The sequence below is a fragment of the Caulobacter ginsengisoli genome (genome assembly GCF_030814835.1).
Lineage (GTDB): Bacteria > Pseudomonadota > Alphaproteobacteria > Caulobacterales > Caulobacteraceae > Caulobacter > Caulobacter ginsengisoli.
In genome coordinates this window covers 226,555-337,853 of record NZ_JAUSVS010000003.1, presented here as the reverse complement: position 1 = coordinate 337,853, position 111,299 = coordinate 226,555, and the positions used below count along the sequence as shown (strand labels likewise).

Annotated in this window: 111 protein-coding genes, 1 tRNA gene and 1 riboswitch (2 of these 113 only partly in view); of the genes, 59 read left to right on the top strand and 53 right to left on the bottom strand. The window is 68.9% G+C overall.

Annotated features, from left to right (window positions below):
- Positions 1–336: the 3' end of a UDP-glucose dehydrogenase family protein gene (locus QO010_RS11435; RefSeq protein ID WP_307349231.1), read on the top strand. 966 nt of this gene lie to the left of the window's left edge; the window shows 336 of its 1,302 coding nt (coding positions 967–1,302); its start codon lies off the left edge, out of view; its stop codon occupies positions 334–336.
- On the opposite strand, the gene QO010_RS11430 is transcribed toward QO010_RS11435, so the two are convergent.
- Positions 333–1,187: a c-type cytochrome gene (locus tag QO010_RS11430; RefSeq protein WP_307349229.1), complete on the bottom strand. Its 855-nt coding sequence runs from the start codon at positions 1,185–1,187 to the stop codon at positions 333–335. The genes QO010_RS11435 and QO010_RS11430 overlap by 4 nt on opposite strands.
- 102 nt (positions 1,188–1,289) lie before the next feature.
- On the opposite strand from QO010_RS11430, the gene QO010_RS11425 reads away from it, so the two are divergent.
- Genes QO010_RS11425 through QO010_RS11415 form a run of 3 tightly spaced genes read left to right on the top strand, consistent with a single transcriptional unit; the run spans position 1,290 to position 3,914 of the window.
- Positions 1,290–1,970: a DUF969 domain-containing protein gene (locus tag QO010_RS11425; RefSeq protein ID WP_307349226.1), complete on the top strand. Its 681-nt coding sequence runs from the start codon at positions 1,290–1,292 to the stop codon at positions 1,968–1,970.
- Positions 1,967–2,941, top strand: coding sequence for a DUF979 domain-containing protein (locus tag QO010_RS11420; protein ID WP_307349224.1), 975 nt, complete (start codon positions 1,967–1,969; stop codon positions 2,939–2,941). The genes QO010_RS11425 and QO010_RS11420 overlap by 4 nt, the downstream gene beginning before the upstream one ends.
- 13 nt (positions 2,942–2,954) lie before the next feature.
- The gene (locus QO010_RS11415) at positions 2,955–3,914 is read left to right on the top strand and encodes a DUF2891 domain-containing protein (RefSeq protein ID WP_307349222.1); all 960 of its coding nucleotides are present in this window, start codon (positions 2,955–2,957) and stop codon (positions 3,912–3,914) included.
- Between the two features lie 176 nt (positions 3,915–4,090).
- Here the strand turns inward: QO010_RS11415 and QO010_RS11410 are convergent, their stop codons facing one another.
- Positions 4,091–5,425, bottom strand: a complete 1,335-nt coding sequence (locus tag QO010_RS11410) for a dicarboxylate/amino acid:cation symporter (RefSeq protein ID WP_307349221.1) — start codon at positions 5,423–5,425, stop codon at positions 4,091–4,093.
- 90 nt (positions 5,426–5,515) lie between these two features.
- Positions 5,516–6,040, bottom strand: a complete 525-nt coding sequence (locus QO010_RS11405) for a hypothetical protein (RefSeq protein ID WP_307349220.1) — start codon at positions 6,038–6,040, stop codon at positions 5,516–5,518.
- Between the two features lie 127 nt (positions 6,041–6,167).
- Here QO010_RS11405 and QO010_RS11400 point away from each other — a divergent pair, with 127 nt between their 5' ends.
- Positions 6,168–7,502, top strand: coding sequence for an MATE family efflux transporter (locus QO010_RS11400; RefSeq protein WP_307349219.1), 1,335 nt, complete (start codon positions 6,168–6,170; stop codon positions 7,500–7,502).
- Positions 7,503–7,508: 6 nt separating this feature from the next.
- On the opposite strand, the gene QO010_RS11395 is transcribed toward QO010_RS11400, so the two are convergent.
- The 3 genes from QO010_RS11395 to vapB are packed head-to-tail and all read right to left on the bottom strand — an operon-like array spanning position 7,509 to position 8,667.
- Entirely contained in the window at positions 7,509–8,045 is a 537-nt protein-coding gene (locus QO010_RS11395) for a 2'-5' RNA ligase family protein (RefSeq protein ID WP_307349218.1), read from the bottom strand.
- Positions 8,045–8,446, bottom strand: a complete 402-nt coding sequence (vapC, locus tag QO010_RS11390) for a type II toxin-antitoxin system tRNA(fMet)-specific endonuclease VapC (RefSeq protein WP_307349217.1) — start codon at positions 8,444–8,446, stop codon at positions 8,045–8,047. The genes QO010_RS11395 and vapC overlap by 1 nt, the downstream gene beginning before the upstream one ends.
- Positions 8,446–8,667, bottom strand: coding sequence for a type II toxin-antitoxin system VapB family antitoxin (vapB, locus tag QO010_RS11385; protein WP_307349216.1), 222 nt, complete (start codon positions 8,665–8,667; stop codon positions 8,446–8,448). The genes vapC and vapB overlap by 1 nt, the downstream gene beginning before the upstream one ends.
- A gap of 93 nt (positions 8,668–8,760) precedes the next feature.
- On the opposite strand from vapB, the gene QO010_RS11380 reads away from it, so the two are divergent.
- Entirely contained in the window at positions 8,761–9,678 is a 918-nt protein-coding gene (locus QO010_RS11380) for a hypothetical protein (protein ID WP_307349214.1), read from the top strand.
- Between the two features lie 21 nt (positions 9,679–9,699).
- On the opposite strand, the gene glmM is transcribed toward QO010_RS11380, so the two are convergent.
- Positions 9,700–11,055: a phosphoglucosamine mutase gene (glmM, locus tag QO010_RS11375; RefSeq protein ID WP_307349213.1), complete on the bottom strand. Its 1,356-nt coding sequence runs from the start codon at positions 11,053–11,055 to the stop codon at positions 9,700–9,702.
- Between the two features lie 116 nt (positions 11,056–11,171).
- Here glmM and glmS point away from each other — a divergent pair, with 116 nt between their 5' ends.
- A complete protein-coding gene (gene glmS / locus QO010_RS11370; RefSeq protein ID WP_307349212.1) occupies positions 11,172–12,992 on the top strand; it encodes a glutamine--fructose-6-phosphate transaminase (isomerizing) in 1,821 nt (606 codons plus the stop codon).
- 178 nt (positions 12,993–13,170) lie between these two features.
- Here the strand turns inward: glmS and QO010_RS11365 are convergent, their stop codons facing one another.
- From QO010_RS11365 to QO010_RS11355, 3 genes are all read right to left on the bottom strand, one after another.
- Entirely contained in the window at positions 13,171–13,533 is a 363-nt protein-coding gene (locus tag QO010_RS11365) for a GIY-YIG nuclease family protein (RefSeq protein WP_307349211.1), read from the bottom strand.
- A gap of 182 nt (positions 13,534–13,715) precedes the next feature.
- Positions 13,716–14,012: a hypothetical protein gene (locus QO010_RS11360; protein WP_307349210.1), complete on the bottom strand. Its 297-nt coding sequence runs from the start codon at positions 14,010–14,012 to the stop codon at positions 13,716–13,718.
- Positions 14,013–14,092: 80 nt separating this feature from the next.
- The gene (locus QO010_RS11355; protein ID WP_307349209.1) at positions 14,093–14,347 is read right to left on the bottom strand and encodes a hypothetical protein; all 255 of its coding nucleotides are present in this window, start codon (positions 14,345–14,347) and stop codon (positions 14,093–14,095) included.
- A 120-nt stretch (positions 14,348–14,467) separates the two neighbouring features.
- Between QO010_RS11355 and QO010_RS11350 the strand changes: the two genes are divergently transcribed.
- The 3 genes from QO010_RS11350 to QO010_RS11340 are packed head-to-tail and all read left to right on the top strand — an operon-like array spanning position 14,468 to position 17,065.
- Complete coding sequence (locus QO010_RS11350; RefSeq protein ID WP_307349208.1) at positions 14,468–15,334, top strand: UTP--glucose-1-phosphate uridylyltransferase; 867 nt, start codon at positions 14,468–14,470, stop codon at positions 15,332–15,334.
- Between the two features lie 10 nt (positions 15,335–15,344).
- On the top strand, positions 15,345–16,202 hold the full coding sequence (locus QO010_RS11345) for an SDR family oxidoreductase (RefSeq protein WP_307349207.1): 858 nt from the start codon (positions 15,345–15,347) through the stop codon (positions 16,200–16,202).
- A 2-nt stretch (positions 16,203–16,204) separates the two neighbouring features.
- Entirely contained in the window at positions 16,205–17,065 is an 861-nt protein-coding gene (locus QO010_RS11340; protein ID WP_307349205.1) for a patatin-like phospholipase family protein, read from the top strand.
- On the opposite strand, the gene QO010_RS11335 is transcribed toward QO010_RS11340, so the two are convergent.
- The gene (locus tag QO010_RS11335; protein ID WP_307349204.1) at positions 17,062–17,805 is read right to left on the bottom strand and encodes an alpha/beta hydrolase; all 744 of its coding nucleotides are present in this window, start codon (positions 17,803–17,805) and stop codon (positions 17,062–17,064) included. The two genes, QO010_RS11340 and QO010_RS11335, sit on opposite strands and share 4 nt — an antisense overlap.
- 66 nt (positions 17,806–17,871) lie before the next feature.
- Here QO010_RS11335 and QO010_RS11330 point away from each other — a divergent pair, with 66 nt between their 5' ends.
- From QO010_RS11330 to QO010_RS11285, 10 genes are all read left to right on the top strand, one after another.
- A complete protein-coding gene (locus QO010_RS11330) occupies positions 17,872–19,038 on the top strand; it encodes a glycosyltransferase family 4 protein (RefSeq protein WP_307349202.1) in 1,167 nt (388 codons plus the stop codon).
- Positions 19,035–20,006, top strand: coding sequence for a glycosyltransferase family 9 protein (locus QO010_RS11325; RefSeq protein WP_307349200.1), 972 nt, complete (start codon positions 19,035–19,037; stop codon positions 20,004–20,006). The genes QO010_RS11330 and QO010_RS11325 overlap by 4 nt, the downstream gene beginning before the upstream one ends.
- Before the next feature lie 168 nt (positions 20,007–20,174).
- Positions 20,175–20,696, top strand: coding sequence for a translation initiation factor IF-3 (infC, locus tag QO010_RS11320; RefSeq protein ID WP_307349199.1), 522 nt, complete (start codon positions 20,175–20,177; stop codon positions 20,694–20,696).
- Positions 20,697–20,965: 269 nt separating this feature from the next.
- The gene (locus QO010_RS11315; RefSeq protein WP_307349197.1) at positions 20,966–22,177 is read left to right on the top strand and encodes an MFS transporter; all 1,212 of its coding nucleotides are present in this window, start codon (positions 20,966–20,968) and stop codon (positions 22,175–22,177) included.
- 134 nt (positions 22,178–22,311) lie between these two features.
- Positions 22,312–22,512, top strand: coding sequence for a 50S ribosomal protein L35 (gene rpmI, locus QO010_RS11310; protein WP_307349195.1), 201 nt, complete (start codon positions 22,312–22,314; stop codon positions 22,510–22,512).
- A gap of 21 nt (positions 22,513–22,533) precedes the next feature.
- The gene (rplT, locus tag QO010_RS11305) at positions 22,534–22,890 is read left to right on the top strand and encodes a 50S ribosomal protein L20 (protein WP_307349193.1); all 357 of its coding nucleotides are present in this window, start codon (positions 22,534–22,536) and stop codon (positions 22,888–22,890) included.
- A 108-nt stretch (positions 22,891–22,998) separates the two neighbouring features.
- Positions 22,999–24,111 carry a phenylalanine--tRNA ligase subunit alpha gene (gene pheS, locus QO010_RS11300; RefSeq protein ID WP_307349191.1) on the top strand — a complete coding sequence of 371 codons (1,113 nt, stop codon included), beginning with the start codon at positions 22,999–23,001 and terminating at the stop codon, positions 24,109–24,111.
- Entirely contained in the window at positions 24,111–24,509 is a 399-nt protein-coding gene (locus tag QO010_RS11295) for a hypothetical protein (RefSeq protein ID WP_307349190.1), read from the top strand. The genes pheS and QO010_RS11295 overlap by 1 nt, the downstream gene beginning before the upstream one ends.
- On the top strand, positions 24,506–26,881 hold the full coding sequence (gene pheT, locus QO010_RS11290; protein ID WP_307349188.1) for a phenylalanine--tRNA ligase subunit beta: 2,376 nt from the start codon (positions 24,506–24,508) through the stop codon (positions 26,879–26,881). The genes QO010_RS11295 and pheT overlap by 4 nt, the downstream gene beginning before the upstream one ends.
- A gap of 227 nt (positions 26,882–27,108) precedes the next feature.
- Positions 27,109–27,675, top strand: coding sequence for a TIGR00645 family protein (locus tag QO010_RS11285; protein ID WP_307349186.1), 567 nt, complete (start codon positions 27,109–27,111; stop codon positions 27,673–27,675).
- A gap of 10 nt (positions 27,676–27,685) precedes the next feature.
- Here QO010_RS11285 and QO010_RS11280 read toward each other — a convergent pair whose 3' ends face one another.
- Positions 27,686–28,321 carry a DUF1134 domain-containing protein gene (locus QO010_RS11280; protein ID WP_307349184.1) on the bottom strand — a complete coding sequence of 212 codons (636 nt, stop codon included), beginning with the start codon at positions 28,319–28,321 and terminating at the stop codon, positions 27,686–27,688.
- A 122-nt stretch (positions 28,322–28,443) separates the two neighbouring features.
- Complete coding sequence (locus tag QO010_RS11275; protein WP_307349183.1) at positions 28,444–29,469, bottom strand: tetratricopeptide repeat protein; 1,026 nt, start codon at positions 29,467–29,469, stop codon at positions 28,444–28,446.
- Positions 29,470–29,606: 137 nt separating this feature from the next.
- Between QO010_RS11275 and lepA the strand changes: the two genes are divergently transcribed.
- From lepA to QO010_RS11260, 3 genes are all read left to right on the top strand, one after another.
- Positions 29,607–31,415, top strand: a complete 1,809-nt coding sequence (gene lepA, locus QO010_RS11270; protein ID WP_307349182.1) for a translation elongation factor 4 — start codon at positions 29,607–29,609, stop codon at positions 31,413–31,415.
- A 72-nt stretch (positions 31,416–31,487) separates the two neighbouring features.
- Positions 31,488–32,585: a hypothetical protein gene (locus QO010_RS11265; protein WP_307349180.1), complete on the top strand. Its 1,098-nt coding sequence runs from the start codon at positions 31,488–31,490 to the stop codon at positions 32,583–32,585.
- 60 nt (positions 32,586–32,645) lie between these two features.
- Positions 32,646–33,485 carry an alpha/beta fold hydrolase gene (locus tag QO010_RS11260; protein ID WP_307349179.1) on the top strand — a complete coding sequence of 280 codons (840 nt, stop codon included), beginning with the start codon at positions 32,646–32,648 and terminating at the stop codon, positions 33,483–33,485.
- A gap of 107 nt (positions 33,486–33,592) precedes the next feature.
- Here QO010_RS11260 and QO010_RS11255 read toward each other — a convergent pair whose 3' ends face one another.
- From QO010_RS11255 to prfA, 4 genes are all read right to left on the bottom strand, one after another.
- Positions 33,593–34,552 (bottom strand): DUF4167 domain-containing protein, encoded by a 960-nt coding sequence (locus QO010_RS11255; RefSeq protein ID WP_307349178.1) that lies wholly within the window; start codon positions 34,550–34,552, stop codon positions 33,593–33,595.
- A gap of 242 nt (positions 34,553–34,794) precedes the next feature.
- Complete coding sequence (gene prmC, locus QO010_RS11250; protein ID WP_307349176.1) at positions 34,795–35,658, bottom strand: peptide chain release factor N(5)-glutamine methyltransferase; 864 nt, start codon at positions 35,656–35,658, stop codon at positions 34,795–34,797.
- Positions 35,659–35,670: 12 nt separating this feature from the next.
- On the bottom strand, positions 35,671–36,450 hold the full coding sequence (locus QO010_RS11245; protein WP_307349174.1) for an MOSC domain-containing protein: 780 nt from the start codon (positions 36,448–36,450) through the stop codon (positions 35,671–35,673).
- Positions 36,451–36,677: 227 nt separating this feature from the next.
- Positions 36,678–37,751 (bottom strand): peptide chain release factor 1, encoded by a 1,074-nt coding sequence (gene prfA / locus QO010_RS11240; RefSeq protein WP_307349172.1) that lies wholly within the window; start codon positions 37,749–37,751, stop codon positions 36,678–36,680.
- A gap of 167 nt (positions 37,752–37,918) precedes the next feature.
- Here prfA and QO010_RS11235 point away from each other — a divergent pair, with 167 nt between their 5' ends.
- A complete protein-coding gene (locus QO010_RS11235) occupies positions 37,919–38,686 on the top strand; it encodes a hypothetical protein (protein ID WP_307349170.1) in 768 nt (255 codons plus the stop codon).
- Between the two features lie 212 nt (positions 38,687–38,898).
- Here the strand turns inward: QO010_RS11235 and QO010_RS11230 are convergent, their stop codons facing one another.
- The 5 genes from QO010_RS11230 to ptsP all read right to left on the bottom strand — a co-directional run bounded on the left by QO010_RS11230 (position 38,899) and on the right by ptsP (position 44,738).
- Positions 38,899–39,336, bottom strand: a complete 438-nt coding sequence (locus QO010_RS11230; protein ID WP_307349168.1) for a helix-turn-helix domain-containing protein — start codon at positions 39,334–39,336, stop codon at positions 38,899–38,901.
- Between the two features lie 129 nt (positions 39,337–39,465).
- Positions 39,466–39,936 (bottom strand): hypothetical protein, encoded by a 471-nt coding sequence (locus QO010_RS11225; RefSeq protein ID WP_307349166.1) that lies wholly within the window; start codon positions 39,934–39,936, stop codon positions 39,466–39,468.
- Between the two features lie 83 nt (positions 39,937–40,019).
- Positions 40,020–41,156, bottom strand: coding sequence for a flavodoxin-dependent (E)-4-hydroxy-3-methylbut-2-enyl-diphosphate synthase (gene ispG / locus QO010_RS11220; protein ID WP_307349164.1), 1,137 nt, complete (start codon positions 41,154–41,156; stop codon positions 40,020–40,022).
- A gap of 145 nt (positions 41,157–41,301) precedes the next feature.
- Entirely contained in the window at positions 41,302–42,318 is a 1,017-nt protein-coding gene (locus tag QO010_RS11215; RefSeq protein ID WP_307349162.1) for a helix-turn-helix domain-containing protein, read from the bottom strand.
- A gap of 155 nt (positions 42,319–42,473) precedes the next feature.
- Positions 42,474–44,738 (bottom strand): phosphoenolpyruvate--protein phosphotransferase, encoded by a 2,265-nt coding sequence (ptsP, locus tag QO010_RS11210; RefSeq protein ID WP_307349160.1) that lies wholly within the window; start codon positions 44,736–44,738, stop codon positions 42,474–42,476.
- Between the two features lie 271 nt (positions 44,739–45,009).
- On the opposite strand from ptsP, the gene QO010_RS11205 reads away from it, so the two are divergent.
- The gene (locus QO010_RS11205) at positions 45,010–45,495 is read left to right on the top strand and encodes a hypothetical protein (protein ID WP_307349157.1); all 486 of its coding nucleotides are present in this window, start codon (positions 45,010–45,012) and stop codon (positions 45,493–45,495) included.
- A 64-nt stretch (positions 45,496–45,559) separates the two neighbouring features.
- Here the strand turns inward: QO010_RS11205 and QO010_RS11200 are convergent, their stop codons facing one another.
- Positions 45,560–46,807, bottom strand: coding sequence for an aspartate kinase (locus QO010_RS11200; protein WP_307349154.1), 1,248 nt, complete (start codon positions 46,805–46,807; stop codon positions 45,560–45,562).
- Positions 46,808–46,917: 110 nt separating this feature from the next.
- Between QO010_RS11200 and ubiG the strand changes: the two genes are divergently transcribed.
- Complete coding sequence (ubiG, locus tag QO010_RS11195) at positions 46,918–47,670, top strand: bifunctional 2-polyprenyl-6-hydroxyphenol methylase/3-demethylubiquinol 3-O-methyltransferase UbiG (RefSeq protein WP_307349152.1); 753 nt, start codon at positions 46,918–46,920, stop codon at positions 47,668–47,670.
- Here the strand turns inward: ubiG and QO010_RS11190 are convergent.
- From QO010_RS11190 to QO010_RS11170, 5 genes are all read right to left on the bottom strand, one after another.
- On the bottom strand, positions 47,667–48,101 hold the full coding sequence (locus QO010_RS11190; RefSeq protein WP_307349151.1) for a DUF1178 family protein: 435 nt from the start codon (positions 48,099–48,101) through the stop codon (positions 47,667–47,669). The genes ubiG and QO010_RS11190 overlap by 4 nt on opposite strands.
- Positions 48,098–48,928 carry a carbon-nitrogen hydrolase family protein gene (locus tag QO010_RS11185; protein WP_307349149.1) on the bottom strand — a complete coding sequence of 277 codons (831 nt, stop codon included), beginning with the start codon at positions 48,926–48,928 and terminating at the stop codon, positions 48,098–48,100. Before QO010_RS11185 ends, QO010_RS11190 begins: the two co-directional genes overlap by 4 nt.
- On the bottom strand, positions 48,925–49,179 hold the full coding sequence (grxC, locus tag QO010_RS11180; RefSeq protein WP_307349147.1) for a glutaredoxin 3: 255 nt from the start codon (positions 49,177–49,179) through the stop codon (positions 48,925–48,927). Before grxC ends, QO010_RS11185 begins: the two co-directional genes overlap by 4 nt.
- Before the next feature lie 30 nt (positions 49,180–49,209).
- On the bottom strand, positions 49,210–49,953 hold the full coding sequence (locus tag QO010_RS11175; RefSeq protein ID WP_370873745.1) for a ComF family protein: 744 nt from the start codon (positions 49,951–49,953) through the stop codon (positions 49,210–49,212).
- A 70-nt stretch (positions 49,954–50,023) separates the two neighbouring features.
- Entirely contained in the window at positions 50,024–50,533 is a 510-nt protein-coding gene (locus QO010_RS11170; RefSeq protein WP_307349145.1) for a type III secretion system chaperone family protein, read from the bottom strand.
- Positions 50,534–50,654: 121 nt separating this feature from the next.
- Here QO010_RS11170 and QO010_RS11165 point away from each other — a divergent pair, with 121 nt between their 5' ends.
- Positions 50,655–51,584, top strand: a complete 930-nt coding sequence (locus QO010_RS11165) for a methyltransferase domain-containing protein (protein ID WP_307349142.1) — start codon at positions 50,655–50,657, stop codon at positions 51,582–51,584.
- A complete protein-coding gene (locus QO010_RS11160) occupies positions 51,574–52,101 on the top strand; it encodes a GNAT family N-acetyltransferase (protein WP_307349141.1) in 528 nt (175 codons plus the stop codon). The genes QO010_RS11165 and QO010_RS11160 overlap by 11 nt, the downstream gene beginning before the upstream one ends.
- On the opposite strand, the gene QO010_RS11155 is transcribed toward QO010_RS11160, so the two are convergent.
- Together QO010_RS11155 and QO010_RS11150 are read right to left on the bottom strand one after the other, a co-directional pair.
- Positions 52,098–52,343, bottom strand: coding sequence for a Flp family type IVb pilin (locus tag QO010_RS11155; protein ID WP_370873743.1), 246 nt, complete (start codon positions 52,341–52,343; stop codon positions 52,098–52,100). The two genes, QO010_RS11160 and QO010_RS11155, sit on opposite strands and share 4 nt — an antisense overlap.
- Positions 52,259–52,660, bottom strand: a complete 402-nt coding sequence (locus QO010_RS11150) for a (deoxy)nucleoside triphosphate pyrophosphohydrolase (RefSeq protein ID WP_307349138.1) — start codon at positions 52,658–52,660, stop codon at positions 52,259–52,261. The genes QO010_RS11155 and QO010_RS11150 overlap by 85 nt, the downstream gene beginning before the upstream one ends.
- Before the next feature lie 72 nt (positions 52,661–52,732).
- Between QO010_RS11150 and kdsA the strand changes: the two genes are divergently transcribed.
- Positions 52,733–53,584, top strand: a complete 852-nt coding sequence (gene kdsA, locus QO010_RS11145; protein WP_307349136.1) for a 3-deoxy-8-phosphooctulonate synthase — start codon at positions 52,733–52,735, stop codon at positions 53,582–53,584.
- On the opposite strand, the gene QO010_RS11140 is transcribed toward kdsA, so the two are convergent.
- From QO010_RS11140 to QO010_RS11130, 3 genes are read right to left on the bottom strand one after another with little or no spacing between them, the layout of a single operon-like run.
- A complete protein-coding gene (locus tag QO010_RS11140) occupies positions 53,581–55,116 on the bottom strand; it encodes a carboxylesterase/lipase family protein (protein ID WP_307349135.1) in 1,536 nt (511 codons plus the stop codon). The genes kdsA and QO010_RS11140 overlap by 4 nt on opposite strands.
- Positions 55,116–56,567 (bottom strand): bifunctional glutamate N-acetyltransferase/amino-acid acetyltransferase ArgJ, encoded by a 1,452-nt coding sequence (argJ, locus tag QO010_RS11135; RefSeq protein ID WP_370873742.1) that lies wholly within the window; start codon positions 56,565–56,567, stop codon positions 55,116–55,118. The genes QO010_RS11140 and argJ overlap by 1 nt, the downstream gene beginning before the upstream one ends.
- On the bottom strand, positions 56,564–57,601 hold the full coding sequence (locus tag QO010_RS11130) for a peptidylprolyl isomerase (protein WP_307349134.1): 1,038 nt from the start codon (positions 57,599–57,601) through the stop codon (positions 56,564–56,566). The genes argJ and QO010_RS11130 overlap by 4 nt, the downstream gene beginning before the upstream one ends.
- Before the next feature lie 198 nt (positions 57,602–57,799).
- Here QO010_RS11130 and secA point away from each other — a divergent pair, with 198 nt between their 5' ends.
- Positions 57,800–60,571 carry a preprotein translocase subunit SecA gene (secA, locus tag QO010_RS11125; protein ID WP_307349133.1) on the top strand — a complete coding sequence of 924 codons (2,772 nt, stop codon included), beginning with the start codon at positions 57,800–57,802 and terminating at the stop codon, positions 60,569–60,571.
- Positions 60,572–60,596: 25 nt separating this feature from the next.
- Here the strand turns inward: secA and QO010_RS11120 are convergent, their stop codons facing one another.
- Positions 60,597–61,985: a carotenoid oxygenase family protein gene (locus tag QO010_RS11120; RefSeq protein ID WP_307349132.1), complete on the bottom strand. Its 1,389-nt coding sequence runs from the start codon at positions 61,983–61,985 to the stop codon at positions 60,597–60,599.
- Positions 61,986–61,994: 9 nt separating this feature from the next.
- Positions 61,995–63,068: a DUF2855 family protein gene (locus tag QO010_RS11115; RefSeq protein ID WP_307349130.1), complete on the bottom strand. Its 1,074-nt coding sequence runs from the start codon at positions 63,066–63,068 to the stop codon at positions 61,995–61,997.
- A gap of 76 nt (positions 63,069–63,144) precedes the next feature.
- Between QO010_RS11115 and QO010_RS11110 the strand changes: the two genes are divergently transcribed.
- The 7 genes from QO010_RS11110 to QO010_RS11080 all read left to right on the top strand — a co-directional run bounded on the left by QO010_RS11110 (position 63,145) and on the right by QO010_RS11080 (position 69,156).
- Positions 63,145–63,744: a TetR/AcrR family transcriptional regulator gene (locus QO010_RS11110; protein ID WP_307349127.1), complete on the top strand. Its 600-nt coding sequence runs from the start codon at positions 63,145–63,147 to the stop codon at positions 63,742–63,744.
- Between the two features lie 48 nt (positions 63,745–63,792).
- Complete coding sequence (locus tag QO010_RS11105) at positions 63,793–64,941, top strand: epoxide hydrolase family protein (protein WP_307349126.1); 1,149 nt, start codon at positions 63,793–63,795, stop codon at positions 64,939–64,941.
- A 191-nt stretch (positions 64,942–65,132) separates the two neighbouring features.
- Positions 65,133–66,140 (top strand): threonine aldolase family protein, encoded by a 1,008-nt coding sequence (locus tag QO010_RS11100; RefSeq protein WP_307349125.1) that lies wholly within the window; start codon positions 65,133–65,135, stop codon positions 66,138–66,140.
- A gap of 73 nt (positions 66,141–66,213) precedes the next feature.
- Positions 66,214–66,594: a DUF983 domain-containing protein gene (locus QO010_RS11095; protein ID WP_307349123.1), complete on the top strand. Its 381-nt coding sequence runs from the start codon at positions 66,214–66,216 to the stop codon at positions 66,592–66,594.
- A gap of 114 nt (positions 66,595–66,708) precedes the next feature.
- Positions 66,709–66,864 (top strand): DUF3309 family protein, encoded by a 156-nt coding sequence (locus QO010_RS11090; RefSeq protein WP_307349121.1) that lies wholly within the window; start codon positions 66,709–66,711, stop codon positions 66,862–66,864.
- 64 nt (positions 66,865–66,928) lie between these two features.
- The gene (locus QO010_RS11085; protein ID WP_307349120.1) at positions 66,929–68,383 is read left to right on the top strand and encodes an MFS transporter; all 1,455 of its coding nucleotides are present in this window, start codon (positions 66,929–66,931) and stop codon (positions 68,381–68,383) included.
- Entirely contained in the window at positions 68,383–69,156 is a 774-nt protein-coding gene (locus QO010_RS11080) for a DUF599 domain-containing protein (protein WP_307349118.1), read from the top strand. Before QO010_RS11085 ends, QO010_RS11080 begins: the two co-directional genes overlap by 1 nt.
- Here QO010_RS11080 and QO010_RS11075 read toward each other — a convergent pair.
- A complete protein-coding gene (locus QO010_RS11075; protein WP_307349115.1) occupies positions 69,153–69,491 on the bottom strand; it encodes an MmcQ/YjbR family DNA-binding protein in 339 nt (112 codons plus the stop codon). The two genes, QO010_RS11080 and QO010_RS11075, sit on opposite strands and share 4 nt — an antisense overlap.
- Before the next feature lie 117 nt (positions 69,492–69,608).
- Here QO010_RS11075 and QO010_RS11070 point away from each other — a divergent pair, with 117 nt between their 5' ends.
- The 3 genes from QO010_RS11070 to QO010_RS11060 all read left to right on the top strand — a co-directional run bounded on the left by QO010_RS11070 (position 69,609) and on the right by QO010_RS11060 (position 71,651).
- Positions 69,609–70,544 (top strand): tetratricopeptide repeat protein, encoded by a 936-nt coding sequence (locus QO010_RS11070; RefSeq protein ID WP_307349113.1) that lies wholly within the window; start codon positions 69,609–69,611, stop codon positions 70,542–70,544.
- Positions 70,475–71,497 carry a hypothetical protein gene (locus QO010_RS11065; RefSeq protein WP_307349111.1) on the top strand — a complete coding sequence of 341 codons (1,023 nt, stop codon included), beginning with the start codon at positions 70,475–70,477 and terminating at the stop codon, positions 71,495–71,497. Before QO010_RS11070 ends, QO010_RS11065 begins: the two co-directional genes overlap by 70 nt.
- Positions 71,498–71,561: 64 nt before the next feature.
- Positions 71,562–71,651, top strand: a tRNA-Ser gene (locus QO010_RS11060).
- Between the two features lie 31 nt (positions 71,652–71,682).
- Here the strand turns inward: QO010_RS11060 and QO010_RS11055 are convergent.
- From QO010_RS11055 to QO010_RS11015, 9 genes are read right to left on the bottom strand one after another with little or no spacing between them, the layout of a single operon-like run.
- Positions 71,683–72,222, bottom strand: coding sequence for a hemerythrin domain-containing protein (locus QO010_RS11055; protein WP_307349109.1), 540 nt, complete (start codon positions 72,220–72,222; stop codon positions 71,683–71,685).
- Positions 72,223–72,233: 11 nt separating this feature from the next.
- Positions 72,234–73,436 carry an alginate export family protein gene (locus QO010_RS11050; RefSeq protein WP_307349107.1) on the bottom strand — a complete coding sequence of 401 codons (1,203 nt, stop codon included), beginning with the start codon at positions 73,434–73,436 and terminating at the stop codon, positions 72,234–72,236.
- Positions 73,433–74,560 carry a peptidylprolyl isomerase gene (locus QO010_RS11045; RefSeq protein ID WP_307349106.1) on the bottom strand — a complete coding sequence of 376 codons (1,128 nt, stop codon included), beginning with the start codon at positions 74,558–74,560 and terminating at the stop codon, positions 73,433–73,435. The genes QO010_RS11050 and QO010_RS11045 overlap by 4 nt, the downstream gene beginning before the upstream one ends.
- Positions 74,561–74,562: 2 nt before the next feature.
- On the bottom strand, positions 74,563–75,333 hold the full coding sequence (narI, locus tag QO010_RS11040) for a respiratory nitrate reductase subunit gamma (RefSeq protein ID WP_307349104.1): 771 nt from the start codon (positions 75,331–75,333) through the stop codon (positions 74,563–74,565).
- 10 nt (positions 75,334–75,343) lie between these two features.
- Positions 75,344–76,051 carry a nitrate reductase molybdenum cofactor assembly chaperone gene (gene narJ, locus QO010_RS11035; protein WP_307349102.1) on the bottom strand — a complete coding sequence of 236 codons (708 nt, stop codon included), beginning with the start codon at positions 76,049–76,051 and terminating at the stop codon, positions 75,344–75,346.
- Positions 76,051–77,577 carry a nitrate reductase subunit beta gene (gene narH, locus QO010_RS11030; protein ID WP_307349100.1) on the bottom strand — a complete coding sequence of 509 codons (1,527 nt, stop codon included), beginning with the start codon at positions 77,575–77,577 and terminating at the stop codon, positions 76,051–76,053. The genes narJ and narH overlap by 1 nt, the downstream gene beginning before the upstream one ends.
- Positions 77,574–81,305, bottom strand: coding sequence for a nitrate reductase subunit alpha (locus QO010_RS11025; protein WP_307349098.1), 3,732 nt, complete (start codon positions 81,303–81,305; stop codon positions 77,574–77,576). The genes narH and QO010_RS11025 overlap by 4 nt, the downstream gene beginning before the upstream one ends.
- Positions 81,302–82,717 (bottom strand): MFS transporter, encoded by a 1,416-nt coding sequence (locus QO010_RS11020; protein WP_307349096.1) that lies wholly within the window; start codon positions 82,715–82,717, stop codon positions 81,302–81,304. The genes QO010_RS11025 and QO010_RS11020 overlap by 4 nt, the downstream gene beginning before the upstream one ends.
- Positions 82,718–82,740: 23 nt before the next feature.
- Positions 82,741–84,150, bottom strand: coding sequence for an MFS transporter (locus QO010_RS11015; RefSeq protein ID WP_307349095.1), 1,410 nt, complete (start codon positions 84,148–84,150; stop codon positions 82,741–82,743).
- A 237-nt stretch (positions 84,151–84,387) separates the two neighbouring features.
- Between QO010_RS11015 and ftrB the strand changes: the two genes are divergently transcribed.
- A complete protein-coding gene (gene ftrB, locus QO010_RS11010; protein WP_307349093.1) occupies positions 84,388–85,158 on the top strand; it encodes a transcriptional activator FtrB in 771 nt (256 codons plus the stop codon).
- 2 nt (positions 85,159–85,160) lie between these two features.
- On the opposite strand, the gene moaA is transcribed toward ftrB, so the two are convergent.
- From moaA to QO010_RS10995, 3 genes are all read right to left on the bottom strand, one after another.
- A complete protein-coding gene (gene moaA, locus QO010_RS11005) occupies positions 85,161–86,138 on the bottom strand; it encodes a GTP 3',8-cyclase MoaA (RefSeq protein ID WP_307349091.1) in 978 nt (325 codons plus the stop codon).
- A riboswitch (molybdenum cofactor riboswitch) is annotated at positions 86,130–86,265 on the bottom strand. It overlaps the preceding gene by 9 nt.
- Positions 86,266–86,330: 65 nt before the next feature.
- Positions 86,331–87,500, bottom strand: coding sequence for an NnrS family protein (locus QO010_RS11000; RefSeq protein WP_307349089.1), 1,170 nt, complete (start codon positions 87,498–87,500; stop codon positions 86,331–86,333).
- A 54-nt stretch (positions 87,501–87,554) separates the two neighbouring features.
- The gene (locus tag QO010_RS10995) at positions 87,555–89,759 is read right to left on the bottom strand and encodes an adenosylcobalamin-dependent ribonucleoside-diphosphate reductase (protein WP_307349088.1); all 2,205 of its coding nucleotides are present in this window, start codon (positions 89,757–89,759) and stop codon (positions 87,555–87,557) included.
- Positions 89,760–89,941: 182 nt separating this feature from the next.
- Here QO010_RS10995 and QO010_RS10990 point away from each other — a divergent pair, with 182 nt between their 5' ends.
- Complete coding sequence (locus tag QO010_RS10990; protein ID WP_307349086.1) at positions 89,942–90,490, top strand: hemerythrin domain-containing protein; 549 nt, start codon at positions 89,942–89,944, stop codon at positions 90,488–90,490.
- A gap of 116 nt (positions 90,491–90,606) precedes the next feature.
- On the opposite strand, the gene QO010_RS10985 is transcribed toward QO010_RS10990, so the two are convergent.
- The 5 genes from QO010_RS10985 to QO010_RS10965 form a co-directional block, all read right to left on the bottom strand.
- Positions 90,607–91,797 (bottom strand): molybdopterin molybdotransferase MoeA, encoded by a 1,191-nt coding sequence (locus QO010_RS10985; protein WP_307349084.1) that lies wholly within the window; start codon positions 91,795–91,797, stop codon positions 90,607–90,609.
- Positions 91,794–92,363, bottom strand: coding sequence for a molybdenum cofactor biosynthesis protein B (gene moaB / locus QO010_RS10980; RefSeq protein ID WP_307349083.1), 570 nt, complete (start codon positions 92,361–92,363; stop codon positions 91,794–91,796). Before moaB ends, QO010_RS10985 begins: the two co-directional genes overlap by 4 nt.
- Positions 92,364–92,366: 3 nt before the next feature.
- Positions 92,367–92,666: a MoaD/ThiS family protein gene (locus QO010_RS10975; protein WP_307349082.1), complete on the bottom strand. Its 300-nt coding sequence runs from the start codon at positions 92,664–92,666 to the stop codon at positions 92,367–92,369.
- A 377-nt stretch (positions 92,667–93,043) separates the two neighbouring features.
- A complete protein-coding gene (locus QO010_RS10970; protein WP_307349081.1) occupies positions 93,044–93,427 on the bottom strand; it encodes a nuclear transport factor 2 family protein in 384 nt (127 codons plus the stop codon).
- Positions 93,428–93,557: 130 nt separating this feature from the next.
- The gene (locus QO010_RS10965) at positions 93,558–94,169 is read right to left on the bottom strand and encodes a glutathione S-transferase family protein (RefSeq protein ID WP_307349080.1); all 612 of its coding nucleotides are present in this window, start codon (positions 94,167–94,169) and stop codon (positions 93,558–93,560) included.
- Between the two features lie 741 nt (positions 94,170–94,910).
- Here QO010_RS10965 and QO010_RS10960 point away from each other — a divergent pair.
- The 17 genes from QO010_RS10960 to QO010_RS10880 form a co-directional block, all read left to right on the top strand.
- Complete coding sequence (locus tag QO010_RS10960; protein ID WP_307349078.1) at positions 94,911–95,705, top strand: hypothetical protein; 795 nt, start codon at positions 94,911–94,913, stop codon at positions 95,703–95,705.
- Positions 95,706–95,767: 62 nt separating this feature from the next.
- Complete coding sequence (locus tag QO010_RS10955; protein WP_307349075.1) at positions 95,768–97,324, top strand: phage tail sheath family protein; 1,557 nt, start codon at positions 95,768–95,770, stop codon at positions 97,322–97,324.
- A gap of 11 nt (positions 97,325–97,335) precedes the next feature.
- Positions 97,336–97,842 (top strand): phage tail protein, encoded by a 507-nt coding sequence (locus QO010_RS10950; RefSeq protein WP_307349073.1) that lies wholly within the window; start codon positions 97,336–97,338, stop codon positions 97,840–97,842.
- A 25-nt stretch (positions 97,843–97,867) separates the two neighbouring features.
- The gene (locus QO010_RS10945) at positions 97,868–98,632 is read left to right on the top strand and encodes a T4 family baseplate hub assembly chaperone (protein WP_307349070.1); all 765 of its coding nucleotides are present in this window, start codon (positions 97,868–97,870) and stop codon (positions 98,630–98,632) included.
- Complete coding sequence (locus QO010_RS10940) at positions 98,632–99,456, top strand: hypothetical protein (RefSeq protein WP_307349068.1); 825 nt, start codon at positions 98,632–98,634, stop codon at positions 99,454–99,456. The genes QO010_RS10945 and QO010_RS10940 overlap by 1 nt, the downstream gene beginning before the upstream one ends.
- Before the next feature lie 12 nt (positions 99,457–99,468).
- Positions 99,469–100,713 (top strand): Pvc16 family protein, encoded by a 1,245-nt coding sequence (locus QO010_RS10935; protein ID WP_307349066.1) that lies wholly within the window; start codon positions 99,469–99,471, stop codon positions 100,711–100,713.
- A complete protein-coding gene (locus QO010_RS10930) occupies positions 100,710–102,842 on the top strand; it encodes an ATP-binding protein (RefSeq protein ID WP_307349064.1) in 2,133 nt (710 codons plus the stop codon). Before QO010_RS10935 ends, QO010_RS10930 begins: the two co-directional genes overlap by 4 nt.
- Positions 102,839–103,063 carry a hypothetical protein gene (locus tag QO010_RS10925; RefSeq protein ID WP_307349062.1) on the top strand — a complete coding sequence of 75 codons (225 nt, stop codon included), beginning with the start codon at positions 102,839–102,841 and terminating at the stop codon, positions 103,061–103,063. The genes QO010_RS10930 and QO010_RS10925 overlap by 4 nt, the downstream gene beginning before the upstream one ends.
- Complete coding sequence (locus QO010_RS10920) at positions 103,063–103,767, top strand: hypothetical protein (RefSeq protein ID WP_307349060.1); 705 nt, start codon at positions 103,063–103,065, stop codon at positions 103,765–103,767. The genes QO010_RS10925 and QO010_RS10920 overlap by 1 nt, the downstream gene beginning before the upstream one ends.
- 11 nt (positions 103,768–103,778) lie before the next feature.
- A complete protein-coding gene (locus QO010_RS10915) occupies positions 103,779–104,057 on the top strand; it encodes a hypothetical protein (protein WP_307349058.1) in 279 nt (92 codons plus the stop codon).
- Complete coding sequence (locus QO010_RS10910; protein WP_307349056.1) at positions 104,054–105,136, top strand: phage late control D family protein; 1,083 nt, start codon at positions 104,054–104,056, stop codon at positions 105,134–105,136. Before QO010_RS10915 ends, QO010_RS10910 begins: the two co-directional genes overlap by 4 nt.
- Positions 105,133–105,639, top strand: coding sequence for a phage baseplate assembly protein V (locus QO010_RS10905; protein WP_307349054.1), 507 nt, complete (start codon positions 105,133–105,135; stop codon positions 105,637–105,639). The genes QO010_RS10910 and QO010_RS10905 overlap by 4 nt, the downstream gene beginning before the upstream one ends.
- A complete protein-coding gene (locus QO010_RS10900; RefSeq protein WP_307349052.1) occupies positions 105,639–105,965 on the top strand; it encodes a hypothetical protein in 327 nt (108 codons plus the stop codon). The genes QO010_RS10905 and QO010_RS10900 overlap by 1 nt, the downstream gene beginning before the upstream one ends.
- On the top strand, positions 105,962–106,357 hold the full coding sequence (locus QO010_RS10895; RefSeq protein WP_307349049.1) for a GPW/gp25 family protein: 396 nt from the start codon (positions 105,962–105,964) through the stop codon (positions 106,355–106,357). Before QO010_RS10900 ends, QO010_RS10895 begins: the two co-directional genes overlap by 4 nt.
- Positions 106,354–108,717, top strand: a complete 2,364-nt coding sequence (locus tag QO010_RS10890; protein WP_307349047.1) for a baseplate J/gp47 family protein — start codon at positions 106,354–106,356, stop codon at positions 108,715–108,717. The genes QO010_RS10895 and QO010_RS10890 overlap by 4 nt, the downstream gene beginning before the upstream one ends.
- A complete protein-coding gene (locus QO010_RS10885) occupies positions 108,714–111,083 on the top strand; it encodes a baseplate J/gp47 family protein (protein WP_307349044.1) in 2,370 nt (789 codons plus the stop codon). The genes QO010_RS10890 and QO010_RS10885 overlap by 4 nt, the downstream gene beginning before the upstream one ends.
- On the top strand, positions 111,076–111,299 hold the beginning of the coding sequence (locus QO010_RS10880; protein WP_307349042.1) for a hypothetical protein. Its footprint extends 2,062 nt past the window's final position; the window shows 224 of its 2,286 coding nt (coding positions 1–224); it begins with the start codon at positions 111,076–111,078; its stop codon lies off the right edge, out of view. Before QO010_RS10885 ends, QO010_RS10880 begins: the two co-directional genes overlap by 8 nt.

The window sequence follows — 111,299 nt, the reverse complement described above, 5'->3', positions numbered from 1 at the left end:
TTCAAGCCCAACACCGACGACATGCGCGACGCCCCGAGCCTGGACATCATCCCGGCCCTGCAGGCCATGGGCGCGACCGTCCAGGCCTTCGATCCGGAGGGTCATGAGGCCCGCCAGATGCTCAAGGACGTCGACTTCAAGCCCGGCCCCTACGAGGCGGTCGAGGGGGCCGACTGCGTGGTGATCATCACCGAATGGGACCAGTTCCGGGCGCTGGACCTGGACCGGGTCAAGCTGCTGATGAACAGGCCGGTGATCGTCGACCTGCGCAACATCTACCGCCCCGATGACATGAAGATCCGCGGCTTCCAGTACACCAGCGTCGGGCGGCCCTAAGCCGGCGGCTGTCTTTCAACGCGGGCCTTGAGATAGGCCTGCAGCGCCTCGATCTCGGCGTCGCTGAGGTTGCGGAAGCGGATCGGCGCGCTCTCGCTCATCAGACCCAGGCGGCGATTGCCGGCCGCTATCCCCGTGCGCAACAGCCGTTTGAAATCGGCTGGGTCATAGGCCGCCGCGATGTTCAGGTCCGGCGCCTCCGCCAGCGCCCCGCCCTGCAGCTGGCTTCCATGGCACTCGACGCAGGCCCGCGCCAGGCGGCGTCCCTCGGCCAAACCCGGGCCGTAGTCCGGCAGCGGCTGGCCCTGAATCTCGGCGACCAGGCTGGGGGCGGCCTTGAACTTGCCAATCAGGACGCCAATCCGCCCCTTGGCCCGGATCAGCTTGGCCGGGCGGGCCTCGCCAACCGGCTTGAGACTGCGCAGGTAGGCGATAAGGTCGGCCGTCTCGGCGTCGGTCAGACGCATCAGCATCTCGGACGGCATCACCCACAGACCCTGGCCGGACGGCCGCACGCCGGCGCGGAGGGCGTGGTCGAGCTGGGCGTCCGAGTATTTGCCGGCGACCAGCGTCAGGTTGGGCGCCCAGAACCGGGCGATCTGCGGGTCGTCGAAGAATTTGCTGCCAGTCAGGTCGCCGCCGTGGCAGTCGGTGCAGCCGAACCGCGTCGCCAGCAGCTTGCCGCGCGCCGCCGCGCCCGGATCGCGGGCCGCCGCCACGCCGCCGGCCGGGATCGGCCAGCGTTTCTCGATGACAAGCTGGGACGAGATCCAGACGCCGACCGCCACGAACAGAACAATTCCCGCCAGGGCGATCACGCCCCGGACAGCCCAACGCCGTACTGAAACCATGCCCAGCCTCCCGCTCCGGAACCGGAATTAGATCGAACCGGGGCCTCGGCAAGGGCCCCGCGCATGGCCTAGGCTCGCCTCACGCAACGGGGAGTCGCGGACATGCTGGTGCTGTTGGGCGTGGCGGTGATGGTGCTGGGGTTCGCGCTGCGGCTCAATCCGCTGGCGGTGGTGGCGGCGGCGGCCATCGTGACAGGGCTGGCGGCTGGCTTCGATATCGTCGCCACCCTGACGGTGCTGGGCAAGGCGTTCCGCGAGAACCGCTACATCAGCATCGTTTGGCTGATCCTGCCGCTGATCGGCCTGCTCGAGCGGGAGGGTCTGCAGGAGCGGGCCCGAACCTTGATCGGCCGGATGAAATCGGTGACCGCCGGGCGGCTGCTGCTCCTCTATCTGCTGATCCGCCAGATCACCGCCGCCCTTGGCCTGACCTCTCTGGGCGGCCAGGCCCAGATGGTGCGGCCGCTGATCGCCCCCATGGCCGAGGGCGCCGCCGAGAGCCGTCATGGCCCGCTGCCCGACGCCCTGCGCTATCGCCTCCGCGCCTTCGCCGCCGCCACCGACAATGTCGGGCTGTTCTTTGGCGAGGACATCTTCATCGCCATCGCCTCGATCCTGCTGATCAAGGGCTTCTTCGAGACCAACGGCATCATCGTCCAACCCTTCGACCTGTCGGTCTGGGCCATCCCGACCGCCATCGCCGCCCTGCTGATCCATGGGACGCGGCTGATCCTGCTCGACCGACGCCTCGCCAAGGACGCCACGCCGGAGATGTCCAAATGATCGGCTTCAAGCCCATCCTTCCGTTTGGCTTCAACGTCCTCTATCCGCTGGGCGGCCTGTTCTTCATGGCCATCGCCATCAGCGGTCTGCTCGACCACAGCAATCCCAAGCGCTGGGGCAACGCCGCCTTCTGGGGCCTGCTGGCGGTGGTCTTCCTGGCCGGCGACCTCCTGCCCGACGCCGTCAACGGCCTGATCGCCATACTGATGGCGGCGCTGGCCGGGTTCGGGCAGATCGGCAAGGGCGTGGCCGCACCCGATCCCGGGCGGCAGGCCCGCTCCGAACGCTGGGGCGAATGGCTGTTCATTCCGGCCCTGATCACCCCGGTCGTCGCCCTGGTCGGAACCAAGACGGCGAAATACCTCACCCTGAACGGCCAGCCCCTGATCGATCCCAAGCAGGCCACCCTGGTGTCGCTGGTCGCGGGCATACTGCTGGCCACGGCGACAGCGCTGATCATGTTCCGAGCCAAGCCCACCACGGCGCTCACCGAGGGCCGGCGGTTGCTGGACAGCGTCGGCTGGGCCGGCCTGCTGCCCCAGCTGCTGGCGGCGCTGGGGGCGGTGTTCGTGGCGGCCAAGGTCGGGGACGTCATTGGGAACCTGGCGGTGACCTGGCTGCCGCTGGACGGCCCGCTGGCGGCGGTGGTCGCCTACACGGTCGGCATGGCCCTGTTCACCGCCATCATGGGCAACGCCTTCGCGGCCTTCCCGGTGATGACGGCGGCCATCGGCCTGCCGCTGATCGTCCACCGCTTCCATGGCGATCCAGTGATCATGGGGGCGATCGGCATGCTGTCGGGCTTCTGCGGCACCCTGACCACGCCCATGGCCGCCAACTTCAACATCGTGCCGGCGGCGCTGCTGGAGCTGCCCGACCGCAACGCCGTCATCAAGGCCCAGCTGCCCACCGCCGGCCTGCTCCTCCTCGTCAACACGGTGCTGATGTATGTCCTCGTCTATCGATTCTGAGCTGGCCCCAGACTTGGCGAGCCGGTTCGCGGCCATCGCGCTGGGTCACGTCGCCCGCGAGTATCCGCACAAGGCCGACCACGTCTTCAACGGACCGCAGGACATCGGCCCGCACCGGACCCACCACCCGATCTTCTTCGGCAGCTTCGACTGGCACAGCTGCGTCCACGGCTACTGGACGCTGGCGACCTGCCTGCGTCTGCATCCGGACATCCCGCAGGCGCCCGCCATCCGCGCCCTGTTCGACGACAGCTTCACCACGGCCAAGGTCGAAGCTGAGCGGGCCTATCTCGACCGCCCCGGCTCGGCCGGGTTCGAGCGGCCCTACGGCTGGGCCTGGCTGCTGATGCTGGCCGCCGAGCTCTCCAGGCATGACGGACCGTGGGCCGCCAACATCACCCCGCTCGCCCGCGCCTTCGCCGACCGCTTCAAGGCCTTCCTGCCCAAGGCGACCTATCCCCTGAGGGCCGGCGTGCACTCCAACACCGCTTTCGCCCTGCGCCTGGCCGTGGACTATGCCGAAACCTGCGGTGACCCGGCCCTGGCCGAGCTGGCCAGGCGAACCGCGATCGGCTGGTATCGCGGCGACGCCGGCTGCCAGGCCTGGGAGCCCAGCGGCGACGAGTTCCTGTCCCCGGCCCTGATGGAGGCCGAATGCCTGCGCCGCATGCTGCCGGCCGCCGAGTTTTCCGTCTGGTTCGGCCGGTTCCTGCCCGACATCGACCAGCGGCTTCCCGCCACCCTGTTCACCCCGGCCACGGTCAGCGACCGCTCCGACGGCAAGATCGCCCATCTCGACGGCCTCAACCTCAGCCGGGCCTGGTGCTGGCGCGGGATCGCCCAGGCTACCGGCAGCGATGTCGCCCGCGAGGCCGCCGAGACCCACCTGGCCAGCGCCCTGCCCCACGTCGCCGGCGATTATATGGGCGAGCACTGGCTGGCGAGCTTTGCGCTGCTGGCTTTGCTGGCCTGAAGAATTTTACCACGGACAACACAGACAACACGGACGGACGGGGCTCACCGCGCTCATCCGGCCGAAGGCCTGTCTGAAACTCAATGACCCTTCGGGTCGGTCAGAGGTTGGCGTAGTCCCGTCCGTGTTGTCCGTGTTGTCCGTGGTTGAATCCTTAGGACCGAACCCGCCCCAACTCAGTCCTCAGGCTCGTCCACCGGCTCCGGCGCCGCCAGCCCACCCGACGGCCCCGCCAGCGCCGCAGCCAACACGTCCCGATCCAGCCCGCCCTCCCAGCGCGACACCACGATGGTCGCCACCGCGTTGCCGATGAAGTTGGTCAGCGAGCGGCACTCGCTCATGAACCGGTCGACGCCCAGGATCAGCGCCATCCCCGCCACCGGCACCGAGGGCACCACCGCCAGGGTCGCGGCCAGGGTGATGAAGCCCGAGCCGGTCACCCCCGCCGCGCCCTTGGAGCTGATCATGGCGACCGCCAGCAGCAGGATCTGCTGTTCCAGGGTCAGGTGGATGTTGGTGGCCTGGGCGATGAACAGGGCCGCCAGGGTCATGTAGATGTTGGTGCCGTCGAGGTTGAAGCTGTAGCCGGTCGGCACGACCAGTCCGACCACGGGCTTGGGACAGCCCGCCCGCTCCAGCTTGACCATCAAACTCGGCAGCGCCGCCTCGCTGCTGCTGGTGCCTAGTACCAGGAAGAGCTCGTCCTTCAGGTAGCGGATCAGCTTGAAAATGGAGAACCCGCTGGCCCAGGCGACGGCGCCCAGCACCACAATGATGAACACCGCCGCGGTCAGGTAGAAGGTCCCGACCAGCGCCGCCAGCTTGACCAGCGCCCCCAGCCCATACTTGCCGATGGTGAAGGCGAAGGCCCCGAACGCCCCGACCGGCGCGGCCCGCATGATGATGGCCACCATCTTGAAGACCACCTCGCCGACCCGCTCCAGCATGTCGACCACGGGCGCGGCCCGCTCGCCGACCATGGCCAGCGACAGCCCGAACAGGATGGAGATCAGCAGCACCGGCAGGATGTCGCCCTCGGCGAAGGCGCCGACCAGGGTCTTGGGAATGATGGCCTGCAGGAAGCCGACGACGCTCTGGTCGTGCGACTTGGCGATGTAGTCGGCGACGCCCTTGGGATCGAGCGTGGCGGGATCGACATTCATCCCCGCCCCCGGCCGGACGGTATTGGCCACCACCAGCCCGACGATCAGGGCCAGGGTCGAGAAGGTCAGGAAATAGGCGAAGGCCTTCCAGGCCACCCCGCCCACGGCCTTGAGGTTGCGCATCCCGCCCAGCCCCGTGGCCAGGGTCAGGAAGATGACCACCGCAATGATCATCTTCACCAGCTGGATGAATCCGTCGGCCAGGGGCTTGAGGGCCACGCCAAGCTTGGGATCGTAGTAGCCGAGCACCGCCCCCAGCACGATGGCCAGCAGGACCTGGGGGTAGAGCTGCAGGTAGATCGGCGTCTTGCGGCGTTCTGCCGGCTGGGTGGCGGCGACGGTGGCCATGGCGATGCCCCAAGGCGGACGCGGCCCCCGTGGCGCGTCAGCTGCCTTCGCCTATGGGTAAGGGGGAATCAGTGAAACGCGAAGCCGCCGCTACTTGGCCGCCGCCCGCCTGGCCGCGTCGGCGCGGACGGCCGCGAAGCCGGTCAGGATGGGATAGGGCGAGACCTGGCCGTCGCAGATCACGTCCATTACCTGCCGCTTGGGGCTGTCGGGGTTGGCATATTCGCTATCGGCGTTCACCCACTCGGCTCCCAGCAGCCGGTTGTCGCCGTCCATCATGATCACCACCAGGTCGCTGGACTGGTGGGTCGCGCAGTCGATGCGCGTCCTCAGTCCCAGGGATGAGATGAGGACGCCGCGGTCGTTCTGAGGGGTGTCGTAGACGAGCGTCAGCCAGACCTCGACCGTCTTGCCCGCCGCCGAGGTGTCGGGAAGCTGGAAATAGCCCGAGGCCGGCGGGCCCGTGTAGGTATCGCTGGTCTGGTAGAGGTAGCGCCCGGCGACGGCGAACTCGGGCGCGAGGCGGTCGTCGGCCGCGCGGGCGGTGGGCGCGGCGACCAGGGACAGCAGGATGGCGGCCAGGGCCATTCCCGGACTGCTCGGACGTCTGATCATCGCACACTCCTGAAGGCCCAAAATCGCTCCGGCCACCCTAGCCGCAATCGCGCCGATGACCAGGGTGAGCGCCCATGGTTGCTCGGGCCGGCTTGACCCAGGACGGCCGCTCCGCCAGTCGAGACCGATGACCGGGCGGGGCGACATGACGGCGGCGGGACTGCGGCGGGCCATCCTGGCCATCGCCCTGCCCGCGACCCTGACCGGGGTGGCGACGGCCCTGTTCGGCATGGCCGACACCTGGGTGATCGGCCAGCTGGGCGAGCCGGTGGCGCAGGGGGCGGTGGAGCTGGGGGCCCGGTTCCTGATGGCCCTGCTGGTGGTGTTCAACTTCCTGCGCTCCAGCACCGTGGCGCTTACAGCGCAGGCAACCGGCCGGGGCGACGAGGCGGCCCAGGCCGCCGTCCTGACCCGGGCCCTGGCGGCGGCCCTGCTGATCGGGACGGTGCTGCTGGCCCTGCAGCCGCTGGCCGTCAGCCTGGGACTGGAGATGTTCGGGGCGCGAGGGGCGCTGGTCGAGCAGGCGCGGACCTATGTCGGCATCCGCTACTGGGGCGGCCTGCCCTGGCTGATCAACACCGCCCTGACCGGCTGGCTGATTGGCCGCCGCCAGCTGCGCCAGGTCATGGCGGTCGAGATCGGCGCCAACATCGTCCATGTGCTGCTCGATGTCAGCCTGGTGCTGGGCCTGCATCTCGGCGTCGCCGGCATCGCCGTCGCCACCCTGACCTCCGAGACCCTGAAACTGGCCGCCCTGGCCGTGGTCGCCGCCCGGCAGGGTCCGGCCCGCCAGGCCCTGGCCCTGGTCCGCCAGCGGGCCACCTGGGAGGCGGGCGAGCTTCTCAAGCTACTGGCCCTCAACCGCGACCTTTTCCTGCGCACCCTGCTGCTGATGGCCGCCAACATCCTGTTCGCCAGGGCCGGCGCCCAGCAGGGCCCGACCGTGCTGGCGGCCAACGCCATCCTGCTGCAGCTCTTCATGCTGGGCGCCCTGGCGTTGGATGGCTTCGAAAGCGCCGCCCAGGTCCTGACCGGCGAGGCCCTCGGCGCGAGAGACCGCGCCGCCTTCGACCGCCAGGTCCGCCACATCCTGGCCTGGGCGGGGGCCAGCGCCGCCATCCTGGCCCTGATCTACCTGATCGCCGCCCCCAGCCTCGCCGCCAGCTTCAGCACCGACCCGGCGGTGATCGCCACCGTCAGGACCTATGCGATCTGGGCGGCGGTCCTGCCCCTGGTCGGGGTGGCCTCGTTCGTGTTCGACGGGGTGTTCATTGGGGCCTCCTGGACGCGGGCCATGCTGGTGAGCATGACGGCGGCGCTGGCGGCGTTCGTGGCAATGCAGATCGGCTTCCAGGCCTGGGGCAACCAGGGGCTATGGCTGGCCTTCTCGCTGTTCTTCGTGGCGCGGGCCGCCGGACAGGCCTGGTTGCTGCCGGGGCTGGCGCGGCGGAGTTTCGGATAAAACCGGCTACCCGAACCAACCCGCCTTCGGCAGCGGGATTTCCGCCACCAGCTTGATGACCTCCCCGATGCGGTGCTCGACCTGCAGGGCCTCGATATGGCCGCGGATGTCGATGTCGCCGTGATTGAGCGAAATGGCGAGGTTGCGGGCGGTGTTGTAGTCGCTCGTCGTGGCCACGGTGATGTGCGGCAGGTAGGGGCTGTCCTTGCGCAGGGCCGCCTTGATCGCGCCCGCGTGCAGGGCGTCGTGCAGTTTCAGGATCGCGCCGAAGCCCTCGTCGGGGATCAGGAATACATGGAAACGGCCCACCAGTTGCTCGGGCACGACCAGGGCCGAGCGCAGGCGGAACCGGATGGGCGATATGCCCTCCACCCGCGCCCGAACCTCGGCGGCGAAGGCCTTGGGCTCCAGATCGACGCCCGGGAAGACCAGGGTGAAATAGGGCGCGCCACGGCTGCCGGCCCGGCGTGACCGGATGTCGGTCAGCCAGGCGAGGTCGGCCTTGTCGAAGTGCGGCCGGGCGATGACTTCCTGGGATTCCATCACGCCAGCCAGTCTTCGTATCTCAGGCCCTCGACGCGGCCAAATTCGCCGAGATTGCCTGTCACAACGATCAGGCCCCGGCTGCGGGCGTGGCCGGCGATCAGCAGATCGTAGCCGCCAATGGTCAGCCCCCGCCGCTCTAGGACGGCCCGGATATCGGCGGCATGGGCGGCGGCGGCGGCGTCGAAGGGCAGGACATCGATCCGGGCCGCGAAATTCTCGACTTCGCGCCGGTTGTGCTCAGGCCGGGCCGATTTGGCCGCCCCATGCAGCAGTTCGGTCAGGACCACCGTCGAGATGCACAGGCTGTCGGCGTCGCTGTTGAACCGGTCGCGCAGACTGACCGGACGGTCCCTGAGCACGCGGATGCAGAGGTTGGTGTCCAGCAGGTAGCGGAGCATCAGAAGTCTTCACGGACCTGAGCCGGCGGTTGCTCGCGCGGCCCCAGATCGACACCCGGCGCGTCGAAGAAATCGTCCCAGACCGCCCCCGCCGGCACGATCACCCGCCGCTTGCCCTCGCGCAGCACGCGGACCTCTTTGACGCCCTCCGGAAAGGCGACGTCCTTGGGCAGACGCACAGCCTGGGAGCGATTAGACTGGAAGACTGTCGTGCGAACCATGGGCTGGCTCCTTCGGTAGTCAAGATGGGAACTCAGCAGGGATATGTCAACGGGATATACGTCAAATCCTAACGCTCAGCATGAGAACATAAATTGAAATACTACTTGCGGATCGGGCCTAGCGGAAAGGCCATGGGAGTTTGGGGAGTCAGCCAACGCGAGGCCATCCGCATAGGACTAGCTGATGCGAAGAACGGAGCGGGTACGTATTTTAAGGCGGAACCCGGTGAGGATATTTGGTCGGTTATTCGAAAAAGGGCCGATGCTTGGTTCGAGCCCGACGGCCGAAATCCATTTCACAAACTAGACCTGCCTCCTGGGCACTACTATCCGAGAATTGCGCGTCCAAACGATCAACACACGAATGACTCTCCTGGAATGTATCCAGGCGAGATTGCAGATCAGGACATAATCGCGTTGGGCCGAGGCCAACTCAGCGTTTTAACACGCCTCCTTGATAGAATTTGCGAAACCATTCATCCAGAGAAAAGCAATCTCCAAGTCTTTGGTCACGAGATACGGAATCTATTGATACTAGCTTGCACTGAAGTGGAAACTCACTGGAGAGGTGTTCTTGTTGCGAACGGAGTCTCTAAGAAACGATATTCTACAAATGACTACGTGAAATTGATTTCGGCAATGCGTTTGAATGAATACTCAATCACCCTCCCTAGCTACCCTTGGCTCAGCCCGTTTTCTCCGTTTCGCACTTGGGGCACCACTGGAAAGCCAACCCAGGAGTTGCCCTGGTACGACGCATACAACGCCGCGAAACACGATCGAGAATTGTCGATGCACCGCGCCAATCTTCAGCACGCTTTTGAAGCAGTATGCGGCTGCGTGATAATGATGGCCGCACAGTTTGGTTGGCCAAGCGGATTAGGGTATGGAACTCTTATAAGAAAAAAACTTCCAAATCGTGGAAAACCCCAAATGGAATCCAAACGAGATTTACACATTTCCTTATGGATCGGAAAATCTGTGGTTGCCTCAACTTTACAATTTCAATAGTTAGCTACCTGGGAAAATTGATTACCCCCCAACACCCCTCACCGCCCCCGCGATCTCCCGCACCATCTGCGCCACGACCGCCTCGTCGTCCCCCTCGGCCATGACCCGGATCAGAGGCTCCGTCCCGCTCGCCCGCACCACCACCCGCCCAGATCCGTTCAGCCGCGCCTCGGCCGCCGCGATGGCGTCCTTCACCTTGGCGTTCTTCAGGGGCTCGCCGCCCCGGGCGAACTTCACGTTCTCCATCTTCTGCGGGACGGGATCGAACTGGCGGGCCAGGGCGCTCATCGGCTTGCCGGTCTGGACCATCACGGCCAGGACCTGCAGGGCGGCGATCAGGCCGTCGCCCGTGGTGGAGAAGTCGGAGAGGATCAGGTGGCCGGACTGTTCGCCCCCCAGGTTGAAGCCGCCCGAGCGCATGCGCTCCATGACGTAGCGGTCGCCGACGGCGGTGCGTTCCAGCTTCAGCGCGCGGGCGCCCAGGAAGCGTTCGAGGCCCAGGTTCGACATGATGGTGGCGACCACCCCGCCGCCGGTCAGCCGCTGCTCGGTCGCCCAGGCGCCGGCGATCAGGGCCATGATCTGGTCGCCGTCGACGATGTGGCCGTGCTCGTCGCAGATGGCCAGGCGGTCGGCGTCGCCGTCGAGGGCGATGCCGATGTCGGCGCGGTATTCCTTGACCGCCGCGGCCATGGCGTGGGCGTGGGTCGAGCCGACGTCCTGGTTGATGTTGAAACCGTCGGGGGTGACCCCCAGGGCGCGGACCTCGGCCCCCAGCTCGTAGAGGGCGGTGGGGGCGACCTTGTAGGCGGCGCCGTTGGCGCAATCGATGACGATGCGCAGGCCGCCCAGGTTCAGCTGGCGGGGGAAGGTGGCCTTGGCGATCTCGACATAGCGGGCCTGGCTGTCGTCGACCCGGGCCACGCGACCCAGGCCATCGGCCGGCGAGAGATTCTCCTGCAGGCCCTCGTCCATATGGGCCTCGATCTCGAACTCGCGCTCGTCGCTGAGCTTGTAGCCGTCGGGGCCGAACAGCTTGATGCCGTTGTCGTGGAAGGCGTTGTGCGAGGCGCTGATCATCACCCCCAGGTCCGCCCGCATCGAGCGGGTCATCATGGCGACGGCGGGCGTCGGCAGCGGGCCGAACAGCCTGACGTCCATGCCCATGCTGGTGAAGCCCGCCACCAGGGCCGGCTCGATCATGTAGCCCGACAGGCGGGTGTCCTTGCCGATCACCACCAACGGGCGGCGGTCATGGTCGCCGCGGAACAGCTTGCCGGCGGCCATGCCGACCCTCAAGGCGACCTCGGCGGTCATCGGGTGGGTGTTGGCCAGGCCCCGGATGCCGTCCGTGCCGAAATACTTCCGCTTCGCCATGTCTGGCCCTCAAGCAATAGTCTGCAACGCACTTTTATGCCGCCCATCGATGCACGGGTGGTAAAGGCGCCTCGGGGCAAAGCTATAATCCTGTCCCGGGAGCGGTTGAAACAGACATGTGCGGCATCATCGGCATCGTTGGAACCAAACCCGTCACCGAGCGGATCGTCGAAAGCCTGAAGCGACTGGAATATCGCGGCTATGACAGCGCCGGGGCCGCGGCCATCACCGCCCCGGGCAAGGTCGAGCGCCGCCGGGCCAAGGGCAAGATCCGCGACCTGGAGGCGGTGCTGAGCGCCGCGCCCATGACCTCGACCGTCGGCATCGGCCACACCCGCTGGGCCACCCACGGCAAGCCCAACGAGGCCAACGCCCACCCCCACACCGCCGGCCGGGTGACCCTGGTCCATAACGGCATCATCGAGAACTACGCCGAGCTGAAGGCCGAGCTGAAGGCGGGGGGCCGGGTGTTCGAGAGCGAGACCGACACCGAGGTCATCGCCCAGCTGATCGACTTCTACCTGGAGGCCGGCCAGGCGCCGCTGAAGGCCTTCAAGAGCACGCTGGACCGGCTGACCGGGGCCTATGCCCTGGGCGTACTGATCGCCGGGGAAGACAGGCTGGTCATGGGCGCCCGCCGCGGCAGCCCGCTGGTGGTCGGCCATGGCGAGGGCGAGATGTTCATCGGCTCGGACGCCCTGGCGGTCGGCCCCTTCACCAACAAGGTCACCTATCTGGACGAGGGGGACTATGTCGCCATCGACCATGACCGGGCCGAGATCTTCGACGCCAGCGGAACGCCGGTCGAGCGGCCCATGCGGGTGGTGGCGGCCTCGGCGGCCCTGGTCGAGAAGGGCAACCACCGCCACTTCATGGTCAAGGAGATCTACGAGCAGCCCGACGCCTGCCAGCACACCCTGACCGCCTATGTCGACCCGGTTACCGGCCATGTCTCGGCCCCCGGCGGCTTCGATTTTGCCAGCGTCACCCGGTTGCAGATCATCGCCTGCGGCACCGCCTTCTACGCCGGCCTGATCGCCCGCTACCTGTTCGAGCGGCTGGCGGGCCTGCCCTGCGATGTCGAGATCGCCTCGGAATTCCGCTATCGCGAACCGGCGGTCACGCCCGGCACCCTGGCCATTGCCGTCTCGCAATCGGGCGAGACCGCCGACACGCTGGCCGCCCTGCGCTGGTGCCAGGCCAAGGGCCTGAAGACCGCCGCCATCGTCAACGCCCACGAGAGCACCATGGCCCGGGAGGCCGGCATGCTCTGGCCGACCCATGCCGGTCCGGAAATCGGCGTCGCCTCGACCAAGGCCTTCACCAGCCAGGTCACCGCCCTGACCGCCCTGGCCGTCGCCGCGGCGGCCCAGCGCGGCCGGATCGACGCCGAGGAAGAAAAGCGGCTGGTGCGGGTGCTGCTGGAAGCCCCCCGGCTGGTCGGCGAGTCCCTGGGCGTCGAGGAGATGGTCCAGGCGCTGTCGCTGGAAATCTCCAAGGCGCGGGACGTGCTCTATCTGGGCCGGGGCGCCATGTCGGCCCTGGCCTATGAAGGGGCGCTGAAGCTCAAGGAAATCAGCTACATCCATGCCGAGGGCTATGCCGCCGGCGAGCTGAAGCATGGGCCGATCGCCCTGGTCGACGAGGCCACCCCGATCATCGTCATCGCCCCCACCGACGAGCTGTTCGAAAAGACCGTCTCGAACATGAGCGAGGTGCTGGCGCGGGGCGGCCGGGTGATCCTGATCACCGACGAAGCCGGCGCGGCGCATGCGCCGGCCGGGGTCAGCGTCATCATCGCCCCGACCTGCGACCCGCTGATCGCCCCGTTGGTCTTCGCCGCGCCCATCCAGCTGCTGGCCTATCACGTGGCCGTGCAGAAGGGGGCGGACGTCGACCAGCCGCGCAACCTGGCCAAATCGGTGACGGTGGAGTAGGCGGGCGCCTCGCTTCCCCTCTCCCGATCTCCCTGGCAAAGGCCAGGGTCCAAACGGGGCCGGCCATTTGCCCGCGTCCTTTTCGGACCCTCCGCTTGGGCCCTGGCCTTTGCCAGGGAAACCGGGGGAGTGGAGATCCGCGAGGACCCACCCTTTTTCCCGCCCTCAGGCGCCAGGGCTACGAGTCCGAGCGCCACCCGGGTTCCGGGATTGGCTTGTCATCGAGAACGAGCCGGGGCTGGTCTGGAGGAAGGCCGGAAGCGACCTCTTCGAACAGGTCACGCCACTCAGGGTTCTCGGCCTCGATCAGTCTGATCTTCCACTTGCGCTTCCAGAACTTCAGTTGGCGTTCCCGCACCAGCGCCGCCTCTCGGGACCCGTGGTATTCGAACCAGACGAGGCGGGTCACGCCATAGCGTTTGGTGAATCCCTCCATGACCTTCTCACGATGCTGCCAAGCCCGGCGCACTACGTCGTCGGTGGAGCCGATATAGAGCGTGCCATAGGGCGCGCTCGCCATGATGTAGACGGCAAAGGTCATCGCGGAAATGTTGCGCCCGGTGGGCGCGGACGCAAGGTCCCCATTTCCTCCCCGATCTCCCTGGCGAAGGCCAGGGTCCAAGCGGGGCCGGCCACCCTGCCCGCGCCCACTCCGGACCCTCCGCTTGGGCCCTGGCCTTCGCCAGGGATTTCGGGAGGTTGGGAGGCGCGGGACTGGCGCGCCTACTTCTTCTCAGGCGCGTTGCTGATCGTGGCGTCAGGTCCGGCGTTGCCGGTCTTGGGCTGATCGGCGGACTCGGTCCCGCCCGGCAGGGTGGCGGCCTGGCTGTCGGCGGGCGCGGCCGTGGCGTCGGCCGAGGGCGCGGCCGGAGCGGCGTCGGCGGACGGCGCGTTCGGGGCCGCGTCGGTCGAGGCGGCGGTGGCGTCGGCCGGGGCCGTGGCGTCGGTTTTCTTGCCGCAGGCGGTCAGGCCGAGCGCGGCGACCGCCGCCAGGGCGACCAGGGCTGTGGTTCTGGACATCTCAAACTCCCTCTGAACGACAGCCCGGCCGGCGCTGGGCCAACCGGGCTGCCTGGTTTCGAACGATCGACGGCGGTCGCCTATTTCGGCGGCGGGGTCGTCGTCGTGGTCGTGGTGGTCGTGTCGGCCGGCGGCGGGGTGTCGGTCGGCGGTGTCGGGGCTGGCGCGGTCGTCGTCGTCGTCGTGTCGGCGGGCGGATTGACGATCGTGGTGGAGTCGGCCGGCGGGTTGACGACCGTGGTGTCGGCCGGCGGAGTCGCTTCCTGCTTCGCGCAGGCCGTGACGGTCAGGGCGGCGACAGCGGCCGCGGCGGCCAGGCTGAGAAATTTCGACATGACGTTTCCTTCTCCCGTGGGGTTGGTTCCCCGAATGCCAAATTCGTGACCGCCGATGCCGTTCCATCACGAATTTCAGGCCGCTGGATTTCGCCCTCGTGGCGGGCTACCTGATCGCCCATGAAACCTGTGCGCAAAGCCGTCCTGCCCGTGGCGGGCCTGGGGACCCGGGTGCTTCCGGGCGCCAAGACCACGCCCAAGGAAATGCTCAACGTCGTCGACCGGCCGATCCTCTCCTACATCGTGGCCGAGGGCCGGGCGGCGGGGATCGAGCACTTCGTCTTCGTCACCGGCCGCGGCAAGGGCGGCATCGAGGACTATTTCGACCACCATATCGAGCTGGAGGCCCAACTCGAGGCCAAGGGCAAGCTCGACATGCTGGCCGACATCCGCGGCGAGCTGCCCCGGCCCGGCGAGATGAGCTTCGTGCGCCAGATGGCCCCGCTGGGCCTGGGCCACGCCGTCTGGTGCGCCCGGGACATTGTCGGCGACGAGCCCTTCGCAGTCATGCTGCCCGACATGCTGATGGATGCGGAAGTCGCGCCGCTCAAACAGGCCGTGGACGCCTACAACAAGGTCGGCGGCAACGTCGTGGTGGTCGAACCCTGCCCGCCCGGCGAGGCCCACAAGTACGGCATCGTCGCCCTGGAGGGGAACGATCCGCGCCTCAACAGGATGGTCGGCATGGTCGAAAAGCCTGCCCCGGGGACCGAGCCCTCGAACCTGTTCATCTCCGGCCGCTACATCCTGCAGCCCGAGATCTTCAACCTGCTGGCCGCCCAGCAGAAGGGGGCCGGCGGCGAGATCCAGCTGACCGACGCCATGGCCCGGCTGATGGCCATCGAGGGCTTTCACGCCCTGGAATACGAGGGGACGACCTACGACTGCGGCGACAAGATCGGCCTGCTGCGGGCCAACGTGGCGTTCGCGCTGAAGCGTCCGGACCTGAAGGACGCGGCCCGGGCGGCCATCGAGGCGCTGCTCTGAGCGCCGTCGGATGACCCTGCTGGTCTTCGGCTTCGGCTATACGGGCCAGGTCCTGGCGCGCCGCCTGGGCGGTCCCGTCATCGCCACCGGCCGGACGCCTGAGGCCCGCCAGGCCTTGCAGGACCGGGGTATCGAGGCCGTCGATCCCGAAGACCGCGCGGCGCTGATCGCCGCCCTGCCCCGCGCCGACCGTATCCTGATCACCGCCCCGCCGGGCGAGACCGGCTGTCCGGGCCTGAACGCCCTGGTTCCGGCCCTGGCCCGGGCGAACGCCTTCCCCGACTGGATCGGCTACCTCTCGACCACCGGGGTCTATGGCGACCGCGAGGGAAACTGGGCCTTCGAGGCCAGCGCGCTCGCCGCCCGCTCGCCCGAGGCCGCCCGCCGGGTGGCCGCCGAGCGGGACTGGCTGGAGGTCGGGCGGGGCATGGGGCTGACGGTGCAGGTCTTCCGCCTGCCCGGCATCTACGGCCCCGGTCGGTCGGCGCTGGACCGGGTCCGCGAGGGCCTCGCCCATTCGACGGTCAAGCCGGGCCAGGTGTTCTCGCGCATCCATGTCGACGACATCGCCGCCGGCCTGGCGGACTCCATGGAGCGGCCAAGAGCCGGCGGGATCTACAATCTCTGCGACGACGAGCCGGCGCCGAGCCACGTCGTCAACGCCTACGCCGCCCGCCTGCTGGGCGCGCCGCCGCCGCCCGAAAAGCTCTTCGACGAAGCCGAACTGACCCCCCAGGCCCGCCGATTCTGGGGCGAGAACAAGCGGGTCTCCAACGCCCTGGCCAAGGCGGAACTGGGCTGGCGGCCGGCCTATCCCACCTATCGCGAAGGCCTGTCGGCGATCTACGCTGCCGAAAACGGGAGATGAGCATGTCACGGGCCCTGGTACTGGGTGGCGGCGGGCCGGTGGGGATCGCCTGGGAGACCGGGCTGATCGCGGGCCTGGCCGAGGGCGGGGTCGATGTCTCGAACGCCGACTGGATCCTGGGCACCTCGGCCGGCTCGGTGGTCGGCGCCCAGCTGGCCAGCGGCCGCACGCCGGCCCAACTGCTGGAGGCGGAGTTCGCCCAGGCCGAACGCGTCAAGGAAGCCTCCGGAACCAGCGGTCCGGCCCCGGATCTCGGCCCGCTGATGGCGCTGATGATGAAACGGCCGGCCGAGGGGCCCGTCCCCATCGAGCTGTTGCGCGAGTTCGGGACCATGGCCCTCAGCGCCAAAACCATCAGCGAAGAGGTCTTCCTGGCCGGTTTCGGCCGCCTCGCCGCCCCGGACCAGCCCTGGCCCGAGCGCTTCGCCTGCACCGCCGTCGACGCCGACACCGGCGAGTTCCAGGTCTGGAGCCGTGACACCGCCGCGCCGCTGGGCCGGGGCGTCGCCTCCAGTTGCTGCGTGCCCGGCATCTTCCCGCCCGTCGGCATCGAAGGCCGCCGCTACATCGACGGCGGCATGCGCTCGGGCACCAACGCCGACCTGGCCCACGCCTACGGCAAGGTGCTGACCATCGCCGTCGCCCCGCCGGCCTTCGCCGCCTTCATGATCCCCGGCATCGAACGTGAGCTGGACAAGGTCCGCGCCCAGGGCGGTGAGGCCTGCCTCATCGTCCCCGACGCCGCCTCGGGCGAGGCCTTCGGGCCCAATCTGATGGACGGCTCGCGCCGCGAACCCATCGCCCGGGCCGGCTTCCAGCAGGGCTTGCAGGAAGCGGCGAAGGTGAAGGCGTTCTGGGGCTAGCCCAGTTCGGCCACTGCCCCGATCAGCCGCTCCAGGTCTTCCGGCCGTGACAGCCTGTGATCGCCATCCTTGACCAGCGTGAACACCACGTCCTGGCTGTTGAGCGCCTGGGCCAGTTCCAGGGCGTGGGTCCAGGGGACGTCGGGGTCCTCGCCGCCCTGCAGAATGCGCACGGGGGCGTCGATGGGGACCGGGCCGGGCAGGATCGACCAGCGGGCGCCGTCCTCCAGCAGGGTCCGGGTGATCGGATAGCCGCCCTCTTCATAGAGGCTGGGCCGGATCCAGAGACCGTCCTTGGCCAGGGCCTCGTGCGCCTCGGCGGGCAGGCCGGGCTTCATCAGCGCCTCGGTGAAATCGGCGGCGGGGGCGATCAGCACCAGGCCCTGCACCCGCTTGGGCCGCACCATGGCCGCCAGGCAGGCCAGCCAGCCGCCCATCGAGGAGCCGACCAGCACCAGCGGCCCGTCGGCCATCTGGTCGATCATCGCCAGGGCGTCGGCCCGCCAGCGGGTGATGGTCCCGTCCTGGAAGGCGCCGCCCGACTCGCCGTGGCCGAAATAGTCGAACCGCAGAAAGGCGCGGCCGTTGGCGTCGGCCCAGTCAGCCAGCATCTGAGCCTTTGTCCCGGTCATGTCGGACTTGAAGCCGCCCAGCCAGACGATGGTCGGGCCCTCGCCCGTGATCCGCCGCCAGGCCAACTTGGCGCCATCCAGGTCCAGGGTTCCGGCGGTTTCGGTCATCGGCGGTCTCAAAGATTTGCAAAAGCAAAGTTTTACACGCCGCGCAGGCGGGTTATGCAAGGCGCCGTGGCCAAACTTCCCCGTAACTTCACCCTGCTGCAGGTAACCCCCGAACTGGAAACGGGCGGGGCCGAGCAGACGACGCTGGATATCACCCGGGCGGTGGTGCGGGCCGGCGGGCGCTCGGTGGTCGCCTCGAAGGGCGGACGCATGGCGGCGCAGCTTCAGGCCGATGGCGGGCGGCTCTACGCCCTGCCGATGCAGTCGAAGAACCCGCTGACCATCATCAGCAACACCGGCAAGCTGCTGGACCTCATCCGGCGGGAAAATGTCAGCCTCGTCCACGCCCGCTCGCGAGCCCCGGCGCTCAGCGCCCTGTGGGCCGCCCAGGCGGCGGGCGTGCCGTTCCTGGCCACCTACCACGGCATCTACAAGGCCGGTAACGCCATCAAGCGCGCCTACAACGCGGTCATGACGCGGGGCGCGGTGGTGATCGCCAACTCCGACTATACCCGCGACCATGTGCTGGCCGAACACCGGCTCGATCCCAAGCGGGTGGTGACCATCCCGCGCGGCGTCGATCTGGTCCGCTTCGATCCCAAGGCGGTATCGCCGGGACGCCTCGCGGACCTGCGCCAGGAATGGCAGATGAGGATGGACGATCCGCGCCTGAAGGTGGTGCTGGGGGGCCGGCTGTCGCCGATCAAGGGCCATCTGAGCATCGTGCAAGCCATGGCGATCCTCAAAGCCCAGGGCCGCGACGATATCCTGGTCATATTCGCCGGCGACGATCAGGGCCGCAGCGAATACCGCGCCGAGATCCTGGCCGCGATCGCCAAAAACGACCTGGCCGACCGGGTCAAGGTGGTCGGCCATTGCGACGACATGCCGGCGGCCTATCTGGCCTGCGACATGGCCATGCTGCCCACCCTGAAACCGGAATCCTTTGGCCGCGCGGCGGTCGAGCCGCAGGCGATGGGCCGGCCGGTGCTGGTCTCCAACCACGGCGGCGCGGCCGAGACGGTGGTCGAGGGCGAGACGGGCTGGAAGCTGCCGGTGGGCGATGCGGCGGCCTGGGCGGCGGGCCTGGCGGCGGCGGCCGACACCAGCGTCAGCAAGCGGGCGGCCATGGGCAAGGCGGCCATGCTGCGGGCCCGCAAGCTTTATTCGGTCGACGCCATGTGCGCGGCCACCCTGGACGTCTATGCTCGCGTCTTGGAGAACAGAGCGTGACGCGTGAGATCAAACGGGTCCTGGTCATTCAGACCGGCTCGATCGGGGAATTCGTGCTGTCGCTGGCGGCGATGAAGCGCATCCGCCAGGCGCACCCCCATGCCCGCATCACCTTGCTGACCACCCCGCCCTTCGAGGCCCTGGCCAAGTCCAGCCCCTATTTCAACGAGATCCAAACCGAGGGCCGTCCCCAGGCGCCGGGCGACTGGCTGCGGCTGCGCGGGGCCATCCGCCGGGCCCGCTACGACCGCATCTACGACCTGGACGGCAGCGCCGGGTCGAGCATGCTGTTCAACGCCCTGCGGCCCTTCCCACCGGTCTGGTCCGGCCCCGCGTCCGGCGCCAAGCTGCGCCATGCCAATCCCGGCCGCGCCAAGATGCACACCCTGGAGCGCCACGCCGAGCAGCTGAAGGTGGCCGGCATCTGGCCCGACGCCCCGACCAGCCCCGGCGAAGCCCCCGCCCCGGACCTATCCTGGATCCTGCGCCGCGCGCCCCAGCCCCGGCCCGTACCGGGCGCCGCCCCGCCCAAGCCCTTCGTGCTGCTGGTGCCGGGCGGTTCCGAAGCCAAGCCCGAAAAGCGCTGGCCCGTCGCCAAATACGCCGAGCTGGCCGGGCTGCTGCACAAGCGGGGCTATGACATCGTCATCGTCGGCGGGCCGCAGGAAAGCGCCATGGCCCGCACCATCCAGAAGACCGTCGGCCAGGCCCGCGACCTGACCGGCCGCACAGACTTCGCCCAGATCGCCGTGCTGGGGGCCCGGGCCGCCCTGGCGGTGGGCAACAATACCGGCCCCATGCACCTGATCGCCGCGGCCGGCGCCCCGACCATCACCCTCTATGCCACCGCCAGCGGCGACACCCTGTCAGGGCCCAGAGGCCATGTGGCGATGATCCATGCCGACGACATGAGCCAGCTGGCGGTGCAGACCGTGGCCCAGGCGGCCTTCTCCCTGCTTCCTCGATAAGCGCGGCGGAAAGGGAACAGTCCACGGCAGATTGCCGTTGCCTTCTCAGGCCGGCTTGATCCCATCGGCGGGCGGGCTCATATATCGACAGTCTGTCCGGCGCGCGGGCCCGCGTGGCCGCCAGACTTTGTGCAAACAGCTTTAGGAGCTCCGCCTATTCGTCGCCCCATGCAAGCGCCGCCAGTCAAGGACGGGCCGCGCATGAACGAAGAGATCCGCGTCCCCCGTGTCCTGCTGATCGACCAAAACGGTGAGAAGCAAGGCATCATGCCGACCAGCGCCGCCATCGAGGCGGCCGAGGAAGTCGGCCTGGATCTCGTCGAAATCGTTCCCAACGCCGACCCGCCGGTCTGCAAGATTCTGGACTATGGAAAGTTCAAATTCCAGGAACAGAAGAAGAAGAACGAAGCGCGCAAGCGACAGAAGATCGTGGAGATCAAGGAGATCAAGCTCCGGCCGAACATCGACGTCCACGACTACGACGTCAAAGCCCGGGCGATGCACCGCTTCTTCGAGGAGGGCGACAAGGTCAAGGTGACCCTGCGCTTCCGCGGCCGCGAGATGGCCCACCCGGAGCTCGGCATGAAGCTGCTCCAGAAGGTCAAGGGCGACTTCGAGCCGGTGGCCAAGGTGGAGTACGAGCCCCGCATGGAAGGCCGCCAGATGATCATGATCCTGGCCCCGCGCTAGGGATCGGGTTTCAGAATTTCGGAAACGCCCCGGTGAAAGCCGGGGCGTTTTTGTTTCCGGAGGGCAAGCCCTTCCCCCGCTGGCGGGGGAAGTGGGCCGACAGCGAAGCTGGAGGCTCGTTGGGGGTCCTTTCCCACGGCTGTGCAGCCCGCCAACGCCGCAAGGACCCCCAACGACCTTCGATGCTGCGCATCTCAGGCCACTTCCCCCGCCAGCGGGGGAAGGGCTTGGGCGTTGCCGCCCCTACCGCATCGCCCTACACCAAACCCATGTCGGCGGAACCCACCACGACCCCACGCGGCAATGATCGCGCCCTCTACATCCTGCTGTCGGTGGTGTTCATCAACATCGCCGGGTTCGGGGTGATCATTCCGCTGCTCCCCTTCTACGCCGCCAGTTTCGGCGCGCCGACCTGGCAGGTCTTCGTGCTGTTCTCGGCCTACAGCCTGGGCAACTTCATCGGCGAGCCCTTCTGGGGCCGGCTGTCGGACCGGATCGGCCGGCGGCCGGTGCTGATGCTGACCATCTTCGGCAACGCCGCCACCTATATCGCCCTGGCCTTCGCGCCCAACCTCTGGGCGGCCTGCGCCATCCGCCTCGTCGGCGGGGTGCTGACCGGCAACCTCTCGACCATCCAGGGCTATATGGCCGACGTCACCCCGCCCGAGCAGCGGGCCGGCAAGCTGGGCCTGATGGGCGCGGCCTTCAGCCTGGGCTTCCTGACCGGACCGGCCGTTGGCGGCCTGCTGGCCCATGCCGAACTGGGGCTGGCCGGGTTCCGCCCGCCGCTGTTCCTGGCCGCCGGCCTAGCGGTGACGGCGGCGACGGGGGTGGCGCTGTTCGTCCGCGAGACCCGCCACGGCCATTCCGACGCCCCCCGGCGCGGCCGGTTCGAGGGCCTCTCCGACGCCATCGCCAATCCCATCATCTGGAAGATCCTGTGCGTCAGCCTGATCGCCATCGCCGGGTTCGCCGGCATGGAGGCCACCTTCGGTCTCTGGGCCAAGGCGACCTTTGGCTGGGGCCCCCGGCAGATCGGTTTCTGCTTCGTGGCCGTCGCCGCCACCGCCACGGTGGCGCAAGGCTTCCTGACCGGTCCCCTGGCCCGGCAGTTCGGCGAGACCAAGGTGCTGATGACGGGCCTGGCCATCATCGGCGTCGGATTCGGGCTGCAGCCCTTCGCCCAGGTCTGGCCGCTGGCGGTGCTGGGCATGGTCACCGTGGCCCTGGGCCAGAGCCTGACCTTTCCCAACATCAGCGCGGTGATCTCCAAGGCCGCCCCGCCCGACCATCAGGGCGAGATGCTGGGCCTCAACACCGCCACCGGGGCCCTGGCCCGTATCGTCGGCCCGCTGGCCGCCGCGCCCCTGTTCGCCAACTTCGGCCCCAGCGCGCCGTTCGCCGTGGCCAGCGCGCTCACTGTGCCAGCTCTGCTGATGGCCTGGCAGGTGTCCAAAGCCGTCCGTAGAAAGTCGGCCTGAGCTTGCTTCCCCAAACTTGCTAATAGGCCGCGTTTCGTCTAGGAACGCCGGCTCTTAAGGGACCGCCGGGCCAATGGCATGCCTTGGCGGCCCATCATGCTTCCAGAAGGACGGGGTGAAAGCTCCGCTGCAAAATGCCGAAACTGAAGACCAAGTCGGGCGCCAAGAAGCGCTTCAAGATGACAGCCACGGGCAAGCTGAAGGCCGGCGTCGCCGGCAAGCGGCACCGCCTGATCAGCCACAATGGCAAATATATCCGCCAGCAGCGCGGGACCAAGGTTTTGACGCCCCAGGACGCCAAGACCATCAAGTCCTACCTGCCCTACGGCCTGTGATCTCGAAGGAACTTTAGAACTATGGCTCGCGTCAAACGGGGCGTTACCGCCCACGCCAAACACAAGAAGGTCCTGGAACAGGCCAAGGGTTTCTACGGTCGCCGTAAGAACACCATCCGCACGGCCAAGGCCGCTGTCGACAAGGCCGGCCAGTACGCCTACCGCGACCGCAAGGTCCGCAAGCGCAGCTTCCGCTCGCTGTGGATCCAGCGGATCAACGCCGCGGCCCGCCTGGAAGGCTTCACCTACTCGCAGTTTATTTTCGGCCTGGACAAGGCCGGGATCGAGATGGATCGGAAAGTCCTCGCGGACATCGCCGGTCAGGACCCCGCCGCGTTCAAGGCCGTCGCCGACAAGGTTCGCGCCGCGCTGGCTTGAGGTCTGGGTTGATCCCAAGATTCAAGAAGCCCTCCGGCCGAACCGCCGGAGGGCTTTTTGCTGCCTGACGGCTAGCCTGCTTCCCAAAACGCGCTAGAGCACACCGCCATGACCGATCTCTCGAAACTCGAAGCCGAACTGACCGCCGCCGTATCTGGCGCCGCCGACGCCAATGCTCTCGAAGCCGTGCGCGTGGCGGCCCTGGGCAAGTCCGGCTCCATCTCCGCCCTGCTCAAGTCGCTGGGCGGCATGACCCCCGACGGGCGCCGCGAGCAGGGGCCGCTGATCAACGGCCTGCGCGACCGCATCGCGACGGCCATTGCCGAGCGCAAGGCGGCCCTGGAATCGGCCGAGCTGGACGCCCGCCTCGCCGCCGAGACCCTGGACCTGACCCTGCCCGCCCCGCCCCGCCGCAAGGGCTCGGTGCATCCGACCATGCAGGTCATGGACGAGATGGTGGCCATCTTCGCCGAGATGGGCTTTGCGGTCGCCGAAGGGCCCGACATCGAGGACGACTTCCACAACTTCACGGCCCTGAACTTCCCGCCCAAGCACCCGGCGCGGGAGATGCACGACACCTTCTTCTTCAACCCCGGCCCCGACGGGGAACGCAAGCTGCTGCGCACCCACACCAGCCCGGTGCAGGTGCGGGCCATGCAGAAGACCAACGCCCCGCCGGCCGCCCCCTGGATCGCCTCGGGCCAGGAGCCGCCGATCCGCATCGTTGTGCCCGGCCGCACCTACCGCATGGATTCGGACGCCACCCACACCCCGATGTTCCATCAGCTGGAGGGGCTGGTGATCGACAAGGGCATCCATATGGGCCACCTGAAATGGACCCTGGAGACCTTCGTCACCCGCTTCTTCGAGGTCGAGGGCGTGGTCAGCCGCTTCCGGCCCCACCACTTCCCCTTCACCGAGCCCAGCGCCGAGATGGACATCGGCTGCGACCGCTCGGGCGGCGAGATCAAGATCGGCCAGGGCAGCGACTGGCTCGAAGTCGTCGGCTGCGGGATGGTGCATCCCAACGTGCTGCGCAATTGCGGTATCGACCCGGACGTCTACCAGGGCTTTGCCTTCGGCTTCGGCGTCGACCGCCTGGGCATGTTGAAATACGGCATGCCGGACCTGCGGCCGATGTTCGAAAGCGACACCCGCTGGCTGTCGCACTACGGCTTCTCGGCCTTCTCTGCCCCCAACCCTGTAAGCGGACTGAGCTGATGTTCACCTCGAACCATGACGCGCCCAAGCGCCGCCCCCTGACCACCGACCTAATGCAGCCCAGCTTCAGTGGCGTGGCCATCTCGCTGGTCGACCTGCACCGCGCCTGCCTGCGCAACAACATCGCGGCCATCGAGAACCGCACTTTCGTCGACTGCCGCCTGGAAGGGCCGGCGGTGATGCTGGCGCTGGACGGCCTGACCTTCGACAACACCGACTTCGGCTACGCCAAGGGCGATATCCGCAACCTGGTGCTGCTGCCCGCCTCGCCCAACGGGGTGATCGGGGCCATCCCGATGCGCAACTGCGTGTTCAAGGACTCGGAGTTCTATGGGGTCGGCTTCACCGGCTCCAAGGATTTCACCGATCAGATTCTGGCGCTTAGGACAGGCGGATGAAGTTCACCCTTTCCTGGCTCAAGGACCATCTTGAGACCGACGCCTCGGCGGCGGCGGCGGTCGACGCCATGACCATGGCCGGCCTCGAGGTCGAGCATGTCACCGATCCGGCCGCCAAGCTGGCCGCCTTCACGGTCGCCAAGGTCGTGGAGGCCGTGCAGCACCCCAACGCCGACCGCCTGCGGGTCTGCCAGGTCGACACGGTCGACGGCCGCAAGGAGATCGTCTGCGGGGCGCCCAACGCCCGGGCGGGCCTGACCACCATCTACGCCCCCATCGGCGCCTATGTGCCGGGCCTGGACGTCACCCTGGTGGAGAAGCCGGTGCGCGGCGTCGTCTCCAACGGCATGCTCTGCTCGGCCGCCGAACTGGAATATGCCGAGGAGAGCGACGGCATTCTGGACTTATCCAACGATCTGGCCGTCGGGACCTCGGCCGCCCAGGCGCTGGGCCTGGAAGCCGTCATTGACTTCGAAGTCACCCCCAACCGCCCCGATTGGCTGGGCGTCGCCGGCATCGCCCGCGACCTGTCGGCCGCCGGGCTGGGCAGGCTGAAGGACCTTTCGGTCGCGCCGGTTCCGGGGACCTTCAAGAACCCCATCGATATCCGGGTCGACGGCTCGGCCTGCCCGGCCTTCTCCGGCCGGCTGATCCGGGGCGTCAAGAACGGCCCTTCGCCGGACTGGCTGCAGGCCCGGCTGAAGGCCATTGGCCTCAGGCCCATCAACACCCTGGTCGATATCACCAACCTGATTACCTACGACCGGGCCCGGCCGCTGCACGTCTATGACGCCGCCACCCTGCAGGGCGGCTTCATCGAGGCCCGCCTGGGCCGCGAAGGCGAAAGCATCGAGGCGCTGGATGGCAAGACCTACGCGGTCGACGAGACCCTCAGCGTCATCACCGACGGCTCGGGTGTCATCGGCCTGGGCGGGGTGATGGGCGGGGTGAGCACCGGCTGCTCGGACGCCACCACCGACGTCTTCCTCGAATGCGCTCTGTTCGACCCGATCCGCACGGCCCAGGCCGGCCGCACGACCGGCATAAACTCCGACGCCCAGTACCGTTTCGCCCGTGGGGTCGACAGCGGCTTCATGGTCAGCGGCCTGGAGCTGGGCACGCGGATGATCCTGGACCTTTGCGGCGGCGAGGCCTCCGAGGTCACCGTGGCCGGCCAGATTCCGGCTCCGCCCGAAGGCTTTGATTTCGACTTCGGCTATGTCGAGGCGCTGTCGGGCCTGTCGATCCCGCACGCCCGGTCGCGGCAGATTCTCACCGACCTGGGCTTCGCCATCGAGGGCGACCGCGTCACCCCGCCGACCTGGCGCCGCGACGTGGAGGGCAAGGCGGACCTCGTCGAGGAGGTGGCCCGCATCGCCGGCTATGGCGCCCTGCCCGCCACGCCCCTGCCCGAGACGCCGCGCTCGCCCAATGGCGTGCTGACCACCCGCCAGGCCCGCGCCCGCACGGCCCGCCGCCGGATGGCCGCCAACGGCTTCCACGAGGCGGTGACCTGGAGCTTCACCCATCGCCCGACCGCCGCCCTGTTCGGCGGCGGCGACGAGCGGCTGGTGGTGGCCAATCCCATCGCCGCCGAGCTGGACTGCATGCGGCCCTCGATCCTGCCCAACCTGATCGAGGCGGCCGGCCGCAACGCTCGGCGCGGCTTCGCGGACGTGGCGCTGTTCGAGATCGGCCCGGTGTTCTCCGGCGACGAGCCGGGCGACCAGCGGCTGGCCATCGCCGCCATCCTGGCCCCGCACGCCCCGCGCAGCTGGGACAAGCGGCCCGACGCCGACCTCTTCACCCTGAAGGCCGACCTGCTGGGCCTGCTGGACGAGCTGGGCGCCCCCGTGGCCTCGCTGCAGACCGCGCAAGGGTCCGCCGCCGCCTGGTGGCACCCCGGCCGCTCGGCCCGGCTGCAGCTGGGCCCCAAGGCGGTGCTGGCCGAGTTCGGCGAGCTGCATCCGGCCGTCCTCAAGGCGCTGGACGTCGCCGGCCCGATCTACGGCTTCGAGGTCTGGGTCGAGGCCATCCCCGAGCCCAAGAAGAAGGGCGTCAAGACCAAGGCGGCCTTCACCGCGCCAGACCTGATGCCGCTCACCCGCGACTTCGCCTTCCTGGTCGACCGCGCCCGTCCGGCCGGCGACCTGGTCAAGGCGGCGGCCGGGGCCGACAAGGCGCTGATCTCGGCGGTCCGGGTGTTCGACGTCTATGAGGGCGCGGGCGTCGGCGAAGGCCAGAAGTCCGTGGCGCTCGAGGTGGCTTTGCAGCCGCGCGAAAAGACCCTGACCGAGGCCGAGATCGAAGCGGTGTCGGGCGCGGTGGTCGCGGCGGTCGAGAAGGCCTGCGGGGCGAAGCTGCGAGGTTAGGGTTTCCTCCCCCGGAGGGGGAGGGGGACCGCCCCGAAGGGGTGGTGGAGGGGGTCAGCCCCTACATCCACGCTTGAAGGACGCCCTCAGCCGATCCGCCGCGCTCTTTCCTGACGCCTGCATGTAGGCTCAAACCCCCTCCACCATGCTCCGCATGGTCCCCCTCCCCCTCCGGGGGAGGATTGTCAGGGCTTGACCCCCGCCCCCGCGCTAGCCAAATCCCCTGCATGACCAGTCCCGTCACCCCGCCCCACACCCCCAAGCCCAAGCCCGCCCTCGAAGTCTGGCTGGAGCAGGGGCTGTTCGCCTCGCGCTGGCTGATGGTGCCCTTCTATCTGGGACTGGTGGTGGCCCTGGTCGGGCTGATCGCCACCTTCGGCCAGGAGCTGATCCATGAGCTGCCGCTGCTGTTCACCAGCGCGGCCAAGCCCGACGACGCCATCCTGCTGGCCCTGTCGCTGATCGACCTGTCGCTGGCCGGCAACCTGATGCTGATCGTCATCTTCTCGGGCTACGAGAACTTCGTCTCCAAGATCGATATCGGCAACCATGAGGACCGGCCCGAATGGATGGGCACGGTCGACTTCTCCGGCCTGAAGATGAAGCTGATCGCCTCGATCGTCGCCATCTCGGCTATCGCCCTGCTTAAGGCCTTCCTGCAGACCGCCGAGCCGGGCCACGCGGTCGATGTGGTGCGTCTGCAGTGGCTGGTCTTCGTCCACCTGACCTTCGTGGTGTCAGGGGTGGTGCTGGCGATCATGGACTACATCACCAGCAAGACCACCAAGCACTAGGACCGGCGTCCTACAGCGGCAGCCAGTGCCGCTTGCGGCTGTAGGACAGGTAGCCGAGGTTGGCCCCTAGCCGAAGGCCGACCCCCGCCCGGATCGGGGCCAGGACGATGTCCTCGGCGCGCTGGTAGTTCACCCCCAGGCCGGCGACCAGATAGGCCGTGCCCTCGACACCCGGGAAGCGGCGGAAGATGGCGTCCGGGTACTGCAGGTTATAGCAGAGGGTGAAGACCCGGCTGGCGTTGCCGCCGACGTCGAAGCCGATCGAGGGACCCTGCCAGAACACCTCCTGCTGGGGCTGTTCCTTCATGTAGAGCAGGCCGCGGCCATAGCGGGCCCCGACGGTCAGGGCGCCCGAGCCCTCCTCGCCGGCCAGGTAGCCGGTGGGCCGGCCGTTGTCGCGGAAGATGCGCTCGATGGCCGCCCCGGCCGCCTCGGCCGTCACGCCCATGAAGTCGGAGGTGGCGCGGATCATCTCGTCGGCCGAATAGGTCGGCGCCTTCCGGCCGGAAGGCGGCGGGCCGCCGTAACCGTCCTGCGGCGGAGGCGGCGGCTGATCCTGCGGCTCGTCCTGGGCCAGGGCGCGCCCGGCGAGACCCGTCGAGGCCAAGGTGACAAGGCCGGAAGCAATCAGACGGCGGCGATCCATGGGCGGCTCCAGTCAGTTCGATTCGGCCAAAAAGGCTTCTTAGGGCGCAGCGTCCCACGCTCTTGCGACCTGTTTGAGGCGCGGCGCCTTAACGCGCGATTAACCCTGTGGGGCCGCCGGCCTTACGGAAACAGTTCCTTGCCCAGCGCATCGGCCGCCTTGGCGTCGATCTTGCGCAGCCGCTCGATCATCGCGCGGGCCCCGGCCTTGTCGCCCAGCTGCAGCCGCACCCTGGCCCCGCCCTTGAGGGCGTCGGCGTGCTGGCTGTCGATGGCCAGGGCCGCGTCATAGGCCAGCCGCGCCTGGCTGAAGGCGCCGGTGTTGTAATAGGCGTCGCCCAGATAGGACTGGGCCCAGGCATTGCTGGAATCGGCTTTGACGCCTCGGCGGTAGAGGGCCAGGGCCGTGCCGTAGTCCCCTTCGTTGTAGTAGAGGTTGCCCTTGTTCATCAGGGCCTGGAAATCGTTGGCGTCGATGGCCAGGGCCCGGTCATAGGCGGCGGCGGACAGCTCGTTCTGCTTGAGCTCCTGGTAGATGTCGCCCAGCCGGCGCGGCGGGATGATGTCGTCCGGCAGCAGCTTCTCGGCCTTTTCGAACGGGGCGATGGCGTCCTGGAAGCGTTCCAGGCCGTAGTAGGCATCGCCCAGCTGCCGCTGCGCCCGGCCGTTCTTGGGCTCCAGCCGCGCGGCGTTTTCATAGGATTTGAGCGCCTCGGTCAGGTTCTTCTGCCCGGCCTGGGCCACCCCCAGCTCGATCCAGGCGCTGGCCTTGCGGCCGTCCATGGCGATGGCGGCGCGGTAGGCGTTGACCGCGGCGGGATAGTCGCCGTCGTTGTCCAGGGTGTTTCCCAGCGACACCCAGGTGTCGTAGTCGGCCTTGATCGACAGCGCCTGTTTGTAGTCCGAGGCCGCCTTGTCCCATTCCTTGAGCGCATAGTAGGCGTTGCCGCGATCCACCCAGGCCGCCCACTCCTTGGGATTGGCCTGGATGATGGACGTGAAGATGTTGGCCGCCCCACGGAAGTCGCCCGCATCGTAGGCGGCCAGGCCCTTCTTGAAGTCGGCGGTCTGGTCGGCCATCGCCGCTGGCGCGGCGGCCAGGGCCAGGGAAGCGGCGAGCGCGGCGAAGCTCAGTCTGGCGAAGCGCATGGGAGGCAGCCCTGAAAACCCGATTTGGCCGGAGCCTACTGTGTCCTAACGCCGCGAGCAGCCCAAAAATGGGGGCCTGCGGGGCTGTAGCGCAGCCTAAGGCTCGCGACGCCCTCAAGGTGTGCTAGACGGCGCCCATGAGTTCGACACCGCTGGACCGCATCCGCAACTTCTCCATCGTGGCCCATATCGACCACGGCAAATCCACCCTGTCCGACCGCCTGATCCAGGAGACCGGCGGCCTCACCGCGCGTGAGATGAAGGAGCAGGTGCTGGACAACATGGATATCGAGCGCGAACGGGGCATCACCATCAAGGCCCAGACCGTTCGCCTCAACTACCGGGCCGACGATGGGCTGGATTACGTCCTGAACCTGATGGACACCCCCGGCCACGTCGACTTCGCCTACGAAGTCAGCCGCAGCCTGGCCGCCTGCGAGGGCTCGATCCTGGTGGTCGATTCCTCCCAGGGCGTGGAAGCCCAGACCCTGGCCAACGTCTACCAGGCCATCGACAACAACCACGAGATCGTCCCGGTCCTCAACAAGATCGACCTGCCGGCCGCCGAGCCCGAGCGGGTGCGCGAGCAGATCGAGGACGTCATCGGCATCGACGCCTCCGAGGCGGTGCTGTGCAGCGCCAAAACCGGCGAGGGCATCCGCGAGGTGCTGGAGGCCGTGGTCAAGCGCCTGCCGCCGCCCAAGGGCGACATCAAGGCCCCGCTCAAGGCCCTGTTGGTCGACGCCTGGTACGACGCCTATCTGGGCGTGGTGGTGCTGGTGCGGGTGATCGACGGCTCGATCAAGGTCGGCCAGAAGGTCCAGATGATGAATGCCGGGGCGCATTATCAGATCGACCGCATCGGCGTCTTCCTGCCCAAGAACACCCCGGTCGAGATGCTGGGCCCGGGCGAGATCGGCTTCATCACCGCCCAGATCAAGCAGGTGGCCGACGCCGCCGTGGGCGACACCATCACCGACGAGCGCAACCCCACCGCCCAGGCCCTGACCGGGTTCCGGGAAGTGCAGCCGGTGGTGTTCTGCGGCCTGTTCCCGGTCGACGCCGCCGATTTCGAGGACCTGCGGGCCGCCATCGGCCGGCTGCGCCTCAACGACGCCAGCTTCACCTACGAGATGGAGACCAGCGCCGCGCTCGGTTTCGGCTTCCGCTGCGGGTTCCTGGGCCTGCTGCACCTGGAGATCATCCAGGAGCGGCTGTCGCGCGAGTTCGACCTGGACCTGATCGCGACCGCCCCCAGCGTGGTCTACAAGATCGGCCTGACCAACGGCGACGCCATCGACCTGCACAACCCGGCCGACCTGCCCGATCCGGTCAAGATCGACACCATCTCCGAGCCCTGGATCAAGGCCACCATCCTGACCCCGGACGAGTATCTGGGCAGCGTTCTGAAGCTCTGCCAGGACCGCCGCGGCTCGCAGCGTGAGCTGAGTTACGTCGGCAACCGGGCCATGCTGATCTACGACCTGCCGCTCAACGAGGTGGTGTTCGACTTCTATGACCGGCTGAAATCCATCTCCAAGGGCTATGCCAGCTTCGACTACCAGATCGAAGGCTACCGGGTCGGCGACCTGGTCAAGATGTCGATCCTGGTCAACGCCGAGCCGGTCGACGCGCTCTCCATGCTGGTCCACCGCGACCGCGCCGAGGGCCGGGGCCGCTCGATGGTCGAGAAGATGAAGGAGCTGATCCCGCCCCACATGTTCCAGATCCCGATCCAGGCGGCCATCGGCGGTCGGATCGTGGCGCGCGAGACCGTGCGGGCCCTGCGCAAGGACGTGACCGCCAAATGCTACGGCGGCGACGCCAGCCGCAAGCGCAAGCTTCTGGACAAGCAGAAGGCCGGCAAGAAGCGGATGCGCCAGTTCGGCAAGGTGGAGATCCCGCAGGAAGCCTTCATCGCGGCGCTGAAGATGGACAGCGACTGACATCACCCCAACCGCTTGCGTCCCCCGCCCGGCGACCTATGGTTGCCACAGGGCAGCTGGGGAGCTTGGGCCATGGCCATCACCGACACCATGAAGCGGCCGGCGGCGGTGTTCGCGCTGCGGACACTGTTCGGGGCGGTGATCGTCTATCTGTTCCTGGTGGTGCTGATCATCGCCAACGCCCAGCAGCATGTGGTGGGGTCCCTGGCCGACGGCGTCGACGGTGAGAACCTCAGCTATGGCCAGGCCATGTTCCGCTACCGCGCCGCCGAGGCCCTGAGGCGCAATCTCCAGGAAGCCAGCGATCAGTGGAAGAAGGCCGACGCCGCCGCGGACGCCGAGCGGGCGCAGTTCGTCACCCAGGATAATCTGTACGAGCCGCGCTGGCAGGAAGTGCAGGATCTGGCCAACCGCCTGTCGGCGTCGGACTGCGCCTTCGACGCGGACAGCAACACCCGGCCGATTGAACTCTACCGCATCGTTTCGGACTGCTCTTCCCCGACGCTGAAACCGCAGTTGAACACCCAGATCGACCAGATGCAGGCCCGCGTACCGGCCTTCCCCACCCTGGTGGAGACCTGGCGGCTGCAGAAACAGAATGTTGACGCCAAGCAGGCCCTGGTCGACCAGCTCAGCAAGCGAATGGCCAGCATCAACACCCAGCTGGCCGATCCCAAGGTCAACGATGTCGAGCAGGCCTTCGCCGAGACCCGGGCCCTGGATGGCTCCTGGTACCTGCTCAACGCCAATATCGAGTCCTTCCTGCCGTTTGTCGTCCAGCTCTGGCTGGCCCTGACCTCGGGGATGTTCGGGGCCCTGCTCGTGGCCCTGATCATCATGGTCTATCCCAACAACAGCGAGGGTTTCACCCGCACCGAGGGCTTCTTCGCCCGGGTGGTGGTCGGCGGGCTGATCTCTATCTGCGTCTATCTGGTGCTGGGCTCGGGCTCGGCGGTGCTGGGCAGCGGCGGGACCATGGACGTCAGCTCGACCAACGTCATGGCCTTTTGCGCGATCGGGGTGCTGGCGGGGATGTTCTCCGACCGGGTGGCCTTCTGGCTGTCGCAGCGGGCCGGCAGCTTCTTCGGCAAGGGCGGCGGGGCCGACGGCCTGGCCGACCAGGCGGGCGGTCAGGGTGACGATACGGCGCCGGCCGCGCCGGCTTCATGACCCGAGCTTCATGACCAAGGCTTCACTCGCCTGTCGCCGCCGCCGGTCTATGCTGGAGGCATGCGCCGTCCCGCCCTGATCCTCGCCGCACTTCTGGTTCTCGCCGGCTGCGCCAGCCATCCGCCCGAGCGCTTCCCGACCCCACGCGACTATCCGGCCGGCGTCATGCGCTGGACCAGCTTCCAGGCCGGCGGCCATCCCTGGAAGCTGGCGGCGCTGGAGACGCCCCGCAGCGCGCCCTGGAAGGTGGTGGTGATCACCGGCACCCCGTCCTGGGCCGACTTCTGGGCCCCGACCCTGGCGGCCATGCCAGACGGCTACAGCATGATCGCGGTGGACCGGCCGGGCTTCGCGGCCAGCGAGCCGGCCGAGGCGGTGGGATCGATCAGCGACCAGGCCGACGCCATGGCCCCGCTGCTCGACGCCGAGCCGGGACAGAGGATCATGCTGGTCGGCCAGTCCTATGGCGCCCCCATCGCCGCCCTGATGGCCGCGCGACATCCGGACAAGGTCCAGGCCCTGGTGCTGGTCAGCCCCTTCTTCGGCGACCGCGGCCGGCAGGCGCGACGGCTGACCGGGCTCGGCGGGGTGGTCCGGCCGTTGCTGGGGCGGGATCTGAAAAACAGCCTAACCGAGGTGCGGGGCCAGCGCGCCCAACTCCCGGCCGCCCGCACGGCCCTGGCGGGCCTGACCATGCCGCTGGTGGTGGTTCAGGGGCTGAGCGACGATTTCGTGCCGCCGGCGGCGGCCCAGGCGCTGGCCGACAAGGGTCATCCGCTGGGTCCGACGCAGTTCGTCGGCGTGCCCGGCGGCGATCACTTCCTCAACGCCTGCTGCGTCGCGGCCCTGGTGAAGGCGTTCCAGACGGCGGCCGACATGGCGGATAGTACGCGACCCTAACCCCCTCCCGGGTTCCCTGGCGAAGGCCAGGGTCTAAGCGGGGGTCAGGTCGTCAGGCTCCGTTTGGGCCCTGGCCTTCGCCAGGGAACTCGGGAGATGAGGGAGCCTTACGCGTCCTCGGTCTCGGCCGGGCCCTCGGTGCGGGGGGCGCGGCGACGGCGCGGCTTGGGAGCCGCCTCGGCGGCCGGGACTTCCGCCTCGGCAGAAACGGAGGCTGGGGCCGAGGAGCGGCCCAGGAAGGCCGGCAGTTCGCTGACCGCGCCGTCCTGGCCGCGCAGGCGCGGCGAGCCTTCCGCCGGCGCTTCGGCGGTCAGCGGGGTGGCCTGGGGCTCGACGACGGCCAGGGGATCGCCCCGCTCGGGACGGTCGCCCCGGTCGAAGCGGCGGCCTTCACGTTGCGGACGGTCTTCGCGAGGCCGATCGTCACGGGGACGCTCGTCGCGCGGGCGGTCTTCCCGGGGACGATCATCGCGGGCTTCCGAGGCCGGACGCTCGTCGCGCTGGCGGTCATCCCGCTCGCGCCAGCGGTCGCGGCGGCCCTGGCCTTGACCTTGGCCCTGGCCTTCGAACCGGTCCCGTTGCGGGCGGTCACCCTGCTGTTGCTGGCCGTCGCGCGGACGGTCGTCGCGCTGGCGGTCGAAACGGGGCCGGTCGCCCTGCTGGCGATCGTCGCGTTGGCGATCCTCGCCCTCGGACTCGGCGGCGGCTTCCGGCTCGGTCGCTTCGACTTCCTCGGGCTCGGCCTCGAAGTCGATGTCGAAGCCGCTGGTCGCCTCGCGGCCGATGAAATCGGTGACCGGACGGGCCGGCTGCATGGCCCGCAGGACGCGGAAATAGTGCTCGGCGTGCTGCAGGTGATTCTCGGCCAGCACCCGGTCGCCACCCTGGGCGGCGTCCCTGGCCAGCTGCTGGTATTTCTCGAAGACGCCCTGGGCCGCGCCGCGAACCTTGACCCCTTCGGGTCCGTTCGAGTCGAAGGCGCGGTTGGCGTTGTGTTGTTGAGGTTTGTTGCCGCCGCCGCCGCGATTGCGGCCGCGCTGACGCTTCATACCCTTGAAATCTCTCATCGTACCCCTGCTCGCCGGGAACGGCGCTTCGTGCGCTCTGACCGGCTAGGCTTTAGAGACTGATCGGGCCTGGGCCCGCTGGTCGTGATTAAAAAAGACGCTTGGTTCCTTGGTCCCCGCCTTCGGCGCCCCGTGGCTTTGCCGTGGTTTCGGACCCTGATCAGGGCCCGCGCGCCCGCCGCTCGGTGTTTGGTCGATACGGCGATTAGGGTGGAGACCAGATCAGATGTAGCGAATGACCCTCAGGTTTCCAAGGGGTTTTTGAAACCGGTGACCACGCGATGGCGGTCGGAGAGGTCCTTTTTGGTCTTCACGTCGTGCGCGCCGGCGGCCTTGAACAGCGCCTCGACGGCCAGGGATTGGTCAAAACCGATCTCCACAACGAAGAGACCGCCGGGTTTGAGCACCCGCAGAATCTCCGGCGCGAGGATCCGGTAGGCGTCCAGCCCGTCGGGGCCGCCGTCCAGGGCCAGGCGCGGCTCATGGTCGCGGACCTCCGGATCGAGGGTCTCGATGTCCTGGGAGGGGATGTAGGGCGGGTTGGCGGTGACCAGGTCGAACTGGGCATCATGCAGGCCCGCCGTCCAGTCGCCGCGCAGCAGGCTGACCCGGCCGGCCAGGTCCAGGTTGGCGGCGTTCTCGCGCGCCACGGCCAGGGCCTCCTCGGAAATATCGACCCCCAGCCCCTTGGCGGCCGGCCGCTCGGCCAGGATGGCCAGCAGGATGGCGCCCGAGCCGACGCCCAGGTCGAGCATCGTGAACTTCATGGCTTCCGGGAATTGCGACAGCACGGTCTCGACCACGGTCTCGGTGTCGGCCCGGGGCGTCAGCACCTGGGGCGTCACGGTGATCATGATCTTCCAGAAGCCCTTGCGGCCCAGGATGTGGCTGATGGGTTCCCGTTTGGCGCGGCGGTCCAGGTAGCTGTCCAGGGTTGCCTGCTGCTCGTCGGTCAGCGCCCGCTGCGGGTCGGTCAGGATGTCCATGCGGCTGACCCCGGCCGCCGCTTCCAGCATCAGCCGGGCGTCGATCACCGGCTGGTCGACGCCGGCCGCCTCCAGTTTGGCGCGCGAGGACTTCCAGGCCTGAACGAGAGTCTCAGTCATTGGGGGTCTCGGTCATGCGGCCGGCTCCGGCTGGACGACCAGGGTGGCCGTATCGCCCGACGCCACCCGTCCCGACCCGGTGACGTGCAGATAGAGGCCGCAGAAGGCGTGGCCGTAATGCTCCCACAGCGCCTTGACCAGCTCTTCGCCCCGCACCGCTGTGGTCGGATCGACGTCGATGGCCGCGCAGCGGATGATCGGCTTGAACACGGTGGTCGTCGCTTCGCCAAGCCGCAGGGCGGCCCCGGTCCAGGCCATCTCGGCCCAGGCCGGCCAGCCCTCGACATAGAGGTTGGCGCGGAAACGCAGGGGATCGAGTTCGTATCCCACCTTGGCCGACAGTTCGCGCACGCTGGCCAGGTTGACTGCCGACACATGGCCGCGCGGATGGTCCAGGAAACGATGGCCGGGGGCCAGCAGCACCTTCAGCGGGCCCGTGGCGGCGTCTCCCAGCACCCCGGTCAGCCAGGCCGCGAAGGCGGCGCGGCCGTCGTCGTTGGTGAGATTGGCCTCGATGTCCGGATGGCCAATAGCGCCGGCCCGCAGGACGCCCGTGGTTTCATCATAGGCGGTGCGGGCCCTGGCCACCTGCTCGAGCTTGGCCAGCACCGTGTATTTCATCTTCGGCACATAGGCCGGGGCGTCCATGTCGAAGCCCGACGGGCCGTCCTCGACCGCGTAGAGCCGGTCGGCGGGGAAACAGCCGCCGACCTCCAGCCGCGCCGCCGCGACCGGCTCCGGGGTGAAGCCCTTGATCGGATAGCGGTAGAGGGCGGTGATGCGGCCTTGCATGACGCCTGACTGCCGGAGAGACAGTAGCTTATCAACCCCAGGAACCGAGATCCTCCCACGGTCTCCCTTCCTCCTCGATGGAGGAAGGGCGGGGATGGTGGTGGTGGCACAGCGTTTCCGGAAGAACGCGGGGAGGCGTGGTCGCCACCCTGAGCTTTTCGCCCGGGCTCCGAGCGCACACCACCAACCCTGCCCTTCCTCCATCGAGGAGGAAGGGTTCTTCAGAGCTAGAAGCTGTCTTCCAGCGTCGCCAGCCGCGCCGCCTGGTCCTCGGCGATCAGCGGGTTGATGACGTCATCCAGGTCCTCGCCCGCCACGATCTTGGGCAGGTTGTAGAGGGTCAGGTTGATGCGGTGGTCGGTCACCCGCCCTTGCGGATAGTTGTAGGTGCGGATGCGCTCGGAGCGGTCGCCCGAGCCGACCTGGCTCTTGCGGTCCTCGGCCCGGGCGCTGTCGAGCGCCTCGCGCTTCTGCTCGTAGAGGCGGGCCTTGAGCACCTTCATGGCCCGCGCCCGGTTCTGGTGCTGCGACTTCTCCGACGAGGTCACCACGATGCCGGTAGGCAGGTGGGTGATGCGCACGGCCGAGTCGGTCTTGTTGACGTGCTGGCCGCCCGCGCCGCTGGAGCGGTAGGTGTCGATGCGGATGTCGTTGTCGTTGATCTCGATCTCGACATCCTCGACCTCGGGCAGCACGGCCACGGTCGCCGCCGAGGTGTGGATGCGCCCTTGCGCCTCGGTGTCGGGCACCCGCTGGACGCGGTGGACGCCGCTTTCGAACTTCAGCCGGCCGAACACCCCGTCGCCGGTGATCGAGGCGATGATTTCCTTGTAGCCGCCGGCGTCGCCCTCGGAGACGCTGTCGATCTCGACCCGCCAGCCGTGGTTCTGGGCGTAGCGCTGGTACATGCGGAAGAGATCGCCCGCGAACAGGGCCGCCTCGTCGCCGCCGGTGCCGGCGCGCACTTCCAGGATGGCCGAGGCGTTCTCATCCTGGTCGCGGGGCGCCAGCAGCAGGGCCACCTCCCGCTGCAGCCGGGGCAGCTTTTCCTGCAGCCGCTCCAGTTCGTCGCGCGCCAGTTCGGAGATTTCGGGATCGGGGTCGGCCGCCATGGCCTCCAGGTCCGCCTGCTCGTCCTGGGCCCGCTGCAGGGCGGCGACCGCGTCGGCCACCGGCTTGATCTCGGCATGCTCCTTGGACAGCCGGACGATCTCGGCCCCGTCGGCGGCCGCGCCCATGCGCGCCTCCACTTCGCGGAAGCGGTCCATCACCTGGTCGAGGCGGGCCTGGGGCAGTCTCACGAACGGTCCTGTGGCGGAAAAGCTGCGGGTTGGGCGCCTGCTCTACAGGGCCTCGCCTCCCACGCCAATCCTCTTGCCAAAAACCTCGGAATGAGGCTCGTTAACCCTATGTGGGTGCGGGGATCAGCTTTGGCGCAGTGTGTCGCGCCGCCGATGGGTGGCGGGGCATGAGCGATCCGCATCCGCCGCACGACGACAATCATGGCTCCGGGCACGGTTCCGGTCACACCCCGGCCCCGCAGCCCCAGCCGCCCATGGTCGCCTATCTGACCCCGGCGCCGGCCTGGCCGCAGGCGCAGCATGGCCATTGCGGCTGCTCGGGCTCCACCCCGACCATCCTGCAGCCCTGGCCGATGGGCGGCGGCTTCATGGTCTGCTGCCGGGTCTGTGGCCTGGTCAAGGACGAGCACGGCAAGCACGGCCACGACGAACATAAAACCGAGCCGCCGCCGGAGTTCAGCGACGCGGTCCCCGACGAGTTTCGCCACCGCTTCAAGGACGTCTGGCACGCCGTGCAGGAGAACCGTATCCCGGCCGGCATCATCGCCGACTGCCACGCCCTGCTGCTGCTTCTCCTTCAGGGCCTGGACGGCCAGGATGCCCGGTCCAGCCGCAAGGAAGCCCCGTCGGGCTGCTTCAATTTCTCGGGCGCCTCGGCCACGCCGGTCTCAGCCGATCTTGGGTTGCTCAAGCGTATCAAGGCCCTGCGCGAAAAGGGCCGCCTGCTGGCGTCGGTGGAAAAAGCCGCGGGTCCCATCCGGCTGGATCCGGGCGACCTGGACATGGCGCCGCTGGGCGATCCCGAGCGGGCGCGGCGCTACATGAACCTGGTCTGGCAGATCGCCGACCAGGGCTATGAGCAGGTGCGCTGGGCCGAGCGCGGCCAGAGCCCGCCGCGGGCCAAGGCGGCGGAACCCGAGGGCCACGGCCACTAATATGTCGTTCCCCTGACGTATAGGGATTGACGGTCGACGTTACATTCCCCAATTTGGGGACACTCCCCCACGAAGAGAGTCAGCGATGACCTATTCTGGGGATCGAAGAATTCGCACCCGCGCTCCGCCTACGACGCGGGTCGAACGTCTCCCCCGGCCACCCCCCCCTTTTCGCCGGGGGAGACGACTTCCTCTTCAGGCCCACACCCTCTTCAGGCTTCCAGCACCTCGGTGCGCCGCAGGGCGCCCACGAAGGTGCGCAGATGCTGGAAGGTTTCGATCAGCTGCGCCTGCTGCTCGGGCCGGGTCAGCACCGCCTCGGGAATGATGTAGCCGCCGGTCACCCGCCGGCAGATGCCCGCCTCGGCCAGCCGGTGGATATGGCGCCGCACCGTCTCGCGCGGCACGCCCAGCGAATTGGCGATGGCCAGGGCCGAAATCGGCCGCATCCGCTCATCCGGCACGGCGCCGTCACCATCGATCCTGGAGGGGTCACGGCCAAGATGCTGCACATTGGCCTGCATGATGGTCATGACGATGATCGCCCGGACAAAGTCGCCGCCATGGTTGGCCGCCACCGTCTGCATGAGCCTCAGCACGAAATCGAAGCTGTGACGCTCCGCCCACCGGTGTTTGACGTCTTCCCGCAACCCGATCCCGCCCCCAACGACTCTCAAACGCCCGAGGCGCGAATTTGCTGGGGTGGGCGGGGTTTAGGCCATGCCGCAAAAAACCCAAATCGGGGAGTTTGGCGCGACAGAACGCCGCGAATGGCGGTTTTAGCGTCGGCTGACCGACGGAGCGTAGTCCAGCCGGCGCAGCGTCGAGGCCAGACGGTTAAAACTGGCCAGGGTTTCCTGCATGGCGGCCAGAATGCCCGGCTTGAGGAAGGCCTCCTCGGGAATCACCACGCCGCGCCGGCCGTGGCGCACGCACTGGCCGTCCCGGACCATCATGTTCACATAGCGCCGGGTGGTTTCGTAGGGCACGCCGATCGAGTTGGAGATGGCCAGCACGCTGACCGGCCGGGGCTCTGTGGCCCCCCCCGACGTCTCGCCGCCCGCGCCCAGATGCTCGCTGTTGGCCACCGCGATGGCGGTGAAGATGATGCCGCGCAGCAGGTCCCCGCCCTGGGCCCTGGCGGCGATCTCGATGCCACGGATGAAGAACTCACCGCCCAGCCGCGCGGCGACCTGCAGATCACTGAAGGATGCCGCGGGGGCTGTTGTCGCCCCGCCTCCCTCCGCCATGGATCACCCCCAAAACCATTCCCCAGGACCAAAAGCCTGGACCTTGGAGTTTGGAAGTCAAGCGATTGCTTGAAAAGACTGGATTATTCCGCCGCCACCAGCGCCGACTGCTCGGCCTCGATCTCGGCGGCGCGGGCTTCGACCAGTTCGACGATGTGGTCGATCATCCGCTCGTTGTCCATCTTGTGGTCCGGCTTGCCGGCCATGTAGACCATGCCCGAGCCCTTGCCGCCGCCGGTGAAGCCGAGGTCCGTCATCAGCGCCTCGCCCGGACCGTTGACCACGCAGCCGATGATCGACAGCGACAGCGGGGTGGCGACATGGGCCAGCCGCTCCTCCAGGGCTTCCACCGTCTTGATGACGTTGAACCCCTGCCGGGCGCAGGACGGGCAGGCGATGATGTTCACCCCCCGGTGCCGCAGGCCCAGGGACTTGAGCATATCGAAGCCGACCTTGATCTCCTCGACCGGATCGGCGGCCAGGCTGACCCGGATGGTGTCGCCGATGCCGGCCCAGAGCAGCGAGCCCATGCCGATGGCCGACTTGACCGTGCCGGTGCGCAGGGCGCCGGCCTCGGTGATCCCCAGGTGCAGCGGGCAGTCGATGGCTTCGGCCAGCTCCTGATAGGCGGCCACGGTCATGAAGATGTCCGAGGCCTTCACGCTGATCTTGAACTCGTGGAAGTCGTGGTCCTGCAGGATGCGGGCGTGGGAGAGGGCGCTCTCGACCATGGCCGCCGGGCAGGGCTCGCCGTATTTCTCGAGCAGGTCGCGCTCCAGCGAACCGGCATTGACCCCGATGCGCATGGAGAGGCCATGGTCCCGGGCCGCCTGAATGACTTCGCGCACCCGGTCGGCCGAACCGATATTGCCCGGATTGATCCGCAGGCAGGCCGCGCCGGCCTGGGCGGCCTCGATGGCGCGCTTATAGTGGAAGTGGATGTCGGCGACGATCGGGACCTTGCTGGCCTGGACGATGGCCTTCAGGGCCGCGGTCGACTCCACGTCGGGGCAGGAGACCCGCACGATATCGGCCCCGGCCTCTTCCAGCTCGCGCACCTGGTTGATGGTCGCCTGGGCGTCGGCCGTCAGGGTGTTGGTCATCGACTGGACGGCGATGGGCGCGTCCCCGCCGATCGGCACCGCGCCGACATGAATCTGACGGGACTTGCGCCGTTCGATATGGCGCCAGGGACGGACTAGGGTGTGATCGCCGGACATGGCCGCAAAATAGGCGGTTCCGGGTCGGGGCCCAAGCCCCTTCGGTAATCAACCCGCAAAGTGGTTGAGCTGCCCGACTGACGGACTCCCCACCCGCTCATCGCGCCGAGCGCTCAGAGTCGACCTCCCCTCGACGAGGGGAGGATTAGTTGCTCAGGCTGGCGGCGCTGGACTGGGCGGCCGGCAGCCGGCCCTTGAGCGCGCCGTTGACATAGACGTTGAACAGCGTCGGGTCGGTGACCTCGACGGTCAGGCCCTTGAGCTGCGGCAGGCGATAGGCCTGGCCCGCCGTCAGCTGACGGGCGAAGTAGGGCGTACCGTCGGCCCCGCGCACCACCAGCTGGCCGCTCTTGCGGGCCTGCAGGATAACGTTCGACGTGCCGGCCGGCGCGCCGAGAACAGCGCCCTGGGCCTGGAAGGGTGAGCCGACATCGGCCACGGCTTCGGGCGCCGTCGGATCCTGAGCGGCCGCGGCGGCCTGAGCCCGGCCGGCGGCGTCGCCGGCGTCGGCAGAGCCACCGGCGGCGGCGGCGTTTTCGAGGCCGGGGGTCTTGTAGAGCTCGGGCGTGGTCGATTCAGCGGGCGGCGGGGTCGGCTGGCCGACGACGAAGCCGCCGCCATCGCCGCTGGCAGGCGGCGGCGCGGCGGCCAGTTGGGCTGAATCCGGCACGGCGGCCGGCGGCGGGGCGTCGGCCTTCATGGTCCGCTGCGAGATGTTCCACAGCACCACGGCGGCGATGATCAGCAGGCCTCCGGCGATGATGGCGCCCATGCGCGGGTCGCGCTCGCGGCGCACCCCGACCGGGGCCCGCAGCTGGCCTTCCTCGTGGTCGGGAGCGTCCAGCTTGTAGCGTTCGACGGCGGCTTCCGGATCGACGCCCAGATGGCGGGCATAGGCCTTCACATAGCCCAGGGCGAACGGCCGCGAGGGCAGCTCGTCCAGCCGCATGTCCTCGACGGCGGCCAGGTAGGCGCGGCGAATGCGGGTGGCGTCGGCCACGTCCTGCAAAGACACGCCCTGGAATTCACGGATGGCCCGCAGAGCCGCGCCCACATCCGGACCGTAGTAGAGGTCGGGTGCGTCGCCGCTCATCGCCAGATCTGATGGATCAGCGTCATGGGCCCGGTAGAACTGCGTCACCCCGCCGGAGTCTAGCGGCATGTCAAAACGCCCCCTTACATTCGCTTCCGGCGAGAACCGGCCGTCCTGCAACTCTCGCGTCGCGCGAGCCCCGTGCGGAACGGTTAACGAAGGTGCTGTGGATATCAGAATAACGTCCGGAATTCAATGTGCTAATCCGTGACAGGCGGTTAACGTCACACCGCTACATACAATTTCCGGGCCAACGTCTCGATTTCGTTTCTGACTGACCCCGCCGCGCCTTTCAAGAGCGCCAGAACGCCGCGCCTGGCGGCCTCGCGATCGACGCTCAGCACCATCTGCTTGACCGGACCGATGCCGGTCGGCGGCATGGACAGCCGGTCGAAGCCCAGGGCCACCAGGGCGAAGGCCTCCAGCGGCCGGCCGGCCATTTCCCCGCAGACCGAGACAGGGGTGCCGGTCTCGGCGCAGGCGTCCTGGATCTGCTTCAGCGCCCGCAGGGCCGGCGGCGAAAGGGGGTCGTAGCGATCCGCCACCCGCGGATTGCCCCGGTCGGCGGCGAACAGATACTGCATCAGGTCGTTGGTGCCGACCGAGACGAAGTCGGTCATCGGCAGCAGCGCGTCCAGGTGCCACAGCAGCGACGGCGCCTCGATCATCGCCCCGACATCCAGCCGCGAGGGCGCCGGACGGCCCCGGCGCTGGGCCCAGGCCAGTTCGGCGTCGACGAAGGCTCTAGCGGCGCGGAACTCGTCCACGCTGGCCACCAGGGGGAACATGATGCGCAGCGGACGGCCCTTGGCGGCCCAGATCAGGGCCCGCAGTTGCAACCGCAGCAGGGCGGGCCGGTCCAGGCCCATGCGCACGGCCCGCCAGCCCAGGGCGGGGTTCTCTTCCCGCTCCAGCTCCATGTAGGGCAACAGCTTGTCGCCCCCCAGGTCCAGGGTGCGGAAGGTCACCGGCATGCCGTCGGCCACGTCCAGGACGCGCTGGTAGAGGGCTGTCTGGGCCTCCAGGCGCGGCATCTCCTCGGCGACCATGAACTGGAACTCGGTGCGGAAGAGGCCGATGCCCTCCGCGCCCGTCTCGCCCAGGATGTCCAGGTCGACCGCCAGGCCGGCGTTCATCAGCAGGGTGACCTTGTGGCCGTCCTTGGTGAAGGCGGGGGTGTCGCGCAGGCCGGCGAACACCGCCTTGCGCTGGGCGCGAACCTCCAGGCGGGTGTTCAGCGCCTTGACCACGTCGGCGCGCGGGCGAAGGAAGGCCTCGCCCGTCTCGGCGTCGACGATGACCGGGTCGCCCTCATTGATCTTGTCGCGCAGGCCCGCCAGGCGGCCCACGCAGGGAATGTCCAGGGCCCGGGCGACGATGGCGGCATGGCTGGCGGGCGAGCCCTCCTCCAGCAGCATGCCCTTCAGCTTGGCGCGGTCATATTCCAGCAGGTCGGCCGGCCCCAGGTTCCGGGCGATGAGGATGGCGTTGTCGGGCAGCTGGCGGGCGACATGGACGTTGCCGGCCAGGTGGCGCAGCAGCCGGTCGTTGAGGTCTTCCAGGTCGTGCAGCCGCTCGCGCAGGTAGGGATCGCGGGCCTGGCCCAGCCGGGCGCGGTGCTCGGAGCGCACCTTCTCGACCGCCGCCTCGGCGGTGAAGCCGGCCTTGACCGCCTCTTCCAGGCTGCGGTTCCAGCCCCGGTCGTGGGCGAACATGCGGTAGGTGTCGAGCACCTCGTACGAGGCCCCGACCAGGCCGTGCTGACCGTCCAGCATGCGGTTGAGCTGGGCCTGCAGCGCCTCGATGGCGGTCTTCAGCCGGGCGTCCTCGGCCAGGGCGTCGTCGGAGAACATCTCCTCGGGCACCACCGGCGGCTCGTGCAGCACCGCCACGCCATAGGCGATGCCGTCGGCGAACTTGGCCCCCTTCATCCGCTCGGGGCGGTCGGGGGCGATCTCGACGCCCTGGAAGTCGGACTTGCCGATCAGCCCGCCGGCCCCGACCAGCTCGGCCAGCACCATGGCGACGATCTGCAGGTCCTCGACCTCCTCGTCACTGTAGGCCCGCTCGGTCTTGTTCTGGACCACCAGCACCCCGATGGTCCGCCCGCCGCGCAGCAGCGGCACGCCCAGGAACGAGTGGAAGGGGTCTTCGCCGGTTTCCGGGCGGTAGGAGAAGGCCGGATGGCTGGGGGCGTCGGAAAGAGCGACGGGGCGGCCCTGGCGGACGATCTCCCCGACCAGGCCCTCGCCGGTCTTCAGCCGGGTGACGTGCACCGCCTCGCGGGCCAGGCCCTCGGTGGCGAACAGCTCCATCTCGCCGCCCGCCCGCCGCAGATAGATCGAGCAGACCTCGGCCACCATCGAAAAGGCGATGATCCGCACCACCGCGTCCAGCTTGGCCTGGGCGGGCACCTCACCGGCCATGGCTTCGCGAATCTGCCGCAGCAGACCGCGTGAACCGCGCGTGGCCAGACCGGAAGGCGGCATGGGTGGCTTGTAACTCCCCGGGAAGAGCCCCGTTCGTCGGCGCTATAGCAGATTTCCGTTGCGGAACAGCGCTCAAGCGCGCGGCGTGGTTGTCAACTTGCGCTTCCGCCTGTTTCGCGGCCCGGACGGGGCGGCTGGCCGCCACATTGGATCAGTGCGGTTGCAGGCGATTTCCACTCACGCGGGGGCTGGCGCTTTTAGAATTTGTTGTGCTAACGTCGGTATGTGTTCCTGGGCCGAGTCCGCCTGGGCGCAGTGAGGGGCCAAGTCGATGCTGTTGTGGGACGGCGATCTGCTGAATTTTCATTTCGGGGATTCCAACCATTCTCTGAATAGTTGGGGCGTGTCGTTCGGGCGCTCGATGGGGGTCGATTCCGGCTTCCATAGCCCGACCCCGGATTTGTTCTCGTCCGAAGGCCTGAATGGCCACTGGACCCTGGACAATCTGATGCCGGTGCTCAGCGCCGAGCATATGATCGATGTTTCCTCGCCCTCCAGCGAACTGGTCTCCGACGGCCTGACCGGCACGGTCGAAACCTCGCAGCCGATCCGTCACGAAGACAACAGCTCCGCCCTCATCCTGCCGTCGGTGCTGAAGGTCGAAGAACCCTTCGCCATCCCGCTGCCCGTCGACACCATCGCGGGCGCCGGCCTCGGCGACGACAGCCTCATCAACATGTCGGAGGGCCTGATGCCCGACATGATGCTGGCCAAGCCGCAATGGACCATCCCGATGCGGCTGAGTTGGATTCACTAAGTCATTCCAGCGTTTCGCTGAATGGAAGCGGCCCTGCCTCTGGCGGGGCCGTTTTCGTTTGGGTCTAGACCTGATCCAGCGCGTAGGCGGCGTGCAGGGCGCGGACGGCCAACTCGGTGTAGGCGGCGTCGATCAGCACGCTGATCTTGATTTCGCTGGTCGAGATGACCTGGATGTTGACGCCCTTCTCGGCCAGGGCCTTGAACATGGTCTTGGCGACGCCCGAGTGGCTGCGCATGCCGACCCCGACCACCGAGACCTTGGCGACGTCCTCGTCCAGGGCGACACTCTCGAAGCCGATCTCGTGCTTGAGGGAATTGACGATCTCCTCAGCCCGCTTGGCGTCGCGCTTGCCGACGGTGAACTCCATGTTGGCCGAGTCGGCCGTGCGGGCGTGGGCCTGGACGATCATGTCGACATTGACGTTGGCGTCGGCCAGGGCCCCGAAGATCCGCGACGACACGCCGGGATGGTCGGGCAGGCCGAACAGGGTCAGCTTGGCCTCGTCGCGGCTGTAGGCCACGCCGCTCACGATGCGCTTTTCCACGATCTCCTCCTCGTCGCAGACGATGGTGCCCTGCCCCGGCGCTTCGCCCGGTTCGACAAAGCTCGACAATACCCGGACCGGCACCCGCTGCGACATGGCCAGTTCGACGCTGCGGGTCTGCAGCACCTTGGCGCCCAGCGACGCCATCTCCAGCATCTCTTCATAGCTGATCTTGGCCAGCTTGCGGGCGCGGGATTCGATACGGGGATCGGTGGTGTAGACTCCGTCCACGTCCGTATAGATGTCGCAGGGCGCGCCCAGGGCGGCGGCGATGGCCACCGCGCTGGTGTCCGAGCCGCCCCGGCCCAGGGTGGTGATCCTTCCGGAGGGGCTGATGCCCTGGAAGCCGGCGATGACGGCGATCTCGCCGCGATCCATGGCCTCGCCCAGCACCGCGCCGCGCACGTCCTCGATCCGCGCCCGGCCATGGGCCTCGTCGGTGACGATCGGGATCTGCCAGCCCATCCAGGAGCGGGCGTTGAGGCCCATATTGCGCAGGGTCATGGCCAGCAGGCCGGCCGTCACCTGCTCGCCGCTGGCGACGACCACATCATATTCGTCGTCGGAGTCGGGCAGGCCCTGGGCCGCCGCGCCCGCGCCGTCGGTCCAGGCGACCAGCTCATTGGTCTTGCCGGCCATGGCCGAGACCACGACGGCGACCTTGCGGCCGGCCTCGACCTCGGCGGCCACCAGCCGTCCGACGCGCCGGATGCGCTCCAGGTCGGCCACCGAGGTGCCGCCGAATTTCATCACCAGTCGGGACACAAACCCCCTCCGCGGAAATTCCTTGCCGGAACCGCGCCCAGGGGCCATCTCCGCAGCAAGCCGCAGCCTTCTAGCTTCCGTTTTGCGGCGCCGCAATGCGCAGGACCCCGATGAGCGACACCACCGCCACCTGGAGCGTCGATCCGGCCGACGTGGCCCGCTTTTCGGCCATCGCCGAAGAGTGGTGGGACCCCAAGGGCAAGTTCGGCCCGCTGCATGTCTTCAACCCCATCCGCCTGGGCTTCATCCGCGAGCAGGTGCTGGAGGCGTTCGGCCGCGACGGGACGGCCCGCCAGCCGTTCACCGGCCTGAAGCTGCTGGACATCGGCTGCGGCGGCGGCCTGCTCAGCGAGCCGATGCGCCGGCTGGGCTTTACCGTCACCGCCGTCGACGCCTCCGAGCGCAACATCGCCGTGGCTTCGACCCACGCCACGGCCCAGGGCCTGGACATCGACTTCCGGGCCGGCACGGCCGAGCAGCTGGCCGCCGAGGGGGCCGGACCGTTCGACGTCATCCTCAACATGGAAGTCATCGAACACGTCGCCGACCCCGGCGAGTACCTGCGCACCACCGCCAGCCTGCTGGCCCCGGGGGGCCTCATGATCCTGGCCACCCTCAACCGCACCCTCAAGGCCCTGGCCCTGGCCAAGGTCGGGGCAGAATACATCCTGCGCTGGCTGCCCCCCGGCACCCACGACTGGAACCAGTTCCTTAAGCCGGAAGAGATCGAAACCTTTCTGGCCGGGACGCCCTACCAGTTGGAGGGGCCGTTCGGGGTCAGCTTCAATCCGCTGACCGGCCAGTGGAGCCGCTCGGCCGACAGCGACATCAACTACATGATGACCGTGCGGGCGCCCGTCTAGTTGACCTCGGTCTTCTTCGGCGGCGCGGGCGGCAGCGGCGCGACCGGCACCCCGTCGGCGACCAGCTTCTTCACCTCCAGAGGCGTCGCCTCGCCATAGATGCCGCGCTCCTCGGAGCGGCCCTCGTGGATGTCGCGGGCCTCCTTGGCGAAGGCGTCGCCGACATAGTCGAAATTCTCTTCGACATGAGCCCGGACCTTGCCCATGGCCTCCATCATCATGCCGCGCATCTGGGGTGAGACCTCGGACCCGGGGCCGCGGTTCTTGGTCCCCGCCACGGCCGGGGCCATGATCTGCTTGCGCACCTTGATGGAGTCGCAGACCGGACAGGCCAGCAGGCCGCGTCCCACCTGGTCGTCATACTCGGCCGACGTCCCGAACCAGCCCTCGAAGCTGTGCTCATGGTCGCAGGTCAGGGCGTATTTGATCATGAGATGCGGGGTCCGCTGAAAGCGCGGGCGTTCTGCAACACCGGGATGGCGGCCCGGGCCCGCTCGGCGGCGGCCAGGTCGAGATCGGCCATCAACACGTCCGGTTCGTCATGGTCAAGGCGGCCCAGCACCTCACCCCAGGGCCCGATAGCGATGCTGTGGCCCCAGGTGCCGCGCCCGTCGGCGTGCTGGCCGCCCTGGGCCGCCGCCAGGATGAAGCTGCCGGTCTCGATGGCCCGGGCCCGCAGCAGGATTTCCCAGTGCGCCTGCCCCGTGGGCCGGGTGAAGGCGGCCGGCACGGTGATCACCGTGGCGCCGGCCATGGCCAGGGCGCGATAGACGGCCGGAAAGCGCATGTCGTAGCAGATGGTCAGGCCCAGGGTCCCGAAGGGCCAGCCGACCACGACGGCCTCGTCGCCCGGTTCGTAGAGCTCCGACTCCCGCGCCTTCTCCCCGGTCGGCAGGTCGACATCGAACATGTGCAGCTTGTCGTAGGTCGCCACCACCGCGCCCTCCGGCGAGACCAGGATCTGGCGGTTGGCCGCCTTGCCGTCCGCGCGCCGCACCAGGGCCGAGCCGATCGACAGCCAGACCTTCAGCTCAGCGGCGAGGTCCCGCAGGCCCAGCACCACGGGGTCCTCGTCCTGGCTCTTCAGCGCCGGGATCAGCTTGGCGCGGTCCTTCTGCAGGACGTTGGTTCCCTCGGGCGTGCAGATCAGCTGCGCGCCCTCGGCGGCGGCCCGGCGCACCAGCGGCGCGGCCTGGGCCAGCGATTCCGCATGGTCGGTCGGAGTCCGCAGCTGGACCAGGCCGGCGCGCAGGGTCATGCGGCCAGCATCGGGTCGAGCTTGCCGGCCCGGTCCAGGGCCAGCATGTCGTCGCAGCCGCCGATATGCTCATCCCCGACGAAGATCTGCGGGAAGGTCGCCCGGCCCGAGCGCTGCATCATCTCGTTGCGCTTGGCCGGGTCCATGCCGGCGTCGATCTCGGTGAAGTCGGCGCCCTTGTCGGTGAGCACGTTGACCGCCCGGGCGCAGTAGCCGCAGAACGGGCGGGTATAGATGGTGACGTGGGCCATGGGCGCTCCGGACTCGAACTGTCTCCCGCCCTATATAGTCGTGTCCGTGGCGGCTCGCACCTTGGCGATGACCGCCAGGTCGACCTGGGCCGCCCCGGCCGCCAACAGGGCCCGCGCGCAGCCGTGGGCGGTGGCCCCGGTGGTTAGCACATCGTCGATCAGCAGGATGCGCCGGCCCTCGACCTGGGCGCGTTTGGAATCGGGCACATCGAAGGCTCCCGCGACGTTGCGGCGGCGCCCGACCGCCGACTTGCCGCCCTGGGTGTCGGTGGCCCGTTCGCGGACCAGCACGTCGGGCAGATAGGCCAGGCCGGCGCGGCGGGCCAGCGGCCGGGCCAGTTCGGCGGCCTGGTTGTAGCGCCGCCGCAGCAGGCGCCAGCGGTGCAGCGGGACCGGGACCACCGCATCCGCCTCGGCCAGCAGCTCGCCCGCCGCCCGCTCCAGCCAGCGGCTGAACAGCACCGCCAGGTCGGTGCGATCGCCATGCTTGAACATCAGGATCGGCCCGCGGCTGGCCTCGTCATAGAGGCAGGCGGCCCTGGCCCGGGCGAAGGCGCGCGGCCTGGCCATACAGGCCGGACAGCGGACCGCCGGGCCTGGATCATAGGGAAAGGGCGAACCGCAGCCGTCGCAGACTGGGTCGGCCAGGAACTCGATGCCCTGCCAGGCGCCGGCCGGCAGGCCGCCGGACTGGGCGGGGGCGCCGGCCAGGGTGGTCTGCGGCAGGATCAGGTCCAGCAGCCGCGCCGAGGCGCCGGCGATCCGCCGGGCCAGAACCTGGGCTTGGGCCTGGGCTGAGGAGGGGTCAGTCTGCGTGCTCAACCGACCCCCTTCGCATGGCCGCCTACTTGTCCTTCAGGAAGGCTTCCGGATTGGTGAGGAAGGCCTGGAAGTCCGAGAGACAACCATTGAACGTCTTCAGCTGCAATTCAACGGTCTGGGCGTTGTCCGACGGGTCGACCATCACGCCCATCCACACCGAGGTGCTCTTGTCCGCCGCGCCGTAGACCGGGCAGACGAAGGTCCAGCGGTTCCAGCGGTTGATCTGGTCCAGGGTCGGCTCTTCCGTCCAGTTGGCCGTGTAGATGGCGACCTTGCAGTTCAGCTTGCTGGTGTCGCACTTGTAGAATTCCACCACGAACTTGGTGCCGTCGCTGGTCGTGGCCGCGACATAGGGCTTGTTGCCCTCGACCTTGGTCGTGGCGGTAAAGCCGTCGGCCTGGAGCACCCGGGCCACGTCGGCCGACGAACCGGCCGAGAACCCGGCCGCCTGGGCGGCGCCGCCGAAGGCCATGGTCGCGCAGAGCGCCAAAGTCGTGACGAGAGTCTGGGTCGCTGCGATTTTCTTGGACATCTGAAGTCATCCCATGTTGGTGGCGATCAGACTATCGGCGTATGGCGAACGCCGCTTCCCCATTTTTGGGGGCCCCGCATCAGGTTTGCGGGCGACCGAACAGAGACCTATCTCCGCGCCCATGATCGCTTCTCCCATCCTGTTCGACCGCGCCCTGCACCGGCAAAGGCTCGACCGCGCCGCTCAGGCCTACGCCACCGCCAGCTTCCTCAAGCGCCGGGCGGCGGACGACGCGGTGGTGCGGCTGGAGGCGATCATGCGGCGGTTTCCGCGCGCCGTCGACCTGGGCGCCCGCGACGGGGCCTTCGCCCGCGCCCTGGCGATCAGCGACGCGGCCGAGAAGATCGACTGGCTGATCGAGACCGACCTTTCGGGCGCCATGCTGGCCGGCCGCGCCGGGACCCGGCTGGTCGTCGACGAGGAGCGGCTGCCGTTCGCCCCGGCCAGCCTGGACCTGATCGTCTCGACCCTGGCCCTGCACTGGACCAATGACCTGGTCGGGGCCCTGATCCAGATTCGCCAGGCCCTGAAGCCCGATGGCCTGTTCATCGGCGCGGTCCTGGGCGGCGCCACCCTGACGGAGCTTCGCCAGTCGCTGCTGGCCGCCGAGGTCGAGCTGACCGGCGGGGCCAGCCCGCGCGTCTCGCCCTTCGCCGACGCCTTCGACGCCGCCGCCCTGCTGCAGCGGGCGGGGTTCGCCCTGCCCGTCGCCGATGTGGACCGGGTGACGGTCCGCTATGCCGACCCGCTGGCCCTGCTGCGTGACCTCAGAGCCATGGGCGAGACCGCCGTGCCGATGGAGCGGCCGCCCCGCGGCCTGACCCGCGGCGTGCTGGTCCGGGCCATGGAACTCTATGCCGAGCGGTTCGCCGACCCAGACGGCCGCATCCCGGCCACCTTCGAGATCATCACCATCACCGGCTGGGCGCCGGCCGAAACCCAGCAGAAGCCGCTCAAGCCCGGCTCGGCCCGGATGCGGCTGGCCGACGCCCTGAACAGCATCGAACAGAGCGCCGGGGAAGCGGCGGGAAAACCCGACAATGACCGCTGAGGCCGCCTTCACCCTGACTCTGGCCAGGCCCGAAGAGGCGCCCCTGCTCGAGGGGTTGATGCAGTTCTACATCTACGACTTCTCGGAAATGGAGCCGCCGGGCTCCACGGGCTTCGAACTGGACGGGACGGGGCGGTTCGAACCCTATCCCTATCTGGACCGCTACTGGAGCGAGGAAGGCCGCATCCCGCTGATCCTGCGGGTCGATGGCCATCCCGCCGGCTTTGCGCTGATCAACAGCCATTCCCACCGCGACGACGGCCATGTCGAGCGCAATATGGGCGAGTTCTTCGTGGCGCGGAAACACCGCGGACGGGGCCTGGCCGACTGGGCCCTGCACGAGATCCTGGCCCGCTATCCCGGCCGCTGGGAGATCGCCATCGCCCAGCGCAACGCCAGGGCCATCGTCTTCTGGCCCAGGGCCATCAAGGCGGCAGGCAATGTCTCAGAGATCGAGGAGATCCAGGGCGACGGGATCCACTGGACGGGGCCTATCTGGACCTTTGTCGCCCGCTAGCTGATCGCGCCGGCGATGGCGGCGCTGACGCGGTCCATGATGTCGGTGGTCTTGTTGCCGAAGGCGGTCACCGAGGTGACGATGACCAGGAAGATCAGGCTGGCGATCAGGCCGTATTCGATGGCCGTGGCTCCCGACTCGTCGCGCCAGAAGCTTTTCAGAGAAAATCGCGCAGATAGGCGACCAGCGGCAGGTCCGCCGGCGGCATGGGGTAGTCGCTGAGCTGATCGGGTCTGACCCAAGCGAGCGCCTCGTGTTCCCGCGCCGTGACGAAGCCGTCCCAGCGCCTGCACAGATACAATGGCATGAGCAGGTGAAATGAATCGTAACCGTGGGACGCAAATACGAACGGGGCCAGGCAGGCCTCCGTCACCTTGATCCCCAGCTCCTCATCCAGCTCGCGGATCAGGCACTCTTCCGGGGTTTCACCGGGTTCCAGCTTGCCGCCCGGAAACTCCCACAGCCCGGCCAGCTGCTTGCCCTGCGGCCGCTGGCAGATCAGCACCCGGCCGTCGACATCGACCAGGGCGCAGGCGGCGACGAGGAGCATTGGCTTCATCCGCCGGACCTAGCAGGGGCGCGACAGAACGCAAACCTCTGCTATGGAGCGCGCTACAGTTTGGAGTTGCTGATGACCGTCCTTACCCTGAAGCGCTGGAACCTCTCGATTGGCGACCAACAGCCGCTGGTCGTCATTGCTGGACTTAACGTCATCGAGGACCTGGACCTGGCGCTATCGACCGCCCGTCACCTCAAAGCGGTCTGCGCCGACCTAGGCCTGCCCTATGTGTTCAAGGCGAGCTACGACAAGGCCAACCGCTCCTCGATCAAGAGCTATCGGGGGCCCGGCCTGGAGAAGGGCCTGGCCATCCTGGCCGAAGTGAAGTCCAGGGTCGATGTCCCCATCGCCACCGACATTCACACGCCGGAGGAATGCGAGCCGGTCGCCGCCGTGGCCGACCTGGTGCAGATCCCCGCCTTCCTCTGCCGCCAGACCGACCTGGTGGTCGCCGCCGCCCGCGCCACCCATGCCGCCGGCGGCCTGCTACACGTCAAGAAGGGCCAGTTCCTGGCCCCCTGGGACTGCAGGAACATCCTCGACAAGATCGCCGAGGCGGCCGGGGCCCGCGACTTCACCATCCTCTGCGAGCGGGGGAACAGCTTCGGCTACAACAACCTGATCGTCGACATGCTGGGCATCGGCGAAATGAAGAAGCTGGGCGCCCCCGTCACCATCGACGCCACCCACGCGGTGCAGCTCCCCGGCGCCGACCCACGCACCGGCGGGGCTTCGACGGGTGGGCGCCGCGACGGCGTCTCGGTGATCGCCAAGGCGGCGGTGGCGGCCGGGGCGGACGGGGTGTTCCTGGAATTCCACCCCGACCCGGACAAGGCGCTGTGCGACCCGCTGAGCTGTTTGCCGCTGGATGGGGCGGCGGACCTGCTGCGGACGCTGAAGGGCATCCACGCGGCGGCGAACTAACGCGCTGCCCTGGCCAGGGCGATGGCGTCCAGTCTTGTGGGGTTGGGCGCGGGGCCAACCCAGGGACCGTCGGCGGTGAAGTCGAGCAACAGGCCGCCGTCCGCCTGATAGAGCGGCCAGGCCAGACGTCCGCCGCCATTGGGATCGCCGGTCTTGGCGAAGGCCACCCAGTAGGCGCTCATCAGCTGCGAGACCATGCGGTCGTCCTCGCCGGTCGGCCAGGTCGAGGCCTCCAGGGTCTGGAAGACATACTGCCGCTCGGAGGCGTGCGGCGCGCCGCTGAACATTCCCCGCGCCGCCGGCGACACCATCGAGAAGCGGTAGAGCCAGGTCTGGGCGCGGCCGGCGTGCAGCCCTGCCAGCAGCCGGGCCGGCTCGGTGAAGAGCACGTCGCTGACCAGGTTGAGACGCAGGGCCTCCTCGTCGCCATAAGCCTTGGCGATGGCCTCGCGAGTGGAGGCCGGCAGCTTGGCGATCCCCCATTGCCGGTCGGCGTTGGCGCTTCCGGGCGGCGGGAATTCCAGGCTGTTGGAGCCGACCAGATAGGGAATCGGCATCTCCAGTCCCTGCTGGAAGGCGTCGTCGACATCGGCGGTGAGGATCTGGCCGTCGATGGTCGGGCCCCAGCCGGAGACGCGGTAGGGATCGCCCGTGGCCAGGATCTTCTCCACCGGAATGCCGCGCAGCTGCGCCGCCGTGGCCTTGGGATAGCCCAGCCGCGCCGCCAGGGCCTCGCCCTGCGCCTCGGCCGACGGATAGCCCTCGCGGTTGGTCGCCTTCAGGCGCGGCGCCGACTCGCGCCCAAGCCCCGACTGCACGATGGCCTTGTGGAAGAGGCCCCGGGCGGGCGGCGAGGTCATCAGCTTGTTGACCGACATGCCGCCGGCCGACTCGCCGAACAGGGTGACATTGTCGGGATCGCCTCCGAAGGCCGTGATGTTGCGCTGGACCCATTGCAGGGCGGCGATCTGGTCCATCAGGCCGTAGTTGGCCAGCGGTCCGGCCGGCTGTTCGGCGCTGATCGCGGGATGGGCGAAGAAGCCCAGCCAGCCGAGGCGATAGTTGAGGGTGACCACCACCACCCCCTGCCGGGCCAGGGCGGCGCCGTCATAGAGCGGGGCGCTGGCCGAGCCGTTGACGAAGCCGCCGCCGTGGATCCAGACCATCACCGGCTTAAGCGGCCCCGCCAGGCCCGGGGTCCAGACATTGAGGGTCAGGCAGTCTTCGCTGGCGGGCAGCGGGCCCACGCCGTTGTCTTGCGGGTTGTAATTCTGCGAGCAGATGGGGCCAAAGGCGTCGGCCGCCTTGACGCCCTTCCAGGCCTTGGCGGTCTGGGGCGGGCGCCAGCGCAGACGCCCGACCGGAGGGGCGGCGTAAGCGATGCCCTTGAAGCTGACAACGCCCGGGCCCGGAACGCCGCGCAGGACGCCGCTGTCGATGCGCACGATGGGACCGGTCTGGGCGCTGGCCTGGCTGCCCGGCCAGAGGGCGAGAAGACCGGCGATCAGAGCGCCGGCGGTGCGCCTGATCATCAGGAGCGGTAGTCGCCGTTGATGGCGACATACTGCTTGGTCAGATCGCAGGTCCACACGGTCGCCGAGCCCCGGCCGACGCCGACATCGACGCTGACCTCCAGCTCCGGCTTCTTCATGTAGGCGCTCATCTTGGCCTCCGAATAGTTGGAGGCGACCATGCCGTCGTGGGCGGCGACCAGATTGCCGAACTTCACCGTCACTCGCTCGCGGGCCACCGGCTCGTCGGCCCGGCCCACGGCCATGACGATGCGGCCCCAGTTGGCGTCCTCGCCGGCGAAGGCGGTCTTGACCAGCGGGCTCTCGGCGATGGTGCGGGCGATCTTGCGGGCCGAGGCGTGGCTCTCGGCGCCGGTGACGTTGATCTTGACGAACTTGGTGGCCCCCTCGCCGTCGCGGACCAGCTGCAGGGCCAAATCCAGCAGCACCCCTTCCAGCTTCTCGCGGAAGTCGGCCAGCCGCTTGTCGCCGGCGCGGTGGATGCGCGGGGCGCCGGCCGCCCCGGTGGCGAACAGCAAAAGGGTGTCGTTGGTCGAGCGGTCGCCATCGACCGTCACGGCGTTGAAGGTGGTGCGGGTGTAGAGGCTGACCAGGGTCTGCAGGGCGCCCGGGGCGATGGTGGCGTCGGTGGCCACGAAGGCCAGCATGGTGGCCATGTCCGGGGCGATCATCCCCGAGCCCTTGGCAATTCCGTTGATCGTCACCTTGTGGCCGTCGATATCGGCCACCGCCGTCGCCCCCTTGGGGAAGGTGTCGGTGGTCATGATCGCCGCCGCCGCCGCCGGCCAGGCGTCCTGGGCCAGCCGGTGTTCCAGCTCCGGCAGGCGGTGGGTGATCTTGCCGTCGTCCAGCACCACCCCGATCACCCCGGTCGAGGCCATCATCACGTCGCGCTGGCGGCAGTCGAAGCGCTTGCCCACCGCCGTCGCCACCCGGCGGACGGCGTCGGCGCCCGGCCGGCCGGTGAAGCTGTTGGCGCAACCGGCGTTGACCACCAGGGCGCGGATGTCTTCACCCTTGGAGGCGGCCAGCTGCTTCTTGCACCAGTCGACCGGCGCCGAGCCGATGCCGTGGCGGGTGAAGACCCCCGCCGCCGTGGTCCCCTCGGCGAAGCGCATCAGGAGGACATCCTCGCGGGCATGCTTGTAGAAGCCGGCCCGGCCGGTGGCGATCTCCACCCCGGCGATCGGTGGCAGCCTGGGGAACTTCACGGCCAGCGGCGAGACGGCGAGGCCCGGCTTGCCCGGGGCCGGCGACTTGGCCTTGGGAGTCTCGGTCGGCTTGTCGCTGAACTGGTCGCTGTCCCGCTCGGCCCGCTTCAGCGCGGCCCGCTTGAGCATCGAGGCCAGCGGGTCGAGCGCACGCTCCACCGCCTGCCCGACCATCTCGGCGGGCTGCTTGACGGCGGCTTCCAGCGCCTGGGCCGGGGTGATGCGGGGACGCTTGCTCATTTCTTCTTCGCGGGAGCAGGGGCGGGCTTGGCGGGAGTCAGGGTTGGCTTGGCCACGGGCGCCGGGACCGGCGGCGGGGCGGCGGCGGGCGGGGCGTTGACCTTGTCCTGCACATCCTTGGGCGGGGCCGAGGCCGGCTCCTGCGGGGCGCCCGGCAGTTCGGGCGACTTGGGCAGGAAGGTCTCGACCTTGGCCCCGGCGCGCAGGCGCTCGAGCAGGTCGCGGACCTTGTCGTAGGTCAGGAACCGCACGATCTGCGGCCGGGCGGCGTCCAGGGTGATGGGATCCTCCTGGCGCTTCTCATCGACCCGCACCAGGGCGAAGCCGCCGTCGACCGCGAAGGGACCGATCAGGTCGCCGACCTTGGCCTCCTTCAGGGCCACCTGATAGGGCTCGGGCATGACGTCCAGGGTGAAATAGCCGCCGAAGTCGCCGCCGTTGAAGCGGGTGGCCGAGTCGCTGGAGCGCTGCATGGCCAGGGCGTCGAAACTGGCGCCGGCGGTCAGCAGCTTCTTGATCTCCTCGCCCTGGGCCTGGGTGGCGACCACGATCTGGCGGGCCTTCAGCTCGTCGCTGTTGCGGGCCAGGCGCAGCTGCTCCTGGTAGAGGTCGTTGATGGCGCTCTGGGTCACGGCCTTCTCGACCACGCCCTCGACCAGCATGTCGGACAATATCCGCTCGCGCGCCGCCGCCAGCCGCTGCTGGGCCAGCGGGTCCTTGTCCAGCTTGCGCTTGATGGCCTCGGCGGCCAGCAGCTTCTGGTCGATGACCTCCTGCAGCACCTGGCGGAACAGGTCCGACTGCAGGTCCAGCGGCTCGCCCTCGCCGATCAGCCCCTGGGCCACGGCCTCGCGCTTGACGTCGGAAACCCAGACCGTGCGGCCGTCGACGCGGGCGACAGCGGTGTCGCCGGCTTCGGGCGGCTTTTCCGAGCCCTTGTTCTGGCCGCAGGCGGCCACGGCCAGACTCATGGCGATGACCGCGATGAGCGGCAAAAGGCCGAACCTGCGTCCGCCCTGCTTGCTACCGGTCATGGCCCCTCCAAAGACTGTGTCCACCCTGGCTCCCTATCCTTAAAAAGCGTCCGGCGCCAACTGCATGCGACGGTGCGCTCGTTGACACTGCAAGGGTCGCTGCTTAAGTCTCCCGCGCGCTAAACGGGCCGATATTCATAGCAGGCGAAGGCCTGAAGCGACCCAGGCGCAATAACGCTTCACCGGAACCTCTCCCGCATGCTCGGCTTCGCCAAAAAGTTCTTCGGCTCTTCAAACGATCGCAGCGTCAAGGCCATGATGGGCCGGGTCGCCAAGATCAACGCCCGGGAGCCGGAATTCGCCGCCCTGAGCGACGAGGCCCTGCAGGCCAAGACCGACGAGTTCAAGGCCCGGCTGGCGGCCGGCGAGACGCTGGACGACCTGCTGGAGGAAGCCTTCGCGGTGGTGCGCGAGACCTCCAAGCGGGTGCTGGGCCAGCGCCATTACGACGTCCAGATGGTGGGCGGCATGGTGCTGCACCGCGGCGGCATCGCCGAGATGCGGACCGGCGAAGGCAAGACCCTGGTCGCCACCCTGGCCGTCTATCTCAACGCCCTGACCGGCAAGGGCGTGCACGTCATCACCGTCAACGACTATCTGGCCCGCCGCGACGCCGACTGGATGGGCCGCATCTACCGCTTCCTGGGCCTGACCGTGGGGGTCATCGTCCATGGCCTCACCCAGGGCGAGCGCCAGGCCGCCTACGGCAGCGACATCACCTACGGCACCAACAACGAGTTCGGCTTCGACTATCTGCGCGACAACCTGGTCTATGACGTGCGCGAGATGGTCCAGCGCGGCCACCCTTTCGTCATCGTCGACGAGGTCGACTCCATCCTGATCGACGAAGCCCGCACCCCGCTGATCATTTCCGGCCCGACCGAGGACCGCAGCGAATTCTACCGGACCATGGACCTGCTGGTTAAGGACCTGATCCAGGACAAGACCAACTACGACCATGACGAAAAGCAGCGCCAGGTGCTGCTGACCGAGGAAGGCTCGGAGCGGATCGAGGAGATCCTGCTGACCTCGGGCCACCTGGCCGCGGACTCGGCCGGCCTCTACGACCCGGCCAACATCTCGGTGGTCCACCACATCAACCAGGCCCTGCGGGCCAACATCCTCTACACGCGCGACAAGGACTACATCGTCAAGGCCGGCGAGATCATCCTGATCGACGAGTTCACCGGCCGGATGATGACCGGCCGCCGGCTTTCGGAAGGCCTGCACCAGGCCATCGAGGCCAAGGAAGGCGCCGAGATCCAGCCCGAGAACCAGACCCTGGCCTCGGTCACCATCCAGAACTACTTCCGCCTCTACGAAAAGCTGTCCGGCATGACCGGCACGGCCGCCACCGAGGCCCAGGAATTCGGCGACATCTACAAGATGGACGTGGTCGAGATCCCGACCAACCGGCCCGTCATGCGGATCGACGAGGACGACGAGGTCTACCGCACCGCCGCCGAGAAACACGCGGCGGTCATCAAGCAGATCGAGGACTGCTATCGCCGCGGCCAGCCGATCCTGGTCGGCACGGTGACCATCGAGAAGTCCGAGCAGCTGTCCGAGCTGCTGCACGCCCATAAGTTCGAGATGGACGGCAAGACCATCACGGGCATCCCGCACAACGTGCTGAACGCCCGTTTCCACGAACAGGAAGCCCTGATCGTGGCCGACGCCGGCGTGCCGGGCGCGGTGACCATCGCCACCAACATGGCCGGCCGCGGCACCGACATCCAGCTGGGCGGCAACATCGACATGCACATGATGCAGTGGCGCCAGGAACAGCTGGGCCTGGGCATCGAGCCCAGCCATGAGGCCGAGGCCGAGGAGAAGGAACGCTTCGAGGCCGAGATCGCCGAGGCCCGCGCCCACGCCCTGCGCGAGGGCGGCCTGTTCGTGCTGGGCACCGAGCGGCATGAAAGCCGCCGCATCGACAACCAGCTGCGCGGCCGGACGGGCCGTCAGGGCGACCCGGGCCGGTCGAAGTTCTTCCTGTGCTGCGAAGACGACCTGTTGCGCATCTTCGCCGGCGAGCGGCTGGACGCCATCATGCGCTCGTTCGGGGTGCAGGAAGGCGAGGCCATCACCCACAAGTGGCTGAACGGCGCCATCGCCACCGCCCAGAAGCGGGTCGAGCAGCGCAACTACGAGATCCGCAAGAACCTCCTGAAATACGACGACGTGGTGAACGACCAGCGCAAGGCCGTGTTCGAGCAGCGCCAGGAATTCATGGAGGCCAGCGACCTCTCGGAAATCATCACCGAGATGCGCCACGACGTGGTCGGCGACATGGTCCATCGCCACCTGCCGCCCAAGGCCTATGCCGAGCAGTGGGACATCGAGGGCCTGGACGAGCGGGTCCGGGTCTATCTGGGCATGGAGCTGCCCCTCAAGGAATGGGCGGCCGAGGAAGGCATCGGCCACGAGGAGATGGAAGAGCGGATCGTCAAGGCCGCCGACGCCAGGGCCACCGACCGCGAGAACATCCTGTCGGCCGACCAGACCCGCAGCATCGAAAAGCAGTTCCTGCTGCAGACCATCGACATGCAGTGGCGCGAGCACCTGATGCACCTGGACCATCTGCGCAACGTCATCGGCCTGCGCGGCTATGGTCAGCGCGACCCGCTGAACGAGTACAAGACCGAGGCCTTCACCCTCTTCGAGGTGCTGTTGTCCAACCTGAGGACCAACGTCACCCGCTGGCTGCTGACCGTCGAGTTCCAGTTCATGGAGCCCGAGCCTTCCGACCCGATGGAAGGCTTGGTCGAGGTGCATCTGGACCCGGGCACCGGCCAGAACGACCGCGCCATGATGCTGGCCGCGGCCGGCAGCGCGCTCAGCCCCGACCAACGCGCCGCCCTGCCCCCGACGGCTCTGCCGGAAGGCTGGGAGCGCACCAGCCGCAACGCCGCCTGCCCCTGCGGCTCGGGCCGCAAGTTCAAGCACTGCCACGGGGCGCTGGTCTAGTCCGGCCTCCTGGCCCCGGCGGAGTCTAGGCGGCGACCCAGTTGCCGTGGAAGCCGAACGGCACCCGGCACGGCAAGCGGGCCGTGGCGACCGGGCCGGCGGCGACGTCCAGGGCGTTGAGCACCACCAACTCGCTGACATCCTCGGCGCCGCGATGGACGACGGTGAGCAGCCAGCCGTCGCCCTCCGGCGCGTCGGCCGAGCGCTCGGCGAAGACCGGCTCGCCCACCGCATCGCCCATCGGGACCTCCCACTGGGTGCGACTGCCCGTCTTCAGGTCGATATGGGCGATGGCGTTGGAGCGGAAGTCGCCGGGCTTGACCGACTGGGCGGCGAACCAGCCGTGGCGGTTGGCCCGGAAGGTATAGCGCTCGTCGTAGCGGGGAAACTCACCGGCCAGGTCGTCGAGCTTCTCTTCCTTGATGGTATCGCTGTCGCCGGCCAGGTCGAAGGTCCAGCGGACCAGATAGGCGGCGGCGTTGTGGCCTCGCGAGCCGTCGGCATTGGGGAACAGCGGGGCGCTGTCGTAGCGCATGACGTCGGCGATGAGCTTCTGACCGTCTTCCCAGGCGTTCATGACGTGGAAGACGTAGCAGGCGTCGGTGGAGAACCAGCGGATCGTGTCGACGCTGGCGTCCCGGGCCATCACCCCGACATAGGCGCCCTTGTCGGGCTCCCAGGCGAACGGCGGCAGGCCGCTCATCGCCCGCTGCAGGCTGCCGGTCAGCGGCAGGACCGGGAACAGCACATGGCCGCTGGTGACCATGAAGTCGTGAATCATGCTGCTGTAGGGCGCCTCGAACCTGTCGCGACGTTTCAGGATCCCGTCGGCGCCCGTGACGCCGTAACTGACCGTCGGCGACAGTGGCATTTCGGCGTCGGCATAGCCGAAGAACACCAGCTCACCGGTGACCGGGTCGGTCTTGGGATGGGCGGTCACCTTGCCGCCGAAGGCCGCGTGGCCCTTGGACCCCAGCGTGACGGGGTCAAGCTCGAAGGGGGCATGAGCCTCTTCCAGGGCCAGCAACCGGCCGGCGTGCCAGACGATGTTGGTGTTGGCGACGCCGCTGTCCTTGCCCATGGCGTCGGGGTCGGTGGTCATCGGGTTGCCGAACGTGCCGTAGAGCGACTTGCCGGCGGCGTGCTCCAGCTCCCATTTGGGCGTGCGGACCCAACGGTTGCGGTAGCGGACGGCGCCGTTCTCCACGAAGAAGCCGTGGATCATCCCGTCGCCGCCGAACCAGTGGTAGTTGGGATCGCGCGGCTCGAACTGGGGGTTGGGGCCGTTGCGATAGAGGGCGCCGGCCAGCTCGCGAGGCAGCTCGCCGGTGACTTGCAAGGTGAAGTCATCCTCGCTGCGGACCGGGGCGAAGTTGCCCGTCAGGTAGGGATTGATGCGAACGTCGCCGTCCATGGGAGTCTCCTAGGCGAGGGTGATGATGTGGCCGGTGTCGGGGCTGGCGCGGCCTTCGAGCACCTGGGCGTAGATCGCCGCCAGGGCGTCCGGTCCGGCGTGATGTTCCAGCTTCAGCCAGGGGTTGGCCCTGACGAATTCGCTCATGGCCGCGGTGAAGTCGCGGTCGAGGCCTTCCTGACCGCTGGCCTTGATGCGGGCGCGGATGTGGTCGGGGGCGAAGAACAGGACCGGCTTGGGCCCGGGCAGATCGCCCCCGCCGCCGCCCGACCCGGCCTTCCAGTGGGTGACGCCGACAATGGCGCTGTGGACCAGGTCGTCGCCGAAGCGGCTGTGAACCGCCAGGACCACGGCCGGGTTGCCGGCGAAGTCGATATAGGCGACCGGACGCCGCGTCTCGAGGGTGGGAATGTCGCCATAGACCGCGACCTGATCGAAGAAGCCCAGCCCTTCCAGGAAGGCCCGATTGCCTTCCGAGGTCAGGCCCGTGACCTTGACCCCGCGCCTGGCCAGCAGCCAGGCCAGGCCCAGCGCGGTCTTGCTGGAGGCGCTCGACATCAGCACCGAGCCGGCGCCCAGGTCGTCCTGCCGGGCCAGCCAGTCGTCGATCACGAACGAGGTCATGAACAGCGGCCGCAGCAGCGCGCGGTAGTCCTCCAGCCCGTCGTCGGCCAGGACCTCGCTGTACTGGTTGTAGGTCGGCGGCAGCTCGGCGCGGTGGGCGGCGGCGTCGACCAGGCCGTGGCCGGTGCGCCGCAGCTGGGCCTTGAAATGGCTGGACATCGGCAGGTAGCCGAACACCCGCGTCCCGACCGCCACGTCCGGGACGTTGGAGCGCACCACCCGGGCGAAGCCCCAGACCGGGATACGGCCCCAGCCTTCCGGAGCAGGGAAGAACCGCCAGTAGCCAAAGGCCTCGCCCATGGCGCCGTAGGTGATGTTGTTGGCGGTCAGCGCGAACCGCTCGACCTCCAGCAGCGCCTCGCCGGCCTCCAGCGCAACCGCGTCAGGCGCCGGCCCCTCCCGCCGCTCGGTGCGGGCCAGGTCGTCCTTGCCGATCAGGAAGTCCCAGGTGGCGGTCATCGGCGCCCTTTCTTTTTACGACGTAAATTTATAAGGTAAGCTATACCAGCGCGCAAGCGTCATTGTTCAGGTCATCATGCCCCGCGTCCTCTCCCCCGCCCAGGTCGAAGATTTCCGCGAGCGGCTGTGCGCGGCGGCCGAGCACCTGTTCGCCGAGCATGGCCCGGGCGGGGTGACCATGCGCCAGCTGGCCGCCGAACTGGGGGTCAGCCCCATGACCCCCTACCGCTACTTCAAGGACAAGGACGCCATCCTGGCCGCCGTCCGGGCCAGCGGCTTTGCCCGCTTCGCCGAGTCGATGAAGGCGGCCTTCGGCAAGGAATCCGAACCGGTCGCGCAATCGCGTGAAGTGGGCCGCGCCTACGTGGACTTCGCGCTCGGCAATCCCGACGCCTACCGCCTGATGTTCGACTTCGCCCAGCCCAACGAGGCCGACTATCCCGAACTGGTCGAGGCGGCGACCAACGCCCGCCAGATGCTGGTCCGCCAGGCCGAGGGCATGATCGCCAGCGGCCAGATCGAGGGGGAGCCGGTGATGGTGGCCCACATGCTGTGGGCGGCGCTGCATGGCGCGGTGGTCCTGCAGATGGCCGGCAAGCTCTCCCCCGGCATCGATCCGGCCAGGCTGCGGGGCGACACCTTCCGCGCCATCGTCAAGGGCCTCAGTCCCGCTTGACCGCCGCCGCGTCACCTCGCTCAAGTCGCCTCAACGAGGAGACGCGAGATGGCCGGACCGACCCCCTTCAGAGTCGAATGGAGCGAACAGGCGGTCGAGGCCGTGCTCGCCAAGGTCCGCGCCTATGAGTTTCCGCCCGCCCCGCCCGGCGGCGGTTGGAACTACGGCTGCGACGCCGACTACCTGCAGTCGGTCTGCGCCCACTGGGCCAGTGGCTACGACTGGCGCGCCGCCGTGGCCGAGCTCAACCGCTATCCGCAGTTCACCGCCAAAGTGGAGGACTTCGACGTCCACTTCCTGCACGTCGTCGGCGAGGCTGGCGGCAGGCGCCCGCTGATCCTTACCCACGGCTGGCCGGGCAGCCACTACGAGTTCTGGGACGTCATCGACAAGCTGGCCTTCCCGAGCAAACACGGCGGCAAGGCCGAAGACGCCTTCGACCTGGTCATCCCCTCCCTGCCCGGCTTCGGCTTTTCGTCCAAGCCCGCCCGCCCCTTCGGCCAACGGGCCACGGCGCGGCTCTTCAACAGCCTGATGGTCGATGTGCTGGGTTACGACACCTACCTGGCCCAGGGCGGCGATTGGGGCGGCCTGGTCACCAGCTGGCTGGGCTTCGACCACGGCGCCCACGCCAAGGCCATCCACCTCAACATGATCGGCCTGCGCCCCGCCGGCTCGCCGCAGAGCCCCGAGGAGATCGCCTGGATCACCCGCACAGGCGCAGCCATGGACATGCTGGGCGGCTATTTCCGCCTGCAGGCCTCCAAGCCCCAATCCCTGGCCTGGATGGCGGCCGGCAATCCGGTCGGTCAGGCGGCCTGGATCCTGGAGCGCTTCCACGACTGGTCCGACCTGCGGGCCAAGCCGTTCGAGGCCGTCTACAGCGCCGACCAACTGCTCACCAACATCATGATCTATGTGATGACCGACAGCTTCACGACCGGGGTCTGGTACTACCGCGCCCTGCTGGAAGAGGGCGGTGTGAACCTCCAACCCGGCCAGCGCTGCGAAACCCCCACCGCCTTCGCCAACTTCCCCGGCGAGGCCCTCTACTCCGCTCCGCCCCGCAGCTGGTGCGACCGCGCCTACAACATCACCCGCTGGACCGACATGCCGACGGGGGGCCATTTCGGGGCCATGGAAGAGCCGGACCTGTTCGTCGATGACGTGCGGGCTTGGGGGCGGGAGGCCGGGTAGAAACCAAACCATCCACGTCATTCCAGGCCTTGTGCCTGGAATCCCGCGTTCAGCCTGCCGCCCAACCGAAGGTGACCCCGTGACGTCTCCGCTCAACGGCCTTATCACCCTGCGGCAGACGGCGGGATCCTAGGCACAAGGCCTAGGATGACGCGGTTGGAATGCCGCGCAACAGGATCTGAGAATTCCCCATGGCCCGCTACGACTTCGCCTCCGACAACGTCGCCGGAGCCATGCCCGAAGCCCTCGCCGCGCTGAACGCGGCCAACGACGGCGCCGCCTCAGGCTATGGGACCGATCACGTGACGGCTCGGGCCGCCGACCTGATCCGCGAGGCGCTGGACGCCGACGCCGAGGTGCGGTTCACCGCCTCGGGCACCGCGGCCAACGCCGTGGCCCTGGCCTGCCTGGCCCAGCCGCACGAGTCGGTGCTGGCCCATGAGCACGCCCATGTCTGCACCGACGAGACCGGCGCGCCCGGCTTCTTCGGCTCCGGTGTGGGCCTGATCGGCCTGCCGGGGCCGAGCGGCAGGATCGACGGGACGGCGCTCACCGAAGCCCTGGCCCAGCCCGACGTTTCCTACCGCCAGCCGGCGGCGGCCCTGTCCCTGACCAACGCCACCGAATACGGCACGGTCTATTCAGGCGAGGCGCTCAAGGCCCTGATCGATCCGGTCAAGGCCAGGGGCTACGGCGTCCACCTCGACGGCGCGCGCCTGGCCAACGCCGTGGCGGCCGGGTTTTCGCTCAGGGGGATCAAGGCCCTGGGTGTCGACATCCTGGTCATGGGCGGCACCAAGGCCGGCTCGACCCCGACCGAGGCCATGGTGATCTTCGACAGGACCCTGGCCCGCCGCTTCGACGCCCGGCTCAAGCATGCGGGACAGCTGGTCTCCAAGGGCCGGTTCCTGTCGGCGCCCTGGATCGGCATGCTGGAAAGCGGCGCCTGGTCGGGTCGCGCCGCCCACGCCAACGCCATGGCCCAGCGCTTGGCCGCCCTGATGCCCTTCCCCATCCTGCACCCGGTCGAGGCCAACGGCCTGTTCGTCGAGATGGACGAACCGACCCTGGAACGGCTGCGGCAGTCGGGCTGGTTCGTCTATCGCTTCCTGGACGGCAGCGTGCGGTTCATGTGCTCCTGGGCGACCACGGCCGAGATGGTCGACGAGCTGGGCGCGGCGCTGAAGAGCATCCGGTAGGGCCGGATATCGGAAACCCTTTGTGAGCCCGGAGCGCCTTTCGAAGCCGCGCTGAAAAGCCCATATAGCCGCCATGACCGACACAGCCCTGCAAGTCCGTCGCCCCGTCTGGCGCAGCATCAAGCGGGGGCTGGCCCACAAATGCCCCAACTGCGGCGAAGGGCGCCTCTTCACCCGCTATCTCAAGGTCTCGCCTGTCTGCGAACACTGCGGCGAGGACCTGGCCAGATACCGGGCCGACGACGGGCCGGCCTATCTGACCATTCTGCTGGTCGGCCACCTGGTCATCGCCCCGATGCTGTTCTTCCCGATCGTCTGGGAAACCTCGCCCCTGGTCGTCATGCCCATCGCGCTCAGCGCCATCACGGTCATCACCCTGACCGCCCTGCCCCGTATCAAGGGCGGGTTTGTAGGGTTGCTGTGGGCGATCAGACCGGGAGATCACCAGCACTGAAGCGCGTTCCGAAAAGTGTGAAGCGGTTTTCGGGAAAACGCGCGCCCGCTTGAAGTCCGGAACTGGGACGGCCCTGGGGAATTCCCAAGACAAGCCGTTCAAGGAGCTCCGGACATGCTGGGTACTATTCTGATCATCGTTCTGATCCTGGCCCTGCTCGGGTCGTTGCCGACGTGGGGACACTCGCGCAGCTGGGGCTACTATCCCTCCGGGGGACTGGGCCTGGTGCTGGTGATCATCATCGTGCTGGTGTTGATGGGCCGGATATAGCGATCCATCTAGCCTTCCGCGCTCAATCGCCTAACCTCCCTGCCCAAATCGGGTGGGGAGCGGCATGAGTCAGAGTGACACCACGGCGGGCGGGACGGCCCCGAGCCTCCCGCCCTTGGCGCGCCTGAGGGCCATACTGGGCGGCTCGGCGGGCAATCTGGTCGAGTGGTACGACTGGTCGACCTACCTCTTCCTCAGCCTGTATTTCGCCAAGCAGTTCTTCCCCGAGGGCGACCAGACCGCCCAGCTCTTGAAGGCCGCGGCGGTGTCGCTGGTCGGCTTCCTGGCCCGGCCGCTGGGGGCCTGGCTGATGGGCCTCTATGCCGATCGGGCCGGACGGCGGGCGGCGCTGACCCTTTCCATCTCGCTGATGTGCCTGGGTTCGCTGATCATCGCCTTCGCCCCGACCTACGCCATGGTCGGCGGCATCGCCCCGATCGTGCTGCTGGGCGCACGGCTGCTGCAGGGCCTGTCGGTCGGCGGCGAGTACGGGGCCAGCGCCACCTATATGAGCGAGGTCGCCGGGCGGAAGCACCGCGGCTTCTGGTCCAGCTTCCAGTACGTGACCCTGATCGCCGGCAGCCTGACCGCCCAGCTGGTGCTCATCATCCTGCAGGCCACGCTCAGCAAGCCGGACCTGGACGCCTGGGGCTGGCGCATCCCCTTCGTGATCGGCGCCCTGCTGGCGGTGATCGTGTTCTGGATCCGCCGCCGGCTGGACGAAAGCCATTCGTTCAAGATCTCGACCGAGGCGCGGATGAAGGTCTCGCCCCTGCAGGGCTGGAGCGTGGGCCTGCTGGTCGTGGCCATGCTGGCCAGCGCCGGCTTCGGGTTCGGGACCAAGGGCGCGCTGGCCGACGAGGCCCAGATCGGCGCCATCGTGCTGTTCTTCGCGCTGCTGGCGGTGCTGATCGCCCCGACCCTCAAGGCCCACCCCAAGGCGACCCTGGCGGTCATGGGCCTGACCGCCGCCGGCTCGCTCGGCTACTATGTCTACACCAGCTACATGCAGAAGTTCCTGGTCAACACCTCGGGCTTTTCCAAGGACCAGGCGACGATGATCAGCGCCGCGGCGCTGTTCTGCTTCATGCTGGCCCAGCCGTTGTTCGGCTGGCTCTCCGACCGGATCGGCCGCAAGCCGATGCTGCTGATCGCCTTCGCGGGCGGGGCCATCGTCACCTGGCCGATCCTGTCGACCATGGCGGTCACCCATGACCCGATGACCGCCTTCCTGCTGCTGCTGGGCGCCCTGCTGTTCCAGTCCTGCTACAGTTCGATCTCGGCGGTGGTGAAGGCCGAGCTCTATCCCACCCACATCCGGGCCCTGGGCGTCGCCCTGCCCTATGCGGTGGCCAACTCGGTGTTCGGCGGCAGCGCCGAATATGTCGCCCTGGCCTTCAAGCAGAACCATCACGAGAGCGGCTTCTACATCTATGTCACGGTGGTGATGATCCTGGGCCTGGCGGTCTCGCTGATGATGCGCGACACCCAGAAGCACAGCGCCATCCTGGAGGATTGATGCCCCTCGCCGACCTGGCCGCCCTCGCGCTCTTCCTGGTCGCCTGGATCGCCTATGAGCCGGTGCTGAAGGCGACGGCGGGCGGCTCGATCCTGAACACCGACATGGCGGCGATCCGGGTGGCCTGGATGCGGCGGATGGCGGGCCGGGACAGCAAGTTCATGGACGGCCAGCTGCTGGGCCATGCGCTCAACACCGGCAGCTTCTTCGCCTCGTCCAACCTGCTGCTGATCGCCGCCTCGGCCGGCGCCCTGTTCGGCGGCGAAAAGACCTTCGCCAGCGTCTCCAGCCTGGCCCTGGTCCAGACCTCGTCCAGGCTGATGTTCGAGGTGCAGCTGGCCCTGGTGGTGATCACCCTGGCCCGGGGCCTGCTGGATTTCATCTGGTCGATCCGCCAGATGAACTACTGCCTGACCATCATCGGCGCCGCGCCCGAGGGCGAGGACCTGCAGGACGCCACCCTGAAGAACGCCTTCGCCGAGGCGGCGTCGGCGGTGCTGAACCCGGCCCTGTCATCCTTCAACGCCGGGGTGCGCGGCTATTATTTCGCCCTGGCCGCGGCGGCCTGGATCTTCGGCCCGGCGGCCTTCGCGGCGGCGACGCTCGGGGCGGTGGGCCTGCTGGTCTGGCGCCAGCGCAGATCGGCCTCGGCGGCGGCCATCGCCCGGCTGCGGCGGGTGATGGACGCCCAGGTCGGGCCGGTCAGCAAGCCGGTCCGTCGGCGCGGCGTGAAGCTCAAGCCGCCCCGCATGCCCTGGACGAAGAAGCCCTAGAGACCCAGTTCCGCCCGCAGCTTCTTCGTCAGCTTGGCGGCGATCAGCGCATGGGCGTTGGCCAGCCAGCCCTCGACCTCGGCATCGTCCAACGGCGCGATGTCGGCGAAATAGACCCACTTGGCCCGGGCCAGATAGGGCGCCGGGATGGCCGGGCCGGTCTCGGTCAGGGCCTCGAAGGCGATGTCGCTGGCCTTGAACGAGGCGCTGCCATTTGGCCCCAGCACGGCGAACATCTTGCCGCCGATCTTGTAGACCTGATCCTCGCCCCACTGGACGTTCATGGTGGCGCCGGTCAGTGCGCGGGCGGCTTTGTCGAAGGCGGCGGGGGTCATGGAAGTCTCCAGAAGCGGCACGGAGAATACGCGTCGGCGCGGCCGAAAGCATCCAGCGGACAAACGCCAAGTTCCATGGCAGACTGCCCGCAAAAGGGGATCTCGGGGAGGAAGACGATGGTCCTGAAATCACGCGTATGGCTGGCCGCCGCGGCGGTCGTGGCGCTTGGCGCCGGATCGGCCCTGGCTTCGGGCGGCGGGGGCGGAGGCGGCGGCGACATGCCCTCCTCGACCGCGCCGAGCTATGACCCGGTGGTCGAGTACCAGAAGGGCATCGACGCCCTCAAGGCCGAGAACTGGAAGCTGGCCGAGCGCAGCTTCAGCCATGTCACCGAGGTCGCCCCCAAGGCGCCGGAAGCCTGGTCGATGCTGGGCATGGCCCGCTACCGTCAGAACGATTTCAAGGGGGCCCGCAAGGCCTTCGAAAAGGCCGTGAAGCTGGCGCCCAACGACATCGTCAGCCTGGGCCTGCTGGGCGTGACCCAGGCCAAGATCGGCGATGCGGTCAAGGCCCAGGCCACCCTGGCCGACCTCAAGACCCGCCAGGCCACCTGCGCCGACAAATGCCCCGAGGCCGCCACCCTGAAGGCGGCCGTCTCCAGCGTCGAACAGGCCCTGGCTCCGGCGCCGGTGGCGACCCCGGCGGCGTCGCTGACCCTGCCCGCCCTGCCCGCCTTCCGGCCCATGGACGGCGATAAGCTCTATCTGGCGGCGGTGTCGCTGATCAACGAGGGCCGCTATGGCGACGCCCTGGCCTCGCTCGACCAGGCCAGCCTGGTGCTGGGCCCGCACCCGGACGTGCTGACCTACCAGGGCTACAGCTGGCGCAAGCTGGGCCAGCTCGACCGGGCCGAGGACTATTACCGCCAGGCCCTGGCCATCGCTCCCGACCATCGCGGCGCCACCGAATACTATGGCGAGCTGAAGGTGGTGCGCGGCGACCTGAGCGGCGCAAGGGCCATGCTGGCCAGACTGGAAAAGCAGTGCGTCTACGGCTGCGCCGAGGTCGACACCCTGCGCCGCTGGATCGCCGCCGGCGGGGACCCGGGCTGAGAGCGGCGCTGCATATCGCGCTGGGCGGCCTGATCCTCGTCCTGACCACCGGCGCGGCGGCGCCAGCGGGCCTGAAAGCCTTTGCCTGGTTGGCGCCCGGCCACGATCCCGTGGCGGCGCTGGGCTTCCAGCCGCCGGAGTGCCTGAAACCGCAGGCGAGCCAAGCCCTGCAGGTCGCTATCGGCCGCGCGGCCTTCCGCAGCCCGCTCATCCTTGGCGGCCAAGCGGCGCGGGCTGGAATTTCCTGCGAGACCTGCCACCGCAACGGCCGCACCAACCCCGACTTCCTGTTCCCCGGCGTCTCCGGCGCGGCGGGGACGGCCGACGTAACCTCCTCGATCTTTTCCAGCCACCGCGGCAACGGTGTCGACGATCCCCGGCCCATCCCGGACCTCGGCGGCCCCAAGGCGGCGCTGAAGATCGACCAGTCGCCGGACGCCAGGGCCCTGGAGCCCTTCATCCACGGCCTGATCACCCAGGAATTCGACGGCCCCGAGCCGCCTCCGGCCGTGCTGGAGGGGCTGGCGGCCTATGTGCGGGCCCTGGACCCCGCCGCCTGCCCGACCGGCGACACGCCCACCCCCCTGACCTCAGCCAGCTACCTGGCCGACGCGGCGATGGCCGAGCGCACCGCCGAGTTCAGCCTGTACCGCAAGGATCCAGCCACCGCCCTGGTCCTGCTGGACGCGGCCCGCTCCCGGCTTGGCCTGCTCGCCGAACGCTATGACCGCAGCCCAAAACTGACCCGGCGCCTCGCCCGGTCGAGCACTGACATGGCCGCCGCCGCCGACCGCCTCCGCGCCGGCGACATCCCCGCCGCCCAGAGGATTCTGACCCGCTGGCAGGACGACTGGCCGCAGCTTCTGCTGGACCTGAAGGCGGACGAACCCAACTCCCTTTTCGCCCCGGCAAGACTTTCGGCCGCACCACGCTTGCCGCCGCAAGCTTCCTGAGTATATTGCGCGCCTCCCGCGCCGGGGCCTTTTCCAGCCCCGACGATAGAAGCGCGCGAGATGCGGTGAGGTGGCCGAGTGGTTTAAGGCGCTCGCTTGGAAAGCGTGTGTAGGGGAAACCTTACCGAGGGTTCGAATCCCTCTCTCACCGCCAATCCCACCCCCGGCGGACTCGCGGTCACCCTTTAGCGCCGGGCCAGGCCGCGGCGTATCGCGAGGCGGTTCGACAGGTCCAGCAGGTCGCGTTCGGTCAGGCGCAGTCGGGCGAGGGGCAGGATCACGGCGTTCTCAAGCGCCAGGTGCCCGCGTTCCTGCGCCGCGAAGGCCTCCAGCGCGCGGCGGCGGACGTTGTTGCGGCCGATGGGGGCCTGCTGGCGAAGGCAGGTCTCCAGGTGATGGCGCACGGTGGCGGCGCGGTCGAGGTCCTTGGCGTGCTCGCCCGCGAGCCGGCCCAGCAGGGCCTCGATATTGTCTTCGGGCTGGGCCCGGGCGCGCATCAGCGGGAAGAGATCGTTCTCCTCGTCCAGGACATGCAGGCCCAGCTCATGGATCACGAAGTCGAGCAGCCAGCGGATGACGCCCTCGTCGAACTGGGTCGCCAGCGACGCGCGCTGCATGAGGTCGCAGAACTGCCGGTGCCGCTGATGCTCGGCGAAGAACCAGGCGATCGGATCGGACAGCAGGATGTCCGGGGTGGCGGCGACCTGGGCGGGACTGCGCAGCATGGGCGACCTCGCTAGAACTTGGTTTCCAGGGTCAGCCAGACCTTGCGCCGGTCGGCGAAGCCCGGCCGCACGCCATCGAAGCTCGCCGCCCGCGCCTCGACGGTCAGCCGCTTGGTGATCGGGACCGAGGCCGAGAGATCGAACTCGCGTCCGTAACGTTGCGATCCGTCGTCGGCGGTGAAGTCGTGGGCCGCCGCCTGCAGGGTCACCGGTGTGGCCTTGGGTCCCAACTTGAACGTGGCGCCGGCCCGCAGGTTGAGGTCGCGCACCCCGGACCGCGGCGTGGTCAGAAAGACATCGGCCCAGCCCTGGTAGGCGAACAGGGTGGCCAGCGGGGTCTGGAATCCGCGGTGACCGTCGCCCTCAAGGCGCTCGAAGCCGACCGTGACCCACTGCGTCGGGCGCTTGAGGCCGACCCCCAGGTCGAGATAGTCCAGGTCGAATTTCGTGGGGCTGTTGCGATAGTCCGTCTGGCGGGCGAGCTCGGCCTCATAGGTCAGTTTGAGATCGGGCCGCAGCGGCCAGGCGCCCGCGAACCGGGCGCCCCAGGTGGCGTTGGACTGGGCCGGGGCGTTGTCGGATTCCAGCAGATAGCCATAGCCGGTCAGCTGCCCGGCCCTGGTCTTCAGCTCGGCCTGGAAAAGGTTGCTGTCGCTGTCCCATTCGCCCTGGGCGCTGCCCTGGCCGAACACCCGGTGGACCCGGTCGATATAGACGTAGGTGAGGGCCAGGTCCTTGGTCGGCCGGTAGGACAGTCTCGCCGCGTCGAAGGTCTGTTCGTTCTGACGGAAGCCGGCATTGCCGACGAAGCGGGCGTTGCCGAGGATCAGGCGCTGGCGCCCCACGACGGCATCGGCCGTCTGGCCCGTCCAGGCGATCTGGGCGCGGTTCAGCTCGGTGGTCTCGGGGTCGCCGACCACCGGATAACCGAGCTTGCCGTTGGTCGTCGAGTTGTAGCCGTCCTTGAGGGCGACGACATTTTCGCCCTCGATCAGCGCCTTGAAGCCATGCCAGGCGGGCGTCTCGTAGCCCAATCGGGTGCGCAGGGTGAGCGCCTGGGCGTCCTTGGCCAGTCCCTCCTGGTCGACGGATTCCGAGCGCAGGCGAACCTCCAGGATCACCTTGCCGGGCAGCTCGTCGGCCCGGGCCAGACCCGGCGCGATGACAGCCAGGGCGAGGCCGCCGGCGGCCAGTGAGCGGTTAAGGCGGCTCATGAGGCGACCCTGCGGATGACGGTGAAGACCTTCCTGGCCGGAACCAGTTTCGAGCGCAGCACGGCGGCCAGGCAGGCCAGGGCGGGATCCTCGCTATCGCGGGCGGCGGAGATCAGCTGGGTCCAGCGCTCGTCATTGGCGTCGGCCACGAACTCAGCCATGGCGGCGCGGGCGAAGTCAGGGGGCGTCTCATCGGCGGCCAGGGCGGCGGCGGCCAGGCGCCGGCCCAGGTCCGCGTCGACGGCGTCCAGCCAGGGAACCAGCCGCTCGGCGGCCCCGGTGTCGCCCAGGAAGTCGCCCAGTGTGGCCGAGCCCTGCCGCACGCCGCCATCGTCGGTGAGGGTCAGCGCGACCCCCTGCCCGCGAGCCTGGGCCGTGAGCTCGGCCACATAACGGGCCGCCGCCGACGTCCAGGCCCGGCTCTCGAGATGCAGGCGGATGACCTCGACGACCATTTCGAACGGCAGCTGGCGGCCCTCGATCCGGCGGTCGAGCCGCAGCACATGCCAGCCGAAGCGCGAGCGCACCGGCTGGGCGGCGACCTCGCCGGGGGCCAGGCCGGCCAGGACCCGTTCGATCTCGGGGACCAGGTCGCCCGGGCTCAGCTGGCCCAGCGATCCGCCCGTGACGCCGGAGGGACAGTCGGAATGCTGCCGGGCCAGGGCGGCGAAGCCGTCGGCTCCGGCCGCCAGGGTCAGGATCATCGCCGCCGCCACGTCATGGGCGGCGTGGATGGCCGCATGGTCTTCGCCCCCCCGCTCGCTCAAGCGCGGCTCGATCAGAATATGGGACGCCTCGGTGAGCGCCGGGGTACGGAACCGTCCCGGCGCGGCGTCATAAACCCGCCGGCATTCCGCGTCGCTGGGCGAGGCGACCTCAACCTCGGCGTCCAGCAGTTCGCGGATCAGCGCCTCCTCGAGCGTCTCCTCGCGGCCCCGCTCGTCGAACTGGCCCGTGGTCTCCAGACCCAGTTCCAGGGCGCGATGCAGCAGCAGGGCGCGGATGGCCAGGGCGTGGCCGGCCGCGGCGCGGGCCTCGGCCGCCGAGCCGCCGGGATGGTTCTGGGCTTCCTGCGCCAGCAGAGCCTCGGGGATCTCGACCCCGTCGATGACCAGTGCGCGCATGGCTATTCGGCTCCCTTCAGCGGGGTCGGCCGGCGAGCGGCGACGATCGACTGGGAATAGACGGGCGGCAGGGTCTCGGCCCGGCGGGGCAGGACGCGCCGGGTGCGAACCAGCTGCCAGCCGCGGCGATTGAGGTACCAGATCGGCGCCGACAGCATGTGGACCAGGCGGGTGAAGGGGAAGACCAGCAGGATGGTCATGCCCAGCATCAGGTGCGCCTTGAACACCCAGTGGACGTCGGCGACGTAGCCGGCCACGCCCGGCTGGAAGGTGAACACCCCCTGGGCCCATTGCATGAACTTCAGCATCTCGTGGCCGTCGCGATGCTGCAGCGACACCGGGATGGTGCTGAGGCCCAGCAGCAGCTGGATCATCAGGATGACCAGGATGGCGGTGTCGCCGAAGCTGGAGGTCTTGCGGATGCGCGGGTCGAACAGCCGGCGGTGCAGCAAGAGGCCGCCGCCGACCAGGGCCAGCGCCCCCGCCAGGCCGCCGGCGACAATGGCCAGCATCTGCTTGGCGCTGTGTGGTACGTGCAGCGCGTCGAAGACCCAGATCGGGGTCAAGAGGCCCACGAAATGGCCACCGAAGATCATCAGGACGCCCAGGTGGAACAGCACCGAGCCCATGACCAGCTGCTTGCGCCGCAGCAGCTGGGAGGAGCCCGAGCGCCAGGTGTAGGGCTCGCGGTCGAAGCGGATCACCGAGCCCAGCACCAGCACGGCCAGCGCGATGTAGGGATAGACGCCAAAGGCGATCTGGTTGAGGTCCATGGGGTGTTCCTCAGACGGCCGCGGCGGCGCGGGGGCGCGCCGGCCGGGGCGTAGCGTTCATGGCCTTCACCAGCACGTCGGCCTTGGGGCAGCCGACGTCGGAGGGCCCGAAGCTGACGGCGGTCTCGGCCCACAGCCTGTCGATGGCTTCCAGGTCGTCGGGATTGTCGTCAGGCTCGGCCATCAGCGAGGCCAGGGCCTCGGCGTCAGCCGGATCGGCGGCCAGGGCGGTCAGGGCGCCGAACACCGCGCGATACGGGCTCTGGCGCTTGTGCAGCCGCTCGCCCAGCGCGCTCAGCACGTGACTGGCCTCGCCCAGCAGCGAGACGGCCTCCTCGTCGGGCAGGGTCGAGAGGAATTCCAGGAACACCGGCAGATGGTCGGGCAGCTCGTTGGCCGACAGCTCCAGGCCCTTGGACCGGTAGAGCTCCAGCAGCGCCACCATCGCCGGACCGCGATCGCGGCTCTCGCCGTGCACGTGCTCATAGAGGTTCAGCGACAGGGAGCGGGTGCGGTCGAAGAGCCAGACATAGCGCTCCTGGGCCTCGTAGATGTCGGCGGCGGCGAGGTCTTCGGCGAGCTTGCCGAGGGCCCGGCGGACGGCGGAGGGCAGGCGGGCGTCGGCCCGCAGCACGGCCGCGGCGTCGGCGAGCAGGGCCCGATTGGCCGGCGAGGGGTAGCTGAGCAGCAGGGCCAGCGCCCGATAGCTGAGGGACATTACTTGACCTCCATGGGGGTCTTGGCGCGCGAGCGCGTCTTGGGCCCGAACAGGCCCAGTTCCGTCTTGCCGCCGGAGCAGCCGTTGCCGAAGGTGAAGCCGCAGGAGCCCTTGATGTCGTAGGCGTCCTCCACCGTCTCGCGGTGGGTCGTTGGGATGACGAAGCGGTCCTCGTAGTTGGCGATCGCCATGTAGCGGTACATCTCGTCGATATGGGCGGCGGTCAGGCCCACCCGCTCGGCGATGGCGTGGTCGATGCGGCCATCGACCGTCCTGGCCCGCATGTAGCTGCGCATGGCCAGCATCCGCTCCAGCGCCTGGACGACCGGCGGCTCGTTGCCGGCGGTCAGCAGGTTGGCCAGGTATTTCACCGGGATGCGCAGCGACTTCACGTCCGGCATCTCGCCGTCCATGGCCAGGGCCCCGGACGAGGCCGCCGACTGGATCGGCGACAGCGGCGGCACGTACCAGACCATCGGCAGGGTGCGGTATTCCGGGTGCAGCGGGAAGGCGACCTTCCAGTCGATGGCCATCTTGTAGACCGGGCTGCGGCGGGCGGCCTCGAGCCAGGCTTCCGGCACGCCGTCGCGGCGGGCCTGGTCGATCACCGCGGGGTCGGAGGGATCAAGGAAGATGTCGAGCTGGGCCTGGTAGAGGTCCTTCTCGTCCGGCGTCGCGGCCGCCGCCTCGATGCGGTCGGCGTCATAGAGCAGGACGCCCAGGTAGCGGATGCGGCCCACGCAGGTCTCGGAGCAGACGGTGGGCTGGCCGACCTCGATGCGGGGGAAGCAGAAGGTGCACTTCTCCGACTTACCGCTCTCCCAGTTGTAGTAGATCTTCTTGTAGGGGCAGGCCGAGACGCACATCCGCCAGCCGCGGCACTTGTCCTGGTCGATCAGGACGATGCCGTCCTCCTCGCGCTTGTAGATGGCGCCCGACGGGCAGGCGGCCACGCAGGTGGGGTTGAGGCAGTGCTCGCAGAGCCTCGGCAGATACATCATGAAGGTGTTTTCGAACTGGCCGTAGATCTCGGTCTCGATGCCTTCGAAATTGTAGTCGGCCTTGCGCTTGGCGAACTCGCCGCCGAGGATTTCCTCCCAGTTCGGCCCCCACTCGATCTTCTCCATCCGCTGGCCGGTGATCTGCGAGCGCGGCCGGGCGGTCGGGAACGCCTTCATCTCCGGGGCCGACTGCAGGTGGCCGTAGTCGAAGTCGAACGGCTCGTAATAGTCGTCGATCTCGGGCAGGTCGGGGTTGGCGAAGATCTTGGCCAGGATCCGCCACTTGGCCCCCATCTTCGGCTCGATCTTGCCGTTGGGCTTGCGGACCCAGCCGCCGTTCCAGCGCTTCTGGTTCTCCCAGTCCTTGGGATAGCCGATGCCGGGCTTGGTCTCGACGTTGTTGAACCAGGCGTATTCGACGCCCTTGCGGGTCGTCCAGACGTTCTTGCAGGTCACCGAGCAGGTGTGACACCCGATGCACTTGTCGAGGTTCAGCACCATGCCGATCTGGGCGCGGACTTTCATTGTGCGAAATCCTTCGAGGTCGCCGGCTCGTCCAGCCAGTCGACCTTGGTCATCTTGCGGACGACAACGAACTCGTCCCGATTGGAGCCGACGGTGCCGTAGTAGTTGAAGCCGTAGGCCAGCTGGGCGTAGCCGCCGATCATGTGGGTGGGCTTGGGCACGGTGCGGGTGCAGCTGTTGTGGATGCCGCCGCGCAGGCCGGTGATCTGCGAGCCCGGCGTGTTCACGATCTTCTCCTGGGCGTGGTACATGAAGGTCGTGCCTTCACGGATGCGCTGGGAGACCACCGCCCGCGCCGTCAGCGCGCCGTTGACGTTGAAGACCTCGATCCAGTCGTTGTCGACGATCCCGGCCTTCTGGGCGTCCGTCTCCGAAATCCACACCACCGGGCCGCCGCGGTTCAGCGTCAGCATCAGCAGGTTGTCGGAATAGGTGGAGTGGATGCCCCACTTCTGGTGCGGGGTGATGAAGTTGAGGACGATCTCGGTCTCGCCGTTGGGCTTCTTGTCCTTGACCCAGGTGGTCTTCAGGTCGACCGGCGGCTTGTAGACGCACAGCGCCTCGCCGAAGGCCCGCATCCACAGGTGATCCTGGTAGAGCTGCTGGCGGCCGGTCAGGGTCCGCCATGGGATCAGTTCGTGGACGTTGGTGTAGCCGGCCGTGTAGCAGACCTTCTCGCTCTCGATGCCCGACCAGATCGGCGAGGAGATGATCTTGCGCGGCTGGGCCAGCAGGTCGCGGAAGCGGATCTTCTCGTCCTCCTTGGGCTCGGCCAGGTGGGTGTGGTCGCGGCCGGTCTGTTTCTCCAGCGCCTTCCAGGCCTTGACCGCCACCTCGCCGTTGGTTTCCGGGGCCAGCATCAGGATGGTCTCGCAGGCGTCGATGTCAGTATCGATCCGGGGCAGGCCCTCGGTCGCGCCCGGCTCCAGCACATGGCCGTTGAGTTCGCCCAGCAGGTCGACCTCATGCTCGGTGTTCCAGGCCAGGCCCTTGCCGCCGTTGCCGGCCTTGCTCATCAGCGGGCCCAGCGAGGTGAAGCGCTTGTAGAGACCCGGATAGTCGCGCTCGACCACGGTGATCTGCGGCATGGTCTTGCCGGGGATGGCCTCGCATTCGCCGAGATACCAGTCCTTGACGTCGAAGGGCTGGGCCATCTCGCCGGGGCTGTCGTGCTGGATGGGGGTGAGGACGACGTCCTTCTCCACGCCCAGCACCTCGGGGGCCACCTCGGAGAACTTCTTGGCGATGGCCTTGAAGATTTCCCAGTCCGACTTCGACTCCCAGGCCGGGTCCACGGCCGCCGACAGCGGGTGGATGAAGGGATGCATGTCGGAGGTGTTGAGGTCGTTCTTCTCGTACCAGGTGGCCGTCGGCAGCACGATGTCGGAGTAGACGGCCGTGGTGGACATCCGGAAGTCGAGGGTGACCAGCAGGTCGAGCTTTCCCTCCGGCGCCTCGTCATGCCAGGCGACGTCGCGGGGCTTCTGCCGGCCCATGACGCCCAGGTCCTTGCCCTGCACGCCGTGCGAGGCGCCCAGCAGGTGCTTGAGGAAATACTCATGGCCCTTGCCGGACGAGCCCAGCAGGTTCGAGCGCCAGACGAACATGTTGCGCGGCCAGTTGGCCGGGTCGTCGGGGTCGTGGCAGGACAGTTCCAGCTTGCGCGACTGCAGCTCGCGCAGGGTGTAGGCCTTGGGGTCGATCCCCTCCGCCGCGGCGGCTCTGGCCACCGCCAGCGGATTGGTCTTCAGGGCCGGGGCCGAGGGCAGCCAGCCCATCCGCTCGGCCCGGGCGTTGAAGTCGATCAGCGAGGCGTCCCAGGGGCCGTCGGGCGCCGTGGGCGACAGGATCTCGGAGGCGCTGACCGTCTCGTAGCGGAACTGGTCGGTGTGGGCGTAAAAGTAGGAGGTGGAGTTCTGCTGGCGGGGCGGGCGGGCCCAGTCGGTGGCGAAGGCCAGCGGCGCCCAGCCGGTCTGCGGCCGCAGCTTTTCCTGGCCGACATAGTGGCTCCAGCCGCCGCCCGACTGGCCCACGCAGCCGCACATCACCAGCATGTTGATGACGCCGCGGTAGTTCATGTCCATGTGGAACCAGTGGTTCATCGCCGCGCCGATGATCACCATCGACTTGCCGTTGGTCTTCTCGGCGTTGGTGGCGAAGCCCCGGGCCACCGCGACGATCTGGTCGCGCGGCACGGTGGTCATCTGTTCGGCCCAGGCCGGCGAATAGGGCTGCGGGTCGTCGAAATCGGCCGGCATGTGGTCGCCGCCGAAGCCCTGGTCGACGCCGTAGTTGGCCAGGAACAGGTCATAGACGCTGGCCACCAGCGCCTCGCCGTCGGCCAGCATCAACCGCTTGACCGGCACGTAGCGGACCAGCACGTCCGGATGGTCGGTGGAGGCGAAGCCGTTCGAGGCGGCGTTGGCGAAATAGGGGAAGCGAACGCCGACCACCTGGTCATGCGCGCCCTTCAGGCCCAGGCGCAGTCTGGTCTCGCGGCCCTCGGAGTCCTTCTCCTCCAGGTTCCACTTGCCGTCCTCGCCCCAGCGGAAGCCGATCGAGCCGTTGGGGGCGACGATCTGGCCCGTGGCCTCGTCGACGGCGACGGTCTTCCAGTCGGGATTGTTGGTCTCGCCCAGCGCCCCGTCGAAGTCGGCGGCGCGCAGCAGGCGCTCGGAGACATAGCCCCCCTCCTGGGGAACCAGGCGGACCAGCATCGGCAGGTCGGAGTATTTGCGCAGATAGTCGCGGAAGTAGGGGACCTGCCGGTCGACGTGGAATTCCTTGAGGATGACATGGCCGAAGGCCATGGCCAGGGCCGCGTCCGTGCCCTGCTTCACCGGCAGCCACAGGTCGGAGAACTTGGAGGCCTCGGAATAGTCGGGGCAGATCACCACCGACTTGGCGCCGCGGTAGCGGGCCTCGGTGTAGAAGTGGGCGTCCGGCGTGCGGGTCTGCGGGACGTTGGAGCCCCAGAGCAGCAGGAAGCTGGAATTGTACCAGTCGGCGCTCTCGGCCACGTCGGTCTGCTCGCCCCAGGTCTGGGGCGAGGCCGGCGGCAGGTCGCAGTACCAGTCGTAGAACGAACCGGTGACCCCGCCGAGCAGCTGCAGGTAGCGCGCGCCGGCGGCGTAGGAGACCATCGACATGGCCGGGATCGGCGAGAAGCCGAACACCCGGTCGGGGCCCCACTCCTTCACCGTATAGGCGTTGGCGGCGGCGACGATCTCAGTGACCTCGTCCCAGGTGGCCCGCACGAAACCGCCGGAGCCCCGCATCGAGGTGTAGTCGCGGCGCTTGGCGGCGTCGGCCTGGATCGAGGCCCAGGCGGCCACGGGCGCGCGGGTGGCCCGCGCCTCGCGCCACAGCTTCAGCAGCCGGCCGCGGATCAGCGGGTATTTCACCCGGTTGGCCGAGTAGAGGTACCAGCTGTAGCTGGCCCCCCGCGCGCAGCCGCGCGGCTCGTGGTTGGGCAGTTCCGGCCGGGTGCGCGGATAGTCGGTCTGCTGGGTCTCCCAGGTGACGATGCCGCCCTTGACGTAGATCTTCCACGAGCAGGAGCCCGTGCAGTTCACCCCATGGGTCGAGCGGACGATCTTGTCGTGGCGCCAGCGGGAGCGATAGGCCTCCTCCCAGCCCCGGTCGTCGTCGCTCATGACGCCGTGGCCGTCGGAGAAGAGTTCGGTCTTGCGCGTGAAGAACGCCAGGCGGTCGAGGGTGTTGCTCATTCTGCCGGGACCTTGATGGGTTGGGGGGTGTGGAGCAGCGAGCCCTTGCGGGCGTAGACGGCCCAGTTGAGGGCGATGCAGCTCACGTAGAAGATCAGGAAGATGTAGAGGGCGGTCTCGGGTCCGCCGGTGGCCTTGATCGAATCGCCGAAGGCCTTGGGGATGAAGAAGCCGCCGAAGGCGCCGATGGCCGAGGTGAAGCCGACGATGGCCGCCGCCTCCATCTCCGAGGCCTTGAGGCGCACATCGGCCGCCACGCCCGGCATCAGGCGGGGCATGTCGCTGCGCACGATGGCGGGGATCATCTGGAAGGTCGAGGCGTTGCCCACGCCCGTCCAGAAGAACAGCCACAGGAAGCTGCCGAAGAAGATCGGGAAGGACGGCGAGGCCCCGAAGGCGCCCACGCCCTGCAGCACGCCCAGCACGCCGGCGGCCATGGCCAGGAAGGCGACCTGGGTGACATGCTCGCCGCCGAATTTGTCCGACACCCAGCCGGTCAGGGCGCGCGAGGCGGCGCCGACCAGCGGGCCCAGGAAGACCAGCTTCAGGACCATGATGTGCGGGAACAGGGTCTTGGACAGCAGCGGGAAGGCGGCCGAGAAGCCCAGAAACGAGCCGAAGGTGCCCAGGTAGAGCCAGCACATGATCCAGTTGTGGCGGCGCTTGAACACCACCGCCTGGGTGGCGAAGGAGGCCTTGGCCGAGGCGATGTCGTTCATGCCGAACCAGGCGGCGGCGGCGGCCACGACGATGAAGGGCACCCAGACGAAACCGGCGTTCTGCATCCAGACCTGGGCGGTGACGCCCGTGCCCTTGTCGACCGACAGCTGCGGGCCGCCGACGATGGGGGCCAGCAGCGCCAGGCCGGTGACGATCGGCACCAGGAACTGCATGACGCTGACGCCCAGATTGCCGAAGCCGGCGTTCACCGCCAGGGCGTTGCCCTTCTCGGCCTTGGGGAAGAAGAACGAGATGTTGGCCATGGACGAGGCGAAGTTGCCGCCGCCCAGGCCGCAGAGCAGGGACAGGCTGACGAACACCCAGTAGGGCGTGTCGGGATTCTGCACCGCCACCCCGATGCCGATGGCCGGGGCCAGCAGCGACAGGGTCGAGACCGTGGTCCACAGCCGTCCGCCCAGGATCGGGACCAGGAAGCTGTAGAAGATGCGCAGGGTCGCGCCGGACAGGGCCGGCAGGGCGGTGAGCCAGAACAGCTGGTCGGTGGTGAATTTGAAGCCGATCAGTTTCAGCTTGGCGACCACCATCGACCAGACCATCCACACCGCGAAGGCCAGCAGCAGGTTGGGGACCGAAATCCACAGATTGCGCGTGGCGATGGGCTTGCCGGTCTGGGCCCAGAACGCCGGATCCTCCGGGCGCCAGTCGCTCAGCACATGGGCGGGCTTGGCCATGGGAATTGTTCTCCCTTGCGAGATCATTCGGCGGCCTGGGGCGGCGCCGGTTGGGGATGGAGGCCGGCCATTTCCGGCAGTTCGGGCAGGTCGCGCAGGGCCGGGGTGCGGGCCCGCTCCATCCGGCGGATGGCCAGATGCATCCAGGCCAGGGCGCCGGCGACCAGCAGGAAGAGCAGCATGAAGCAGCTGGTCCAGACGTGGGTCAGATCGTTCAGGGCCCCGAAGGCGATCGGCAGGACGAAGCCGCCCAGGCCGCCGATCATGCCGACCAGCCCGCCGACCGAGCCGATGGTCTCGGGGTAGTAGACGGGGATGTGCTTGTAGACCGCCGCCTTGCCCAGGCTCATGGCGAAGCCCAGCGTGAACAGCAGGATCACGAACGGGACCAGACCCAGGGCCAGGCGGAAGGTGATCGGCCCGCCGATGCCGTCGACGATGTAAGTGGTCGCCGGATAGGACAGCAGGAAGGTGCAGACGACGCTGACGCCGAAGGTGATGTACATCACCCGCCGCGCCCCGATACGGTCGGACAGCCAGCCGCCAAACACCCGGAACAGCGAGCCCGGGATCGAATAGGCCGCCGCCAGCATGCCGGCCGCGATCAGCGGTAGGTGATAGACCGCCACCAGATAGTGGGGCAGCCACAGGGACAGCGCCACGAAGGCCCCGAAGCAGAAGAAGTAGTAGAGGGCGAAGCGCCAGACCTGCAGCCGCTTCAGCGGCTCCAGCTGCATGAGGGCGGGCGTCGCCTTGGCGCCCGTACGGCGGCGCTCGATCAGCTCGGGATCGTCACGGGTGGTGAGGAAGTAGATGACGGCCAGCCCGGCCAGGACGCTGGCCCATATCTGGGCGACGCTCTGCCAGCCGAAGGCCAGCATCACGAAGGGCGCGGCGAACTTGGTGACCGCCGCCCCGACATTGCCGGCCCCGAAGACGCCCAGGGCCGTGCCCTGCTTGGCCTTGGGGAAGAATTTCGAGACATAGGCCACGCCCACCGAGAAGCTGCCCCCCGCCAGGCCGACGCCCAGCGCCGCCAGCAGGAACTGCGGATAGGTGTGGGCGTAGGAGAGCAGCCAGGTGGCCAGGGCGGCGGACAGCATCACCGCCAGGTTGACCACTCGACCACCAAACTGGTCGGCCCAGATGCCCAGGGGCACCCGGATCAGCGAGCCGGTGAGGATCGGGGTCCCGGCCAGCAGGCCGAACTCCGCTTCGGTGAGGCCCAGGTCCTGCTTGATCCTGATCCCGATGATCGAGAACACGGTCCAGACCGCGAAACAGGCCGTGAAGGCCAGGGTGCTCATGCCGAGGGCGGCGTTGGCGCCCGGCAAAGAGGGGGCGCCGGGTTGCGAGGCGGCGCCAGATTGAGAGGGGGCGGCGGCGTGGTTCACGGCGATCTCGGCGTTGCGCGGAGCCCGATGGCGCCGCATCGCCGTGTTGATCTTACAATTACAGGTCAGGGGGTTTGACGGAGATCAATCTCGACGTCGAATTGGCCGAATAGGCGCATGTATATCCACCCGCGGCCTACGTAGTTATACTCGTCAGTAAACGTTGATCATCTATTCGGTTGACGAACATCAAGCGGCGAGCCGTCTTGATGCAAATCAAGGCGCGACCGGCAACCGGGCGGCATTCAACCTCCTGGACTCCAATGAGGCGCGCCGATGCGGGATGTCGATCTGGAACGGGTCAGGGCCCTGCCCCTGTTCTGCGGCTGCACGGACGAGACCTTCCGGACCCTGACGACCGGCGCCTTCCTGCAACGCTTTCCCGCCGGCACCACCCTGCTGCTGGAGGGTGACCAGGTCGACTTCCTCTATGTGCTGCTGGACGGCATGGTCGAGTTGGAGGGGACCTGGAACGACAGGGAGACGACGCTGGCGGTCCTGCGCCCCGTCTCGACCTTCATCCTGGCCGCCGTGGTGCTGGACGCCGACGGGCTGATGAGCGCCCAGACGGTGGAGCGCTCGGACATCCTGATGATCTCGGGCGCGGCCATCCGGCGGGTGATGTCCCAGGACGCCGGCTTCGCGGTCGCGGTCGCCCAGGAGATGGCCGGCTGCTACCGCGGCCTGGTCCGCACGTTGAAGAACCAGAAGCTGCGCGGCGGGCTGGAGCGGCTGGCCAACTATCTGATCACCCAGCGCCTGCGTCAGGGCGGCGGGGCCACCTTCGAACTGCCGCATGAAAAGCGGGTGCTGGCCTCGCTGCTCGGCATGACGCCCGAGAACCTCTCGCGCTCGCTGGCCAGCCTGGCCGACTATGGCGTGGAGGTCCACGGACCGTCGGTGACCATCACCCGGCCGGCGGTGCTGGAGCGCCTGGCCAAGCCCGACCCGCTGATCGACAACCACCAGCCGGTCACCGACGCCCTCACCGGCCAGGCCCAGCAGGAACGCTGGCCCCTCCCCGATCGGGGCATCCGCGCGGCCTGACCTCAGCCGCCGAACTGGGCCAGTTGGCGGGTGTCGCCGGCATTGCCCTCGTGCAGGCGATGCCCCGCCGGCTTGCCGGCCAGCGCCGCCAGGATTCGCGCCTGCAGCGCCTCGGGCGCGTCGACCTCGAGCAGGTCCTTCAGCCCGACCCCCAGTTCGCCGAACAGGCAGAGCCGCAGCTGGCCGCGCGCGGTGATCCGCAGGCGGTTGCAGCTGTCGCAGAAGCCCGGCGCATAGGGAGCGATCAGCCCGATCCGGCCGGCGAAGTCGGGGTGGACATATTCGACCGCCGGCCCGTCGTCGAAGGCCCGGGCGCGGGGCGTCCAGCCGCGCTCGGTCAGCCAGTTGGTGAGCACCGTCCCTGGAATGTGCTGGTCGGCGAAGAATTCGGCGTTGTCGCCAGTGCGCATCAGCTCGATGAACCGCACCGCCACGGGCCTTTCGCGAACGAACTCCACGAAGTCGGCGAAGCCGTCCTCGGCGGTGTCTCGCATCAGCACCCCGTTGACCTTGACGGCCGGCACGCCGAGCTCCAGCGCCCGGTCCAGCCCCGCCACCACGGCCGGCAGCCGGTCGTGGCCGGTGATCCGCCTGAAGCCCTCGCGGTCGAGCGAGTCGATGCTGACATTGAGATTGGTCAGGCCCGCCTGGCGCCAGACGTCGATCTGGCGCTCCAGGTTCCAGCCGTTGGTGGTGATGCAGACCTTGGAGACCCCGGGAACGGCGGCCGTCCGCGCGATGATCTGGGCCAGGTCGCGGCGCACGCTGGGCTCGCCGCCTGTCAGCCGGATCTTGGAGACGCCGAGGTCAGCGAACGCCCGCACCACCCGCTCGCATTCGAGCGGCGTCAGGAAGGTCAGGGGCGCGGTCTTCTTGAACCCGTCCGGCAGGCAGTAGGTGCAGCGGAAATTGCAGACCTCGGTGACCGAGAGCCGCAGATAGTGAAAGCGGCGGCCGAAACCGTCGACGAGATCGTCCAACTCTTGGCTCCTTTCCAAGCGCGGGAGGCGACGGCGTTTCCCCCGTCACCCTTGCCGGTCAGGCCGGCGCGGCGACCGGGCCCTGGCGCGGATGCGCGTTAGGCCAAGGCCGCTCGGAGCAGATGCGGCCGGGCGAAGGCCCAGCCGAAGCGAAGTCTTAGCCGCCGTCCCGTGGGAGCGCCTTGACGGAGATCAAGCGGCCCTCGGGCGCGGCAGGGCCAGCATCCCGTAATAGGCGACGGCGAAGCCGCCGAACGCCAGCGACCAGGCCAGGCCCGAGGCGATCAACAGCCCCGTCTGCAGATTCGGAATGAAGGGCGCCGCCACGCGCAGCAAGGCGGCGGCGTTGATGGTCAGGTAGATCGCCGTCGTCGCCCAGCCGGCCGTCAGGGGGCGACCGCTGTGTCCGCGCGTGGCGCGGCTCATCACCGCCAGGGTCATGACGCCCACCGCGCCGGCGGTCAGGGCGTGGATGCCGGCCGAGCGCGCCACGAGATCCGGCGCGGCGGCCGCGGCGCCCAGCAGGATCAGTGCAGCGCCCAGCCATCCGTAGCCCAGGTGCAGAATCCAGACGAGCGGCTCGGCCAGGGTCTGCCGACCTCGCCAGCGGGAGAGCCGAACCAGATGAGCGGCGCCCGCCAGCGCCAGGGCCACGCCGGTAAGCGTTCCCGTCGGCGCCATGACCCAGAGCGCCGCGCCCAGGCCCGTCAGTCCTAGCGCCACTCGGTCTATCATGCCGAACAATGCCGGCCCAGACTCCAGGCCGCGCGTCTTCATCCAGTTGCGGGTGAAGCTGGGGATGATGCGGCCGCCGATCAGGGCGATCAGCAGGCTCGCCGCGCCCAGCGCCAGGCGCACGCCCAATTCATCGGCCACCCGCAGATGAAAGGCGATATTGGCCAGGGCCAACAGAGTCACCAGCCCGCAGACCGGCAGGTTTCGCCAATTGCGGCCGGCCAAGACCTCCCGCCAGATGACGGCGGCGAAGGCGATGAGGAACAGGCTGTCGATCATCGCGGCCATGGGTCCCAGCAGGTCCTGAAACAGCATGGCCACCCGCCCCGATCCCCAGAGCGAGACCAGAACCGCCAGCGGCGCGCCGATCACCGGCATGCGGCCGGTCCAGTTGGGAACGGCGGTGGTCAGGAACCCGGCGATCACCGCCGCCAGGAATCCGAAGATCATCTCATGGATATGCCATTCGCGCGTCAGGGCGGCCGGACCGCCGTGGAAATAGCTGAACAGCCAGAGCGGCACGACCAGGGCGCTCCACGCCGCGCCGAACAGGAAGAAGGGACGAAAGCCGTAGCTGAAAAGCGTCGGCCCCTCGTAGGCGCGCCGGGCGGCTGAGGTGCTGGTCATATGCAAGGGTAGCGCGACAAGCGACCGAACGGATTGACAGGCATCAAGCAGCGGTTAGCCACATTTCGAATAGCCGCAGGACAGGCAGCTGTCGCAACCCTCCTTGCGGATCAGCTCGAAGCCTCCGCAGCGCGGGCAACTGGCCATGGCGAGGGGCTTTCCGGTGGGCGTCGGCTCGGCCACCAGTGCGGGCGCCGGCCCCCCCAGGTGCCGCTCGATCACCCCGCCGATCGCCGCCAGCAGCGAGGGCACGTAACGGCCGCCCAGCCAGGCGCCGCCGCGCGGATCGAACACCGCCTTCAGCTCCTCGGCCACGAAGCCGACGTCGCCGCCGCGCCGGAACACGGCCGAGATCATCCGGGTCAGGCCCAGCGTCCAGGCGTAGTGGTCCATGTTCTTGGAGTTGATGAAGATCTCGAACGGCCGCCGCACGCCACCGTCCTCGACATCGTTGAGGGTGACATAGACGGCATGGGCGCTTTCGGGCCAGACCAGCTTGTAGGTGGCGCCCTCCAGGGCCTCGGGCCGGGGGATCAGGACCGGGCCGTCGGCGGGCGCCAGCGCCGGCTCGACCGAGAGCACCGAGCCGGTGATGGCGTTGGGCCGATAGGTGGTCATCCCCTTGCAGCCGCTGCGCCAGCCCAGCCGGTAGATGTCGCTGAAGTCCTCGAAGCCGATGTCGGCCGGGCAGTTGACGGTCTTGGAGATCGAGCTGTCGACGTGAGCCTGGGCGGCGGCCTGCATGCGGACATGGGCCTGAGGGGTGAGGGTCTGGGCGCTGACGAAGACATCCTCCGGGGGCGGAGCATCGCCATGCAGCCGCTTCCACACCGACAGCGCATAGTCCTCGACCGGCTCCTCCCGCTGGGAGCCGTCCGGCTGGCGCACCTTGCGGACATAGGCATAGGCGAATACCGGCTCGATGCCCGACGAGACGTTGCCGGCCAGCAGCGAGGTGGTGCCGGTCGGGGCGATGGAGGTCAGGCAGCCGTTGCGCAGGCCGTGCCTGGCGATCAGCTCGCGGGTCTCGGAATCGAGCTCAAGGAGATTGGGCCGGTCCAGGATGGCGGGGTCATAGAGGGGAAAGACGCCCTTCTCGGCCGCCAGTTCGGCCGAGGCGCGATAGGCCTCGCGCTTGATCCGTTCCAGCCACTGGCCGGTCAGCTCGACGGCGCGGTCGCCGCCGTAGGGAACGCCGCAGAAGACCAGGGCGTCGGCCAGGCCCGTGACCCCCAGGCCGATCCGCCGCTTGGCGCGGGCCTCGGTGGCCTGGGCCTTGAGCGGAAAGCGCGAGACGTCGATGACGTTGTCCAGCATGCGCACCGCCGTGCGGGTCAGGGCGGAGAGCTGGTCCAGGTCCAGCTCCGCCCCGGGCTGGAAGGGCGTCGCCACCAGCCGCGCCAGGTTGATCGAACCCAGCAGACAGGCGCCGTAGGCCGGCAGCATCTGCTCACCGCAGGGATTGCTGGCCAGGATGGTCTCGCAGTAGCCCAGGTTGTTGCGGGCGTTCACCCGGTCGATGAAGATCACCCCCGGCTCGGCCGCGTCATAGGTGGCCCGCATCAGCCGGCCCCACAGCTCCGTCGCCCGGACCGACCCCTGCACCTTGCCCTCGAACACCAGCGGCCAGTCGGTGTCGTCGGCCAGGGCCTGCATGAAGGCGTCGGGGACCAGGACCGAGAGATTGAAATTGCGCAGCCGCGCCCCCTCCCGCTTGGCGTCGATGAAGGCCTCGATGTCGGGATGGTCGATCCGCAGGCACCCCATCATCGCCCCCCGCCGCTGGCCGGCGGAGAGAATGGTGCGGCACATGCTGTCCCAAACATCCATGAAGCTGAGCGGACCGGAGGCGTCGGCTCCCACGCCCCTCACCCGCGCCCCGGCCGGGCGGATCGAGGAGAAATCCATACCCACGCCCCCGCCCTGCTGCAGGGTCAGGGCCGCCTCGCGGACCTGGGCGAAGATGCCGCCCAGATCGTCGGGAATGCGGCCCATGACGAAGCAGTTGAACAGCGTCACCGTCCGCGCCGTGCCCGCCCCGGCCAGGATCCGGCCGGCGGGCAGGAAGCGATAGTCGCGCAGGGCCTCGGCGAAGCGTTCGCGCATCGGCCCGCGCAGGTCCGGGGTTTCCGCCTCGGCGAGGGCGGCCGCCACGCGCGACCAAGTATCCTCCACCGTCCCGTCGCCTGCCATGCCTTCAGGATTGAACCGGTATTTGCTGGACCAGATTTCGCCCGCCAGCGGAGAATCGAACGCCATCGCCATGCACTCCCAGGAAGCGGACGAGGCTGGCTGATTCTCGGATCAGGCCATTTGAGGCGCAGCCGGCGCCGGCCCCGCGATGCGACAAGGCGGGGCTTGAGGAACATCAAGCCGTCGGCGGCGCCGGTTCAAGGCGCACCCGGTCCAGACCCGCTAGGGTTCGATCAAAGGAGTCCGCCGTGCTTGAAGACCCCCCGATCTCGTCGGCCAACCATTCCGCTGCGACGCCGCAAATCCGCTGCGCCCTGATGACGCCCAAGCCCGACGGCGATCCGGACCTCAGGTCGGCCAGCCTGATCGGCCTGATCCTGACCCAGTACCATGAGCCCCACCGCCGCGAGTTGCCCCAGGCTATCGCCCTGGCCCGCAAGGTCGAGGCGATGCACGCTGCCGAGCCCGAGTGCCCGCGGGGCCTCGCCGACCTGCTGACCTTCATGCTCGACGACCTGGAGAGCCACCAGCAGCGGGAGGAGCAGGTCCTGTTTCCGATGATCCTGGCCGGCGGCAGCCCGATGATCCGCTTCCCAGTCCAGCGGATGATGGCCGAACACGAGGACGTCGAGGCCCAGTTGCTGCAGCTGCGGACCCTGACCCAGGACTTCAGCCATCCGCCTGGCGCCTGCGCCACCTGGCGAGCCCTGACCGCGCTCTGCCGCAAGCTCGATGTGGACCTGCGCGAGCATATGCAGATCGAAAACCAGGTGCTCTTCGCGCCATTCCTGGATTGACGCCCAAGGCAGCGGACCCGAGCCCCGGCCACATCCCCGGGGTACGAATGCCGCTACCGGGGATGGGCGTTAATGCGGCGGCGGACTTCCTGTTCGCCGCCGCCATTTTTAAGGTGTTAGAAGGACAGAACCTCGACAAGCCCGCCGGCTGGCAGGAGCCGCGCGCCGGCCCGGCGGCGGATCAGCAAATCCGCCATCGCCAGTTCCTTCTGGGCCGAGGAGTCCTGATTGCCCAGGGGCTTTACCCCGTCGGCGGCGCCGCGCCCCCGATGAAAGCATTCCCGGTCGCCGCAGGCGTCCAGCGGCGCCAGCAGGGGCATGGTGCGCCAGGCCAGGGCTTCCTCGGGCCTGCGGCCACCCAGGCCGGCCAGCAGCGGCGCCAGGAACAGGCGGGCCGTCACCATCGCCGCGGAGGGATTGCCCGGCAGGCCCAGGACGATCCGTTTTCCCGCCCGGCCCAGCCAGACCGGCTTGCCGGGCTTGATCGCCACCTTTTCGAACGCCAGGCGCAGTCGGTGCGACTGGAACATCGCCTTGGAGAAGTCCCGCTCGCCCACCGAGGCCCCACCCGTCACCACGACGACGTCAGCCTCGTCCAGCGCCTCGCCCGCCGCGCGGGCCAGGCCCGGCAGGTCATCGCCCAGGCGCCGGCGGGAGACCACCTCGCCGCCCCAGGCGTCAGCGAGCGCGGCGACACCGAACGAAACGCTCTCCGGGATGGTTCCCGGCGCGTCGGCGGCCTGACCGGGGGCGACGAGTTCGTCGCCGGTGCTGATCAAGGCCAGGCGCGGCCGGCGGTAGGCCTGGACCGCCCCGATGTCGGCGGCGGCGGCGGCTACCAGGGCCTGGGGCGAGAGCCGGACGCTGGCGTCCAGCAGCGTCTCGCCCAAGGCGAAATCCGAGCCGGCCGCGCGGACATGCCACGCTGGCGAGGGGCGCTCGACCAGCAGCACGGCCTCACCCTCGCGACGGGTGACCTCCTGGATCACCACGCGGTCAGCGCCGGCGGGCATCGGCGCGCCGGTGAAAATGCGCACGCAATCGCCCGCGCCGAGCGGCGCCAGGCGCGGGGCCGATCCGGCGAAGGCTTCCCCGACCAGCCGCAGCCGCACCGGTCCCGCCGCCAGGTCGGCGTCGCGCACCGCATAACCGTCCATCGCCGAAACCTCGACCGCCGGTGCTGACCGCCGCGCGATCACCGGCGCGGCCAGGATGCGGCCGGCCGCCCGATCCAGGGGTACGAACTCCACACCCAGCGGCGTGGCGAGGGCCGCCAGCCGCCGGCAGGCCTCGTCGAAGCCGATCACGAGCACACCCCACGGTAACGGGGTATCTGTCCGACCAGAGAACAAGGCTTGAAGCGGCTGTCGAATTCCAGGGCCAGCACCAGGTCCCAGGCGTCGCGGCAGGCGCCGGTCGAACCCGGCACGCAGAAGATGAAAGTCTCGTCGATCTGTCCGGCCAAGGCCCGCGATTGCAGCGTCGATATGCCCACCGTGGTCTGGCTGGCCTGGTGAAACACCACCGAAAAGCCGTCCATCTGGCGGGAGAGCATCGGCTGGATCGCTTCGGGCGTGATATCGCGCGGCGCGAAACCGGTGCCGCCAGTGGTCAGGATGACGTCGACCGCCGGGTCGAGGGTCCAGGCGCGGACCTGGGCCTGGATGGCTGCGATCTCGTCGCGCACGATCGCCTTGGCCGCCAGCCCGTGGCCGGCCGCCTGCAGCCTCTGCGCCAGCAGGCCGCCGGAGGTGTCGGTGCGCTCGTCCCGGGTATCGGACACCGTGAGGACAGCGATCGACAAAGGATAGAAGGGCAGGTCGGGATTGATGCCTGGTCCCTTGGCGGCCTTGGGGGCAATGGCGAGGTTCAACGGTCAGCCTCCGGAGAAGGGAGAGAGAAAGGTCACTTCCTGGCCGGGAAACACCCAGGGATCGCCGGTGATCATCGCCTGGTCGATCGCGACCCGCATGCCGCGTTGCCCAAGCGCCTGGGTCGCGCCTTCGACCTGTCGGACAATGCGGAGCTTGAATTGGCTCAGGGGACAGCCGGCGGACGGCAAAGCGACTTCAAGCGAGCGGCCGCAACAATCGCCGATCGGCCCAAAGAACAGCACGCGCACCATGGGGGATGCGCCGCCGCTCGGCGCCTCCGGCCGGATTTGAGCATCGATCATGCAGACGGTCCCCGTGCATCGACCTCAGCCTAGAGGCGGGCGCGGAAACCGCATTGTCCTGTATCAAGTCATCTCGCCGCAGCTGTCATGCAGGCCCCAGAATGGAGACAACTTCCTGAGTGACTGCCCCACCGCCACCATCAGCCGTTATTAACTGAATTTATTCAATATTTCTGCCGTTTCACAATCCAGCCCCAGCATTCACCCCAGCGAATCCTGATTCGAGAGTGAGAAGAGGCTCATCTGGCTACTGGGAGGTCGGCTTAGCGCCAGCTCCGGACATTGAGGCTCAGCCAAGAACCTGACCTTCGTTGGCTCCGATAGCCAAGCAGCACCCAGCGTGCCTCTGCGAGCCGGCTGCAGTAGGGCGCCCGATCCTATACGCCCTTCACATATCCCTGAGCTTCGACGATCTGGCCGGCGCGAACACGCATCAGATTGACGCCGCGCACCGAGCTTGAAGGATCAGGCCCCCAGACCAGCCGCCATTGGATAACGCCGTGATCGCCTCGCGCGATGTAGCGTTCGTTTTCGAAGTGGATGTCCGCGTTCGTGGCTATGCGGGTCCATAGAGCGATGCAGGCTTCCTTACCCTCGTGACGGGACCCGTCCGGCGCGGGCTGCGTGTTCTCGATGACGCAGTCGTCCGCAACCAGCTGCTGCAGATCCGCGGGATCGTGGGTGAGGAACACCTGATCGAAGCGCCTCAGGATTTCCTCGGTCTGGAGGCTTTCCGCATCGCGGAAGCTTTCGCTTGTCATCGTCGTCTCCAAGGTAAGGGCGTGGGCGCCCACGCCGGCTAGGGAAGGTTTCGGCCGACCGCCGCTTTGAGAGCTTTGCGCACTCCAGGCCGCGCCAGCATATCGAGCGGGCATCTTGATGGTCCTCGCGTCAGGGGCCGAAGACGTCCGGTCGATAGGTGCAGAGGGGCCGGGCCTGCAGGCGCTCGGTGTAGGCGACCAGATGAGGGAGATCAGCGGTCATCCCCAGCCACCGGGCCCAGCAGGCCGCGTAGCCGACAAAGATGTCGGTGACCGAGAAGCGGTCCTCCACCAGCCATTCCCTGTCCCGCAGGTGGGCGTCGAGGGCGGCGAGACCGCGCTTGGCGGCGGCTTCGTTCTGAGGGTAGACGGCCGGAACGCGTTCTTCCTCCGGCAAGACGAAGAGGTTGCGGGCGGTGTGCCAGAGGAAGGCCTCGATCTCGGAGAGCGTGAAGGCCACCCACTGGTCGTGCAGGGCCCGCGCCCAGGCGCCCGAGGGCGCGATCAGACCGGCCTCCGGATGGCTATCGGCGAGCCAGGTGCAGATGGCGGCGGACTCGAAAAGTGGCCGGCCATCATCGCGCAGCGCCGGCAGCTTGCTGAGCGGATGGATCGCGGCGAGCTCGGGCATGGCGAACACATCTGGCCCCTCGATGCTCTCGTAGGGCAAGCCGAGCTCCAACAAGATCCAGCGGACTCGGGTCGAGCGGGTGGGCTGCAATTCATAGAGCGTGATCGACATGGCGCGCCTCCGTTTGCGTTGGCCAGCTGCTGGCCGTCGCCAAAGGACGAAGCAAGTGCGCCCGGCCCGACAGCCTGGACCGATCAAATTGCGGCCTGGAAGCCTCCAGAGGCGTTTGTGCCGGGCCCGCGAGGTGTCCATGCGCCCCATACGCATGGGTGTTGATGAGTATCGAGCCAAGCGGCCGCGATGCGCCATCCAATATTAATTGGGCCGCTATCGATACGAGCAGTATATCGCCCTGACGCCCCGAACGGCTCGGCTCAGGTCATGCGGAGGCGGTCGTTAGGGTCTACCCTTCGCCCGCAATACGTCAGAAGCCGACGTTCGCGCGCCGCCGAAGTAGGTCCCGACAGCGGCCCACCGATCCTTAGCCGCCAACCACATCCGGAATGGAGCGACTGCCTACGCCGGCCTACGGCGCGCGCTCAGCCAACTCGAACACGTTAGCGGTTCGACTGCCCCCACCGCCAGCGCCCCACATCGGGCCGCCTTAACCAAAACCCGCGAGAAATCATCCCGTTCGCCGACCCCGACTCGCCCAGTTTGGGTTTTTCCGGGTTGACGCGACAACCGCAGGGCGCATAATTCCCGGCAAGGCGTAAAGCCAGACCAGTTTCGCGTTCTACGTGTTCACACGTCGGTGTCGGCCGGCGCGCCTGCTTTTTTCCATTTCCATACTCCCACAACCGGCGCCGCCGCCGGCGTGCGGTCGCACGCCCGGGTCGCCAAGGAGGGCCCATGCCTCAAGCCGTGCTCGGCGGTTCGCCGGTGACCCTGGTCGATGACGGCGGCCATCAACTTTCGATCCCGCTGGGACTGCTGTCCTTCACGGGCGGCAAGATCGATCCCAAGGGCTGGCCCGGCTGGGCGAAGATCCCCGGCCCCACCCAGTCGGCCGTCCAGCACTATCTGGACAACCTGGCCGCCCGTGGCCTGCTGCAGCCGGCCCCGCCGCCGCCGGTCACCCCCGCGATGGTCATCCGGGCCCTGGACGCCGGCTCGACCGGCAACTTCATCAAGATCACCCTCGTCAACCCTTCACCCATGGTGAAGCCCGAGGAAACCACGGTCGACATGACCGTCGACCTGGTCGAGACCTATAACAGCGTCACCAAGGCCAATATCGAGGGCCTGCTGGGCAAGGACGCGGCGAGCGGCAGCAATCCGGGCCTGGCCTATGTCAGCAAGCCCCCCGGCGCCCTGAGCGTGGCAGCCAAAGCGCCCTTCGACGCGTCGGGCGTCTGGACAGGCGGCGGCCTGGAGCTGACCACCCGCCGGGTGGCGAAGGCCACCGACCCGGCTCCGGCGGCCGAACTGGTCAAGAACGGCGCCAATCTCGACCTGGTCATCACCTGGACCAAGCCCTCGCCCAAGACCGCGCTCAAGGACCTGGATGGCGTCTTCGACTTCCTGTTGGACGTCGACATGCCGGCCGGTGGTTGGGGCGTGCCCAAGGCCAGCAGCTTCAAGTTGCTGGGCGGCACGGACGGCGGCCCACCCACCAAGGCCCAGTCCACCGTCCCCGGTGTCTGACGGCCGCCCTTCCAGCAACGCCCTGGCCGCGTCTCCCCTTCAATCCAGCTCGAGGTTTGCCGATGCCCGTTTCGGTCTCCTATCCCGGCCTCTACATCGAGGAACTGCCATTCAGCGCCCATAGCATCGCCGCGGCGCCGACCTCGGTGGGAGCCTTCATCGGCTACAGCCACCCCTACCGGACCAAGGCGCCGCCCGGCAAAGCCATCCGGCTGTTCAGCTTCTCGGACTACGAGACCTGGTTCGGCGGGCTGTTCACCAGCGGCCTGGCCGAGCCGGCCCTGGCCCGTTCGGTCTATGAGTTCTTCCTCAACGGCGGCTCGGACACCTGGGTGGTGGGGCTGACGCCCAAGCTGTTCAACGCCGGCGCCTTCGTCGCCAATGTCGGCGATCCGCAATACGCCCAGGTCAAGCTGCCGGCCGCCGGCCTGACCGGCATAACCTTCACGGCGCTCGAGCCGACCGACATCGTGCCGATGCAGATTTCGATCACCAACGTGCGGGGGGCCAACGACGTCTTCGACCTGGTCATCGCCTATGGCAGCCGGGTCGAGACCTATCGCGGCGTCTCGCTGACCGGGGCCGCGGCGGACAGCCCCGGCAGCCGGATCAACGACATCTCCAATCTGGTCACCGTGGCGCCGGCCGGCGGCGGCTATGGGGTCACGGTGCCTGGTCCGGAGGCGGGGACCATCAAGGTCCTGGCCTCGGCCTTTCCGGCCCATGATTCCAACTTCAGCGGCGCGGACTTCATCGGGGTCTTCCAGGCCGACACCTCGCTGGACAAGGTCGAGCAGTTCAACATCCTGGTGACCCCGGGCGTCTCGGCAAACGCGGTGCAGAGCGCGGCCATGGCCTTCGCCGAGCGCAAGCGGGCCTTCTACATCGCCGACCCGCCGCCCAACGCCGAGGCCGACGCCAGCGGCGGCGGCTGGACCATCGAGGCGGCCTGGGCCAACATCCCGCGCAGCCAGAACGCGGCCCTCTACTTCCCCTACCTGCAGAGCACCGACCAGATCACCGGCAAGCCGATCGACGTGCCGCCGTCGGGCTTTGTCGCCGGCATCTATGCCCGCACCGACAGCCGGCGCGGGGTGTGGAAGGCGCCGGCGGGGCTGGAGACCACGGTGCTGGACACCACCGGCCCAGTGCCGACCGGCCGCATGAACGACCCGCGCCACGGGGTGCTCAACAAGTCCTCGATCAACGTGCTGCGCCAGTTCACCACCGGCACGGTCGTGTTCGGGGCCCGCACGACGGTGGCCGACAACGACGCCTTCGCGCAGTCGAAATACGTGCCCGTGCGGCGGATGACCCTGTTCATCGAGCAGACCCTGCTGGCCAACCTGCGCTGGGTGATCTTCGAGCCCAATGACGAGCCTTTATGGCTGTCGATCCGCAGCTCGATCGAGAACTTCATGCTGTCCCTGTTCAACCAGGGCGCCCTGCAGGGGTCGAAGCCCAGCCTGGCCTTCCAGGTCAAGTGCGACGCCTCGACCACCACGGCCGACGATCAGCAGAACGGCATCGTCAACATCGTGGTGGCCTTCGCCCCGCTGAAACCCGCCGAGTTCGTGGTCATCAAGATCGCCCACCTGGCCGGCCAGGCCGCCTCTTAAGGAAGACCGCCATGCCGACTTTCAGCGTCAATGTGAACCGCTTCGACCCCTACAAGACCTTCGCCTTCCTGGTCTATTTCGGCGCCTCGACCACCCCCGTGGCCGCCGTCAGCAAGGTGGGCGGGCTGAAGCGCTCGTCCGAGCCGATCGACTACAAGCAGGGCGGCGACGCCATCATCCGCCGGGGCCTGGGGCGGACCAAGTACGACGACATCACCCTGGAGCGGGGCCTGACCCACGATCCGGACTTCGCGGTCTGGGCCAACGCCGCCCAGGTGCTGGACAAGGGCGCGGCCTCGACCTCGCTCAAGGACCTGCGCCGCGAGGTGCGGATCGACCTGCTCAACGAGGCGCGCCAGCCGGTCTACCGCTTCCACCTGCACCGCTGCTGGGTGTCGGAATACCAGGCCCTGCCGGACCTGGACGCCGGCGCCAACGCCATCGCCCTGGAGCATATCAAGCTCGCCCATGAGGGCTGGGAACAGGATCTGGCCCTGTCCGAGCCGAAAGAAATCTAGGCGCGTCATGTTCGGTGGGACGGTCGTGCATCTTCCCGTCGACGGGCGGACCGTCAGGCTGCGGCCCCTGGCCGGGGCCGACGAACTGGCCATAGCCGAGGCGCAGGGCTCGCCGCTGGAAACGGCGCTGGTCCTGCTGCAGCGGCTGGCCAGCCCGGCCGACGACGGCGCCGACGACTGGTCGGCGCTCAGCGTCACCGACTTCGAGCTGCTGCTGCTGGCCTTCCGGCGCGGGTTGTTCGGGGACCTGGTGCGCAGCGACTTCTTCTGTCCGCAGGACGGCTGCGGGGAGCGGGTGGAGATCGAGTTCTCGCTGGCCGACTTCGTGGCGGGCGTCACGCCCGGCCGGCCGCGCGGGGTCAGCGACGACCCGGACCGTCCGGGCTGGCGACGGTTGGGCGAGGCGGCCTTCCGCCCGCCGGCGGTGCGCGACCAGGTGATGGCCCAGGCCGGAGGCGGGGCAGACCTGCTGGCCCGTCGCTGCATCGAGCCGCCCAACCCGCCAGCCCGGCTGAAGCTGCGCTGCGTCAGCGCCATGGAGGCCATCGCCCCGGAGGTCTCCCAGACCCTGGAGGGCGTCTGCCCCGGTTGCGGCGCGCCGGTCCGGGCGGTGTTCCACGTGCCGGCCTTCGTCGTCGCCGAGGTGCAGCGGGCCTTCGGACGGATCACCGAGGAGGTCGACCTGATCGCCCGGGCCTATCACTGGTCGGAGGCCGAGATTCTCAGCCTGCCGCGCCGCCGGCGTCAGGACTACGCCGCCCGCATCCGCGACCGGGGGCTGGCCGCCTGATGGCCAAGGTCCCCGCATACCTGGCGCGCCTCGCCAACCCGCTGGCCCAGGCTCCCCTGGCGCTGGGCCCCAGCACGCGCCGGCCGGCCGAGCCGGGCGACGAGGCCCCGCCGCCTGCGCCGGCCGTGACCCGGCCTCTGCCCCAGCCAGCGCCCCGCGCCGCGATCCCGGAGCCGGGCCCAGTGGCGTCGCCGATCCCGCAGACGGTCACTCCTATCCTGCCCGACCCGCCGCCGAACGAAGCGGTACTGGCCGAAGTCCCACCGGCGCTCGCGCCGCCCCGCCTGACCGAAACGCCGATCAAGGCTGCGGTCGATACGCCCGCGCCGGTTCCGCAAGCCGTCGTGGTTCAGCCCCTCCAGCCTCCGACACCCCATGCGCCGCGCCCTGCTCCGGCCAGGCCCGCGCCGACCGCCGCCGAGCCGACGGTCGCAGCCGCGCCATCGCCGAGGCCTTCGACACCCGAGCCGCTGGCTCAAGCCCTCCCGACTACAGCGCTTGCCGTCTCGCAACCGGCCAAGCCCACGTCCAAGCCCGCCCCAGCCGTCGACCTGCCCAGGGCCCAGGCCAGGTCCGCTCCGCCCGCCGCCCAGCCCGCGCCCCCGATCCTGCAACCCGCCGCGCCGGCCGAACCGCTCCGCACCGCCCCTCGCCGGGCCGAGCCGGCCGCCGCTCCGTCGATCCATATCGGCGCCATCGAGGTCCGCATGGCCTCGCCGCCGCCGCCCGCCCCCGCGCCGCAACCCCATCGCGCCGCCACGCCGGCCCGTCCCGCCATGCCCAGCCCGGGCTATGCCTGGCGCTATGGCCGGGCGCAGAGCTGAGGGATCGGGCGCATGGCTTTTCCCGACACCCTCGACCTCTCCAGCGTCACCGACGAGTTGGTCAAGCTGGTGCGGGACGCGGTGAAAAACTCCGCCCTGTGGGCCGAACCCGGCATCAAGAAGTTCACCGTCCATGTCACCGGCAAGGCGCCCGAGGTGGTGCGCGACGACAACGGCTGCCAGCTGACGCTCAGCCTGATGCATGTCGGCTCCGACCCGGCCTGGCGCAACACCTTCCCCAATAACGACCCGGCGGTGCGCTCCATCCCGCAGCTGTCGACCCGCCAGCCGATCGGCCTGGTGCTGACCTATCTGATGACCGCCTACGAGGAGGGCGGCGCCTTTCACCACGAACAGCAGGCGATGAGCATGGCGCTGACCTGCTTCCACGCCCAGCCCTTCCATTCGAGGGTGGCCGGCGGCCCGCGCGACTTCGTCATGGTCGTCGAGCAGGCCACGCTGGATGAGCTGAGCCGCCTCTGGCAGTCGATCACCGTGCCCATGCGGCTGTCGGCCCTGCTGCGCGTGGCGGTGGTCTTCCTGCGCCCGCCCGAGACCCCGCCGCCCCCGGCCAAGCCGGTCAAGGAATCGCGGCTGCTGGCCGGCGCCGGCCTGGAGCCCCTGGCCGAGGCCCCGCAGCTGTTCCAGACCGGGTCGACCATCAGCTACCTGGCCCCCAAGGGCGGGGGGGCCGAGACGCTGCGGATGCATGTCTCCCCCGCCGTGGCGGCGCCCGGGGCCCTGCTCAGCGTCGGCGGCAATGCGCTGAAGGACGCCAAAATCTATCTCAGCAAGGCCGACGGCAGCGGCGAGACCGACATCACCGCCTGGCGCCAGACGCCGGCCGCCGAGTCCGAGATCGTGCTCAAGGTCCCGACCGGAGCGGGCGCGCCGGCCAGCGGCCTGCATCGGCTGGCCGTGGGTCCCGGCGCCGGCGGGCCGGACCGCAGCCCGGCTATCCCGATCAGCATCGTGCCCAGCGTCACCGTGCCCGGGCCCCTGCCCATTCTGGTCCCCGTCGCCGGCCTCTACACGGTGGATGGCGCCGGCTTCACCCCCGGCGACACCGCCGTGCTGCTGGGCGCCGACGCCCTGACGCCGGGCGGGGCGGCGGGACCGGGCGTCTTCGCCATCAACGCCGGGGGGACCCAGATCACCTTCAAGGCCCCGGCCGGCCAGCCCCCCGGCCGCTACCCGCTGCGCCTGCGCGTCGCCGATATCGAGGCGCCGCCCGCTTGGTGGATCGACATCCCATGAGGTGGCTGGCCCTGTTCATCGCCTGGTGGCTGCACCAGCTGCGGAGCCTGATGGGCCAGGCGCCGTCGGCCGTGCCTGCGAAAACGGCGGCCGCGCCCCGCTTGGTCAAGCCTGCCGAAGCGCCCGTCCCTGGCGCGACGGTCGCGCGGGTGCTGGACCGGGTTCGCGCCCACGCGCGGCTGCACGCCCTGTGGATGGCCGAGCTGTGGCGGCTGGGCCAGTCCAGCCCGGACCAGGGCCTGGCCATCACCGCCGGCGAGACCGGACGGCTGCTGACCGCCCCCGCCGACCAGGCCGCCGCCCGCGCCGCCTTCCTGGCCAGCGATCCCACCGCCAAGGCCCTGGCCCCGACCGCGGCGGCAGCCGACGCGGCGCTGGCGAACGACGCCGGCTGGACCGGCTTTTGCGAGGATTTCGGCCTGAGCCCGCCGGCCGCCGACCTGATGGCCCTGGCCCTGGCGGTCGCCTGGGAGCCGGACCTGGGCCGGGTGCTGGCCTATCTGCAGGACGACGGTCAGGCCCTGCAGCCCAGCCGCCAGCTCGCCGCCCGGCTGTTCGATAACCCCGAGCCGCTGGACGCCGCGCCGCTGCTGGCCTGGCGGCTGGCGCAGCCGCTGAACGGCGCGGCCCCGGACCTGCCGGCCACCTGCTGGGCCGCCGACCCGGCCGTGGCGGTCTCGCTGGCCGAGGGGTCCTGGCGCGATCCCCTGCTGGACGGCGGCGCCCGTCTGGTTTCCCCCGAGGGGCGCCTGCCGCTGCACCAGGCCTCGCTGGCCACGCTCCAGGCGGTGGCAGCCTCGGACGAGCGGCCTCTGGTCATCGACCTCTGTGGCGCCGAGGGGCTGGGCCGCCAGACCCTGGCCGCGCGGTTCGCCGCCGGCCGGGGCCAGGCCCTGCTGGCCCTGGACGCCGCCCTGCTGCTCGGCCGGCCTAACGCCGAGCCCCAGCGCATCCTGGCCGCCGGCCACCGCATGGCCCGCGCCCTGGGCGCCATCCCCTACTGGCGCGGGGCCGACAGGATCGCCGCCGCCGATTGGCTGGCCGTCAGCGACACCGTCGACCTGGCCCTGCGTGGCTGGCCGGCGGCCGGGCCGTTCGGGCCGGCGGCCGGCAAGGCCGCCATCACCCTGGAGCCGCTGCACACCTCCGATCGCCTCGCCCTCTGGAGCCAGCACAGCCCGGCCGAGCCGCCCCGGCTGGTCGCCCTGCAAAGGCTGACCGCCGGCGAGGTGGTCGCCGCCGCCCTCGCCGCTCCCATCGGCCCCGGCGCCGTCCGCGCGGCCCTGCGCCGCTCGGCGCCGCCGCAGGACGACCTCCTGAACCTGGTCCCCACGCCTTACGTCTGGGACGACCTCGTCGCGCCCCCCGAGCTGGAGCGGCAACTGCGCGAGTTCGCCGACCAGATCCGCCTGCGCTGGGCCGTCTACGAGGACTGGGGTTTCGAGCGGCTGACCCCGATGGGGCGGGGGCTGGCGGCGCTGTTCGGCGGGGCCTCGGGCCTGGGCAAGACCATGGCCGCTCAGGTCATCGCCCGCGAGCTGGACCTGGACCTCTACCGCGTCGACCTGGCCGGGGTGGTCGACAAGTATGTCGGCGAGACCGAGAAGCGGCTGCGCTCGGTGTTCGACTATTGCGAGCGGGCCGGCTGCATCCTGTTCTTCGACGAGGCCGACGCCCTGTTCGGCAAGCGGACCCAGGTCAAGGACGCCCATGACCGCTTCGCCAATATCGAGATCGACTACCTGCTGCAGCGGATCGAGGCGTTCAACGGCGTCACCATCCTGGCCACCAACCGCAAGAGCGAGCTGGACAGCGCCTTCCTGCGCCGGCTGCGGCTGATCATCGACTTCCTGCCGCCGGGCGAGGACGAGCGGCTGGCCCTGTGGAAGAAGGCGCTGCTGCCGCAAAGCCCGACCGGCGAGGACCTGCTGGACGGCATCGACTGGGCGTTCCTGGCCGGCGAGCTGTCGATGAACGGGGCCGAGATCAAGGCCACGGCCCTGGGCGCCGCCTTCCTGGCCAAGGCCGACGGCGGCAGGATCGCCATGCCGCACGTCCTGGCCGCCGCCCAGCGCGAGCTCTCCAAGCAGGGGATCATTCTGCGCACCCCGCTGGAGGCCGGTTCATGAACCTCACCATCGGCCGCCTGGTGCTCGACATTCCCGGCCTCGACGCCGACGGGGCGCGGCTGCTGGCCGAGCGGGTCGGCGCGGGCCTGGCGGGTCTGCCGATAAACGGGGCGCGCAGCCTCGAGCGGCTGTCGGTCACCCTGCCGCCGGGCGCCGGTGTCCAGGCCCAGGCCGCCGCCATCGTCTCGGCGGTGCGCACTCAGGTGGGAGGGGGCGACTGATGGCCGGCAAGTTCCTCCGCGGCGCGCTGATCGAGTTCAACGACTCCCTGCCCATCCCCACGCCCAACATCATCATCTTCCAGTTCAATCCCGAGGGGATGACCAACAGCTGGGCCGCCGCCGGCGGCGCGGCGGCGGGCAAGAGCGGCGCCGGGTCGAGCGGCGATCCGATGGCGGCGGCCGGCAACCCGGTGCAGTCCTTCAGCCTGGACCTGGCGATGAGCGCCACGGACATGATCGCCGACGGCGGGGTGGGCGGCGGGCTGGCGACGGTCAGCGGCATCTACACCCGCATCGCCGCCCTCGAGATGCTGATGTTCCCGGTCGACACCGGCGGCGGCGGCCTGCTGGGCTCGGTCAGCGCCGCGTTCGGGGGCGGGGCGCCGGCTCCGAAGACCAAGATTCCCAAGGGCAAGGTCCCGATGGTGCTGTTCGTCTGGGGGCCGGGACGGATCGTGCCGGTGCGGGTGACCAGCCTGTCGATCAAGGAGACCCTCTACGATCCCATCCTGCTCAACCCGACCCAGGCCACCGCCACCGTCGGGCTGCAGGTGCTGACCCCCGAGGTGCTGGCCAACACCACCGGCATCCTCAAGGACGTCTCGGTCGCGGCCTGGAACATCAACCACGCCCTGCGCCAGGCGCTGGCCATCGCCAACCTCGCCAACGCCGTCGAGTCGTCCATCGGCATGTTGCCCTTCTGAGGATCGCCGCGATGTTCGACAAAAACAGCCGCTACGCCAAACAGCCCGTCTACACGGTCAAGACCGCCGACGGCCGCGAGGTCAGCGCCGTGGCCATCCCGCTGCCGACCCGCCCGGTCCTGGCCGGCTATCACAAGCGCGACGTCAATGAGCGGCTGGACCAGATCGCCGGCTGGCATCTGAAGGACGCCACCAGGTTCTGGTCGCTGTGCGACCTGGCCAACAGCCCGGTTCCCGCCGCGCTGGGCGAGCGCGACCTGGTCGCCATTCCGAGGTCCGACGGCGGATGAGCGCGGCCTTCGACATCCTGATCGACGGCGCGCCCGCCAGCGACCTGACCGACCGGCTGGGCGGGCTGGAGGTGGAGGAGCACGCCGATCGGCCCGGCGTGTTCAGCCTGACCCTGGCCGCCAACACCGACGAGGCGGGCGACCTCGACGCCGTGGCCGATCCACGTTTCGGTCCGCTGGCCAATGTGGCGGTGGTCGCCCGGGCCTGCGACGAGCAGAACCAGTGCATCATCGACGGCTTCGTGCTGGCCCAGAGCTTGAATCTGGACCGCAGCGGCGGCGAGGCGTCCTTGCGCGTCTGGGGCCAGGACGCTTCCTGGCTGATGAACACCACCGAGCAGGCCCGCGAATGGGTCGACGTCACCGACGGCTCGGTCGCCAACAGCATCTTCGGCGAGTACGGCTTCACCCCCAACCCCGGCAACACAGACGACGACAGCCCGGCCCATGCCGAGGCCGGCCACAGCCTGATGCAGCGGGCGACCGACGCCCAGTTCCTGATGAATCTGGCCAAGCGCAGCGGCAAGCTGTGCCGCGTCTTCTGCGAGGACATGCCCGGGGTGCGCACCGGCTGGTTCGCCCGGCCCAAGCTGGACGGCGAGCCGGCCGCCATCCTGATCGCCAGCGGCCCGGACGCCAATATCGACAATCTGGACCTCAGCTGGGACGTCATGCGGCCGACCAGCGTCATGGCCCACCAGGCCCTGTTCAGCTCGACCGAAGGAGCCGGCGGCGAGACGGCCGAGAGTGGCCTCTCGCCCCTGGGCGACAGCGACTTGGCGACCTTCGCCGGCAAGCCGGTCAAGGCGATGCTGACCGCCATGGTCGACGACGGCGGCGAGCTGACCACCCGGGCCCAGGCGGTGCTGGCCGAGGCTGGCTGGTTCGTCCGCTGCGAGGGCAGCGTCACCGCCGCCGCCCTGGGCTCGATCCTGCGGGTCGGTAAGCTGGTGCGGGTCGACAGCGCCGGGACCCGGTTTTCCGGAAGCTACCTGGTCTGGAGCGTGCGCCACTCCATCTCGGCCGACACCCACACCATGGGCTTCACCCTGGTGCGCAACGCGGTGGGGGCGTCATGAACGACGACCTGATCCAGGACGCCCTCGACCGGCTGCACGGCCGCTACTTCGGCAAATACCGCGGCTCGGTCACCGAGGTCGACGCCCCGACCATGCGCATCAAGGCCACCGTGCCGGCGGTGCTGGGCGAGACGACCAGCGGCTGGTGCATGGCCTGCGTCCCCTATGCCGGCCCGGACGTCGGCTTCGTCATGCTGCCCGAGGTCGGCAGCGGAGTGTGGATCGAGTTCGAGGCGGGCGACGTCTCCTATCCGATCTGGACCGGCTGCTACTGGCGGGCCGGCGAGGTCCCGGCCAAGGCCAACGCCGACATCAAGGCGGTGTACGCCAAGGCCGGCAGCGTCTCGCTGGACAACAACGGCCCCTCCATCACCCTGGAGGACGCCGACGGCCACACCGTGGTGATGGAGTCGGCCGGGATCACCGTCACCGCCGGCTCGTCCAAGATCGCCGCCACCAGCAGCGGCGTCAGCGTCAACGACGGCGCGCTGGAGGTGAAGTGATGGGCCAGTTCCTCACCACCGCCTCGACGATGATGTGCCCGCACGGCGGGACGGTCACCGCCATCGCCAGCCAGCAGAAGGCCCAGGCGGGCGCCGCCATGCTGATCCAGAGCGATGCCTGCACCATCGCCGGCTGTCCGTTCATGATCGGCCCCAACCCCAGCCCCTGCGTCACCGTCCGCTGGGTCTCGCCCGCCACCCGCAACACCCTGGGCGGCACGCCGGCCCTGACCAGGGAGAGCGTGGGCCTGTGCCTGGCCGCCACCCAGGCGCCGCAGGGACCCGTCCAGGTCGTCAACACCCAGCCGAAGGCCTCGGGCCAATGACCAGAGCCGACTTCGCCTTTCCCTTCGGCATCGCGCCCGGCGCCGGCCAGGCCCGGCGGACCAACTACGAGGATCACGTCGATCAGATGATCCGGCAGATCCTGCTGACCGATCCGCGCGAGCGGGTCTGCCTGCCCGACTATGGCGCGGGCCTGCGGCGCCTCTTGTTCTCGCCGCTGTCGGTGGGGCTGGAGGCGACCACGCAACTATTGGTGAGCCAGTCGCTGACCCGCTGGCTGGGCGACCAGATCGTGGTGCGCAAGGTCAGCGTGCTGAGCGCCGAGGACGGCGCGCCCGGCGCGGGCCTGCCCGACGGGGCGGTGGTCGTGCAGATCGACTACGAGCTCATCGAAACCCGCACCGTGCGGCGCGTCCAGGCGGTCGTGTCATGACCGTGCGCAACCGCTCCAGCGAGATCCTGGGTTCGACCAAGGTCAACGGCATCGACTTCATCGAGGTCGATGCGGGCGATCCGACCATCCTGCATGTGCATTTCCTCAACACCGTGGAGATCAAGCCGGTCCCGGCCCCTGGCCTCACCGCCAGGGTCGATGGCGGCGATAGCATCCCGACCGTCAAGGTGCGGCCCATCGTTCCCGCCAACGCCTGGTCGCACGACGCCCAGAACCGGCCGATCCTGACCCTGCGGCTCGAGGCCCAGGGCGACTTCTCGGACTACCGCCTGACCCTGCTGGGCTCGCCGAAGATCGACCGGATGTTCCGGTCGGCCAGCTTCTCGTTCAAGGCCTTCTGCCCCAGCGACTTCGACTGTCAGCAGCCCGGCCCGGCCTGCCCGCCGGACGACATGCCGATCCCGCCGATCGACTATCTGGCCAAGGACTACCTGAGCTTCCGCCGGGCGCTGCTGGAATACTCGGCCCTGGCCTATCCGGCCTGGCGCGAGCGGTCGGAAGCCGACTTCGGGGTGATGTTCGCCGAGGCGCTGTCGGCCCTGGCCGATGAGCTGAGCTACCAGCAGGATCGCGTCGCCGCCGAGACCTCGATCGAGACGGCCACCCAGCGCCGCTCGGTGACCGCCCTGGCGCGGTTGGTCGACTACGAGCCCCGGCCGGCGACCAGCGCCCATGTGCAGCTGCGCCTGGACGTCGCCGGCCCGCCGATCCCGGCCGGCGCCCTGGTCGGGGCCCGCACGCCCGAGGGCGAGGTGATCCCGTTCGAGATTGGGACCGGCCTGACGGATGCGAGCGTCTATCCGGTCAACCCCGCCTGGAACGCCGGAAAGCTGATCCCCTACTGGTGGGACGACGAGGAGCGCTGCCTGCCGCGCAAGGCCACCGAGATGTGGCTGCTGGGCCATGGCCACCAACTGGCGGCCGGGGTGGCGCTGCTGATCCAGACCGACCTGCCGGGCGAGAGCCTGCGCCAGATCGTGCATCTGACCGAGGTCGAGCAGGCCTATGACGCCGTCTTCCTGACCTTGGGCAACCCGACCCCCGTGACCCGCATCGCCTGGCGGGCGGACGACGCCCTGACGCGGGAGCGCGACCTGACCCGCACCAGCCTGGCCGGCAACCTGCTGCCGGCGACCCAGGGCCAGCGGCGGCTCGAGACCGTGGCCATCGACACCCGCCCCTTCACCGCCCCCGACGCCCCCCTGGCCATCGCCCGGCGCGGGCCCAACGGCGACGACCGCCAGCCCAACTTCGTCCACCGCCACCCGCTGGCCGCCACACCGCTGGCTTGGCTCGCCGACGGGGATGATGAGCCGACGCCGGAAATCTCGGTGCGCCAGGTGCTGCCCGACGTGCGCGACTGGACCTGGACGGCCAGCCTGCTGGAGGCCGACAGCCTGGACGAGGCCTTCACGCTGGACGCCATCGCCTGGCGCCCCGTCGGCTTCGACAACAGCGGCCGGCCCACCCAGTGGGACATCGACGGCGACCAGGGCGTCACCGTGCGGTTCGGCGACGGCGTCTTCGGCCTCTCGCCCACCCCGGCCAGCCTGTTCGAGATCCGCTACCGCACGGGCCTGGGCGCCCTGGGCAATGTCGCCGCCGACAGCATCGACCAGATCGATCCCGCCTGGGCCGCCTTCATCTCGGCCGCCAGCAACCCGTTCGCGGCCGAGGGCGGGGCGGCGGCCGAGACTCTGGACCATGTCCGCCGCATGGCCCCCCAGGCCTTCCGCGCCCGCCAGTTCCGCGCGGTGCGCTCGGAAGATTATGTCGCCGCCGCCGAGGAGCTTTCCTGGGTGCAGCAGGCCGGCAGCGCCTTCCGCTGGACCGGCAGCTGGTTCACCGCCTTCACCGCCGCCGACCCGAAGGGCTCGGGCGAGGTCACCCCGTTGCAGCATCTGGAGCTGGTCCAGCTGTTGAACCGCCGGCGGATGGCCGGGGTGGAATCCTATTCGCCGCCGCCGCGCTACGCCTCGGTCGACCTGGAAATCGAGGTCTGCGTCTCTCCCGACAGCCTGCCGGGCGATGTCGAGAAGCGGGTAGTCGAGGCCCTGAGCGGCGGGCGCGACGGCGAGGGGACGCCGGGCTTCTTCCACGCCGACCGCTTCACCTTCGGCTCGCCCCTGCAGCGCAGCCGGCTGGAGGCGGCCATCCAGCGGCAGGCCGGCGTCTCCGGCGTGCTGGCCATCCGCTATCGCAAGCGCGGGACCCTGACCGGCTATGTCGACCTGCCCGACACTCTGCCGATCGCCCCCGACGAAATCCTGCGCGTCGACAACGACCCCGACTGGCCCGAGCGGGGCGTGATCCGGGTCTATCCGGAGGGCGGACGATGACCGAGCCGCTGCACTGTCCCTGCGACGACCACAGCCCGGTCCTGCCGGTCAACCCGCCGGGCCTGGACGACATCGCCTTCCGCATCGCGACCTGGCGCGAGTTCCGCCGCGCCCTGCTGACCGGCAACGACGGCGAAACCGCCCTGCAGGACTGGCGGCCCGGCGGCGAGGGCGACCTGGCCGTGATGATGGTCGAGTGGTGGGCCTACCTTGCCGACATCCTGACCTTCTACAACGAGCGCATCGCCAACCAGGCCTACCTGCGCACCGCCGACCTGCCCCCCAGCGTGCGGCGGCTGATCGCCCTGCTCGGCTATCGCCCCCGCCCGGCCATCGCCGCCCACGGGACCCTGGCCGCCCTGGTCGAGCCCGGCCGCGAGGTGAAGCTGCCCAAGGGCCTGCAGTTCCAGAACAAACCCGGCCCCGGCGAGGACGTGCAGACCTTCGAGCTGGACGAGGACGTCGTCGCCAGCTCGCCCACCGCCGTGCCGGCCCGGCCGGTCGGCGACCTGCTGGCGCCCGAAACCGACGTCCTCTACCTGGCCGGCGAGCACACCGACCTGGACAACGGCGAGATCCTGCTGCTGCGGCGGCGCGGCTGGATCGGGCATCTGCTTCAGGTCTACCGCGCCACCGTCGTCGTGCGGCCCGACCGCACCAAGGTGACCCGGGTCGAGGTCAGCTTCTACGACACCCCGCCGACCGGCCTGCGGGCCGCGGACTACCGGCTGCTGCGGTCGCGCCAGACCAGCAGCCTGTGGTCGGCCTGCGGCACGGGCCTGCCGCCGGAGACGGGCCAGACCCTGACCCAGGACCTTCACCTGCCAAGCCGCATCCCGCCGCTGGCCCACGGAGAGCCGGTGCTGCTGGTCTGCAACGCCGCCGCGCCGGTGCTGGGCACGGTCGACGATATCTACGAGAGCAGCTGGTACGCCAACGGCGACGGTGGCGATCCGGGCAAGCCGCCCGTGCCGCCCATCCTGCCGGTGCTGGTCGGCCACACCTTGATACGGCTGAAGGAAAGGGTCATCACCCAGGAGGTGCGGAACAACTTCCGCAAAGTGACCGTCACCTACGGCTGGGCCGATGTCGGCCGGCTGATCGAGCAGCCGAACGATCTGTGGGACGGCAAGGACGGCCATCTGGAGGCGGTGGCGCCCGCCCGGTTCCGGGCCGGGACCGCCCTGCCGGCCCTGCTGGAAGGGGCTTCGGGCGGTGGACTGGCCGTGACGCTGGAGTCGTCCGGCGACGGGGCGGCCATCGCCGGCGGCCTGCCGACGCCGCCGCATAGCCTCACCACCCCGCTGAAGGCCCACTACAACCTGCTGCCGGTCTCGCGCGGCAAGTCGGTGCGCAATGAAGTGGTCGGCAGCGGCGACGCCCGCCAGGCCGGCCAGAGCTTCAACCTGGCCAAGTCGCCGGTCACCTGGCTGGCCAAGGGCGTCGGCTGGGTCAGCACCATCGCCCTGCGGGTCGACGGCCGGCCCTGGAAGGAAGTCGCCAGCTTCTATGGCCAGGCGCCCGACGCCAAGGTGTTCGTCACCCACGAGAACGAGGACGGTACGACCAAGGTGCTGTTCGGCGACGGGGTCAATGGCGCGCGCCTGCCGACCGGGATCAACAACATCGTCGCCGACTACCGCATCGGCGCGGGGGTCAAGGCGCCGCCGGCCGGCAGGCTGACCATCCTGGCCAACCCGGTTCCCGGCCTGATCGCCGTGCGCAACCCGGTCGCCGTGGGCGGGGGCGCCGACGCCGATCCGCCTGATCAGATCCGTCGCTACGCCCCCCGCTCTGTGCTGACGTTTGGACGGGCCGTCTCGGTCCTGGACTACGAGGCCATCGCCGCCCAGGCGCCGGGCGTCACCCGGGCCAGGGCCGCCTGGGCCTGGGACGAGGCGTCCCAGCGCACCGCCGTCACCGTCTATGTCGGCAATGACGCCGCCGCCGTGACCAGCGCCACCGACAGCCTGAAGGGCGCCTGCGGCCGCACCCTGCCCACGGTGGTCCCGGCCAGGCCGCTGCGGACCCGCCTTCGGCTCAAGCTGCAGGTCGAGGTCGGCATGGACGCCGCCGCCATCGCCGGGGCGGTGCGCATGGCGCTGACCCGGGACGGGGCGCTGTTCTCGCCCCAGGGCCTGCGCATCGGCCAGCCGGTGTTCGAGAGCGCCATCATCGCCGCCATCCTGGCCGTCGATGGGACCGTGGCGGTGCTGGAGAGCAACCTGGGCACCCAGTCCGGCGTGAACATGCCCTGGAACGAGGACGGCCTGCCCGTGCATCCCATCGGCGAGGACGGCTGGTTCGACCTGGACCCGCGCGACATCGCCATCGACACGAGCGTGGGGGAGAACGCCCATGGCTGATGACGGCTACGACGTGTGGTACGCCGAGCGGCTGTGGAACCTGCTGCCGGCGGTCTATCGCGACCTGGACACCGGCGGGGCGCTGCGCGAGATCATCGGGCGCATCGGCGTGCAGGCGGCGACGGTCCGGCGCAGCATCGACCGCCTGTCGGACAACGCCTTCATCGAGACCTGCGACGACTGGGCCATCCCCTATCTGGGCGAGCTGCTGGCCAC

Coding starts and splice junctions, on each gene's coding strand:
- QO010_RS11430 (WP_307349229.1), bottom strand. CDS start 1,187: ATGGTTTCAGTACGGCGTTGGGCTGTCCGGGGCGTGATCGCCCTGGCG.
- QO010_RS11425 (WP_307349226.1), top strand. CDS start 1,290: ATGCTGGTGCTGTTGGGCGTGGCGGTGATGGTGCTGGGGTTCGCGCTG.
- QO010_RS11420 (WP_307349224.1), top strand. CDS start 1,967: ATGATCGGCTTCAAGCCCATCCTTCCGTTTGGCTTCAACGTCCTCTAT.
- QO010_RS11410 (WP_307349221.1), bottom strand. CDS start 5,425: ATGGCCACCGTCGCCGCCACCCAGCCGGCAGAACGCCGCAAGACGCCG.
- QO010_RS11405 (WP_307349220.1), bottom strand. CDS start 6,040: ATGATCAGACGTCCGAGCAGTCCGGGAATGGCCCTGGCCGCCATCCTG.
- QO010_RS11400 (WP_307349219.1), top strand. CDS start 6,168: ATGACCGGGCGGGGCGACATGACGGCGGCGGGACTGCGGCGGGCCATC.
- QO010_RS11395 (WP_307349218.1), bottom strand. CDS start 8,045: ATGGAATCCCAGGAAGTCATCGCCCGGCCGCACTTCGACAAGGCCGAC.
- vapC (WP_307349217.1), bottom strand. CDS start 8,446: ATGCTCCGCTACCTGCTGGACACCAACCTCTGCATCCGCGTGCTCAGG.
- vapB (WP_307349216.1), bottom strand. CDS start 8,667: ATGGTTCGCACGACAGTCTTCCAGTCTAATCGCTCCCAGGCTGTGCGT.
- glmM (WP_307349213.1), bottom strand. CDS start 11,055: ATGGCGAAGCGGAAGTATTTCGGCACGGACGGCATCCGGGGCCTGGCC.
- glmS (WP_307349212.1), top strand. CDS start 11,172: ATGTGCGGCATCATCGGCATCGTTGGAACCAAACCCGTCACCGAGCGG.
- QO010_RS11365 (WP_307349211.1), bottom strand. CDS start 13,533: ATGACCTTTGCCGTCTACATCATGGCGAGCGCGCCCTATGGCACGCTC.
- QO010_RS11360 (WP_307349210.1), bottom strand. CDS start 14,012: ATGTCCAGAACCACAGCCCTGGTCGCCCTGGCGGCGGTCGCCGCGCTC.
- QO010_RS11355 (WP_307349209.1), bottom strand. CDS start 14,347: ATGTCGAAATTTCTCAGCCTGGCCGCCGCGGCCGCTGTCGCCGCCCTG.
- QO010_RS11350 (WP_307349208.1), top strand. CDS start 14,468: ATGAAACCTGTGCGCAAAGCCGTCCTGCCCGTGGCGGGCCTGGGGACC.
- QO010_RS11345 (WP_307349207.1), top strand. CDS start 15,345: ATGACCCTGCTGGTCTTCGGCTTCGGCTATACGGGCCAGGTCCTGGCG.
- QO010_RS11340 (WP_307349205.1), top strand. CDS start 16,205: ATGTCACGGGCCCTGGTACTGGGTGGCGGCGGGCCGGTGGGGATCGCC.
- QO010_RS11335 (WP_307349204.1), bottom strand. CDS start 17,805: ATGACCGAAACCGCCGGAACCCTGGACCTGGATGGCGCCAAGTTGGCC.
- infC (WP_307349199.1), top strand. CDS start 20,175: ATGCAAGCGCCGCCAGTCAAGGACGGGCCGCGCATGAACGAAGAGATC.
- QO010_RS11315 (WP_307349197.1), top strand. CDS start 20,966: ATGTCGGCGGAACCCACCACGACCCCACGCGGCAATGATCGCGCCCTC.
- rpmI (WP_307349195.1), top strand. CDS start 22,312: ATGCCGAAACTGAAGACCAAGTCGGGCGCCAAGAAGCGCTTCAAGATG.
- rplT (WP_307349193.1), top strand. CDS start 22,534: ATGGCTCGCGTCAAACGGGGCGTTACCGCCCACGCCAAACACAAGAAG.
- pheS (WP_307349191.1), top strand. CDS start 22,999: ATGACCGATCTCTCGAAACTCGAAGCCGAACTGACCGCCGCCGTATCT.
- QO010_RS11295 (WP_307349190.1), top strand. CDS start 24,111: ATGTTCACCTCGAACCATGACGCGCCCAAGCGCCGCCCCCTGACCACC.
- pheT (WP_307349188.1), top strand. CDS start 24,506: ATGAAGTTCACCCTTTCCTGGCTCAAGGACCATCTTGAGACCGACGCC.
- QO010_RS11285 (WP_307349186.1), top strand. CDS start 27,109: ATGACCAGTCCCGTCACCCCGCCCCACACCCCCAAGCCCAAGCCCGCC.
- QO010_RS11280 (WP_307349184.1), bottom strand. CDS start 28,321: ATGGATCGCCGCCGTCTGATTGCTTCCGGCCTTGTCACCTTGGCCTCG.
- QO010_RS11275 (WP_307349183.1), bottom strand. CDS start 29,469: ATGCGCTTCGCCAGACTGAGCTTCGCCGCGCTCGCCGCTTCCCTGGCC.
- lepA (WP_307349182.1), top strand. CDS start 29,607: ATGAGTTCGACACCGCTGGACCGCATCCGCAACTTCTCCATCGTGGCC.
- QO010_RS11265 (WP_307349180.1), top strand. CDS start 31,488: ATGGCCATCACCGACACCATGAAGCGGCCGGCGGCGGTGTTCGCGCTG.
- QO010_RS11260 (WP_307349179.1), top strand. CDS start 32,646: ATGCGCCGTCCCGCCCTGATCCTCGCCGCACTTCTGGTTCTCGCCGGC.
- QO010_RS11255 (WP_307349178.1), bottom strand. CDS start 34,552: ATGAGAGATTTCAAGGGTATGAAGCGTCAGCGCGGCCGCAATCGCGGC.
- prmC (WP_307349176.1), bottom strand. CDS start 35,658: ATGACTGAGACTCTCGTTCAGGCCTGGAAGTCCTCGCGCGCCAAACTG.
- QO010_RS11245 (WP_307349174.1), bottom strand. CDS start 36,450: ATGCAAGGCCGCATCACCGCCCTCTACCGCTATCCGATCAAGGGCTTC.
- QO010_RS11235 (WP_307349170.1), top strand. CDS start 37,919: ATGAGCGATCCGCATCCGCCGCACGACGACAATCATGGCTCCGGGCAC.
- QO010_RS11225 (WP_307349166.1), bottom strand. CDS start 39,936: ATGGCGGAGGGAGGCGGGGCGACAACAGCCCCCGCGGCATCCTTCAGT.
- ispG (WP_307349164.1), bottom strand. CDS start 41,156: ATGTCCGGCGATCACACCCTAGTCCGTCCCTGGCGCCATATCGAACGG.
- QO010_RS11215 (WP_307349162.1), bottom strand. CDS start 42,318: ATGCCGCTAGACTCCGGCGGGGTGACGCAGTTCTACCGGGCCCATGAC.
- ptsP (WP_307349160.1), bottom strand. CDS start 44,738: ATGCCGCCTTCCGGTCTGGCCACGCGCGGTTCACGCGGTCTGCTGCGG.
- QO010_RS11205 (WP_307349157.1), top strand. CDS start 45,010: ATGCTGTTGTGGGACGGCGATCTGCTGAATTTTCATTTCGGGGATTCC.
- ubiG (WP_307349152.1), top strand. CDS start 46,918: ATGAGCGACACCACCGCCACCTGGAGCGTCGATCCGGCCGACGTGGCC.
- QO010_RS11190 (WP_307349151.1), bottom strand. CDS start 48,101: ATGATCAAATACGCCCTGACCTGCGACCATGAGCACAGCTTCGAGGGC.
- QO010_RS11185 (WP_307349149.1), bottom strand. CDS start 48,928: ATGACCCTGCGCGCCGGCCTGGTCCAGCTGCGGACTCCGACCGACCAT.
- grxC (WP_307349147.1), bottom strand. CDS start 49,179: ATGGCCCACGTCACCATCTATACCCGCCCGTTCTGCGGCTACTGCGCC.
- QO010_RS11170 (WP_307349145.1), bottom strand. CDS start 50,533: ATGTCCAAGAAAATCGCAGCGACCCAGACTCTCGTCACGACTTTGGCG.
- QO010_RS11165 (WP_307349142.1), top strand. CDS start 50,655: ATGATCGCTTCTCCCATCCTGTTCGACCGCGCCCTGCACCGGCAAAGG.
- QO010_RS11160 (WP_307349141.1), top strand. CDS start 51,574: ATGACCGCTGAGGCCGCCTTCACCCTGACTCTGGCCAGGCCCGAAGAG.
- QO010_RS11150 (WP_307349138.1), bottom strand. CDS start 52,660: ATGAAGCCAATGCTCCTCGTCGCCGCCTGCGCCCTGGTCGATGTCGAC.
- kdsA (WP_307349136.1), top strand. CDS start 52,733: ATGACCGTCCTTACCCTGAAGCGCTGGAACCTCTCGATTGGCGACCAA.
- QO010_RS11140 (WP_307349135.1), bottom strand. CDS start 55,116: ATGATCAGGCGCACCGCCGGCGCTCTGATCGCCGGTCTTCTCGCCCTC.
- argJ (WP_370873742.1), bottom strand. CDS start 56,567: ATGAGCAAGCGTCCCCGCATCACCCCGGCCCAGGCGCTGGAAGCCGCC.
- QO010_RS11130 (WP_307349134.1), bottom strand. CDS start 57,601: ATGACCGGTAGCAAGCAGGGCGGACGCAGGTTCGGCCTTTTGCCGCTC.
- secA (WP_307349133.1), top strand. CDS start 57,800: ATGCTCGGCTTCGCCAAAAAGTTCTTCGGCTCTTCAAACGATCGCAGC.
- QO010_RS11120 (WP_307349132.1), bottom strand. CDS start 61,985: ATGGACGGCGACGTTCGCATCAATCCCTACCTGACGGGCAACTTCGCC.
- QO010_RS11115 (WP_307349130.1), bottom strand. CDS start 63,068: ATGACCGCCACCTGGGACTTCCTGATCGGCAAGGACGACCTGGCCCGC.
- QO010_RS11110 (WP_307349127.1), top strand. CDS start 63,145: ATGCCCCGCGTCCTCTCCCCCGCCCAGGTCGAAGATTTCCGCGAGCGG.
- QO010_RS11105 (WP_307349126.1), top strand. CDS start 63,793: ATGGCCGGACCGACCCCCTTCAGAGTCGAATGGAGCGAACAGGCGGTC.
- QO010_RS11100 (WP_307349125.1), top strand. CDS start 65,133: ATGGCCCGCTACGACTTCGCCTCCGACAACGTCGCCGGAGCCATGCCC.
- QO010_RS11095 (WP_307349123.1), top strand. CDS start 66,214: ATGACCGACACAGCCCTGCAAGTCCGTCGCCCCGTCTGGCGCAGCATC.
- QO010_RS11090 (WP_307349121.1), top strand. CDS start 66,709: ATGCTGGGTACTATTCTGATCATCGTTCTGATCCTGGCCCTGCTCGGG.
- QO010_RS11085 (WP_307349120.1), top strand. CDS start 66,929: ATGAGTCAGAGTGACACCACGGCGGGCGGGACGGCCCCGAGCCTCCCG.
- QO010_RS11080 (WP_307349118.1), top strand. CDS start 68,383: ATGCCCCTCGCCGACCTGGCCGCCCTCGCGCTCTTCCTGGTCGCCTGG.
- QO010_RS11075 (WP_307349115.1), bottom strand. CDS start 69,491: ATGACCCCCGCCGCCTTCGACAAAGCCGCCCGCGCACTGACCGGCGCC.
- QO010_RS11070 (WP_307349113.1), top strand. CDS start 69,609: ATGGTCCTGAAATCACGCGTATGGCTGGCCGCCGCGGCGGTCGTGGCG.
- QO010_RS11055 (WP_307349109.1), bottom strand. CDS start 72,222: ATGCTGCGCAGTCCCGCCCAGGTCGCCGCCACCCCGGACATCCTGCTG.
- QO010_RS11050 (WP_307349107.1), bottom strand. CDS start 73,436: ATGAGCCGCCTTAACCGCTCACTGGCCGCCGGCGGCCTCGCCCTGGCT.
- QO010_RS11045 (WP_307349106.1), bottom strand. CDS start 74,560: ATGCGCGCACTGGTCATCGACGGGGTCGAGATCCCCGAGGCTCTGCTG.
- narI (WP_307349104.1), bottom strand. CDS start 75,333: ATGGACCTCAACCAGATCGCCTTTGGCGTCTATCCCTACATCGCGCTG.
- narJ (WP_307349102.1), bottom strand. CDS start 76,051: ATGTCCCTCAGCTATCGGGCGCTGGCCCTGCTGCTCAGCTACCCCTCG.
- narH (WP_307349100.1), bottom strand. CDS start 77,577: ATGAAAGTCCGCGCCCAGATCGGCATGGTGCTGAACCTCGACAAGTGC.
- QO010_RS11025 (WP_307349098.1), bottom strand. CDS start 81,305: ATGAGCAACACCCTCGACCGCCTGGCGTTCTTCACGCGCAAGACCGAA.
- QO010_RS11020 (WP_307349096.1), bottom strand. CDS start 82,717: ATGGCCAAGCCCGCCCATGTGCTGAGCGACTGGCGCCCGGAGGATCCG.
- QO010_RS11015 (WP_307349095.1), bottom strand. CDS start 84,150: ATGCGGCGCCATCGGGCTCCGCGCAACGCCGAGATCGCCGTGAACCAC.
- ftrB (WP_307349093.1), top strand. CDS start 84,388: ATGCGGGATGTCGATCTGGAACGGGTCAGGGCCCTGCCCCTGTTCTGC.
- QO010_RS11000 (WP_307349089.1), bottom strand. CDS start 87,500: ATGACCAGCACCTCAGCCGCCCGGCGCGCCTACGAGGGGCCGACGCTT.
- QO010_RS10995 (WP_307349088.1), bottom strand. CDS start 89,759: ATGGCGTTCGATTCTCCGCTGGCGGGCGAAATCTGGTCCAGCAAATAC.
- QO010_RS10975 (WP_307349082.1), bottom strand. CDS start 92,666: ATGATCGATGCTCAAATCCGGCCGGAGGCGCCGAGCGGCGGCGCATCC.
- QO010_RS10970 (WP_307349081.1), bottom strand. CDS start 93,427: ATGACAAGCGAAAGCTTCCGCGATGCGGAAAGCCTCCAGACCGAGGAA.
- QO010_RS10965 (WP_307349080.1), bottom strand. CDS start 94,169: ATGTCGATCACGCTCTATGAATTGCAGCCCACCCGCTCGACCCGAGTC.
- QO010_RS10960 (WP_307349078.1), top strand. CDS start 94,911: ATGCCTCAAGCCGTGCTCGGCGGTTCGCCGGTGACCCTGGTCGATGAC.
- QO010_RS10955 (WP_307349075.1), top strand. CDS start 95,768: ATGCCCGTTTCGGTCTCCTATCCCGGCCTCTACATCGAGGAACTGCCA.
- QO010_RS10950 (WP_307349073.1), top strand. CDS start 97,336: ATGCCGACTTTCAGCGTCAATGTGAACCGCTTCGACCCCTACAAGACC.
- QO010_RS10940 (WP_307349068.1), top strand. CDS start 98,632: ATGGCCAAGGTCCCCGCATACCTGGCGCGCCTCGCCAACCCGCTGGCC.
- QO010_RS10935 (WP_307349066.1), top strand. CDS start 99,469: ATGGCTTTTCCCGACACCCTCGACCTCTCCAGCGTCACCGACGAGTTG.
- QO010_RS10930 (WP_307349064.1), top strand. CDS start 100,710: ATGAGGTGGCTGGCCCTGTTCATCGCCTGGTGGCTGCACCAGCTGCGG.
- QO010_RS10925 (WP_307349062.1), top strand. CDS start 102,839: ATGAACCTCACCATCGGCCGCCTGGTGCTCGACATTCCCGGCCTCGAC.
- QO010_RS10920 (WP_307349060.1), top strand. CDS start 103,063: ATGGCCGGCAAGTTCCTCCGCGGCGCGCTGATCGAGTTCAACGACTCC.
- QO010_RS10915 (WP_307349058.1), top strand. CDS start 103,779: ATGTTCGACAAAAACAGCCGCTACGCCAAACAGCCCGTCTACACGGTC.
- QO010_RS10910 (WP_307349056.1), top strand. CDS start 104,054: ATGAGCGCGGCCTTCGACATCCTGATCGACGGCGCGCCCGCCAGCGAC.
- QO010_RS10905 (WP_307349054.1), top strand. CDS start 105,133: ATGAACGACGACCTGATCCAGGACGCCCTCGACCGGCTGCACGGCCGC.
- QO010_RS10900 (WP_307349052.1), top strand. CDS start 105,639: ATGGGCCAGTTCCTCACCACCGCCTCGACGATGATGTGCCCGCACGGC.
- QO010_RS10895 (WP_307349049.1), top strand. CDS start 105,962: ATGACCAGAGCCGACTTCGCCTTTCCCTTCGGCATCGCGCCCGGCGCC.
- QO010_RS10890 (WP_307349047.1), top strand. CDS start 106,354: ATGACCGTGCGCAACCGCTCCAGCGAGATCCTGGGTTCGACCAAGGTC.
- QO010_RS10885 (WP_307349044.1), top strand. CDS start 108,714: ATGACCGAGCCGCTGCACTGTCCCTGCGACGACCACAGCCCGGTCCTG.